We start from the raw sequence: 106,773 nt of genomic DNA, 5'->3' as shown, positions 1-106,773 counted from the left end.
CCGCGCTTACTGCGGCCCGAGCTTGTCAATCAGCGCCTTGAGCTCTTGCATCTCGTGGGGCTTGAGGTCCGTCAGCGGCGCCCGCACCGGCCCGCCGTCATGGCCCACGATGCGCGCACCCGCCTTGATGATCGACACGCCATAGCCCTCCACCCGGTTGCGGATGGCCAGGTACGGCATGAAGAAGGACTTGAGCAGCCGGTGCTGCGTGGCCGTGTCATCGCTGGCCACCGCCTTGTAGAACTCCATCGCCGTCTTGGGGATGAAGTTGAACACCGCCGACGAATACACCGGCGTGCCCAGCGCCTTGTAGGCAGCGGCATACACCTCCGCCGTGGGCAGACCGCCCAGGTACGAGAAGCGGTCCCCCATCTTCATGTAGATGGAAGACATGGTCTCGATGTTGCCCACACCGTCCTTGAACCCCACCAGGTTCGGACAACGCTCGGCCAGGATGGCCAGGGACTCGGCCGTGAGCTTGGTGCGGTCACGGTTGTAGACGATCACACCGAACTTCACGCTCTTGCAGACCTGCTCCACATGGGCGATCAGGCCTTCCTGGCCGGCTTCGGTCAGGTAATGCGGCAGCAGCAGGATGCCATGGGCGCCCAGACGCTCGGCCTCCTGGGCATGGGCAATGGCCGTGCGGGTGGGGCCACCGGCACCGGCAATGATCGGCACCTTGCCGCGGCAGGTATCCACGGCCGTCTTGATGACCTCGCTGTATTCGGGTCCCGAGAGCGAGAAATACTCACCCGTGCCACCGGCGGCAAACAGGGCGCTGGCGCCATAGGGGGCGAGCCACTCCAGGCGCTCGATGTAGGTCTTGGGGCGGAAGTTGCCCTGCTCGTCGAAGTCGGTGATGGGGAACGAGAGCAGGCCGGAGCCCATGATGGTTTTGAGTTCTTGCGGGGTCATGGTNGATGTAGGTCTTGGGGCGGAAGTTGCCCTGCTCGTCGAAGTCGGTGATGGGGAACGAGAGCAGGCCGGAGCCCATGATGGTTTTGAGTTCTTGCGGGGTCATGGTCATTGCAGCGGGAGAGGATGGTGAATGAAACGGGTGTCTGCGGCGCTCAGTCGAGCTTGATGTTGGCGGCCTTCACCACGCTGGCCCAGCGCGCGCGTTCCTTGGCGAAGAACTGGTCCTGTTCGGTGGAGGTCATGGTCACCACTTCGGCGCCCTGGCCGGCCAGGCGCGAGCGGATCTCGGGTGCGCGGATGGCAGTGATGAGCGCCTTGTTGAGCTTTTGCACGACCGCATCGGGTGTGCCGCGTGGCAGCAGCACGCCTTGCCAGGTGCCGGACTCGTAGCCGGCCACACCCTGCTCGGCAATCGTGGGCACGTCACCGATCAGCGGCATGCGGGTGGACTTGGAAACGCCCAGCACCTTGAGCTTGCCGTTTTGTACCTGGGGCAGGGTGGCCAGCATGCCGTTCATCAGCACCTGGGTCTGGCCGGCCACGGTGTCCTGAATCGCGGTGACGCCGCCCTTGTAGGGGATGTACTGCCAGCGTGCGCCGCTGGCGCGCTCCAGCGCCACGCCGGCAAGGTGGGGAGCGCTGCCGGTGGCCGTCACGGCGAAGTTCAGCTCGTTCTTCTTGGAGTAGGCGATCAGCTCCTTGAGGTTGTTGACCGGCACCGAGGGGTGCACCACCAGCAGGTGGGGGGAGTAGGCCAGCATGGTCACACCGCGCAGGTCTTTGGAGGGGTCGAACGACAGCTTGGTGTAGACCGAGGGGCTGATCGCCAGCGCGCCCACATCACACAGCAGCATGGTGTAGCCATCGGGCTCGGCCTTGGCCACAAAGTCGGCACCCAGGTTGCCATTGGCGCCGGGCTTGTTCTCGACGATCACGCTCTGCTTGAGCGATTCGGACAGCGCCTGGCTGATCGAGCGCGCAATGATGTCCGAGCTGCCGCCTGGTGGGTAGGGCACCACGATGCGCAGTGTCTTGGCAGGCCATTCAGCGGTCTGGGCCGTGGCAGAAGCTGCCGCCAGAGCGGCAGTGCAGGCCAGAAGAATTGCGCGACGTTGCAGGCTCATGGAATGTCTCCGTGTGTTTGTGTTGTTAGTCATCGTACAACTTGATAGAAAAATATGCAATCCATGACGGTGTCATTCAGTGCATGTTTATGGGGATTTCAGGGTTTGTACTGAGATTTCTGGTCCAAAAAAAATCTAGAGATTGTTGGCTGGCGGGTGTTTCGAGGTTGTACGTGACCTCGGGTAATCCCTTTCTCTGTCAGCGCTGAAGATGGGTCAGAATGCATTTCTTGTTGTATGACGACATATCACGATCACACGATGCTGCAGCAATGAATCGCCCTGCGAATGGCGTCTCCGGGCGCAGCAGAACCACCACAACCTCACTGGCGGGCGCGCTTCAGAGTCGCAGTCCAGCCGAAGGCACTACCAGGGGACCGAGCATGACCATCCCATTTCGTATCCATCACCGCGTCGCGCCCGTGATGCTGGCCGCTGCAACCGCGCTGGGCGTACAGGCTGTGCAGGCAGCCACCTGGGTGTACGTGGCCAATGCAGACAGCCAGGATGTGTCGGTGCTGGAGCTGGACCGCGCCGCCGGGACGCTCAAGCCCGTGGACACCACGGCACTGGGCGGCGCTGCCATGCCCATGGCCGTCAGCCCGGACAAGCGCGTGCTCTATGTGGCATTGCGCTCGCAGCCGTTTCGGGTGGTCAGCCTGGCCATTGACCCGGCTAGCGGCAGGCTGCGCAAGCTGGGCGAGGCGCCGTTGGCCGACAGCATGGCCAATATCGACACCGACGCCACCGGGCGCTGGCTGTTCGCAGCCTCCTACCCCGGACACAAGATCACGGTCAACAGCATTGGCAAGGATGGTGTCGTGGGAGCGGTGCAGCAGCTCTTCCCCACTGCGCCCAACGCGCACGCCATCCACGCGGACGCAGCCAACCGCTATGTCTTTGCTACCAGCCTGGGTGGCGACCACCTCTCGGCCTGGAAGTTTGATGCAGAGACCGGCAAGCTCACCGCCCACGAGCCTGCGCTGACCCCGGTGGCGCCCGAAAAGTCCGGCCCCCGCCACTTTGTCTGGAGCGGCGACCAGCGCCACCTGTATCTGCTGGACGAACTGGATGCGGCCGTGCATGTGATGGCCTACGACAAGGAGCGTGGCACGCTGCGCCCGCTGCAGCGCACCACGGCGTTGCCCGCAGGTTTTGCGGGCAAGCCCTGGGCCGCCGACATTCACCTATCGCCCGATGGCCGCACGCTGTATGCGTCGGAGCGCACGTCCAGCACGCTGAGCGCATTTCGCGTCGATGCCGCCACCGGGCAGCTGCAGCCCCTGGGGCATGTGCCCACCGAAAAGACGCCGCGCGGTTTTGCAGTGGACGCGTCTGGCCGCTTCCTGATCGCTGCGGGACAGGAGTCGCACCACGTCGCACTGCACCCCATTGACCCCGCGACAGGCCTTCCCGGTGCGCCCACCCGCGTTCCGGTGGGCAAGAACCCCAACTGGATCGAGATCGTCGATATGCCCTGAGCGGGTAAGGGCGTGCGTTCACAGGCTGCACCGACAACACGGCCTTCGCAGGCGCCCTCGCTCGTTGCCCCATTTTTTCATTGCCCCTAGGAGACAAACACATGCAACGCAGAACCCTGGTCCAATCCGCAGCGCTGGCAGCTGCAGGCGCGCTGATGGCGCTGCCCGCCATGGCCCAGACCACCTGGCCCACCGGCAAAGCCATCAGCTACGTGGTGCCCTTTGCCGCCGGTGGCACCACCGACACCCTGGCCCGTCTGATCGGCCAGCAACTCGGCACAGCCCTGGGCACGACGGTGGTGGTGGAAAACAAGGGCGGTGCGGCAGGCAGCATCGGCTCGGAGGCTGCCGCGCGCTCGGCCCCGGATGGCTTCACGCTGCTGGGTGGCACGGTCAGCTCGCATGCCATCAACATCAGCCTGTACCCCAAGCTGGGCTACGACCCCATCAAGTCGTTCAGCCCCGTCACGCTGATCGGCACCAACCCGGTGGTGCTGGTGGTGTCGGCCAACAGCCCTTATAAAACCCTGAAGGACGTGCTGACGGCCGCCAAGGGCAAGCAGGGCGGCCTGTCGTCTGCGTCCGCCGGCACGGGCAGCTCGCAGCATCTGGCGGTGGAACTGCTGGCCTACAAGTCGGGCGTGAAGTTCACGCACATCCCCTACAAAGGCAGCGGCCCCGCCATCCAGGACGTGATCAGCGGCCAAGTCGACATGATGTTCGATACCACCGTGGTCGCTGCCCCCCACATCCAGAGCGGCAAGCTGCGCGCCATTGCCGTCACGTCGCCCAAGCGCCTGGCCTCCATGCCCGACGTGCCCACGGTGGCGGAGTCCGGCGTGGCCGAACTCAAGGACTTCGAGGTGCAGTCCTGGCAGGCGATTTTTGTGCCGGCGGGCACGCCCACCCCGGTGGTGAGCCGCCTGCACGACGAGATCCGCAAGATCCTCGCCCAGCCCGACATGCAGACCCGCCTCAAAGGTTTTGGCATGGAGCCTGCCGACATGAGTGTGGCCCAGATCGCCACGTTCCAGAAGGCCGAAGTGGACAAATGGGCGCAGGTCATCAAGGCGGCCAATATCAAGGTGGACTGATCGCCCGGCTTATCCTGTTTTCTTCCTGTAGAGACTTGGCGGAACTGCCTTTGGGCCGTTCCGCCTTTTTTATTGCGGGTTGGGCGCTGGCGCGCTGGCGGGGGCGTCCGTCGATGGCGAGCGATGTGCGAGCACGAGATCGGGATGCTGTCCGGTGAGCAACAGAAACATCGCAAACACGGGTCCCTGCATGTTGCGCTCGTCGGTCATGCTCTCCAGCGCCTGCCAGGTGCGAGACTGCATACCGCCCCGGCTGCCGGTCTGCAGTGGGTAGCCCATGAGTTCGGCAGCTTGCGCCTGGCTGAGCCCGGCTGCAACGCGCGCGGCCTTGAGCTGCTCGCCGGTGGGCACAGGCATCGCAAGGGCCATGACAGAAAGGGGTGGCTGGGACATGGTTTGCTATAAAAAAAAGAGCTATTTGCACATAGAGTATGGGCGCTACAGCCAATTTTTACTCAAAAACGGCAGCAGATATCCGGGTGTGGTGCTGGCACATCACTGGACAAAACAGAGAGGTGCCGCGATGCAGGCTGGCGGAGGGCGCTTCTAGAATTTGCTCGCACTTGACGAGCGTCAACACAAACAACAAGCCGCATTCCGAGCGGCATCCGAGGAGGGAGCCATGAGTTACACCATTCAGATCTGGGAGAAGCCCGCTGATTGGCCCTGGCCCGCCACCAAGGCCGAGGCGGACGCGCAGTACGAGCGCGTGGAGGCCGGCCCCCAGGTGCCGATGAACCCCCAATTCACTGCCTGGGCCCGGGCCGCCGAACAGCGCTTTGCCGGGTTCTGGGACATTCACCTCGGTGGTCCTGACATCACCGACCCGACCTTTGGCGTCGGCATCAACACCCGCTTTCCGGATTGGGGTCCGCCGTTTGACGATGGCTGGGAGCAGGCGGCCCGCCTGGGCCTGAATCTGTATGACCCACAAAGTGGCGTGCACTACCTGGCCAATGGCGACGCCCCTGAGGAGCCCGACTTGCAGGTGCGCCATGCGGTACGTGCGCGCCAGGCGGGCGATGACGCCAAAGCCTGGGCCGAGTACCGGCGCTGGGCCGCGCGGGGCAACCCACATGCGCTGTATGCGCTGGGTCGGGCCCTGCGTTTTGGCACCATGGGCCAGCGCAGGCACTTTGACCTGGCGGCTGCACTGCAGCTCATGGGCGCGCACGATGCGGAGACCCGCAAGGACGCCCAAGCCTTCTACGAGCGCTTTCCGGACAAGGCGAAGGCCCGCGTTCAGGCTCTGATGGCACGGCTGATGGACGCCCCGGGCGAGACACTGCTGCGGATCGCGGACGAAGAGCGCAAGGCAGTCGATGACGCTGTGGCCCGCAGCGAGCAACTGGCCTTGTACTCGCGCAAGCGCATTGAAGCGGCAGACGCCCTGGAGCCCGCAGCGGACCAGGGCCACGAGGTGGCAGCCTTTCTGCAGGCGCTGGAGACCGTGATCGGCTGGGAGCAGCCCAACTACGAGAACGCGCGCTCCTGGTGCCAGCGCGCGGCAGACTGGGACCATGAACCCGCCAAACGCCTGTTGGCCGTGATGTTCGAGCGCGGCTGGGGCGGGCCGGCGGACGCGCAGCAGGCCGCCAAGTGGAACGCGGCCGCGCAAACGCAGCGGCAGCGGGCGCAGCAAAAGCAGCAGGCCCAGCAAGCGTCAGAATCGCCCGGCGGCCTCAGCCTGGCGCCCATGGCCGCGGATTCGTCCGCACCAGGTGCTGCAGCACCCCTGGTGTGGACTGGCAACCCTCTGCGCGACCTGCCGGGCTGGTACGCCCGCGAGGGCGATCCGCACGCCGCGTTCCACCTGGGCACCAGCGACGAGCATGGCCGCTATGGCGGCCCCGTGAACCTGGCCCAGGCCCGCGCCTGGTATGCCCAGGCGGCCGAGGCAGGCCACGCCGACGCCACCTACAACCTGGGCACCTTCATCGAAAGCGGCAAGGGCGGCCCCAAAGATGCCATGGTGGCCAAGGCGTTGTTCATGCTAGCCAATACGCGGGGCACCACCATGCAGGTAGCCGACCTGCGCATCAAGCCGCAAGAGCAGGGGCCCGTGCGGACGCTGGTGATGGCACTGCGCGAGCCGGGGCGGCTGCGTGCCGTGCTGCAAGAGCGGGGACTCGCACCGAACCTGCCGGCGCCGCTTGGGGCAGCCATCGGGGCGGTGGGTATCGCGGCAGCGGCCGGCCTGTCCGCAGGCGAGTGGGGGCGGGGTGATGTAGCCCAGCCCTCGCCAGCCGCAGCCAGGCCGCCCCAGCCTCAGACTCCGCGCTCGCAGGCTCCCAGCCCCTCGCGCAGCCGTACAGGTCCGACGCATCCCGGCGATGAGGGGGACGAAGACGATGCCTATGAAGGTGCCCGCTACGGGCGCTCCACCTCAGCGTTTGCCTGGCACCTGGGCCATGCCGCGATGGGCATCGGTGTGGCCAACGGGGCATTGCTCATGGCCTTTTTCAAGCCCGGGGCCAGCTTTCGCGTGGGCATGGTGGTGCTGGGCCTGATCGCGGCGCTGGGCGTCTGGCGCACAGCGCGCGACTTTGACTGGTCGCCCCTGGCGCGCGCGGTGGTCGCCGCGCTGGCCGCCATCCCTTTGCTGGGCATGGGCGTGTGCCTGGGCCTGCTCTTCAAGGCCTTGCGCGAACGCGGGTAGGGGTGGGCCGCCCACCGCATACCCCCGAGGCAGTCAGGCGGTCACAGGGTGCTCCAGCATCTGCGCAAAGTACGACTCGGGCTGGATGTTGGTGTAGTTGGGAATGTCTGCCGACAGCTCAGCCATCGTCGCCTTGGCGGCCGTTTGGGCCTGCTTCAGGTCGCTGAAGAACGCGTTGGTCAGCGCCACAATCTGCCCCGGGCGCGGCTCGCCAGGGTAGAGAACACGGTCGCTCTCCAGCCGCACCAGACCCAGCGGCTGCAATGCTGCGCGGGCGATGCGCATGTGCTCGGAGTGGTAGTAGTCGTGGTTGAAGGTGGCGCCTTCACGCCAGCGGTAAACGGCGGTGACTTTGATCATCGGTGCGATTCCATCCGGTGTTGAAACCCGCCACCGTAGGGACAACACACCCGCCGCACAGCCGCGTGCGCGACAGCGTGTCGCCCAGGCGGCTCGTGTCCGTCCTCGCCGACTCAGTCTTCTTCCGATTCGCCCAGGAACCCACCGCTCTGGTGGCCCCACAGCCGGGCATACACGCCGCCCTGGCCCAGCAGCTGGGCGTGTGTGCCTTCTTCCACAATGCGGCCCGCGTCCATCACGATGAGGCGGTCCATGGCGGCAATGGTGGACAGGCGGTGGGCAATGGCGATCACCGTCTTGCCCTGCATCAAGCCGTCCAGGCTTTGCTGGATGGCCGCTTCCACCTCGGAGTCGAGCGCGCTGGTGGCTTCGTCCAGCAGCAGGATGGGCGCGTCTTTCAGCATCACGCGTGCAATGGCCACACGCTGGCGCTGGCCACCCGAGAGCTTGACGCCGCGTTCGCCCACATGGGCGTCATAGCCGGTGCGGCCCTGCAGGTCGGTGAGTGTGGCGATGAAGTCTGCGGCCTCTGCACGCGCGGCCGCCTGGTGCAGGTCGGCCTCGCTGGCATCGGGGCGGCCGTACAGGATGTTGTCGCGCATGGACCGGTGCAGCAACGAGGTGTCCTGCGTGACCATGCCGATGTGGCGGCGCAGGCTGTCCTGGGTCACGTGGGCAATGTCCTGTCCGTCGATGAGGATGCGGCCGGACTGCACATCGTGAAAGCGCAGCAGCAGGTTGACCAGCGTGGACTTGCCCGCGCCCGAGCGGCCAATCAGGCCGATCTTCTCGCCGGGGCGGATGGTGAGGTTGAGGCGGTCGATGACCGGACGGGCATCGGGGCCGCTGCCGTAGGCAAAGCTCATGTCCTCAAAGCGCACCTCGCCCTGGGTCACGACCAGGGGCTTGGCATCGGGGGCATCAACCACGGCGCGCGGTCGGGTCAGCGTGTTGATGCCGTCCTGGATGGTGCCCACGCTTTCAAACAGGGTGGTCATCTCCCACATCACCCAGTGCGCGTGGCCTGATACGCGCAGCGTCATCGCGGTGACGGCGGCCACGGCACCCGCACCCACCTCGCCGGCCGACCATAGCCACAGGGCCGTGCCGCACGCGCCGAGAATCATGGCCACCACCAGCAGCTGGTTGACGATCTCGAACAGGCTCACCAGGCGCATCTGCGCATAGCCGGTCAGCTTGAACGCGTCCATGGCGGCACGCGCGAATTCGGATTCGCGCCGCGTGTGCGAGAACAGCTTGACGGTAGCAATGTTGGTGTATGCGTCGGTGATGCGCCCGGTCATCACCGAGCGCGCGTCGGCCTGCGCCTTGCCCACCTGGCCCAGGCGCGGCACAAAGTACCAGCAGGCCAGGCCATAGGCCACCATCCACGCGGCAAACGGCAGCAGCAGCCGCGCGTCAAACCCGGCCAGCAGCACAAGGATGGTCACCAGGTAGATGCCCATGCCAATCACCACGTCGGTGGTTGTGAAGATCATGTCGCGCACGGCCAGCGCGGTCTGCATGATCTTGGTGGTGATGCGGCCCGCAAACTCGTCGGCGTAGAACGCCATGCTCTGGCCCAGCATCAGCCGGTGAAAGTTCCAGCGCAGCCGCAGCGGAAAGTTGATGGCCAGCACCTGGTGCTTGATGCTGGTCTGCAAGGCGACCAGCACCACCGATACCAGCAGCAGCGCAGTGATGCCGATCAGCGCCGCTTTGCGTTCGGCCCATAGCGTGCCCGGAGACGCGGACGTGGAGATCCAGTCCACCACCACGCCCAACACGGCAAACAGCAGGGCTTCGTAAATGGCAATGGCTGCGGACAAACCTGCCATGGCGGCCACGTAGCCACGCAGGCCACGGGTGCCGTCCCACACAAAGGCCAAAAAGGCCTTGGGAGGCAAGTGCGGCTCTGCAGCGGGGTAGGGGGGAAGCCGGCTTTCGAAGAAACGGAACAACGTCAAAACTCCTGGGGCCACGCGATGCGTGCTGCCGCGCGGGGCAGCAGCCTGCGGGCCCATCCAATCAATAGACCCTAGACCAGCAGCGTGACCACGACGATCACCACACCCAGCGCCAGGTTCACGCCCACCCAGCTGCGGATGCTGCCCAGGGCCTTGGCGCCGCTGGGCCAGTCCGACGCTGCCACGGCACGCTGCAGGCGCCGGAACAACGCAAAGCGGATATGGCCGAAGATGACCATCATCACCAGGCCCAGCGTGGCCATGATGGTCCAGTCCAGTGGCATGGAGAACACACCGCCCGTCTGAACGGCCTGCTTGGCCGCGCGGCCGATCATCCACAGGCCGCTGCCCAGCACCAGCACCACGGCGGCAGTGACTGCCGCAAAAAAACGCTGCAGCACGTCATGCATCAGCCGCACGCGCTGCGGGGGCTCCAGCGACTGCGCGGCAGGCCGCAGAAAAAAATGGGCGAACACCATGCCCCCCACCCACACGATGATGGACAGGACATGGACAAGCTTCAAGGCGTTGTAGAGCATGGGTGCGTGGCGCTGGGCGCCGAGTGTGGTGAAGTGCCCCAGGGATGGGCCAGAGCATCCGGCCGGGGGGTTGCGAATGCCAGGCCGCATTGTGCGGTGATATGCCTGCGGCGGTGAACCTCGACCCAAGAACCCCTATGTGTCTGCGTGGCCATGTGGCTTGCGCAAGAGTGCCTTGGCCAGGCGCCACATTGGGGGCAGCAGGAGGGCCGTGACCATGGGCACCCACACGGCCAGATAGCACCAGCTGGCCGGCCCGCTGTGGCCCACGCTTTCGATGCCTGTCGTGCGCTCCACCCATGACCACACCGGATAGAGCATCAGCGTGACGGCAAGGGCCACCGGCAAGGCCGCCACAGCCAGACCCAACCGCACCGCGCACTGCAGTACAAGCGGCTTGGTCCCGTTGTATGCCCCCACCGAAGTCGCCTCAGAGCCAGGGACGGACGTGTGCAAGACGGGCTGGGACCACGGACATCAGGAATGCAGGGGCGCCAGCGCCACCCGCACCTGGTTGCCGCCGTTGCGCTTGGACAGGTACATGGCTTCGTCGGCGTGGCCCAGCAGGCGGTGCTCTTCCCCACCATGCTCGGGGTAGATGGCCACGCCAATGCTGGGCTGGATGTACAGACGCTGGCCTTCGAGGTCGAAGTCCTGACCAAAGGCCGCGAGTATCTTGTCGGCCACCGCACAGGCGTGCTCGCGGGCTTGGCCGCCTTCAAGCAGCACCACAAATTCATCACCGCCCAGCCGCGCCACCGTGTCGGATGCGCGCACGCATTCGAGCAGCCGCTGCGCCACCCGCTGCAGCAGCAGATCGCCCATGGCATGGCCCAGGGTGTCGTTCACTTCCTTGAACCGGTCGAGGTCAATGAACAGCAGCGACAGCAGCGTCTGGTCGCGCCGCGCGCGGGCCAGGGCGGTCTTGAGCCGGTCCAGAAACAGCTGGCGGTTGGGCAGGTGCGTGAGCTGGTCGTACTGCGCCATATGTTCAAGGCGCTCATACATCTGCTTGCGTTCAATGGCGGCCGCTACCTGGGTGGAGACGAACTGCAGCAGCTCCTTGTCCTTGTCGGTGTAGCGGCCTTGTTCGGTGTAGCTTTGCAGCACCAGTGCTCCCAGGGGGCCACGCTGCGTCTGCAAGGGCACACCCAGCCAATACAGCGGCGCCTGCGTGGCATGCGCTGCAGCGCGCCAGTGCGTGGCCTTTGCTACCGACGAGTCCGGCGTGAGCAGCAAGGTGGCACCGCCACGGATCACCTCCGCATAGCGCGGGTCCTCGGCCAGCGCCATGGGTTCGGGCGCGGGCAGGTGCTCGTTGACGTGGTACGGAAAACTCAGCTGGTCATCGTGCGGGTTGTACAGGGCCACCGCAAAATTGGTGGCGGGCAACAGGCCGCCCACGATCTGGTGAATGTGCTGGAACAGGGCCTGCAGGTTGTGTGTGGTGTGCGCGGCTTCGGAGATGGCGTAGATCACCGCCTGCATCGACTCGGTGGCCTTGCGCGCGGTGATGTCGTGGGCCACGGCCAGCCGTACCTGCTTGTCGGGCAGCCAGCGGGCCGTCCAGCGGATGTGGGCGATGGAGCCATCCTTGCGCACGTAGCGGTTTTCAAACTGCAGCTGCAGCTCGCCCTGCGTCACGTTGTGGGCCTGTCGTTGGGTGGCGGGCAGGTCGTCGGGGTGCACCATGTCCAGCATCCGCTTGCCGATCACCTCGTCGGGGGTGTACCCAAAGATGCGCTCGAACGCTGAACTGACAAACACAATCGAGCTGTCTACCCGCACGATGCAGACGGCGTCGAGCAACAGGTCCACCAGGTTCAACGAAGAAATGCTTTGCATGGTGCAGCGCGCACGGTGTGCTGGAAAGACCCATTGTGCCCGGCACCGGAGGCTTGTGCGGCCTTGAAGGCAAAAACGCGACGGGTTCTTGCCCCGGGGGTGACACTAAGGCCTGGCGTACTTCGCTTCCAGCGTATCCCAGTCGGCTTTGCGCACCAGCCGCTGGCGCTCTGCAAACGGCGCGACCAGTGCGGGGTCTTCGTCAATGCGCTGCGCGTCGCGCAGCACGGTCAAGGCCTTTTGCATGCCAGCCACCGCGCCCTGCAGCGCTGCGTTGGCGTACAGCACCAGGCCATAGCCCAAGCCGGCGAGTTCTTCGGCGCTGGTGATGGGGGTCTTGCCTCCGATCACCATGTTCATCAACTGTGGTGCCGCCAGCCGCTGGGGCAGGGCGCGGATCTCTTCCAGTGTGGTGACGGCCTCCACAAACAGGATGTCCGCGCCCGCCTCCTGAAAGCGCTGGGCGCGCTCCACGGCGGCCTCGAAGCCCTGGGTGGCGCAGGCGTCGGTGCGGGCCAGGATGAGGGTGTCCGCATCGCGGCGCGCATCCACTGCGGCTTTGATCTTGCCCAGCATCTCGTCGGTGCTGATCACGTCCTTGCCGTTGAAATGCCCGCAGCGCTTGGGGCTGACCTGGTCTTCTAGCTGGATGCAGTCGGCCCCCGCGCGCTCCAGCACACGCACCGCATGGTAGGTGTTGAGGGCGTTGCCAAAACCCGTGTCGGCATCGACGATGAGCGGCAGCTCCACCGCGTCGCGGATGCGTGCGGTGTGGTCGGCAATGTCGGTCAGGCCCATGAAGGCCTGGTCGGGCAGGCCGAACCACATGTTGGTCACGCCAGCGCCGGTGACGTAGAGGGCTTCAAAGCCCAGGTCGGCCACCACGCGGGCGGAGAGGGCGTTGAAAGCGCCGGGCACGACGACGCCCCGGCGAGCCTGGGCCAGGGCTTTGAGTTGTTGTCTGGTGTTCATGGTTGGGGTGGTGAGCTGGGTTGCTATATGTTTGATAGCTATTGGCGCATGATTCACTAGCGCATCAAGCCCTTTTTGCTTTAAAAAATGTCGCCCGGCACCCGCACCCAGCCTTCCATCAGGATGCGGGCGCTGCGGCTCATGAGGGCCTTGGTCACCTTCCACTGGCCGTTGACCTGCGCTGCTTCGGCCCCCACGCGCAGGGTGCCCGAGGGGTGGCCAAACCGCACGCTGCTGCGCATGCCCCCGCCCGCTGCCAGGTTGACCAGCGTGCCGGGGATGGCTGCGGCCGTGCCAATGGCCACCGCTGCCGTGCCCATCATGGCGTGGTGCAGTTGGCCCATGGAGAGAGCGCGCACCAGCAGGTCGATGTCCTTGGCGTCAATGGCTTTGCCGCTGGAGGCCGTGTAGCTCGCCGGCGGTGCGACAAACGCGATCTTGGGCGTGTGCTGGCGCGTGGCGGCCTCGCTCACGTGCTGGATCAGGCCCATGCGCAGGGCGCCGTATGCACGGATCGTCTCGAAGCGCGCCAGTGCCGCCGCATCGCCGTTGATGACCCGCTGCAGCTCGGTGCCGGTGTAACCCAGCTCTTGTGCATTGAGAAAGAGGGTGGGGATACCCGCGTTGATCAGCGTGGCGGCAAAGCTGCCGACCCCGGGCACCTCCAAGGTGTCCACCACGTTGCCCGTCGGGAATAACGCCCCCACGCTCCCCACTGCGTGTGGTTCGCTGCCCCCCGAGGGGGCCCTCGCCAGCTTGGGGCGGCCCGGCGCTGTCGAGATGGCTCCCCCATCATCGCCATCGTCCGCCGGGTCCATGAACTCCAGCGCCACCTCGGCGGCGGCAAAAGTCACGCCGTCCAATTCAAAGTCACCCGTTTCTTGCACCCGCCCCTGGGTGATAGGCACATGCGCGACGATGGTCCTGCCGATGTTGGCCTGCCAGATGCGAACCGGAAAGGTGCCGTTCTGTGGAATACGCGCCGCATCGATCAGCCCCATGTGGATGGCGCACGGCCCCACAGCGGCCGACAGGTTGCCGCAGTTGCCGCTCCAGTCCACAAAGGGCTGGTCGACGGATACCTGCCCAAACAGGTAGTCCACGTCGTGGCCCGGCCGCGTGCTGCGCGACAGGATCACCGCTTTGCTGGTACTCGACGACGCATTGCCCATGCCGTCGATCTGCTTGCCGTACGGATCTGGGCTGCCCAGCACGCGCAGCAGCAACGCGTCCCGCGCCGGGCCGGGTTGCTGGGCGGGGGCGGGCAGGTCGTCAAGGCGAAAGAACACGCCTTTGCTGGTGCCGCCCCGCAGGTAGGTGGCGGGGATGCGGATCTGTGGTGCGGGAAAAATGCTCATGGAGAATCATCAAATTGGATAGCGCGTGGCGCTTGCTAGACGGGCGCCAGAGCCTGTTTTGGTTCTGTATTCTTGGCCAAGAAGTCTTGCGCAAAGCGCTGCAGCACGCCGCCCGCCTGGTAGATCGAGACCTCTTCGGCGGTGTCGAGTCGGCATGTCATGGGCACCTTGGTTTCCTCGCCATTCTTGCGGTGGATGACCAGGGTGAGGTCGGTACGGGGTTGCATGTCTCCCTCCACGCCATACACCTCCGTCCCATCCAGCCCCAGCGTAGTGCGGTTGACCCCCGCCTCAAACTCCAGCGGCAACACCCCCATGCCAATCAGGTTGGTGCGGTGGATGCGCTCGAAGCCCTCGGCCACCACCACCTCCACACCCGCCAGCCGGACGCCCTTGGCGGCCCAGTCGCGGCTCGACCCCTGGCCGTAGTCGGCACCGGCAATGATGATGAGCGGCTGGCGGCGGTTCAGATAGGTTTCCATGGCCTCCCACATGCGCATGACCCGGCCTTCGGGCTCCACGCGGGCGAGCGATCCCTTTTTCACTTTGCCATCCACCACGGCCATCTCGTTGACGAGCTGCGGGTTGGCAAACGTGGCGCGCATGGCGGTGAGGTGGTCGCCCCGGTGCGTGGCGTAGGAGTTGAAGTCCTCCTCGGGCACGCCCATGTGGGCCAGGTATTCGCCCGCTGCGCTGTCCGGCAGGATGGCGTTCGATGGCGACAGGTGGTCGGTGGTGATGTTGTCGGGCAGGAGGGCCAGCGGACGCATGCCTTTCAACGTGCGCGGGTGGGCGGCGAGTGCACCGATGCCCTCGGTGTCCCAGTAGGGCGGGCGGCGGATGTAGGTGGACTGCGGGCGCCACTCGTACTGCGGCGACACGCGCTGGCCATCGTCGTGTCGGATGGCGAACATGGGTTCGTACACTGCGCGGTACTGCGCGGGCTTCACGGCAGTTTTCACCACGGCGTCGATTTCTGCGTCGCTGGGCCATAGGTCTTTGAGGCGAATCGCCTGGCCGTCCACCACCGCCAGCACGTCCTTTTCGATGTCAAAACGCACCGTGCCCGCCATCGCATAGGCCACCACCAGCGGGGGCGAGGCCAGAAACGCCTGCTTGGCATAGGGGTGGATGCGCCCGTCGAAATTGCGGTTGCCCGAGAGCACGGCGGTGGCGTACAGGTCGCGGTCAATGATCTCCTGCTGGATGGCAGGGTCCAGCGCCCCACTCATCCCGTTGCACGTGGTGCAGGCAAAGGCCACGATGCCAAAGCCGAGCTTTTCCAGGTCGGCCAGCAAGCCCGCTTCCTTCAAATACAGCTCCACCGCCTTGGAGCCGGGCGCCAGCGAGGTCTTGACCCAGGGCTTGCGCGTGAGGCCCAGCCGGTTGGCGTTGCGCGCCAGCAGCGCGGCGGCGATCACGTTGCGCGGGTTGGAGGTGTTGGTGCAGCTGGTGATGGCGGCAATGACCACAGCGCCATCGGGCATCGTGCCGTCCTGTGGTGCGGGCATGGCCCAGGGGCCCGCGATGCCTTGGGCCGCCAGGTCGGACGTGGCCACGCGCGCATGCGGGTTGGAGGGGCCGGCCAGGTTGCGCACCACGCTCGACAGGTCGAACACCAGGTTGCGCGCGTAGACCGCATCTTTGAGGGTGTCGGACCACAATCCCGCTGTCTTGGCATACGCCTCGACCCGCTTCACTTGTTCCGCCTCGCGGCCCGTCAGCGTCAGATACTCCAGCGTCTGTTCGTCGATGCTGAACAAGGCCGCCGTGGCACCATATTCGGGCGCCATGTTCGAGATGGTGGCGCGGTCGCCAATCGTGAGCTTGGCGGCGCCTTCGCCAAAGAACTCCAGATAGGCGCCCACCACCTTGGCCTTGCGCAAAAACTCGGTGAGCGCCAGCACCACATCGGTGGCGGTGATGCCGTCCTGGCGATGTCCGGTCAGCTCCACGCCCACGATTTCGGGCAGCCGCATCATCGATGCACGCCCCAGCATCACGTTCTCGGCCTCCAGGCCGCCCACGCCGATGGCGATCACGCCCAGCGCATCCACATGGGGGGTGTGGCTGTCGGTGCCCACGCAGGTGTCGGGGTAGGCCAAGCCCCGGTCGGCATGGACCACGGGCGACATTTTTTCTAGATTGATCTGGTGCATGATGCCGTTCCCCGCCGGGATCACATCCACATTGGCAAAGGCTTTTTTGGTCCACTCGATGAAGTGAAAACGGTCTTCGTTGCGGCGGTCTTCGATGGCGCGGTTCTTGGCAAAAGCGTCGGGGTCGAACCCGCCACATTCCACGGCCAGCGAGTGGTCCACGATCAGCTGCACCGGCACCACAGGGTTCACCTGGGCCGGGTCGCCACCCTCCATGGCAATCGCATCGCGCAGGCCCGCCAGGTCCACCAGCGCCGTCTGGCCCAGGATGTCGTGGCACACCACCCGCGCAGGGTACCAGGGGAAGTCGCGGTCGCGTTTGCGCTCGATAAGCTGGCGCAGGCAGTCGTTGATGGTGGCCGGATCGGCGCGGCGCACGATGTTTTCGGCGTGGACCCGGGCGGTGTAGGGCAGGGTGGCCCAGGCGCCCGGTTGCAGGGCTTCGACGGCCTCGCGGGCATCAAAGTAGTCGAGCTGCGTGCCGGGCAGCTTCTTGCGATACAGAGTGTTCATGAGCGTGGGGCAGGGGGCTTCGGCCGTTTGTTTTTACTTGCGGTCCTGGATTGGTACGAACGTCAGGTCTTCCGGCCCGGTGTAGTTCGCACTCGGCCGGATGATCTTGTTGTCCTGCCGCTGCTCGATGATGTGCGCCGCCCAGCCGCTGGTGCGGGCAATCACAAACAGCGGCGTGAACATGGCGGTGGGCACACCCATCATGTGGTAGCTCACGGCGCTGAACCAGTCGAGGTTGGGGAACATCTTTTTCACCTCCCACATCACGGTCTCCAGCCGCTCGGCAATGTCATACATCTTGGTGCTGCCAGCGGCTTGCGACAGACTGCGTGCCACGCCCTTGATGACCACATTGCGCGGGTCGCTCACTGTGTAGACCGGGTGGCCGAATCCGATCACCACTTCCTTGGCCTCCACGCGGCGGCGGATGTCGGCCTCGGCTTCGTCCGGGCTGTCGTAGCGTTTCTGGATCTCGAAAGCCACCTCGTTCGCGCCGCCATGCTTGGGGCCCCGCAGCGCGCCGATGGCGCCGGTGATGGCCGAATACATGTCGCTGCCTGTGCCGGCCACCACGCGGGCGGTGAAGGTGCTGGCGTTGAACTCATGCTCGGCATACAGGTTGAGCGAAGTGTGCATGGCACGCTCCCAGGCAGCGCTGGGTTTGGAGCCGTGCAGCAGGTGCAAGAAGTGCGCACCGATGGAGTCGTCATCCGTCTCCACCTCGATGCGGCGGCCCGAGCTGGCCCAGTGGTACCAGTAGAGCAGCATCGAACCGAGTGATGCCATCAACCGATCGGCAATGTCGCGCGCACCCGGCAGGTTGTGGTCGTCCTTTTCAGGCAGCGCACAGCCCAGGGCCGAGACGCCCGTGCGCATCACGTCCATGGGGTGGCTGGCGGCGGGCAACTGTTCCAGCGCCTGCTTCACACTCATCGGCAGGCCGCGCAGGGCTTTGAGCTTGGACTTGTAGGCGCGCAGTTCGGCGCGCGTGGGCAGCTTGCCGTGTACCAGCAGGTGGGCGATTTCTTCAAACTCGCAGACCTCGGCAATGTCGAGGATGTCGTAGCCCCGGTAGTGCAGATCGTTGCCCGTGCGGCCTACGGTGCACAGGGCGGTGTTGCCCGCCGTCACGCCCGAGAGCGCGACGGACTTCTTGGGCTTGAAGCCCGGGGTTTCAACGGTGGTAGTCATGCGGTCTCCTGGTTTACATATGTGTTGGTGATGGCAGCGGGGCGGCCTTTGCCATCCACCGCCACCATTTCAAAAATCCCCTTCAGCACTTCGTCCTGGGGCGAGCCCAGCGTGGCGGCCAGACCGGTCACGCACACGGTGAGCGAGCTGCGGCCGACGCGGGTGACCCAGGCGCGGAGCGTGAGCACATGGCCCACGGGCACGGGGGCCAGAAAACGCACGTCGGTCACGCCCGCCATCACCACATCGCGCTGTGCGGCGCCGCGCGCTGCCAGAAACGCCGCCTTGGCCATGAGCTGCAGGGCGTTGCCGCCGAACAGCGTGCCGTAGTGGTTGGCTTCTGCGGGGAAGACGATTTCCGTCAGTTCGACGGTGCCAGTGGGGGTTGTCATGCTTCGCAATTTACGCACAATGGCATTCCGCTGTAAGTCCTGAATTGGCGAATGATTGCGAACGAAAACCCGTCAATTTGCGAATATTGCGAATGGCGATCAGGGTGCGGCCAAAGAGCACCGAGAAAGATGGAATGAAAAAAACCTTCATGGGTGTGCGCCTGCGCCGCCTGCGCGAAGAGCGCGGCATGACCCAGATTGCGCTGGCCCGGGCGCTGGACCTATCGGCCAGTTACCTGAACCAGCTGGAGCAAAACCAGCGCCCGCTCACCGTGCCTGTACTCCTCAAGATCAACGCGGTGTTCGGCGTGGATGTGCAGCGCTTCTCAGACGACGATGAGGCGCGCCTCATCACGGGCCTGCGCGAGGTGTTGGCCGACTTGCCTGCCGGGGTCGGCGGGGAGGGTGCTGGCGATGCCGTGTCTCTGGCAGAGATCCGCGAGCTGGCCGCAGGCATGCCCGCTGTGGCGCGCACGCTGCTGGCGTTGCACCAGAGGCACCGTCAGGCGCTGGAGCGCCTGGCCGCCCTGGGCAATGACCGGGACGGCGAGGGCACCGTGGCCCAACATCCGCCCATGGCTTATGAAGAAGTGCGCGACTTCTTTTTTGCACGCCAGAACCACATTGCCGAGCTGGACGATGCTGCCGAACGCTGTGCCGCCGAATGGGGCCTGCTGCCCGGGAGAGCGGACGAAGCGCTGGCCCAACGCCTGCTCGTGGCCCACGGAGTGCGTGTGGTGGATGTGACCGACCTGCCCGGGCAGGCGCAACGGGTATTCCAGGCCAATGCCGGCGTGCTGCAGCTGGCGGCGGGCCTGGAGCGGGGGCAGCGGGCGTTTCAGATGGCGACGCAGCTGGCGTTTCTGGAGCAGGGCGCCGAGCTGCAACGTTTGGCCGCTGGCGCCGGGTTGTCCAGCGACCAGGCCCGGGCGCTGGCGCGCATCGGTCTGGCCAACTACTTTGCGGGGGCGCTGGTGTTGCCCTACACGGCCTTTTTGCAAGCGGCCGAAGCGGCGCACTACGACATCGACCGGCTGGGCCAGCAGTTTGGTGTCGGCTTCGAGACGGTGTGCCATCGCTTGTCCACGCTGCAGCGGCCCAGTGCGCGCGGCGTGCCGTTCTTCTTCATCCGGGTAGACCGCGCGGGCAACATCAGCAAGCGGCAGTCGGCCACACACTTTCACTTCAGCAAGATCGGTGGCACCTGCCCACTGTGGAATGTGTACGAGGCCTTCGCACAGCCAGGCCGCATCGTGCCGCAGGTGGCACGCATGCCCGATGGTCGCGCCTACCTGTGGGTGGCGCGTGTGGTATCGCGCAGCGGCGGCGGCTGGGGTGTGCCCGGCAAGGAGTTCTCCGTAGCCCTGGGGTGTGACATCCGCCACGCGTCGCAGCTGGTGTATTCACGCGGGCTGGACCTGGCCAACCCCGAGGCCGCCGTGCCGATTGGCATGGGTTGCAAGGTGTGCGAGCGAGACGCCTGTCCGCAACGCGCGTTTCCGCCCATCGGGCGGGCGTTGGATGTGAATGAAAACCACAGCCGTTTCGCGCCGTACCCCGTGGCGCCAGGGGCAGTTGTCGGGTAAACCCGTGGGCGTTCTGGTGGCGAAATATGCTCATCATTTCATAGCTTGTGAGGTAAGTCGCTGTGGCGCTAGAGGCACTTTTTTCTTAAATTTTTCGCCGTAACCAAATGTTGGCTCCACAGTGGCTGGATTGCCGCTATCCTGCGCAATTTGCATGGTGTCTGGTCGGCTCCCCGGCCAGCAAAGCAAAGGCACGTCTCTGACTTCTTCCACTTCTTCCCCGCTGGCTGCCCTGGCACCCCCAAGCCGCTATCGGCATTGGGTGGCGGGCATGGGTGTGGCCGTTCTGGGGTTGGTGGTGAGCCTGTGGCTGGCGCAGCACCAGGCCGCGTCGATGGCGCAGATCGAAGAAGCGCGCTTCACCCAGGAGACGCGGGCGTTCACCGAGGCGCTGAGCCAGCGCATTGCCGGTCACACCGAGGTGGTCAACGGCCTGCGGGGCCTGTTCACGGCCAACCCCCGCTTGTCGCGCCTGGACTTTGAACGGGCCGCCAGCGAGATGGAGGTGGGCCAGCGCTACCCCGGTGTTCGCAACCTGTCTTTCACGCGCTGGGTGCCTGGGCGTGAGCGCGAGGCCTATGAGGCCAGGGTGAGGGCGGACACCTCGTTGTCACCCGACGGCTTGCCCCAGTTCAAGATCCACCCGCCCGGCGAGCGTGCCGAGTACTTTGTGGCCGAGTATCTCTGGCCCATGTTCGGCAACGAGGGGGTGCTGGGCCTGGATATCAGTGCCCAGCCCGCCAACCTTGCCGCCATGCGCTACAGCCGCGACAGCGGACAGACCGTTGTGTCGGCTCCGTTCGATCTGCTGCAGGAGACAACACATCGCGCAGGCATCGTCATCCGCGTGCCGGTGTTCGACCCCACCGCCGGCACGGCCGAGCAGCGTTTTGTGGGCGCGGTGGCGTCCACCCTGCGGGTCTATGACCTGGTGCAGGGGCTGGGCAGCCAGGGGTTTCTGAACGGCATTGCTGTCGCCATGGCGGATCTCGGCCCGGTGCGCCCGGATTCGGGCGATGCCATGGTGCGCCCCCTGCTGGAGCAGACGGCCCCGGGCCTGCCCGGTGTGCGGCCCCTGGTGCGTGAGCTGGGAGTGCATGACCGGCGCTGGCAGCTTACTTTCTACCCGACCCGGTCGTTCCTGACGGCGTCGGAGACGCGCTTGCCGTGGCTGGCCGGGCTGGCGGCCGCGGTGGTGTCGTTGTTGCTGGCTTCCGTCGTGGCCCTGCTGGTGCGCCAGCGCACCCTGGCGCTGGTGCGCGCCCAGCTGTCCGACGATGCCCGGCGCGAGAGTGAGGAGCGGTTCCGTGCGCTCTTCAACCAGGCCACCGTGGGTGTCGCTCAGGTGGACTCGGCCACGGGCCAGTTTGTGCGCGTCAACCAGCGCTACGCCGACATCCTGGGGTACAGCCCGGAGGAAATGGTGGGCATGACCTTTCAGAGCCTCACCCACCCCGATGACCTGGCAGCGGACCTGGCGCAAGTGAGGCGGCTGCAGAGCGGCGATGTGCCCGAGTACCGGCTGGAAAAACGCTACATCCACAAGGACGGGCACGAGGTCTGGGGCGACCTGACCGTGTCGTCGATGTGGGCGTCAGGCTCCGCGCCCGGCCACCACATTGCCGTGGTGCAGGACATCACTGCGCGCAAGCGCATGGAAGAAAACCTGCGGGCCAATGAACAACGCCTGCGCAGCATTCTGGAGCGCCTGCCCATGGGGCTGTGCCTGGTGCAGGACGATGGGCTCATCAGCTTTCGCAACCAGCGGTATGTCCAGATCTGCGGCTACACGCAGGAGGAGGTGCCCGACACCGACACCTGGTGGCAGCGCGCCTACCCCGACGCTGCAGAGCGCGACGCGATCCGCCAGAGGCTGCTCGACACCAGGCACCTGGGCGTGATCCCGCTGGCCGAGTACACGATCCGCTGTGCGGACGGCAAGTACAAGCCGGTGGAGATTTCCGGCATTTTTGTCGAGGGGGGGCGCCTGATCACCATGCAGGACTTGAGCGAGCGCAAAGCCGCCGAGGAAGAGATCAACCAGCTGGCTTACTACGACCCGCTCACCCGCCTGCCCAACCGCCGTTTGCTGATGGACCGGCTGCAGCAGGCGCTGGCCACCAGCGCGCGCCACCAGCGCAGTGGTGCACTGCTGATGCTGGACCTGGACAACTTCAAAACGGTGAACGAAACCCGGGGCCACGACCGGGGCGATGCCTTGCTGTTGCAGGTGGCGCACCGTTTGCGCGGCTGTGTGCATGAAGACGACACCGTGGCCCGACAGGGCGGCGACGAATTTGTGGTGGTGCTGGAAGACCTGGGCGACAGCCCCGAGGAGGCCGCTGCACGCGCCGAGGACGTAGGTCAGCGTATCCTGGGTGTGCTGCGCGAGCCTTACCAGATCGACGGCGCTGCGCACCACAGCTCGCTGAGCATGGGCGTCACCATCTACAGTGGCACGCGCGAGACCGTGGACGAACTGCTCAAGCGTGCCGACCTGGCGCTGTACCAGGCCAAGAACGCGGGGCGGGACACCTTGCGCTTTTATGACCCCCAGATGCAGGCTGCGGTCAGCGCCCGCGCCACGCTGGAGCTGGACATGCGGGTGGGCCTGGCCCAGGGCCAGTTCGAGCTGTATTACCAACCCCAGATCGACCACGGCCGCATTACCGGGGCCGAGGCGCTGCTGCGCTGGCGGCACCCGCGCGATGGATTCATCTCGCCCGCGCATTTCATCCCGCTGGCCGAAGAAACCGGCCTGATCCTGCCGCTCGGCGAGTGGGTGCTGCAGGCAGCCTGTCGGCGGCTGGCCGCATGGGCCCAGCAGCCCGACCTTGCCTTGCTGAGCCTGGCCGTGAACGTGAGCCCACGTCAGTTCCACCAAAGCGGCTTTGTTGCCCAGGTGCTTGCGGCGCTAGCGGGTGCGGGGGCTGACGGCCACCAGCTCAAGCTAGAGATGACCGAAGGCCTGCTGCTGCAAGACGTGGAAGACACCATCGACAAGATGGGCCAGCTCAAGGGCTACGGCGTGGGCTTTTCGCTGGACGACTTTGGCACGGGCTATTCGTCGCTGAGCTACCTCAAGCGCCTGCCGCTGGACCAGCTCAAGATCGACCAGAGCTTTGTGCGCGACGTGCTGACCGACCCCAATGACGCGGCCATTGCGCGCACGGTGGTGGCGCTGGGCACCAGCCTGGGCCTGCGCGTGATTGCGGAGGGGGTGGAGACCGAGGCGCAGCGCGAGTTTCTGGAGCGCCACCACTGCCACGCCTGGCAGGGCTACCTGCTCAGCCCCCCCGTGGCAGTGGCGGAGTTTGAGGCGCTGGTGCGCCGAACCAATGGCGCCCTGGACGGGCGCCTTGGATGACGCGGGGCCTTCGGCGGGCGCAGGGTGGCGTGCGCTGCGCGGGGTGCAGGTGGCAACACGCCGCCGGAAACCCTTTGCAACCGCAGTCTGGCTGCGCCACCTATGATGCAGGCGCTCCACCGCTGCCGCCTTCATGTTCTTCAAAAAGCCTTCGCCGCCCGCACCCTCGCCATTGACGCAGGGCTTTGACGCGCAGCGCGAACGCTCGGTGATTGCCGAGATGCTGCTCAAGCGCTCGGCCAAGCTGATCCTGGGGCGCAGCGAGCTGGAGATCATTCGCGGGGTGTGCCAGGCCATTGTGGATGTCTCCAGCCACATCCGCCTGGCCTGGACCTGGTTCGGTCCGACCGACACGCACACCATCCGCCCGCAGGTGTTTGCAGGCCCGGCGGCGGCCTATGCCGAATCGCTGAACATCGAACGCAACCTGCTCACCCGCATTGGCCCTGCCTTCACCACGCTGGACGGCAAGTCTGCGGGCCCTTTCACGGTGTCGCAGTTTTCGCCGTTTGGGCCCTGGCGCGACGCAGCCCGCCACCACGACATCCACCACGTGCTGGCCTTGCCCATCGCCTCCACCTTCAACGGCTACAGCGGCATCTTTCTGCTGTACGCCGACCGTGATGGCTACTTTGACGAAGTCGGTGTCAGCCTGTTTGCAGGGCTGGCCGAGCTGTTCGGATCTCTCATGACCGTGGCCGCCGAGCGCCAGGAGCTGCAGCGCGCCGCCTACCACGATGCGCTCACCGGGCTGCTCAACCGCCATGCGGTGGACCTGATCGACCGGCGCGTGTACCGCGCCTCGCTGTTTGAGCCCGTTTCGTCCATCCTGTTGATGGACCTGGACCGGTTCAAGAGCATCAATGACCGTTTTGGCCACGACGCGGGCGACAAGGCCCTGCAGGCGGTGGCCCGGGTGCTGACCGACACCTTGCGGCGTGGCGACGAGATCATTCGCTGGGGCGGCGAGGAGTTTCTGGTCTGCCTGCCGCAGACCGCGCTGCCCGACGCGCTGAAGGTGGCCGAGAAACTGCGCCGCGCGGTGGAGAGCATCACCGATCCCGAGCAGCTCACCGTGTCGATTGGCGCGTGCGAAATCTCTGCACTGCAGCACCTGCCCCAGGCGGTGGCCCGCGCAGACGAAGCACTGTTCCAGGCCAAGTCGGGTGGGCGTAACCAGGTGTGTGTGCTGCATTGATGTTGCCCGCTTTTAGCTATCAAATTTGATAGCAAACAAGCCATATCACACTAGCGCATCAGGCCGTTTTTGCCGATTTTTCGCCTGCGCAGTGCCCCCAGGCGCCACCCTCGGCCCTGGAGGCCGGGGGGCGGGCAGGCGGCGCGGTATCATTCCGGCCTTGCCCACACCCGGCCCTGCCGGTGTGTTTTACGCCGGGACTGCGCACCGGCGCCCTGGTTGACCCCCGCGTCCCTCCTGCATTTATCCGCCTTCTGATCCGTGCGTCTTACCTCGATCAAGCTTTCTGGCTTCAAGTCGTTCGCTGAACCCACCAACTTCATGCTGCCCGGGCAACTGGTGGGCGTGGTGGGCCCCAACGGCTGCGGCAAGTCCAACATCATGGACGCGGTGCGCTGGGTGCTGGGCGAGAGCAAGGCCAGCGAGCTGCGCGGCGAGAGCATGCAGGACGTGATCTTCAGCGGCACCACCACCCGCAAGCAGGCCAGCCGCGCGAGTGTGGAGCTGGTCTTCGACAACTCCGATCACCGTGCGGGCGGGCAGTGGGGCCAGTACGGCGAGGTGGCCGTGCGCCGCGTGCTCACGCGCGACGGCACCAGCAGCTACTTTCTGAACAACCAGCCCGTGCGTCGGCGCGACGTGCAGGACGTGTTTCTGGGCACCGGCCTGGGGCCCCGTGCCTACGCCATCATCGGCCAGGGCACGATCAGCCGCATCATCGAAAGCCGCCCTGAGGAACTGCGCCTGTTCCTCGAAGAGGCTGCGGGCGTCTCCAAATACAAGGAGCGCCGCCGCGAGACCGAAAACCGCCTGTCGGACACGCGCGAGAACCTCACGCGGGTCGAAGACATCCTGCGCGAGCTGAATGCCAACCTCGAAAAGCTCGAAAAGCAGGCCGAGGTGGCCGCCAAATACAACACGTTGCACGCCGATGCGACGCTCAAGCAGCACCAGCTGTGGTTCCTGAAGCGGACCGAGGCCGAGGAGCAGCAGAACAAGGTGCGCCTCGATGGCCTGCAGGCCGTGAACGACCTTGAATCGCGCATGGCCGACCTGCGTGCGGTCGAGTCGGACCTCGAAACCATCCGCCAGGCCCACTACGCCGCGGGCGACCAGGTCAACCAGGCCCAGGGCAAGCTCTACGAAGCCACGGCCGAGGTCGGCAAGCTCGAAGCCGAGATCCGCTACGTGGTCGAGGGCCGCCAGCGCGTGGAACAGCGCCTGGTGCAACTGGCCGAGCAGATCGCGCAGTGGCAGACCCGCAAGGAAGAGGCCGACATCGAGCTGGAGAACCTGGCCGGTGCGGGTGTGGACGCCGAAGAACGCGCCGAGCTGCTGGCCGCCCAGGTCGAAGAACAAGCCATGCAGATGCCCGACCTGGAAGAGGCACTGCGCCAGGCGCAAAGCCGCACGGCCGAGCAACGGACTGCCGTGGTGCAGGTGCAGCAGCAGATTGGCGTGCTCGCTGCCGAGCAGCGCAGCTTTGACGAGCAAAGCCGCCAGCTGGACGCCCGCTTCGAGCGCCTGCGCACCGACCGCAATGCGCTGGCCGCGCCCGATGAGGCCCGCCTGACCAACTTGCGCGAGCAGCTCGAAGAGGCGCAAGAGATCGCTGAAACCACCGCAGCCCGCCTGCACGAGCTGCAGGAGTCCGTGCCCCAGCTGGACGACGACCGCCGCGCCCGCCAGCAGGCAGTTAACAGCGAGAGCGCACGCCAGGCCGAGCTGTCGGCCCGCATGGAGGCCCTCAAGGCGCTGCAGGAAAAGGTCAAGACCGACGGCAAGCTGCGCCCCTGGCTCGCCAAGCACGGCCTCGATGGCCTGCAGGGCCTGTGGAGCCGTATCCACATCGAACCCGGCTGGGAAAACGCGCTCGAAGCGGCGCTGCGCGAGCGCCTGGCCGCCTTGGAAGTAGGGCGCCTGGACATGGTGCGCGGCTTCCTGGGCTCGGGCGGCAACGACGCGCCGCCCGCGCGCTTGGCCTTCTACAGCGCCCCCGCTGCGGGCCACCCGGAAACATCGTCGCCCCATGCTCGCCTGTCCGACCTGCTGCGCCTGAACGATGCCGGCCTACGTGCCGTGATGGTGGACTGGCTGCAAGGCTGCTACACCGCCCCCACGCTGGACGATGCCCTGGCCCGCCGCAGCACGCTGCAACCCGGGGAGGTGGTGTTTGTTCCTACCGGCCATGCGGTCAGCGCCCACAGCGTGAGCTTTTATGCGCAGGACTCTGAGCAGTCCGGCATGCTGGCCCGCGCGCAGGAGATCGAGCACCTCGAAAAGGAATTGCGCGCGCAGGCCCTGATCGCCGAAGAATCACGCACCGCTTTGGTCCGTGCGGAAGCGGCCTATGCCGATGCCTCGCAGCGCCTCGTGGCCGCACGCCGCGAAGCCACCGAAACACAAAGCCGTGCCCACGAGCTGCAGGTCGAAACCCTGCGCCTGACCCAGCTGGCCGAGCAGACCCGCGCCCGCAGCGCACAGATCGATGGCGACCTGGCCGAGGTCGAAGCCCAGCTGGCCGACCTGCAGGAACGCCGCGTGGCCGCCGAGGCCCGCTTTGAAGAGCTGGACATGCAGCTGGCCGACAGCCAGGAGCGCGAGGCCCAGCTGGGCGACAAGGTCATTGAGGCCGAACGCAAGCTCACCGCGTGCCGCGAACAGCAGCGCACGCTGGAGCGCCAGGCGCAGGAGGCCACGTTCTCGCAGCGCAGCCTGGAGGCGCGCCGGGGCGAACTCAACCGCTCTATCGAAACCGCCACACAACAGGCCAAGGCCCTGGCCGACGAAGAGCAGCGTGCGCGCGATGAGCTTGCCCGCCTGTCGGATGCGGCTGCGCAAGGCGGCCTGCAGGCCGCGCTGGAAGTGAAGATGGAGCGCGAAAAGGCGCTCGCCGCCCAGCGCAGCGAATACGACGATCTGACGACCAAGCTGCGCGCCAGCGACGAGCGCCGCATGCAGCTGGAGCGCGCGCTCGACCCGCTGCGCCAGCGCATTACTGAGTTCCAGCTCAAGGAACAGGCCGCGCGCCTGGGCCTGGAGCAGTACACCACCTTGCTGCAAGACGCTCAGGCCGATCTGGAAGCCGTGGCCCAGTCAATCACCGAGGGCAATGTGCGCATGGGCGGCCTGCAGAGCGAAATCGACCGCTTGCACCGCGAGATCGCGGCATTGGGCGCCGTCAACCTGGCCGCGCTGGATGAATTGAAGCTCGCCAGCGAGCGCAAGGTGTTCCTCGATGCGCAGACCGCCGACCTGACCGAAGCCATGAACACACTGGAAGACGCGATCCGCAAGATCGACGGCGAAACGCGCCAGCTGCTCTCGGGCACGTTCGACACCGTGAACGCGCACTTTGGCCGCATGTTCCCCGAGCTGTTCGGGGGCGGCCAGGCCAAGCTCATCATCACCGGTGACGAAATCCTCGATTCCGGCGTGCAGGTGATGGCCCAGCCACCCGGCAAGAAGAACCAGACCATTCACCTGCTGTCGGGGGGCGAAAAGGCCCTCACGGCCATCGCGCTGGTGTTTGCCATCTTCCAGCTCAACCCCGCGCCGTTCTGCCTGCTGGACGAGGTGGACGCGCCGCTGGACGACGCCAATACCGAGCGTTATGCCAAGCTGGTGTCCAGCATGAGCAAGGGCACACAGTTCCTGTTCATCAGCCACAACAAGATCGCGATGGAAATGGCCGAGCAACTGATCGGCGTGACCATGCAGGAGCAGGGCGTGTCGCGCATCGTGGCTGTCGACATGGAGTCGGCCCTGACGATGGTGGACGCTTGAACCCATTGATTCAAACATGAGCACATTGCAACTGAGTCTCGCCATCATCGGTGGCCTGGTGCTGGCCCTGATCGTGGCCTACAACACCTGGACCTCGCGCCGCAACGCGCCCAAGCGCGCCTTGCCTACGGAGCATGACCCAGCGGCAGAGCCCGCGCAGCGCCTGGAGCCCGGTTTTGATGCCGGTGCAGCGGGGGCAATGCCGCCCAGCGAGTTCCATGGCCTGGACAGGGGGCCGGAGCCGTCTGAACACACCGTGGACGCGGGCGACGCCCTGCAACTGCCCGTGCCCCCGTTTTCGTCCGATCGCCGCCCCGGGCTGGACCCGCTCATCGATGTGATCGCTTCGCTGCAGCCCGAGCATGTGGTGTCGGGCGATGCGGCGCTGGCCGCGCTGCCGCCCACCCGCCGCGCAGGCAGCAAGCCCTTTGCCATCGAAGGCCTGAACGAAGCCACCCAGCAGTGGGAGACCCCGGCCCCTGGCCAGCGCTACCAGTCTTTCCAGGCCGGCGTGCAACTGGCCAACCGCATGGGCGCGCTCAACGAGATCGAGTTCTCCGAGTTCGTGGTCAAGGCCCAGGCCTTTGCCGACACCATCAACGCCGCCCCCGACTTCCCCGACATGCTGCAGGAAGTGGCCCGCGCGCGTGAGCTGGACCAGTTCGCCAGCGACCACGACGCCCAGCTCATGTTCATGCTGCGCGCCCGCCAGGCCGCCTGGAGCCCTGGCTACGTGCAGCAGAACGCTGCCCGCCTGGGCTTCGTGCCCGGCGCCATGCCCGGCCGCCTGGTGCTGCCCGCCAGCACCCAGGGCCTGCCGCCCTTGCTCACCCTGGGGTACGACACCCAGGCCGCGCTGGCCGAAGACCCGGACCAGTCCGCGATTCGCGACATCACCCTGAGCCTGGATGTCGCCCAGGTGCACCGCACCGAGCAGCCCTTTGCCCGCCTGCGCGACGTGGCCGCCGCCCTGTGCCAGGCCATGGATGGCGTGCTGTGCGACCAGAACGGCACGCCGCTGCCCGCCATGGCCATGGACCCGATCGCTGCGGACCTGGAGCTGCTGTATGACCAGCTCGATGGACGCGATCTGTCGGCGGGGTCGGTGCTGGCGCGGCGCCTTTTCAGCTGAGCGCCGGTGCGGCCATGACCGACAATCTGGATCTTTTTTCGGCTCCAGCGCTAGTGGATCAAGCGCAACCAGCTATCAAAATCAAAGCACTTCGCGACCAGCTCAACCACTGGGCCCACCAGTACTACGTGCTGGACGAGCCCACCGTGCCCGATGCCGAATACGACCGCGTGTTCCGCGAGCTGCAGGCCCTGGAAGCCGCGCACCCCGATCTGGTCACTCCGGATTCGCCCACGCAGCGCGTGATTGGCGCGGTGATGGAGGGCCTGGCCCCCGTGCGCCATACGGTGCCCATGCTCAGCATTTACACCGAAACCGACACCGAGGCCACGGGCGCCCAGGCGTTTGATGCCCGCGTGCGGCGCGAGCTGGGTCTGACGGATGCTGACCCTGCCATCGAATACGTGGCCGAGCCCAAGTTTGACGGCCTGGCCATGAGCCTGCGCTATGAAAACGGCCGCCTGGTGCAGGCCGCCACGCGCGGTGATGGCGAGGTGGGCGAGGACGTGACGCACAACATCCGCACCATCCGCCAGATTCCGCTGACCCTGCCCGACGGCGTGCCTTCTTTGCTCGAAGTGCGCGGCGAGGTCTACATGCGCCGCGCCGACTTCGACGCGCTGAACGAGCGCCAGCGGGAGCAGGGCGGCAAGACCTTTGTGAACCCACGCAATGCGGCTGCGGGTGCGGTGCGCCAGCTGGACTCCAACATCACCGCCCAGCGGCCCCTGAGCTTTTTTGCCTATGGCCTGGGCGCCATCACGCCGCCTGCCGAGGGTGGGCCCGTGTTCCGCACGCATTTCGAGATGCTGCAGACGTTGAAATCCTGGGGTTTTCCTGTGGCAGCGCAGGTACAAATTGCGGTGGGTGCTACTGAATTGGTAGCGTTTCACCAGCAGGTAGGTGCCAGCCGCGATGCGCTGCCGTACGACATTGACGGCGTCGTCTACAAGGTCAACTCGCTGCAGCTGCAGCGCGACCTGGGCTTCAAGACCCGCGAGCCGCGCTGGGCCGTGGCGCACAAGTACCCCGCGCAGGAGATGGCCACCAAGGTCGAAGGCATCGACGTGCAGGTGGGGCGCACCGGCAAGATCACACCCGTGGCGCGCCTGACACCAGTTTTTGTCGGCGGGGTTACCGTCACTAACGCCACGCTGCACAACCTATTCGAAATTCGCAAAAAAGGCGTGCGGGTGGGCGATCAGGTGATCGTGCGCCGAGCCGGCGATGTGATTCCCGAAGTCGTGGGAGTGATGCCCCCACTCACGGATGCGACGGAAGTCATTTCTGTTGATGGTGTGCCCGTCAAGCGGCATCACGGAAACCCTCCTCGCGAGATTTACGTCCCCAACTTCCGTATGCCCAAGGCCTGCCCCGTGTGTGGCAGCGCCGTGGTGCGCGAAAAAGGCGAGGCCAACCACCGCTGCACGGGCGGCCTGTTCTGTGCCGCGCAGCGCAAGGAAGCCATCCTGCACTTTGCCGCGCGCCGCGCCATGGACATCGAGGGCCTGGGCGACAAGCTGGTGGACCAGCTGGTGGATGCCAATGTGATCCGCACGCTGCCCGACCTGTACCGGCTGGGCCTGACCTCGCTGATTGCGCTGGAGCGCATGGCCGAAAAATCGGCCCAGAACGTGCTGGCTGCGCTCGAAAAATCCAAGCAGACCACCTTGCCACGTTTTCTGTTCGGCCTGGGACTGCGTCACGTGGGCGAGGCCACGGCCAAGGACCTCGCACGGCACTTTGGCACACTGGACGCCATCATGGACGCCAGCGTGGAGCAGTTGCTGGAGGTGAACGACGTGGGCCCCGTGGTGGCGCAGAGCCTGCACACTTTCTTCCAGCAACCGCACAACCGCGAGGTGGTCGAGCAACTGCGCGCCTGCGGCGTGACCTGGCCCGAGGGGCCGGTGGCCGAGCGCGCTCCGCAGATCCTGGCGGGCAAGACGGTGGTGCTGACCGGTACCTTGCCAACGCTGAGCCGAGACGCCGCCAAAGACCTGCTGGAGGCGGCTGGTGCCAAGGTGGCGGGCTCCGTCAGCAAAAAGACCAGCTACGTGGTGGCGGGCGAAGAAGCCGGCAGCAAGCTGGCCAAGGCCCAGGAACTGGGTGTGCCCGTGCTCGACGAAGCCGGCATGCTGGAACTGTTGTCAGGCCAGGGTGTCTGACGGAGCACGGTGCACCATGCCCGACTCTTTTTTCGCGTTCTCATTCCCCTTTCTCCTTCCTGACCAGCCCCTGGTGGGGCGGTCCTGAAGCGACCCCCAATCTCCCGGCGATTCATTGATGCACAACTGGCTGCTTTCTTTCCGGGCCCGCATGGCGGGCCTGTTGGCCTGGGTTCCCCGGCCCGTGCGGCGCCTGCTGCTGTGGACGGTGGTGGCGGTGCCCGCTGCGCTGCTGGTGTTCACGCTGGCGCTGGTGCCTTTTACTCCCGGCATCAGCGACATCCGCAAGGCCAAGAGCGAGCTGCCGGCGCAGCTCATGTCGGCCGACGGCAAGCTGCTGGCCGAATACCGCTGGGCCAACCGCGAATGGGTGGAGCTGAACCAGATTTCGCCCAACGTGGTAGACGCGCTGATAGCAACCGAGGACCACCGCTTCTACAAGCACTTCGGGCTGGACTGGCGGCGCACGGCGTCGTCGGTGGTGCTGACGCTGCGTGGGGACCCGCAGGGCGGCTCCACCATCACCCAGCAGCTGGCGCGCAATCTATTCCCAGAGGAAATCGGGCGCTCGCGCACGCTCACGCGCAAGCTCAAGGAGGCGATCACCGCGCTCAAGATCGAGGCGTCGTATTCCAAGGACGAAATCCTGGAGACCTACCTCAACACCGTGCCGTTTCTGTACAACGCCTACGGCATCGAGATGGCCGCGCGCACCTATTTCGACAAGTCGGCCGACAAGCTCAATGTGCTGGAAAGCGCCACCCTGATTGGCATGCTCAAGGGCACGGCCTACTACAATCCGGTGCTCAACCCCGAGCGCGCGCAGGCCCGCCGCAACACGGTGCTGTCGCAGATGGTCAAGCGGGGCAAGCTCGATGCCAAGCAGTTCGAGACCCTGCAAAAACGCCCGCTGCGCATCAACTTCGAACGCCAGACGGAGGTGATGGGCCCGGCGCCGCACTTTGCGATCCAGCTGCGCAAACAGCTCATCGACTGGGCCGACAGCAAGGGCTACAGCCTGTATTCGGACGGTCTGGTGATTCGCACCACCATCGATTCGCGCCTGCAGGCCTATGCCAACCAGGCGGTGGCACGGCAGGGCCGGCAATTGCAAGGCGTGGCAGACACCGCCTGGTCGCAGCGCAACGGCTGGGGCCCCAAGAACGAGCTGGTGCAGACCCTGGTGCGCGAGAGCGCCGAATACCGCGCGGCCGTGGACAAAGGCGACACCCCTGACGACGCCCTGAAGGCGCTGATGGATGACGCCTCCTTCATGGCCAAGCTGCGCGCCGAAAAGACGCGTGTGCAGGCGGGCTTTCTGGCGCAAGACCCGGTCACCGGCCATGTGTTGGCCTGGGTGGGCAGCCGCGACTTTGCGCAAGACCCGTTTGACCACGTGCAGGCAGCGCGCCGCCAGCCGGGCTCTACCTTCAAGCCGTTTGTGTACGGCGCCGCGTTTGCTAACGGCGCCACGCCCGAAGACACGTTGATGGATACCGCCGTCGAAATCCCGCTGGGCGGTGGCCGCGTCTGGCGCCCCACCGACGGTGGCCCGCCCAGCGACCAGCCCATGACGCTGGCCGATGGCCTCGCGCTGTCCAAGAACACCATCACCGCGCAGGTGATGCAGCAGGTGGGCCCGGCCCGCGTGGCCGAAGTGGCACGCGCACTGGGCGTGCGGCAGTCCAAGCTGGAGGAGGTTCCGTCCCTCGCACTGGGCACCAGCCCGGTCACGCTCAAGGAGATGATCTCGGCCTACAGCAGCATCGTGAACCTGGGCCGCTATGTGGAGCCTGTGCTCATCACCAGCATCGAAGACCGCCACGGCAAGGTGCTGGAGACCTTTGCCAAGCCCGTGCCGGAAGAGGTCTTCCAGCCCCGGGCTGCCCAGACCCTGCGCAACACCATGCGCGGTGCCGTGGACCGGGGCACGGCCACAGCCATCCGCACGCGGTATGGCATCCAGGCCGATGTGGCGGGCAAGACCGGCACCACGCAAGACAACACCGATGGCTGGTTCATCCTGATGCACACCCGCGTGGTGGCAGGCGCATGGGCCGGCTTCAACGACGGGCGCATCACGCTGCGCAGCGACTACTGGGGGCAGGGCGCGCGCAGTGCGTTGCCCATGGTGGGCGAGTTCATGCAGCAGGCCATCCGCAACAAGGTGATTGATGGCCAGGAGCGGTTCTTCGATGAATTCGATACCAGCACGCCGCCACCGGCAGACAGCTCGCTCGGTGCCATGCGCGAGTGGATACGCGGGCTGTTCGGCCGCGACACGGCGCAGCCAGCGCCAGCGGCCCCTGCGCCAGCCTGGCCCCTTGGCCCTGCGGTGCCCCGGCCGCCTGGAGGCCAAGGCCAGCCTCCCGTCACGACCGATCCGGGCTACCCGCCCGTGCCCGCCGAGGAACGTGTGGGCGGCTGAAGGCATCGGCCGGACAAGCGCGCGCGATTTCGCTCGGACCGGCCACTTTTTTGCTGGCGCCGGCCCAAGACCGCCGCTAGGATGCGCGGCGGTGAATTTGTTCCATGTGCCGTCCCCGGGGGGCTTTTCCGGGCTCCGCGTACCGGCCATGTCCACTCCATTCATCCGCTCATCGCGGCGCGCGTGCCACTGGGGGTGATCTCGGTTTCAATGCAAAATCGGAATCCTGCGTCAAAAAACTCCTTAGCGACAACAACTTAGCAGCGTTTTATAGTGTCTCCTGCATTGGGGAGGACGCTGATGTCGAGCTACCGGTACAGATTCGTCGGCTACGAGAAACTTCCATCGGGCCTGAACGCTGACGATGTGCAGTTGCACTGCCGCCTGCCTGACCGTTTGGTCAAGGAGATTCGGGATAGCAACTATGCAAAGCGCTACCACCTCGGGCTTGCTGTCCAGCTTTCTTTCCTTGCCCTAACTGGTAGGAATCCAGACAGCAAACTCAGAATGCCAACCGCAATGCTGCGCTTGTTGTGTGAGCAGCTTGGCATCCACGCCAATACCACCGCGATAGGGTCTCTCAAGGCGCTGTACCAGAACGCAGATCGCACTCTCGCCAACCATCGGGCCTGGGTTCGAGAGAAGCTTGGCCTAGCGGCCTACGACACAAGCGCCGAAGAGCGTTTGCGAGCAGCACTTTCTCAGCAAGCCATCGATGCCGCTTCGGTGGATGAGGTCTTCAACTCTGCCGAGCAATGGCTTTTCGACAACAAGATTGTCCTGCCCGGCAAGCGCCACCTTCAAGACCTCGCTCGGTCGGCCTTCCGGGTGGTCGAGGAATTGGCGCTCACCACCATTCGCGCCGCAGTGACCCCAGTGCGCCTCCGCGCAATCCTCAAGGTCATGCACGAGGAGAGCATGACGCCTGGGATTTCAGTCCTTGAGTGGCTCAAGCAATCAGCAGGCAAACACAGCTTAAAGGCCCTCAAGGAGCTCAACACGCGTATAGACGCCCTGAAGGCGCTCGGCGTCCATTTGTGGAAGCTAGAAGGACTTTCCATCGGACGCATCCACGCCTTCGCCCAAGCGGTGGTGAACCGACCGCCCTCGGAGACCGCGCGCCGAATCGAAGACACCCGCTCTGTAGAGATAGTGTGTTTCCTCAAGCATCTGCTGGGCGAACTCAGCGACGAAGCTATTTTTCGCAACAACCGGCATACCAGCGACATCGTTCGTTCGGGAACCAAACGCGTGCAAGCAAAACAGGCGCAACGGGCTCATGAGTACCGCTGCTCCATCGAATCGATGCGGGACATAGCGGCCAACACTGACATGAACGCCGAGGAGCGCCTTGCAGCCATCATGGCTCTTGCTGAGGATGTCTTGGGGCTCCCTCCTGTCAGCCATGCTGAGGTTGTGAGGGAAACCCTGACGGAACAAACGACGAGGGTTCGTACTGTACTCAACGGGATGACGTGCCTGGATCTGCAAGCGGATCCAGCGCATCCTGACTGCAAGCTCCTTGCCGCTCTACAGAAATTGAAAGCGGCTGGGGCCAAGGAGCTGCCAACGGAATTTGACACATCACTGGTCGATTCGAAATGGCGGCCCTTGCTGGAAGTACCTGACCGCGTAGCAGCTCTTCAGGCTTTTGAGGGGTGCGCGTTGCTGCGCATTCGTAAGGGGCTGCTCGGGGGGAGCCTCTACGTCAATCACAGTGCCACCTATCAAAGCAAAGAGAGTCTCTTAATCCCCCAGGAAGAATGGGATCGAAATAAGGAAGCTCTTTGCGAAGCCTACGGCCTGGAGCTAGACCCAAGAAGGGCTCTCGATCTTCAATACGAATTGCTGCGGGCGGGTCTTGCAGATGTTGAGGCCGGACTAGAGAAAGGGTTGCTCGAAATCGATGAAGGCGGTTCCGTCAGGATCCCGGCCATCAGGGCCATGGAGGAAGAGCCAGAGCTGCGCCGCACGAACCAGTTCTTGAGTGAAATCATTGGCACAACGCAGTTGCCAGACATCATCTTGGAGATCGACAGTCGCACCCAGATCAGCACGACGCTGCTGGGGCGTCAGCCTGAGACTGCCCAGGAGCTTGTTGCCCTGTATGCAGGCTTGCTAGCCCACGGCACCGAGATCGACGCAAAAGCTGCCGCTTCCATGATTCCAGGCGTTCCTGTGAGTCACGTTTCTGCCGCCATGCGCATGCTGGAAGCACCTGGTCGCCTGCGGGCGGCCAACGACAGTGTAGTCGCGTTTCAGCAGCGTTTCCCAATCGTGAATCTCTGGAGCGACGGGACAAAAGCCTCTTCGGACATGATGGCACTGGACGCTACCCGTCACCTGTCTATTGCCCGAACCGATCCTCGTAGAAAGACCGCTGCCGCAGGTATCTACACCCACATTCTTGGCAGCTACCCCGTCATCTTCGATCAACCTATTGTGTTGATGACGCGCCAGGATGCTCCCGCTGTGCACGGGATTGACGCATACAACTCCAACAGTGAGGACCGCATCAAAGTCGATCTTCTTGCCGTTGATACACACGGCTATACCTATTCCGGCATGAGTGTGGCCAAGCTGCTCAGATTCGATCTGTGCCCGCAATTGGCGGGCCTACCAGACCGCAAAATCTGGACGCCCCGCTCGATCAAGGTGCCCGACGCCCTGGAGAAAGTGGCCATTCCCACGATTACCGAAAAAGCCATCCGTGATGGTTGGGATCAGACAATGCGGCTCATTGCCTCGATCAAATCCGGACGCGTCAGTGTGGCCTGGGCACTGGCTCGCCACGGGAGCGCGGCTGCTGGAGATGACGTGCGCCGCTGCCTGGATCAGTATGGACGCCTGCTTCGCTCCGTATTTCTGTGTGACTACTTCACCAACGATACCTTCAGGCGGGAGATCCACACTCTTCTCAATCGTGGCGAATCGGTTCACTTGCTACAACGCGCCATCTACTATGGTCGCGTTGCTGCTGAGCGCGGCCGCCGCCGCGACGAACTCAGATCCATATCTGGTGCTCACGCACTACTGACCAATATGGTGATCGGCTGGAACACCCTGAAGCTGCAGGAAACCGTGGATCGGTTGAAGTCCGGTGGTCAACGCATCGAGGAAAACGTACTGCGGCGCATCGGCCCTGTGCACTTCGGACACATCAATTTTCGGGGCCTGATGAGCTTTAGCGTGGACCGGTATGCGAGCGTGCTCCTTCGAGAGCACGCAGCGCCAAAACGGGCCCGAGCCAGTTGAGCCCAAACGACGTTGCATTTCCAATTTCCATTTTTTCTATGCAAAATCGGAAAGCTGTTCTATACGAATCAATGACTTAGCTTTTCTGGCCATTTCGCTTTTTCATTTATTTCGTGCAAAACCGGAAAGTAGAGTTAGAGCCGGACGTTCGAAATGCACCGCCGAAACGATCTCTTTTCCTAAAGGCCACACCATCGATAACTAGGCGCTACAAGGTGCCGGTGGTCGCTTCGTCGCCTGTGATAGACCTTAGGTCACGGGCCGAGTGTGGCGGGCAGTTAGGTCGGCTGGAGTTGGCGCTCAACTTGCAATGCGCCACAGTCATGTGCTGACACTCGGCTTTGCCCACATTGAGCAAGAGATTACCCGCCACGGCGCATTCGAGCAGGTGATACCTGTCCATCACGTCCAGAGACTTCTTGCAACTTTGCGCAATGCTCTCGTAACATGGATCACAGACCAATCTTGAGCAAAAAACGGGAGGCGATAAGTGCGGATGTTTGGAGTTATTGAATGACAGGGGCGTTTGAAGCTGCGCCCTCATTAGTCCCGCCAAGCTACAGGGGTCGAGAGCAGGCTTGGATAAAGCACCAACTGCTGGAAAGCTACCTTGAGAAGCTCATGCTGATCGTGGGCATGGCGGCCAAGAGGCAGGGAACGATAGAGATTTGCTACGTTGACTGCTTCTCCGGCCCATGGGGCACGAGCGAACTGGAGAGCACATCCATCGCCGTATCTTTGAGGACTATGGCTAAGTGTCGGCAGAAGCTTGCTGAACTTGGCGTCACGGCGTCAATGCGAGCCCTCTACATCGAAAGGGATGACCAAGCTTTCGCAAACCTTGAACGATACCTAGATACCGCAACGCCCGATACGGTGAGCGCAAAGTGCTTTCATGGGGACTTTGTGGATCTCCGTGAGCAAATCCTCACTTGGAGCGGACGCGATTCGTTTACTTTTTTCTTCGTCGACCCGAAGGGCTGGAAGTCAATTGGAATTGACAAGCTCAGACCACTCCTCCAACGGCCGCGTTCCGAGTTTCTGATCAACTTCATTTACGATTTCATCAATCGCACTGCATCCATGGCTGAGTGGCAGTCCGACATCGCGGAGTTCCTGGGAGTGCCGATTGAGGCAGTGCAAGAGCTTGAGCATCACTCGCCGCAGGACCGCGAGGAGAAACTACTGGGGCACTATCGCAGCAGCCTCAAAGCAGCTCTTCCACCCCAGCGAAGTCCCTTCATCGGACGCACAGCCTACGTTCGAGTCCTTGATCCGAGCCGCGAACGGGCCAAGTATCACCTGGTCTATCTCAGTAGCCATCCGAAGGGCACCATCGAGTTCATGACTATTTCCCATGGAGTTGAGGCCATACAGCAACGCGTGCGCGCTGATCGCCGCAAAGATGCGCGCGAAGAAGCGAGCGGTATTCGGGACATGTTTGCCGACGAGATGCCGATGACGCCCGCAGGACTGGACAACGCGAACGACGTGGATCGATACTGGCTTACCACTCTCAGCCAAGTTCCAACGGTAGTGGGTGAGCCCGTCTTCGCCGATATTCTGGAGGCGACAAACTGGATGCCACAAGACTTGCAAGCCTCACTGTTGCGCCTGACCAAGGCCGGAAAACTCAAAAATCTGGATGCTCAGCATCCCCGAAACACGCGGCCCTTGCACCCAGAAAAGGCGGAGAGGCTTGTCCTGCTGTAGCGCATCTCGCGCTGACAATCGCATTCATTGTGGAAGATGGATCAGAGATCGCTGTTTTGGTGCCGACAGCTGATCTTCGGCCTCCAATGAACTGCCCTTCCTGCGTTGGCCGCCATTCTTGGTCGTCACGAGAATATCGCCGCAGCGGATGGCCTCATCCAGAGATGCCTTGAGCATTTTTTCCGTTGCGGGGGTGTTGCTGCCCACGTGGTGGGCCAGCTCGCGAAAGGTGACCGCTTGGTCGCCTTTGTCAAATACCCAAGGCACAAGCTTGCGCTCCAATCCCGAGGTGCACTTGTGTGCAGCAAGCTTGTCGAACTGAAACTCTTCGCCAAACGAGAGCGCGTCCTGACTTGTCACTTCACCGTCCTTGCTTGCAGAGTAGCCAAGCGTGAACATGTCTGGTTCAAGGTAGTGCGTGAATTGGTTGGACTTGCCCCAATGAATTTCCATCATGACATCGCGCGCCTTGTAGTTGTTCGACAGGTGCACGAGCCAATACGTCCAAGGACTGCTACCGAGCGGTGTCACATAGAAGATGGTGGAATGTCGCGCGCCACTGGTCCGTATGAGCGCATTGGCCAAGTTACGCTGAATGGCCGCTCGCCAGGCGGGCCCGCTCGTGCCCCGCAAGGATTCGAGCGCAGTCCAATCGATGTACTCCGCGAAACCCATTTGCGCCATCTTCTCGCGGCTCTTATGGTTGTCGCTGAGAAATGAAATCAGGCTATCGACAGCGAAAGTAAGGATGACCTCGGCACCTTCGATGGTGCTGAAGATTTCTTTGAGCAATGCGCCTGGGACTTGGTCCCAGGCGTACTGATCAAGGAGGAATATCGACCGGTGTTTTCTAGACCTTCTCTGAATGTCCTTCCGGATCCCAGCAAAGTTTTTCTGAAACGTCCCTGGCAAAGTGATGATGTCTTGTCCCTTGCGATGAACCCCATATCGGGCTGTCAAAAGCGCGTTCAGGTATTCAAAGTTTGAGCGCGTCTTCTCGACGAAGTAGTAGCGCACGTCCAGGGTACGCGGCTTCTCGCGACCCACGTTCAGAAGTGCACCTTGCTCGGTTAACGCGTCAATCACGATTTGTGGGGAGCCAGGCACGAATTCGCCCGCCTTCTCCCCGCTGTACTCTCCACCTCCCGCAAAGCCATCCACGATGGAAAGGACCAGCCGATCAATGACGTAGTTGCTCATGAGCACCTGAACATAGCGGCTCAGGTACTCCCGGACGATTTCATGCTTCACAACACTGTGGGGGTCCAGTGGTGGTGGTGAGGAACCAACTACCCAAACGTACTTATCGGAGTGTTTCACCATCTTTGTTGTTGCTGAGGGCCTGCTGCATGATATCGCCGCGGTACTGAGTGCAGAGCCTCCCTAACCAAGCTCGGCTGCTCAAGAATCAAGGTCTTGACACTTCACAACTGAGCGCTTTGTTCCAGCCTTATGGGAATGGTCACACGTTGAACAACAGTAGTCGGCATTTCGTCCCAAGTACGTCCGTTGAGTTCGCGTCCGTTGGCTGCCTTCGCACGTTTTTTGCCATCTGCACCCCAGCCACCCCACTGTTTGAAGAAGAATGCGACCTCCTGTTCTTGGCATTGAACACGCACAGCCTCCGCCCATTCAGTTTTCATCGGACGCGCCTTGGGCCCCGATTCACCACCGACGATGACCCAGTGAATATCTGTGAGGTCAAGCTCCCCCACATCGGAAAGAAGCGGTTCTACGGAAAGAAACCGAATACTCGCCGGCACCTTGCGCAGATGATCGATGCGAGGCACTCCATATTTCCGGTCCTCCACGGACACGCCTAGCCAAGCGTTGCTCGGAACAGAGCGATGCCGGAAAAAGCGTTCCATCCTGGCAGCCCGTTTCGTCAGAATTTGGTACGTGTGGTGTGGCGTCTGCGCAATCACCTCAAACACCTTCTCAATGTACTCATTGGGTACCCGCTCATGAAAGAGGTCGGACATTGAGTTCACAAAGTAGACCGTCGGCTTCTTACGCTTGATGGGATCATTGAGGCGGTCCGGCAAGAGCGTCAAAGCAAATCCGTTCTCATAGCCCGGCGTGCCCATTGCCTTGAGTCGTTTTGCCATGGCTTCCGCATAGCAGTGTTTACACCCAGGAGAAATCTTGGTGCAACCCACTGTTGGATTCCACGTTTGCTCTGTCCACTCAATTTTGCTGGTAGTTGTCATACCGTTACCCCCCACTTCGTTAGCTTAGCCTTGCCGGTTGGCGGTGGTCTAAAAGTTCGCACAATTCCCCTGACCACACCAATGATCCTCAGCGATTTTTGAGGTTCTAGAGGCTGCATGCTGGCGTTTCGAGGCACTAGGCGAGGCCGTCCCTCGAACATCTGGAATTCTTTCACCGTGACGTGGCCATCCGCCTCCGCAATCACGATTTCGCCTGGTGCAGCTTGATGCGCAATCTCAACCGCTGCGATGTCCCCGCTCAGGATCCCAGCGTCCACCATTGAATCGCCGCGCAACTTTACAAAGACGGTTTTTAGAGGCTTTGCCGTCAGCATTTGGTCTAGAGCCTGAGCTTGCATAAGGCCATTGGCCTCAAAGTCGGCACCAAATCCTGCGCGCACCTCGTCGTCACTGAGGTCCAACGTAAAGAATCTCTCGCTCGGTGCCACGCGTCCCCCAGGAGACTTCACCAAGTGCCCACTTGAGATGAGTCGGCCGATGAGCTTGAAGGCGGCGTTTTTGGCCTTGAACCCCAGATGGGAAGCGATCCGACTGTAAGACGGAAAGCATCCCTCACTCCTATACAGCGCTCGGAGACTGAGCAAATGCATCGTGTCGCGGTTGGTTCGGGCCATGCTCGATATTTTAGTGAACAAACGTACACTAATCAAATTCGACTCACCAACGCGCCTTCAGGTATCCAGCAGACTTCGATCTTTCCCCAGAAGCGCCTGCGAATCAGAACTTGCGACTACCATTGGGCAGACCGCGTCAAACGAGATCACCTATGCAGATTTTTGCTTCCGGCGAAGGCCGTAAATTGAATGCTCCGGATGAGTTCTTGCCTCAGGGATCTGTAGGCAAGGTGGTGGGTCTCATTGATCTGGGGAAGAACAATGGATCCAATCATTTCGGTTGGTCTGGGGTAAAAACGGTCATTGACTTCGAGGGCGACGCTTACGTTTTGGATTTCCCAGAGCACACCCGCTTGGTAACCGACGATGGGCTCGAACTCACGCAGACAGATGCAGGGGAAGTTGGAGGCTGGTGGCCCGATTCGGGCGATATTCAGCGCTATGGACTGCGCTGGATCGAATTGACGTACTGAGCCATCCTTCGACTTGCCAAGCGCAGCTCCAGTAGAGCCGAGCGAGGGGGCAGAAAGGTGGCTCCCACTTTTCCGACGAGAGGTATTTTCACTATCGGTGAACCCCAGCTTTGTTATCTGTGGGCCTGTCGTCTACCTTCCTGGCTGCCTTTTCAATGAAGGCTTTGAAGACGAGCTGCAAGTTGCGAACCGGTAGCCTGCGTTAGCCCTGCGCGGCCATCGACCAAAAACAATGACTTGCAAAACGGCCGGTATAGCCACGATCGATCATCCACGGCCACCCAGCTGCGATGCGGCATTTCGTTGGCCCAAAGCCAGGCATGGCACTCGGCCTCCCGCTCGTACCCCACCAGCGTATTCGGGACGTTCGTTAGATCGCGATATCTGGGGGTGACGCCTTCGACCATTGCGGCAATGTCCGGAGAGAACCTTCGCAATAGATCCTCATAGGATTGTTCCAGCCGCCAGGTGCTGGTGATCACGATCTGGCACTCGGGCACCTGTCGTAACGCATCTTCCAAGATCGATAGGCAACAGAAGTGCTTCGCCTCATGGCAATGCTCTGGGTGTAGGACCCCATCAAAATCTAGAAAGAGTATGGGCACAGTGCTACTTCAGAAACAGATTTCCAACAGGGCTGAATATTTTTCCGAGTTAGCGAACCAATGAGACTATTTGGTCGTGGTCTTTTTAGTCTCATTGGACGGAAATCGGGTGGATGTCTTCCCGAAAGCGTGTTCCACCCCAAGCCGACTTTGGTCGGGCGCTGCAGCAATTGCGCGCGGCACGCGGCTTGGTTCAGGAAGACATGTTGCTGGCAACGAGCCGCCGACACATCAGTCGCATCGAGCAGGGACATCAAGTGCCCAGTATTCGCACCATCGAGGTATTGGCCGAGCAGATGCAGATCCACCCTTTGACCTTGATTGCTACCGCGTACTGCCCAGACCTGGACACGACCTTGGTCAATGAACTAATCAAGACCGTCAAAGCAGACTTCAAGGGCATCATTTCAGACTAGGCGTGGTATTCCGAGTCGGTCTGTTCTTTGGCATGCTGAACCAGGATTTGAAGCCCTTGTATCAGACCGGTGCCAATGGGTGTGGCATCTTGACGTTGCAGCATCCGATTGACGATCTCCCGATCCACGGCAGTGCTGAGCAAGCACAGTGCTTCTTGCAGAGTTTCCAGACCCACTTCTAAGCTGTCGCCTGAACGCTTGGCTCCCGCCTTGGTCAGAAGCAACAGGGTGAGCGGTAAGGCAGCACGAGCGGGATCATGATCCCCGCTCCAACCCGAGCCAGACAGAAGGTCTCGGAGCTGGTCTGACACCAACAAAAGGTGGTTGTCATCCAGCGCATCCGGCAAGATGGATTCCCATCCCCGTGATGTGATCAGACCCATCATGTCCTGTGGACCAAACTTTCCGAGAGTCGCTTTTTCTAAACGCAGCATCATTCGCCATTCCAGTTAATATGAGACCAATTGGTCCCGTTCGAGACCGTGGCGTGCGAAGATAACTGAACAGAGATGGCGTTTTTTCGTTCCAAGTGCGCCCGTCTCCCAATGGAAATATACCGGTTGCCCAAATGTGCTTAAAGAGGCAACCAGTCTGTTGTCTCATTCGTTTGTCCCGTGAAAAACCGCCTGAATCTCACCCGCTTGGCCGAACTTGATCGGCAGTTTTGCGATTTTGCGAAGCTGCAGCGGAATGCCACGCCCAGGTGTGGCTGGGCAAAGACGGTGAGATTGGCCTTGGGCATGAGTTCCAAAGCGCTAGGTGAGCGTTTGGGCATGACGGCACAGGGAGTCCGCAAACTGGAGCAGGCCGAGGCCAACGGCACTATCACGCTGAATACGCTTACACGTTTGGCTCATGGCCTGGACTGTGAAGTGCACTACATGTTTGTTCCCCGAACCAGTTTGGTGGAGCAGGTGCTCAACCGTACTCAAGAGATCGCTGGAATTTCGTTGCCGTCCACGTTGAAGGGGGCGGAGGTGCTGACAGATGCAGAGACGCTGATGGCCCTTACCAGTGCGCTGGTAAAAGTGAGCAAGCGTGGCCTTTGGTGAGTCAGCGCTGGTTCTCCTACCGATACAACCCCGCGATGAATTTGAACTTCGTTGCTATCATTAGCGCAAAGCAAGCCCCCGGTGCGACCTCTGCGAAAGCATGCCCCCGGGGGCGACGTTTTTCTGAGATGTACTTTGATGAAATCGCTCTCCGAAGCTCGCGACAGCTCTTGAGAGATCCCCGCGCCATGGAATTGCAACGCACAGGTCAGGCTTGCCCGCAAGGCGAAGCGCGTCATCACAATCAAGGTGAAGCACGCTCTTCCTGTCATCACCGCAAGGGAATATGCGCGCTCGGGCGATGCAACCAAAGATCCGACGCTCATGCGACGCCGCTACGCCATTGTTAACGGGACTGATCGGTAACTCGTGGACACGAATTCTGCCCTCACCCCCCTAGAAGACCATATCGCTATTCTCACTATGCTTGTGCGGCGCATGGTTGATGAGTCTGGCGACCCAACTGGTTTCGACGCACAGGCCTGGCTTGATCACTGGCTCGTGGGGGTGGTCCCGGCATTGGGTGATCGGAGGCCTCTCGATGTGCTAAATGAGCCCGGTGGCCTGGAGGTTCTGAGAAGCTTGCTCTTGCAGGCCCAGTACGGCGCGTTTTCGTAGGTGTACGCAGGGTGTTGGTAAGTTCAGCGTCCGATCTGGACCTGCCTTCACCCCCGCTGGGCAAATCGCCACCAAACAGAATCCCGACATACGGTTATGTCCACTAACCAGAATTCCCCTTATCTCCCCGCGTCCACTCCACGCAGCGCGGACGTCGTTCTGTACCTGGACCTCGATGGAGTTGTCCACCATGAGAAGGTGCTTTGGCATCCTCGCAAAGGCATCTACATGAGTCCGTATGAGGCTGCAGGACACTCCTTGTTCGAATGGATCTTTGTCCTGGAGTCGGTGCTTGAACCCTACCCAGCCGTCGCCTTGGTGTTGAGTAGCACCTGGTGCATCCGTCCGGGATACAGCGCAACCCTCAAACGCCTTCCTGCTTCCTTACGTGCCCGGTTCATTGGAGGGACGTACCACAGGCGTGTGCATGGCGTGGATCCCTGGAACCTGTCCATGTTCCGCACCACCCCCCGGGGGGTGCAAGTTCAAGAAGACGCGCAGCGCAGAAAACCCCGGCAGTGGATAGCTCTTGATGACGATCTGGAGGGGTGGCCCGATTCTTGTCGGCAAAACCTGGTCGCATGCGATGGAACTACGGGCTTGTCCAGCCCCGAGGTACAACACGAACTGAGGGAAAAATTGCGCAGCTGTCATGTGGCCTTGTCGGCCAGAACCCCATAGCAGCTCGCGGTGTACGGTGGACTTAACAACGGTCCAACTATCGAATCTTCATTCGAGACCCCCCCGCAGCAAGTGTCTTGGATGCAAGGTTAGACGCATCCTGAATGTACATTTTGACGAGCCCTCAATGTACATTTGGACGGTAAACGCACCATTGCTTTCCCATGCATAGTCCGACCATCCCGTTTCGCCTAGTCTCCACTCAGCGCGAAGAGCAATTGGCTCAATTCAACGCCAGGAAAGAAATTGCTTGGTTTGGGTTTAGGGGGGCGTTCAAAGAGCCAGGCATGGCGATCATCAATTTCACCAAAATCGAATCTGGCCTTCAGGGAGGTGGAGGAACCTCCGCAATCAATGGCGGCGTTATCGCCGCAGGTTTTGATGCAGCCTTCGTGCTTGCCGGTTTGGGTCACTACGATTCCAAGGTCGTCATCACCCTGGAGTTGTCGGTCAAATTTTTGTCCCTTGCACTTGTCAACGAGTCGCTTGCATTCCAAGCGCATGTGGTTCGATCTGCTAAAAACTTCTCGTTCGCCGAGGGCTTTCTCTCTCAGGCAGGTACAGGGCCTGCCCAGCATTTGGCAATTGCCACCGCTATGGTGGCGCCTGCGCGCTAGGCACGCGGCGGGAAGGCGCAAGGCGCCAAAGGTGTCCTTCCCCTCGGCTGAGATGGAGATTTTCGACGGTCGTTCACCCAAGGCGCGAGCGTTCTAGCTCGTAGAGACACCACCAGCACTGGGTTCGTTTACTGCTTTCCGGTCTTCTATGTCGATTGAATTCCGTGAGACCTTGACCTTACCACCGTGGCAAGGTTCATAGTCAAAACGTGAATCAACCAAAGGAGGCTCACATGGTCCATTTCAATGTTCCTGATATGACGTGCGGCGGTTGTGCTCAGCGTATTCGTCGAGCAATAGCTCAGGCCCAACTGCCAGCAGGCGTCGAAGTAGAAATCGATGTGGCCACGCGGCAGGTCCGCGTTCCTGGGCAAGTCGAAGACGACACTGTGGAGCTTGTCCGCTCCGCAATTGAGCGTGCCGGATACAAAGCAGACGCGGCGGTGAGTCCTGCATCTCGCCGAACAACCGGTGGCTGCGGCTGTGCGTCTCGGCCCGTGGCCCCTGTTGACGTGGATCAAGACGGTGCAAGGCATACGTCGTCATGCTGCAGTTGAACTACCAAGGAGACCATCATGCGTCTGAACATCGTCGCTGGGCTGTTGACAACCCTATTCGTGGCAGGCTGTGCCGTCGCGCAATCGCCAAAACCTGAGGACGAACACGCAGGCCACCACCCCGGAGATGCACAGAGCGGCGGCGTCACAACCCAGTCTGCCCCGGCAGCCACTGCCGCGTCTGCACCGGACGCCTTTGATCGTCAGATGAAGGCGATGCAGGAAATGCACAAAAAAATGCAGGCGGCCAAGACTCCCGCCGAACGCTCAGCGCTGATGGAGGAGCACATGAAGCTCATGCAGTCAGGCATGGCCACGATGGGCGCGGGTAGTTCTGGTGGCATGGGGATGGGAATGATGCAGCAAGGGGCGCAGACCAAACCTGCCATGCCTGCAGCCTCTGGAAACTCGGGTATGGGAGGCATGATGGGCATGCACGCTCAAATGGAGCGCCGTATGGCCATGATGGAACAGATGATGCAAATGATGGTGGACCGCCAAGCAGCCATGCCATCCAAGTAGTCTCACCGCGAACGTTCTTTGCGGGGGCAAGCTATCACTATTCCAAACGCTGGTGAGCTGCGCGAGGCTTGGTGACTCAGTCACTAACCACAGTGCAGTTGCGCCCGAGCGCCTTTGCCCTATAAACAGCTTGATCAGAGCGTTTTAGCAGTCGGGCGAGGAAATCCGCTCCGGTTTGGTGTACTGCACACGCCAGCCCGACCCTGACCGTTACTGGCCCTGCCAATGAGCGCACCCGTCTGGCGCATTTGTGCACCCGCTCAGCAATTCTGGCAGCTGCTTCTGCGTCCGCATCAGGTAACCAAAGGACGAATTCTTCCCCACCGTATCGCACCACCAGGTCCGAACCACGTGCGTCTGCCTGTATCTGGCGAGCAAAGTTCACCAGCACCCGGTCGCCCTCGGGATGGCCATGCGCGTCGTTGATCCGTTTGAAGTAGTCCACGTCCACCATCAACAACGACACGTAACTCTGTCGAGAGGCCGTCCGTTGCCACTTCTGCACGATCAATTCCAGCGCACGGCGGTTTTTAAGACCTGTAAGCGGATCAGAGAGACTCAGTTCCGAAAGCTGGCGATTCTGCAATTCAACCTGTTCATTGCTGGCGGCCAAGCGCTGGGCAAGACCCTGGGCCTCTGCACGGGCCTTGATCAACTCGCCTTCGAAACGGCTGCGTTCGCGGGCCACAAAAAAGGCCCATACGATGTGGTCGCCCGTCTCCAGGCGCTTGCTGACCGCATTGACCATGACAGGAACAGTCTCGCCGCCAACACCGCGCAGGTGGAGGAATACTTCGCGCGCACTCTTGGCGTGATGCAGCGTGGGAAACAGGTGGGTCTGGCTGAAAATTCGAGAAGCTGGTGTTAACAGCTCATCCATGGAGTGGCCGAGCCAAAACGCCTCCGTGCCCCCGATCAGGACAAGGAACTCCCTGTTCATCCGAACGATGTGCCCCACTGGGTCCGTGATCATCATCGCGCAAGGGATGTCATCAACCGCCAGCATGTTCCGCCCTCTCGGTTTCGCTCACGCTAAGGAGAGATATCGCTGCATGGCGGCCGTCACCAGGTGCGGATGACTCATGTGGGCGCAGTGTCCGGTCACGTCCAGCACTTCCAGCGTGCTGTTCCTGAGCTTCTTGTGCATGTATTCCCCCACCGAATGGGGCGCCAACGCATCGTTGCCATGCTGCAGGATAAGACTCGGCCGGGTCACGCGCGACAACTCCTCTCTGGTATCCGCAAAGAAGGTTGCCTGCGCAAAGATACGAGCCATCGTAGGATCGGTTGAGCAGAAGCTCTCAGACAACTCTCCGCCCAGACTGTCTGCCTGCGGCGCACCCGCCACAATGGGTGCGAGGTAGCTGGACCAGCCCATGAAGTTCTGGTCCATGAGGTCCAATAGGCCCTCCAAATCCTGGCGCTCGAACCCTCCAAGGTAGTCCGGAGCGTGATTGATGTAGCAAGGCGACGGGCCGACCAGAATCAGGCGATCAAAAAGCATAGGTCGCTCGATGGAGGCCAGCAGGCCGATGCTGGCGCTGACCGAATGTCCAACAAAATGCACTCCGCGCTCGATGCCCAATGCGTCGCATACATCCAGCAGATCTTGCACGTAGCCTTTCAGACTTGCGTACTTCACGGGGTCAAAGGCGGCCAAGTCTGATTGGCCGCAGCCGACGTAGTCGAACAAGACCTGGCGGCACTTACCTTCAAAGGCCGGAGTGATGTGTCGCCACATATGCTGGCTACACCCAAAGCCGTGCGCATAGACGAGCACAGGGGCGTCCGGGCGAATTGGGTCGATCACATGAACGTTGTTGCGCTTACGAATTTCCACTGTTGTTCTTTCTGGGCGGTCTGCCCGCAGATTTTGCACGCCCGACGCTTGCACCGCGTGTGAAATGTATGCAAGCGTGCACGATTGCGAGCGCGAAACGACAGGTTTATTGGGAGCACTTGGTTGCGCAACGCAGCGTTCAGCCTCCGGATGCCTCTGCTTTCACTCTCCTTGGCTTACGCATCAGCACATAGGCCGCAGGAATCACGAACAAGGACAGCAGCGGCGCCGTCACCATACCGCCCAGCATGGGTGCCGCGATGCGGCTCATGACCTCCGAGCCTGTCCCGCTGCTCCACACGATGGGCACCAGGCCCGCCAGGATGACAGCCACGGTCATTGCCTTGGGTCGCACGCGCAGCACGGCACCTTCCCGAATCGCGCCCAGCAGCTCTTCCAGCGTGGGCTGCCTGCCGTCTGGACATCTCTCGGCGAGTGCCTGCTTGAGGTAGATGAGCATGACCACCCCGAACTCTGCCGCGACCCCCGCCAGGGCGATGAAGCCCACACCGGTGGCGATGGACAGGTTGTAGTTCATCAGGTAGAGGAACCAGATGCCCCCGGTCAACGCGAATGGCAACGTCGCCATGATCAGTCCCGCCTCACCCATGCGCGAGAAGGTCAAGTACAACAGCACAAAAATGATCAGCAAGGTGGCTGGTACCACCACCTTGAGGCGAGCATTGGCCCGCTCCAGGTACTCGAACTGGCCAGAGTACGTGATGCTGACTCCTGGCTGCAGCTTGATCTGTCGGCTCACGGCGTCGCGCAGCTCATTGGCCACGGAAGCCAGATCGCGCCCCCGCACATCGACATACACCCAGCCCGATGGGCGGGCGTTCTCGCTCTTGAGCATGGGTGGCCCATCGGTGATGGCGATGTTGGCCACCGTACCCAGCGTGATCTGCTGCCCCATGGGGGTGGAGATGGGCAATCGGGCCAAGCGTTCGGGCGAGTCTCTCCACTCACGCGGGTAGCGCAGGTTGATGGGGAAGCGCGCCAGGCCCTCGACCGTTTCCGAGACGTTTTCTCCACCGATGGCCCCGGAGACCACGGCCTGGATATCGGACACATTCAGCCCGTAGCGCCCCGCGGCCGTGCGATCGATGCGGACATCGACGTAGCGGCCCCCTGTCAGGCGCTCGGCCAGTGACGAGGACACTCCCGGAATGCCTTTGGCGACCTGCTCGACCTGTGCCGCGATCCCATCGATCACCTGCAGGTCGTTGCCCGTCACCTTGACACCGATGGGGCTCTTGATGCCGGTTGCCAGCATGTCGATTCGGTTGCGAATGGGTGGAATCCAGATGTTGGACAGGCCGGGGATCTTGACGGCCTTGTCCAACTCTTCGATCAGGCCCTCGGGCGTCATTCCTGGACGCCATTGGTCTCTGGGCTTGAGCTTCACCGTGGTCTCGAACATTTCCAGCGGCGCCGGATCGGTGGCGGTCTCTGCTCGGCCCGCCTTGCCGAAAACGCGTTCGACCTCGGGCACCGTCTTGATCATCCGGTTGCTCAGTTGCAGCAGTTCGGTGGCGCGCTGCGCCGACAGGCCCGGCAGGGCTGACGGCATGTACAGCAGATCGCCTTCATCGATCCTGGGCAGGAACTCGCCCCCCAAACGCGACAATGGCCAGATCGTGGTCGTCAGCGCCAGCACGGCGATGACCAGGGTGGATTTGGGACGGTGCAGAACCCATTCCAGACAGGGCCGGTACGCCGCAATCAGCACCCGCGTGATGGGGTTCTTCTGCTCATCCGGGATACGACCCCGGATCCAGTAGCCCATGAGGACCGGGATCAGCGTGACCGAGAGTGCCGCAGCTGCGGCCATCGCGTAGGTCTTCGTGAACGCCAGCGGTCCAAACAAGCGGCCTTCCTGTGCTTCCAGCGTAAAAACGGGCACAAAGGACAACGTGATGATGAGCAGCGAGAAGAAAAGCGCAGGCCCAACTTCCTCGGCAGCTTCGGTGATCACTTTCCAGCGCTCTTCACCGACCAACTGCTGGTCGGGATGCTTGTGCTGCCAGGACTCCAGCTTCTTGTGGGCGTTCTCGATCATCACCACCGCTGCATCCACCATGGCGCCCACAGCAATGGCAATGCCGCCCAGGGACATGATGTTGGCGTTGATGCCCTGGTAGCGCATCACCAGAAACGCAGCCATGATCCCCAGAGGCAGAGAAATGATGGCGACCAGCGCAGAACGCAGGTGCCAGAGGAACAAGACACAGACCACCGCCACCACAATGAACTCCTCTACGAGTTTGGTGGTGAGGTTGTGGATCGCCCGCTCAATGAGGGCGCTGCGGTCGTAGGTGGTGACGATCTCCACGCCCTGGGGCAGGCTGCTTTGCAGCTCGCTGAGCTTGGCCTTGACGGCTTCGATGGTTTCCTGGGCATTCTTGCCAGAGCGCAGGACCACCACGCCACCAGCGACTTCACCCTCACCATCAAGCTCGGCGATGCCGCGCCGCATCTCCGGCCCGATCTGGAGCGTCGCGACATCGCCCAGTCGAACGGGAATTCCGGCGCGCGACACCAGCGGGATGGCGCGAAAGTCATCCAGGGTCTTCAGGTAGCCGCTGGCGCGCACCATGTACTCGGCGCCGGACAGTTCCAGCACCGATCCCCCCGTTTCCTGGTTGGCATTCATGATGGCCTCGCGCACCTGCCCCTGAGTGAGGCCTTGGGACGCAAGCTTGATGGGGTCGAGCACGACCTGGTACTGCTTGACCATGCCACCGACCGATGCCACCTCGGCCACGTTGGGTAAGCTCTTGAGTTCGAACTTCAGGAACCAGTCCTGCAAGGCGCGAAGCTGGGCCAGGTCGTTTTTGCCGGTGCGATCTACCAGGGCGTACTGGAAGATCCAGCCCACCCCGGTGGCATCTGGGCCCAACGACGACTTGGCCGTAGCGGGTAGTCGTCCCTGCACCTGGTTCATGTACTCCAGCACCCGCGAGCGCGCCCAGTACAGGTCCGTGCCATCCTCGAACAGGATGTAGACGAATGAGTCGCCAAAGAACGAGAAACCTCGCACCGTCTTGGCGCCCGGGACGGACAGCATGGTGGTGGACAGCGGGTATGTGACCTGGTTCTCCACTATCTGCGGTGCTTGGCCGGGATAGGAAGTGCGAATGATGACCTGGACATCCGACAAATCGGGAAGAGCGTCCACGGGGGTGCTGCGCACACCCCACACGCCCCAGGCCGTAAGCATCACGGTCGCCAGCAGAACCAGGAGTCGGTTCGCCACCGACCAGCGGATCAGACGCGCGATCATGGCTTGATCCTTTCCACGGCAGTGATCACGAAGTCCTTGCCTTGCTGCTGGAAGGTGAACTTCACCTGCTGCTCGGGTTTCAGTGCTTTTGCCAGTTCTGGGTTTGCCAACTTGAATGGCATGGTCATGCCGGGCCACTTCAGTTCAGGCACGGCCTCGTGGGTAAGGGTCAGCTCGGTGGGCGTGACCTCATCGACCACCCCTCGCACCGTAAAGCTCTTGGACGCCGGAGCCGCAGAGGCCGAGGAACCCTGTTCAGCGATGGGTTGCGCGCTGCTGCCTGGAGGCTGTGCGGGCATGATGCCTCGCAGGCTGGCTTCCGAGTCGATCAGGAACTGTGCCGAGGCGACCACCTGTTGTCCTGCGGTGAGGCCGCCTTGAATGACGAGGCGGTCATCGATTTCCCCGCCGAGTTGCACCTGGACGGGGTGGTACTTGCCAGGACCGTCCACCACGTAGACCAACGCCCTCTTGCCGGTGCGGATCACCGCTTCGCTGGGCACCAGCAGCGCTGGTTGTGTGCGTCCGGCCAGGACGATTTGCCCGGACATGCCCGCGTTCAGGCGCTGGGTGGGGTTGGGTAGCTCCAGGCGCACGCGCACCGTGCGGGTGTCCCGGTTGGCCTCTGGGAGGATGCTCACGACACGCGCCTTGAGAGTTTCGCCCGGAAACGCGGCCAAGCGCACCTGTGCGTCTTGCCCTGGTTGCAAGGGGCCGCTTTGCGCTTCGGGAACGGCGGCCTCGATCCAGACGCTGGCCAGGCCGTTCACGCGCACCAGGGTGGCACCCGCAGAGACCGTCATACCCTGGCGCACCATCAATTCGGCCACCATCCCAGCCTGTGGGAAGGACACCGTGTAGCGACCCTGAGGTTCGCCCGTGCGCTCCACCTGGGCCACGAGCGAGGCAGGCATGCCCAGCAGCGACAGCCGCTGGCGCGAAGCTGCCGTCAGCGACTCGTCCTTGAGCGCCCGGACCGCGAGGAACTCGCGCTGCGCAGCCACCCACTCAGGCAGCAGTAGATCGGCCAATGGCGCCCCTGCGGCCACTACGTCGCCCGGGGCCCGGGCGTAGACACGCTCCACAAATCCAGCAGAACGCGCCTGGACGATGCTCACATCCCGGTCATTCAGCTGGACCGTGCCTAGCACATCCACATCGGCCCCAATGTCCCGTTGCTCCACCGTGGCGGTGCGCAGGCCGAGGGCTTGCACCGCCTGTGCCGAAACATTCAGACCCGTGCCTTGTTGTGCGTCCTCATCGGCGTACTTGGGAACCAGCGCCATGTCCATGTAGGGCGACTTGCCGGGCTTGTCGAACTTCTGCGTCGGTACCATGGGGTCGTACCAGTACAGCACCTTGCGGTCGGCCTTCGCAGTTTCTGCCGAGGCAGGAGCAGTGCCAGAGGCGTGGCTGCTCGCGGTGCGCCATTGGGAGACGCCCCAGCCGAGGGCGATGCCGGCAGCCACCAGTGCTACGGCCACAGCGGTCTTCTTGAAAATGGTATTGGTCATGTTGTTCTCCCTTCAGTCCGCGATCAGGCTGTTCAGGCGGGCAATCACGGTGTCCCGCTGTGCCTGCAGCTCAATGAGTCGCCAGTGCGTCTCCCGCACCTGGGCCCTTGCAGCCAGCACGGCGCTCAAATCGCCCTTGGCAGACTGGTAGTTGGCCAACGCTAGTTCGGCGCGCCCCTGGGCCAGGCCCATGCCAGCCGATTGCAGCCGCTCGATCTGGCTGTTCAGCGCCGCCAGCTCTGAGGCGCTGTCCTCCAGCTCCTGCAGGTGCCTGTGGGTCACGTCTTCCTGCTCGGCCTCCAGGCGCTGCAGCTCCAGCTGCTTGGCCTTGATCTGGGGTCCCTGGCGCCGCTCCTGTTGCCAGGGAAGATCAAACGTCAGCTGGAACGACACCATGTCGCCCCAGCGGCGGTCGCGGCGGCTGTAGGCGAGTTCCCAGGACCAATCACCCTTGGCCTCTGCCAGGGCTTCGTGCGTTTCCGCCAAGGCCATGGCTTGCATGGCTGGGTACTGTGCGAGTTCCGCGTGGCGGTGTACCTCTGACCGCAGTTGCTCCAAGGGGCGGCTCAGCGGCCCGGGAGTTCCCTGCAGCGCCTCGTCGGCGCGGGCGCCAACCCAACGCCGCAACATCGCCCTGGCCTTGGATCGGTCCCGCTGCAGATCGTCCCTGCGGTCCGACAGCGCGAGCGCCTCCTGCTTGGCCATCAGAAGATCGCCCGCCTGGGCCGTCCCCCCTGCGATGCGGGCAGGCAGGCTGTCCTGCAGGCGCTGGTTCTCACTCAGTAGACCGGCGAGCACCTGGTCGCGCTGTTCAACGGCCTGGGCCATGATCCAGGCTTGGCTCAGCTCCTGGCGGATCTGCAGACGCTGGACCCCCAGAGTGGCGCGTTCGCGCTCCACCTTGGCCTGGGCGCTGGCGATCTGCGCATCTCGTTTGGCACGGTTGGGAACCTCCTGCATCAGCGCCAGGCGCTGCATGGTCATGGACTCGCGTGTGAGGCTGAAGCGGTCCATGCCGCTGATGGGAAAGTTTTCAATACCAACCGAGAGCTTTGGATCAGGCAGTGTTCCTGCCGACTTTTGGGTACTGCTGGCTGCGTCAATTTGCAGTCGTTGGGCCGTGATACGAGGGCTGTGCTGCTCCGCCAGATCCAAGGCCTCTGCAAAGCCCAGGGCGTGGGCCTGGTTGCCAGCAAGGCCAATGCCGGCCAGCAGGAACCCGAGAGCGCCCAGGCGCAGATGGTTGAGGTTGCGCACCTGGATGCGCTGCGAGATGGGATGAATGCGCTGGTGCGCAGACAGGCGCTCGCAAGGAGCGCCGAAGGAGATGTCGGGCATGATGGTCCTCGAAATGAAGGGGCACGAAGTCAGACCTGCGCATACGCTGCAAGGCAGCGCGCAAGACGTGCACGATCAATTCCGAAAGACCTGATGCGTCAGATAGATGGGGGGAGATCCCGCTCGACTGTCCAGCTCTGCGTAGACAGCCCGAGGGTCAATAGGGCTCTCGGAGTCCAGGATTACAGGCAGCACATAGGCGACCCAGATGGCGTGCGCCGCGAGCGCCTGCAGATCGAGACCTTGGAGCGAGGGGGAAGACAAGCTGTCGCCGTCACAATGGGCTCGGCACAGCTGAGGATCTTGCTCATCCATCGTTCCCGCCATAGCGTGGCAATCGGGCATGGAGGGCATGCCGACTGAGTCCTCCATGGCCATGCCCGCTTTTTGCATCGACGCCGCATGGGCTGCGGAGTCCAGCTTGGGACAGGCATAGGCGGCCAACGCGAACTGCATCAGAAGCAACGCCGCGACCAGAACGCTGGTTATCCAGCGTCCTTGGCGCGATACCGTGCTTTTGGCGAAGATCATGGTGCGAATGGTATCCCCAGCGGTGGTCACGGACTTAACCTAGATCAAATCCGGGCCTGCAGAGCTAACTCAGCCTTTGCGCAGCCGCAGCGCGTTGGTGATCACCGACGCAGAACTTAGGCTCATCGCCAGGGCCGCAATCATTGGCGACAGCAGCCATCCGGTGAAGGGATACAGCAGCCCTGCGGCGATCGGGATGCCCAGCGCGTTGTAGAGGAAGGCAAACATCAGGTTCTGCTTCATGTTGCCCACCGTTGCCTCCGACAATTCCCGCGCTGTGGAAATCCCCCGCAGATCGCCCTTGACCAAGGTGACCTGTGCGCTGTTCATCGCCACATCGGTGCCGGTACCCATCGCGATCCCCACATCCGCCTTGGCAAGGGCGGGCGCGTCGTTGATTCCGTCCCCCGCCATGGCAACGACACGGCCTTCGGCCTGCAGCCGCGACACCAGAGCCAGCTTGTCCGCAGGTTTGACTTCTCCGTGGACCTCATCAATCCCCAGCTTTGCACCCACCGCCTTGGCGGTAGTCATACCGTCGCCTGTGGCCATCACAATGCGCAGTCCCGCCGCATGCAAGGTTGCCAGGGCTTCGGGCGTGCTGGGCTTGATGGCGTCCGAAACCGCCAAGAGACCTTGAAGCTGGCCATCGGCCGCCAGATACATCACGCTGGCGCCTGTGGCGCGCAAGGCCTCTGCCTGCGCAAGCAACGGATCCGCAGAAACGCCCACCTGCTCCATGAGGACCGTGTTTCCCAAGGCGAGCTGGCGCCCGGCGACCCGACCGCTTACGCCGATCCCAGACCCGGACTCAAAGTCTTCGGGCTTGTCCAGAGTCAGGCCCTTCGCGCGGGCCGCCTGGACAATTGCGTCGGCCAGCGGATGCTCGCTGCCTTGGTCCAGGCTGGCCGCCAGGCGCAGCACTTCATCGTCTGAGATGCCGGGCATGGCCACCACACGTTCGAAGGAGGGTTTGCCCTCTGTCAGCGTGCCGGTCTTGTCCACAATGAGCGTGTCCACCTTGCGCAGATTCTCGATGGCTGCAGCGTCCCTGAACAGCACGCCGCTGGTCGCCCCTCGGCCAGTCGCGACCATGATGGACATGGGAGTTGCCAAACCCAACGCACAAGGACACGCGATGATCAGCACGGCTACGGCATTGACCAGCCCATAAACCCAGCGGGGTTCCGGACCGAACAGGCCCCACGCAAACAGGGTGAGCAGCGCGATAACGACCACGGCCATCACAAAGTACCCTGCCACCTGGTCCGCCATACGCTGCATAGGAGCCCGAGAGCGCTGCGCTTGAGCAACCATCTGAACGATCTGCGACAGCATGGTGGCGGAGCCAACCCGCTCGGACCGGATCACCAGTGCCCCGTTGGTATTGAGCGTGGCACCTATGACCGAATCTCCAGGCCCTTTGACGATAGGCACTGGCTCGCCAGTGAGCATGGCTTCGTCCACCGCGCTGCTTCCCTCGACCACCACCCCATCCACCGGCACCTTCTCCCCGGGGCGTACGCGCAGTAGGTCACCCACATGGACGTGGGACAGCGGGACGTCGCTCTCCTGGCCGGTGGCGTCGATGCGCCGCGCGGTCTTGGGGGCCAGGCCCAGCAACGATTTGATGGCGGCCGAGGTCTGCGAGCGTGCCTTGAGCTCCAGCATCTGGCCGAGCAGCGTGAGCGAGATGATGACGGCCGCGGCTTCGAAGTACACCGCCACGCGGCCCATGGCCTGGAACGAGGCTGGAAATACCCCAGGCGCCACGGTGGCGACTACGCTGTAGACAAAAGCGGCACCGGTGCCCAGACCGATCAGCGTCCACATGTTGGGACTGCGGTTGGCGATGGACTGGGCGCCACGCACAAAGAAGGGCCAGCCAGCCCACAGCACGATGGGAACCGTCAGCACCAGCTCAATCCAGCTCTGGGTGGCCATTTCGAACCACTGCAGCCGGTGCCCCACCATGGCCAGAAAAGTGACCACGACGGTGAGGGGCAGCGTCCACCAGAAGCGATGCCGGAAATCCACGAGCTCGGCGTTTTCTCCCTCATCCAGCGTGGGGAGTATGGGTTCCAATGTCATGCCGCATTTGGGGCAGTTTCCAGGATGATCCTGCTGTACCTCCGGATGCATGGGGCATGTATAGATCGCTCCGGGCGGAGCACCTTCGGGCTCAGACCCAGAAGCGTCTTCAAATCCCGGAGCGTACTTCTGCGGCGCCTCTACAAAGCGCCCCTGGCACTTGGCACTGCAAAAGTAGTAATTGTGGCCTTCGTGGAGCGCGGTGTATTGGGACTGGGCCGTCACCGGCATACCGCAGACGGGGTCCTTCAACGCCGCCATGGACGGAGGTGCGTGACCTTCATGGCCTTCATGGCCTTCATGAGGCTGATGCCCGTGGTGAGCATGATCGTGCGGCGCGGCTGTAGTCATGGTTGTAATTCCTGTAGATGGGAGTCGTGTCCTGCGCGGGATTAATCGCGGCCTGATCCGCCGCCATGCGAACCGTGGCCCCCATGCCCATGGAAGAGGTGCAGTAACGGGCAGGCCAACAACAGCAGGTAGGGCCAATAGCCCGCGATGTGCGACCAGTGCTCTCTGAGCAGGAAGAAGCCGCCGATCAAGCCAAGCATGATCACTGCACCGATCAACTTTTTGCTGTTGCCGGTAGGATTTTTGGCGTCTGTATGCTCTGCGGTGTGGTCGTGATTCATGGTGTTCTCCAAGAGGGGCATCAAAATAGTGATTGGCCTCGTGGGAACGATAAGGCTTAACACGGTGGGAGTGTCAAGCATGAACATCCGCCGCCCTTGACTTCAATCAAGGGTCTGTACTGCAACAAGCTTGAGACGCGTTGCCCAAGAGCCCTGCCCTGGATTTCCGACGATGATCCAAACACCCAAGGCAGTGACTGTGAGAGACATAGGGCTATTTGGCTGAAGCGGCCGGTGTCTTGCCGCTGCGGGTCAGAAATGCATCCAGTTCAGCGATTTCCTTTTTCTGCGCTGCAACGATGTCCTTGGCCATCTTGAGCATCTTTGGGTCCTTGCCATCCCGCAGCAGGGCCTGAGCCATGTCAATCGCACCTTGGTGGTGAATCCGCATCATCTGGGCAAAATCCACATCTGGGTTGCCCGACATTGGCACGGATGCCATCTTGTCGTTGTTCTCTTTCATCATTGCCTTCATGTCCATCTTGCCGTGAGGCATCGATTGATCCATACCGGCGCCCTTCATGCCCGAGTGGGGAGCGGTCTGGGCATGCAGTGCCAGAGGCGACAACAAGCCACAAGCTATGACAGCGGCGGCGGACAGCGAGTGAGAAGCTGGGAATGTTTTCATAGATGCTCTCCAGGAGTTAAGCAACGGGATTAAGCCGCACGCGCCATGGCGTCGCACTCTTGGGCGCACTTGAGACAAGCCTGCGCACAGGCCTTGCAGTGGTCTGCCTCATGCCTGGCGCATTCATCGGCGCAGGCCTTGCAGATCTGAGCGCACAGCGCGCAAATCGCAGCTGCATGCTCGCTATTGCGCGCCATGGCGTCGGCCGCAAAGCTACACGCTGCTGCGCAGTCGACGTCCAGGGCAATGCAGCGTGCCATCATCTTCACGTCGTCTTCTTTCAAACAAGCTGCGAAGCACTGATGGCAGGCCGTGGCGCACGACTGGCAAGCCTCGATGCAAGACACATATTGGTTCGGGGTGTGGTTCATCAAAATCTCCTGATAAGTAGCTCGAAAGATGAGCGAGAACCTGCGCAGTTGCCTGCGAGGAGCGTCCATCTTTTGCCGCGTGGGGTAATCGGCGCTGTAGGCTGGCATCGCCAATTGACGCGGATTTCGAGCGATTTGCCGTCGTTATGCGCCATAGATTACGAGGAGATTTCAGGGCTGTAATTTACGCATCACATTCGCGCGAGGGTCGCCGCAACGGCCAGTTGCTATTCATATCTGTATGCCGGTCGTTTGCTCGTACAGTTGAGTTGCTGAGGCAACGACCGCGCAGCGCACTACGTTCATCGATGAAGAGCGTGATCAATGCAACATAAGCGTACGGCAAAATCATCTTGATGAAGATGTAGGGACATCGACAATCGTGCCAACAGCCACCGATTGCAAGTACGCCCGATCAAGCGTTCCCTGGCAGTTGGTGTCTTTGCGTGCAAGTTCTTCAAGCGCACACAGCACGAGATCGGCTACAGCGGGTTCCCGCTGCCCGCGCGCTTGCTCAAAAACGCGCAAAAGTGCGTAGCTGAGCTGTCGACGGGTATCAGCAATCTTGTAGGTCATAGCATCACCTCCATGCGTCGCTTTTGCCTAAACTGGCAGCTTGGGCCTTGTCCCTGTGTGAATGTCAAGAAGAGTGCAGGCCCTTAGGAAATCGCCTTCGAGCGAAGGTCCATCCTTCGCTCATGCGCTCTTCAGAGCATGCCAGCAACCCCCATGCGGCCTGTGGCTTTCAAAATCGTAATCGGAAGGTCACCGCTTCGTAGGGGTGCGGCTTCTAGACTTCTCTACGTGGCGCAGAAAAACGCCACCTGGATGGACCATATCGGGCATCCGGCGCCACAGGAGACCATCATGAAAGTTCGTACCGCCATCCTAGTCGCCAGCCTCGCTGCATCCGCTACAGCGTCCTTTGCCACTTCGGTGTACCACGCAAGCCCAAGCCAGGAAGAAGGCGTGAGTCTGGCCCCCGACCACCTGGGCAACGCGATCAGCCGCCAAGCTGTCGAAAACACCGTTCTGGCCGCTCAAAAGGACGGTTCGCTGTACTGGATCAGCCGTGGCTACCCCGCTACCTATCCGCTCGTCCCCGGTCCCAAGCTCACCAAGACCCGCCAGCAAGTTCTGGATGAGTTGCAGGCCGCCAAGCGCAACCCTGTGACCAGCGATGGCATGCGCGACCTGGGCGGCGAGGCAGGTTGGGTCAACGCCCGCCAACTCCCCTGAGCTGTCTCAACGATTACCTGCAATCGTGTGCCCCTTCAAGACCGGCCTGCGGTTGCACTCAAACCACCATCATTTATTCAACAAGGAAATCCCATCATGAAACTCAAGTCCACCCTCATCGTCCTTTCCCTCGTCGCCGCCCCCGCATTTGCTTCGGACCAAGCGGTCAGCAAGACGCGCGAACAAGTGCGGGCTGAATTGGCGCAGGCTCAGCGAAGCGGCGACATGCTCGCCTTTGGCGAATCGGGTCTTACGCTCAAACAGATCAATCCTGGCGCCTATCCCGTGGCTACTTCGACTCAGGTCGGCAAATCCCGGGAGCAAGTGCGGGACGAGTTGGAGCAGGCTATCCGCACAGGCGACATCATGGTGGCCGGCGAGTTCGGGGTCAAACGCAATGAACTGATGTCAGGCCGCTATCCCACCGTGGCGAGCAAATCGCTGAAGACACGCGACCAGGTCAAGAGCGAGCTGGCACGTGCCATCCGCGAGGGCGAAGTCGTCGCTGTGGGCGAAGACGGCCGCAAACTCAACGAAATCTATCCGGACCGATACCACGCAGCGCAGCATGCTGCCGTCGCCGTCACATCGGATGAGTCCACCAAGGCTCCCCGCTTCTAAATCGGTCCGGTCCACGTGAGGACGTCGATGCCTGGCAAGAGCGCCTGCATAGCGAACCATAGGCCCAAGGAAAATATGTCTGTAGGGGCATCGGAGGCATCGGCGCGATGCGAACCTCAGCTCGGCTCTTTGCGGCACAGACAGTAGATGAACTTCTGGACGGTGCCGAGTGGCGTATGGTGCTCTTCGCGCGCTTGCTGCAAGAGCGTGAATGGGGCCCCGAATTGCGCGTGCAAGCCGTCGGCGCTGTAGCGCATGACGGGCAAACCGCTGCACCTCTCTGGTCCGTCTTCTGCAAACGTCGCCACGATGACGTGACCGCCGGGCTTGACAGCGCGCAGAACCGCCTGAACGTAGGCCTCCCGCTCGTGCGACGAGGTAAGGAAATGAAAAACGGCCCTGTCATGCCAAACGTCGTAGGCATGCCGTGGAAGGTCCACGCGCGTAATGTCGCTCACAAGCCAGGTTACGGTGTCCGCACGCGCCCCCAGTCGAGACCGTGACGCCGACAAAGCAGCCTCGGACAAGTCAAGAACCGCGACCTTCATGTACCCCTCATCAAGCAAATCATCGACCAAAGTTGAAGCACCCCCTCCAATATCAATGATGCTCGCATCACGGGCGACTGAAGTCTGCCGAATGAGCTGGGTGGATTGCTGAGCGTGTTCCTGAAACCAACTCACCCCAGAGGTGGGCTTTGCCGTGTAGACCTGCTCCCAATGATCTTTGGACTGCATGTAAATCTCCAATGAAAGTACGCGCGTCTATGCTCTCGCAGGAATGTGCCGACTTCGCTGGGAAGCGTCCGCGCCGATCTGTGCTCCGACTACGTGGCTTTTGCCCAGAGCAAGTCACACCTGCATATTCATCACATCGGTGTAGGCTTGAACAATTCGGTTACGACTTTGCAGGGTAGCCTGAAACGCAATGTTCGACTTGACTCCGGCGAGCATCGTTTCTTCCAAGCTGACCGTGGGATTGCCGAGTGTGACCTCACGACTCAGCCGACCCGACTCACTTTGCAAATGGCTGGTGGTTGTCAGCGCCTGCTTCATCGCGTCCAGAAAACCGCCTTCCTGGATGCTCGGCGCTTTGTGCACAGAGTTTCCCAACAAGCCGACTGGCGATAGAGCATCTAATGGCTTAGTAGTGACGTTCATGTCGAGAGCTTCTTGGTTTTGGCGAAGAATTTGCGAAGTGCCGCCTCGGAGATCTCTACCAAGGTGATGGTTCATCGTAGCTAATGGCGCCTGACCTGTAACTTTTGCGACGCAAGCCTCTGCCCCTCAATCCCTGCGTTTGGGATAACAGGAACTTCATCTTGCCGACATCCCCGAGGATTGCCTCCCCCTGGGCCCAAGGAGCCAAACCCACAGGGACCGCGCCGCGCCGATGAACCGTGGCTCACAGCCGCTGCGAAATCTCTAGCAGCGGCTTGATGCTGGACCCAAAGCGGCTCATGGAAGCATGGTTCTGCTCCAGCTGGCTGTAAGGCAAGTACCGGATTCCAAGCTCCGACACCCTGGAGAAGGCAGGCCTTTGAAGTTGCTCAGCGACCTTGTCTCTGCGATTGTCTGGAGCCACCAGAAACAGCGCACAGTTGCCTGCAACCGGCGTGCCCAAGGCCAGATCGAGCATGCGTACGATGCCCGAATAGATGGACGTGGTGTGTTCGACTTCGAATGCAGCGGCGAATTGCGAGGTCTGGGGATCAACCCATACAACATCGATCAGTCGCACAGACTCCAGTCCTCGGTCCAGGCTGGCGGGCAACTGCGCCATGCATCCATCTCCCAGCAGCCCCCCGCCATGGGCGCGGCCCCGGTCGTTGGACGCTATCCAGACCTCAAAGCCGAGGGCCTTGCCCAGGTCGCGCAGCGAAGCCTGGACACCCGTGTGGGTCGCATCGCTCTCGGTCGCTTGGGACAGTTCCCGTTGCAATGCGGTAGATTCCTGCCGCACACGCTCAAGGTCTTCTTGCCAGAGAGCTGCCGCCGCTGCATCCATTGCTTGTAGCGGTGCTGCATATCGGCCACTGCCAATGTCAAACATGAGTCCTGCAATCGCGCCCAGATCGTTCGATAGTTTCAGCCGGTACTGCGCGTTCAAGCGCAGCAAGCCCTCCCGCATGGAGAGATAGTGGTCCCAGCGCCCGAGCTTTAAGCGCCCCCCGGTCACCGCGTTGAACCCATTGACGATGGCCGTGTTGAAGGGAGAGACCAGCGTTGGGTGGATGAAATACAGCAAGTTGGCGACTGCTGGGCCCAAGCCTTTGATGCCAATCGCATCAATGCGCTGTATGGCGGCCACTACGTCTTCTGCGCAGTCGCAGTGATCACAGGTGTGCAGGAGGTCCGCAAAAGCGCGCTGGTTGCTCGGGTTCTCGTAGATGTCCGGAATGCGCAGCTTGGGTTTCCAGAGGAACGCGTGGTCCGCACCCTTGAAGATCTGGCGCTGCTCCGCCACGGAGCCAACGATTGTCTCTAACGAGGATCCTCGGTAGGCGTTGCCAAACGTTCCCGCTCGGATGTCCTCCACCACTTGCGTAATGCCTCGGCGAATAGAGCGGAAGTTTTTGATCCGCTGATCCCACAGGAACCAGGTGTTGTAGGTGCTGCTGGGATCTGCCTTCCAGCAGTCAATGAGGGTGGCCAGGGGGTCATGCATCTGTTGTGAGGCGCTTGCCAATGTTCTGAGCACTGGGGAAATACATCGAAAAACAAGTCCTGCCATCGGCCGAACTCACAGAGATGCGGCCTCGGTGCGCATGAACAATCGCCTGGGTGATAGACAAGCCCAAGCCCGCACCGTCGGAGTCCAGTTGCTTGCGCGACTTGTCTGCCCGAAAGAAGCGGTCGAAAAGGCGGGGGATCATCTGCGCGTCGATGGAAGGTCCAGTGTTGACTACATCCACGGTGGTTCCGTGAACGTCCCCTTGAATGTCAACGACCACCTGTTCTCCAGGGGGGGTATAGCGAATGGCGTTGGACAGGAGATTGCTCAGCGCCCGGCGCAGCATCAACCGATCGCCAGTGATCTCTGCCGCCCCAATAAGCTGCAGACCGACCTGCTTTTCTTCGGCAAGGGCCTCGTAGAAGTCAAACAGGGCCTGTGCTTCGTCGTGGACAGCAATTTTTTCCGTACTGGGAAGAATGAGTCCGTGGTCGGCTTTCGCCAGGAACAACATATCCGCCACCATGCGGGCCAGACGCTGGTACTCCTCGGCGTTAGAGGCCAGTATGTCCTGATACTCCCCGCAGGAGCGAGGCTGGCTGAGCGTGACCTGTGTCTGCGTCATCAGGTTGTTGATCGGCGTACGCAACTCGTGGGCCAGATCCGAAGAAAACTCGGACAAGCGATCAAACTCCTCTTTCAAGCGCCGGAGCATCTCGTTGAGGGTTGTAGCCAAGTCTGCCATCTCCACCGGAAACTCCTGAGTTGGCATCCGATCGTCCAGCCGCTGCGCCGTGATCGCCATCGCGCGAGACCGCATTGTCCGAAGGGGCGCCAAGCCATTCTTTGCAGCCCACCAGCCCAGGATCCCAGCCACCAGCGTTGCCAATGCCACGTAACCCACGAGCACCCGAATCAGGCCTTGCATGAAATGCTTGTGGTGTGCGATGTCCAACGCGACCCAAATCTGGAGCGGTGCTTGAGAGGCGCCCGGCATCGATACGGATTCGGACATCCCTCGGTACTCGCGGTCATTGGTCTGCCAGGATGCGACCCCCAAGCGGGCTTTCTGGGTTTGGGCGATGAGGTCCTGTGGAAACTGGAAACCCGTGGTCGCGTAAAGCGGGTCCTTGTCACAGAAAACGCTGACAAAAAGGCCCTCGTGGCTGTGCAAAACGTCGTCCAGCCGAATTTTGAGGTCCTGCGGTGACGTGGATTTTCCTATCACCTCACGTGTGAGGTGAATTTTGTCGCGCAGAGCATCGCGGTCGAGTTCCACAAAATGCCGGTCAATGGAAATGGCAACAAGTGTCCCCAGGCCAACAAGCACGAGCCCGGAAGCCAGCGTAAAAAAGACTGTCAGTCGTGTCGTGAGCGAGTACCGAGCTATCACACATTCTCCTGGGGTGCCTCAAGCACATAACCCATGCCTCGCACCGTCTGAATCAGCTTGGCGTCATAGGCATCGTCAATTTTGGCCCGAAGCCTGCGCATTGCCACCTCGACCACGTTGGAATCGCTGTCGAAATTCATGTCCCACACCTGCGACGCGATCAGAGAGCGAGGCAAAACCTCCCCTTGGCGACGCATCAGCAGCTCCAGCAGCCCGAATTCCTTGGGTGTGAGGTCGATGCGTTTGCCGGACCTGCTGACTCGACGCCGCAGAAGGTCCAGTTCAAGATCTGCCACCTGCAGAATAGTCACCTCGGCGCCACTGCGGCCGCGCCTCAGTATGGTCCGTGCCCTTGCCAGCAATTCGGCAAAAGAAAACGGCTTGACCAGATAGTCGTCTGCGCCCAACTCTAGGCCTTTGACGCGATCCTGAACCTGGTCCTTTGCCGTGAGAAATAACACGGGCATCTCAAGGCCTCGACGACGCATATTGGTGAGGACCTGCCAGCCGTCCATCCGAGGAAGCATCACATCCAGGATCACGAGATCGTAATCCTCCTCTTGAACCAGACGCAGGCCATCGACACCGTTGTGAACCAGATCAGCGTTGAATCCCGCTTCACGCAAGCCTTGGCGCAGGTATTCCCCGGTTTTGATTTCGTCCTCAACGATCAGTATCTTCACGAGACCTCCTTGGCGCTACAAGAGGTCGTCAGTGTGCCCGGAGATTTATGCCTTTCTTGAACATGACAAATATGTAATCAATCCGTTATGTCTTTGGAAGCCAATAACTCACACAATGCGTTGCATCAAAACGCATGGTGAATCTATGAGAAATTCTTGGCTTTCACGACTTAACTCAATCCCTTGGCTGGCCGCAGCATTGCTGGCACCTTCGCTGGCACTTGCTCAGATGCCGGACGATGCCCCCCCAAAGGTGGACTACCAACTTTCGTACCGATCAGCTCTCGCGGGCTATGAGGTCTACAAGGAGCAATCAGTCCAGCCGTGGAAGGCCGCCAACGACAAGGTGGGTGAAATCGGAGGATGGCGGGCCTATGCCAAGGAAATGCGCCAGTCCGCACCCGCAGCGGGCCAGGACCAACCAGCCCAAGGCCATGACGCACACCACGGGGGCAAACAATGAGCCGACCAGTGCAAATGCCCCGCGCCAAGATCGTGATCGCCGTGGCCGCAGTTGCGGTATTGTCTGGCTGCGCCAGCGTGAATCTGGAGCAAAACCTCTCCAGCGCCAACGCGGCGGCAAACAGTTTCACCGACGGCAAACTCACGTTGGCCCGGGACCGGAATGAGCAAGAGGCCTTGCGCCAACGCGCCTCGGACTTGTTGGCCAAACCGCTCAGTCAACAGGATGCCGTTCAACTCGCTCTGGTCAATAGCCCGTCCCTGCAAGCCATCGTGGCTCAAAACTGGGCAGATTCTTCTACGGCAGCCCAGTCGGGTCGCATTGCCAACCCCATTCTGAGCCTGGAGCGCGTTCGCCTGGGCAGCGAGACGGAGATCGGCCGCATCCTGTCCTTCGGCCTGCTGGACCTGCTGACCTTGCCGACACGCAAAGGCATCGCCGAGCAGCGCATCAAGCAGACCCAGTTGCGCCTGAGCAGCGACGTAGTGGACCAAGTCACGCAGGTACGTCAGGCCTGGGTCCGGGCTGTCGCCGCGCAACAGACACTGGCATACACCCAACAGGTCGTCGCAAGTGCTCAAGCCAGCGCTGAGTTGGCCAAGCGCATGCAGGCAGTGGGCAATTTCAACAAGCTCGATCGTGTGCGCCAGCAAGCGTTCTACGCCGACACTGCGACCCAGCTGGCCAGTGCGCAGCACCAGGTCACGGCAGCCCGTGAGGAGCTGGTGCGGCTGCTAGGCCTGGACGATAGCCAAGCCCAACAGCTCAAGTTGCCTGAACGCCTTCCCACACTTCCCAAGGAGCCGCTGTCTCCATCGGACGCTGGCCGTCAGGCTTCGAAGGGTCGGCTGGATCTGCAGATCGCGAAGGCCGATTACGACGCAGCCGCACGCGCGCAAGGCTGGAACACGATCACGACCTTCACGGACATTGAACTGGGAGTACGGCGCGACTCTGTCTTCGATGCGGCCGAGAACACCCACTCAACGCGACGAGGCTTTGAGATCAGCCTGCAGTTGCCCATTTTTGATTGGGGAGGTATGCGGCGCGACGCCATGAGCGCGCAGACCCTGGCTGCGGCCAACCGCCTGGAAGCTACCGCCCGCGCGGCGGGATCCAACCTGCGCGAAAGCTACTCAGCCTATCGCACGGCATACGACATCGCGCGCCACCACCGCGACGAAGTGATCCCGCTGCGTAAGAGCATCTCTGAAGAAAACCAGCTTCGCTACAACGGGATGCTGATCAGCGTCTTTGAACTACTTGCCGACTCCCGCGACCAGGTGAACTCGGTAATGGCGGCTCTGAACGCTGAACAACAGTTCTGGCTAGCGGACGCGGCCCTCCAGGCCTCCCTCATTGGCAAGCCAACCAGCACTGGCGTCTCGGGCGGTGGCGCAGCCGCTGCCGAAGCTGGCGCAGGCCACTGATCCCCTCAAGGAAACCAAACATGAATTCAAGAAGAGATTTTTTCCGGTTTGCTGGCATTGCCGGTGGGGCCGTGGCGGCAGCGAGTGTGAGCCGGGTGGCGATGGCCGCTCTGCCTGAGCCAGTGTTCCAGACCAGCGCGGACACCATGGCACCTCTGGTACCTAACTCCGGGCGCCCCTACAACCCGGTAGTCACGCTCAACGGCTGGACGCTGCCCTGGCGCATGAACCAGGGGGTCAAGGAGTTCCACCTGGTGGCAGAACCGGTGGTGCGCGAAATGGCCCCTGGCTTCAAGGCCCACCTGTGGGGATACAACGGCCAGAGCCCGGGCCCCACCATCGAGGTGGTGGAAGGCGACCGCGTCCGCATTTTTGTGACCAACAAGCTGCCCGAGCACACCAGCATCCACTGGCACGGGCAACGTTTGCCCAATGGCATGGACGGGGTTGCGGGCTTGAACCAGCCAGCGATCCAGTCCGGAAAAACCTTCGTTTACGAGTTCGTTGCGCGCCGCCCCGGCACCTTCATGTACCACCCTCACGCCGATGAGATGACTCAGATGGCCATGGGCATGATGGGCTTTTGGATCACGCATCCCAAGACCAAACATCCGCTTATCGATGAGGTCAATCGTGACTTTTGTTTCCTTCTAAGCGCCTATGACATTGAACCCGGCGCCGCGACCCCCAAGGTTGCGGAAATGCTGAACTTCAATCTGTGGACATGGAACAGCCGCATCTTTCCTGGCATCGATTCCTTGAACGTCCGGCTCAACGACAAGGTGCGCATTCGCATCGGCAACCTCACCATGACCAACCACCCGATGCATTTGCATGGTCACGAGTTTTTGGTGACGGGCACGGATGGTGGTCCTACACCCAAAAGCACCCGACTCTATGAAGTGACCACCGACGTGGCCGTGGGCCAGATGCGCCAGATCGAGTTCCTGGCGGACGAAGAAGGCGACTGGGCATTCCACTGCCACAAGAGCCACCACACGATGAATGCAATGGGTCACGACATTCCCACCATGATTGGCGTGGACCACCGGGGCGTGGCCAAGAAGATCAACAACCTTATCCCCGACTACATGGTCATGGGCGAACGCGGCATGGCAGACATGACCGAGATGGAGATGCCCATTCCGGACAACACCATCCCAATGATGACGGGGGAAGGCCCCTTTGGGTCGGTTGAGATGGGTGGCATGTTCAGTGTCCTGAAGGTGCGCCGCGACCAGAAGTCTGGTGACTACAAAAACCCGGGTTGGTACAAGAACCCGGAGGGCACGGTGGCCTACGAGTACACCGGACCGATGGCTGAGCCTGCTCGCTTCAAGGCCGAGGGTGGTCAATCGATGCCTCTCGAAAAGAAGCCCAGCTCGGACACCGTCGTCAAGGTCAAAAAGCCGTCCTCGCACAGCGGCCACTGATCGTCTTTGTTCCTCAATCACAACCCAAGGTAAATCATGAAACGCACTTTTTCTCTGATCGCAGCCTCAACCCTAGTGGCTTTGTCTTTCAACAGCTTTGCGGGCGGTACCCACAGCGGCGGTCACGGCCACGGAAGCGAGGACTCAGCCATTGGTCAACCCGGCAAGGCCGCCAAGGTGACCCGCACGATCAACGTGGACATGGCTGACACCATGCGCTTCACACCCGCCGCGATTTCCGTCAAACAGGGAGAAACGGTCAAGTTCGTGATCAAGAACAGTGGCCAGGTCAAACACGAGTTCAGCCTGGGCACCGATGCCGAACTCAAGGAGCACTACGAGACGATGAAGAAGTTCCCGGAGATGGAGCATGACGAACCCAGCAAGGTGTCGTTGGCCCCGGGAAAGCAGGGCGAAATCATCTGGCAGTTCACAAAGGCGGGTGAAGTCAAGTTTGCCTGCCTTTATCCGGGCCACTACGACGCTGGCATGAAGGGCCAGGTCACTGTGGTCAAGAAGTAAGCAGATATTTCTCTCCGCAACTGAGCAAGGATTTCATATGAAAAACGCAAACACTCTTTTGATCGGCGCCATGTTGTCGCTGACCGCTCTCATGCCGCTGTCGGCCACAGCGCAGGCCGCTGGAGACGCAGGCAAGCCAGCCGCCATGGCTGCAGCCTCCATGACCGATGGAGAAGTGCGCAAGATCGACAAGGACGCGGGAAAGATCACCATCAAGCACGGTGATATCAAGCACCTGGAGATGCCAGGGATGACCATGGTGTTTACCGTCAAGGACAAGGCCCTGCTCGACAAAGCGCAGGTCGGTGACAAGATCCGCTTCATGGTGATCAACGAGAGCGGAAAGATGGTCGTCACCGCCATCGAGCCTGCCAAGTAATCCAAGGGCCGCCCTGTAGCGTCCTCACTACGTGGGGGCGCTCTTCAGTTCCGCACGTCGAACCACCAAGGAAAAATCATGAAAACTCTCCTTATTGCCCTCGCCCTGACTGCCGCATCGTCCGCGTTTGCGGCTGGCGACACCCAAGAGGCCACGCCCTATACCAACTCCAAGGCGCAAGCCCATGGAGAGGATCACAAGAAAGCCCGTCCTGCGACCGCTGTGAAGCGGACCAAGGATGGCAGTACAGCGCGAGGCGAAGGCTCTGGCCTTGCTGACACCAGCAAAGCCGAATCTCGCGGTCAAGAAAAGGCCAATGCGCGTGAAGCCATGCCGCACAAGGAAGCCACTCCGGGTTCCACGCCAAAGTAATGCAAACCGGTGGGCCACAAGCGTGGCCTGGCCAAGCGCGGCTAGCCGCAATCGTGGCAAAAACCGATGGAGACTTCACGCCATCGATGTCGAGTTCAGCGCGCTGCATCGCCGCCGGTCATGTTGACCGTAGCCCGTGCCTTCCCCTGCAACGTCGACGAATTGCGGATGGTCGATTTACTACCGGACGAACAGATGTGCGGCACGCTCATGGGCCATTAATTTAGGACCCTCTGCCGCTGTGACACCCGGTCCGAGGAACGCTCGCCGCATCTGTCACGGTTGGTGCCCTCCATCTGACACCTTTGAATGCAGTGCACAATTCAGTAGCTTGCGAACTGATCTTGTCTCATTACCTTCAATAAAATCAGAAGTGATCTCTCGACAGCGGCGCGGTCCCGCTCACCCAGGCAGGCGAGCAACTGCGCTGCGTGGGCATCGAGGGCGGCGTTGCAGTCATTGACTGACTGCAATCCCTCGTCGGTGAGCCTGACTAGACACGTCCGAGAATCGCCGGGATTGGGCTCCTTGACGACCAGGCCACGGGCAGCCAGTGCTTCCACAGAGCGCGAGACCCAGCTCTTTTCACGCCTGACGCGCCTGCCCAGTTCTGTCATCGCAAGCGTTCCGGAGCGCCCCAGTTCGGCGAGCAAATAGCATTGGTCGTTCGCTGTACTGTTGCAATCAGCCACCACACTTTGCGCCCGTGCGAGCAAGCGAGCAACCTCGCGCAGTAGATTTCCCGAATTGACAGTTGTCATATTGGTATGTGTTCGACGAATAGTGCAAAGCTCGGGTTTTTGTAGTATGACCAACTTCCCTACTGCACCCCTGCAGCTGGCAGACCATGGAGTTTGCAATATCACTAATGGGAGTGTGCATGTTCCGCTAGTTTTACGCTCGTCGACTTATGGCCTGGCTCAGTTTGTGTACCCCGAAGCAGGCGCAGGCCATTGCCCACGACCAGTAAGCTGGCCCCCATGTCCGCAAATACCGCCATCCACATGGTCGCGGTGCCAACGACCGCCATCACCAGGAAGACGCTCTTGATGCCCAGGGCCAGGGTGATGTTCTGCCAGAGAACGGCATGGGTGCGTTTGGATAGACGCACTGTTTCGGCGACGCGCTGAAGGTCATCGTTCATGATGACCACATCCGCCGCTTCCATGGCCGTGTCAGTTCCCGCTGCACCCATGGCAAAACCGATGTCGGCCTGCGCAAGCGCCGGCGCATCGTTGATGCCGTCGCCAGTCATGCCGGTAGCGCCATAGCGCTTTTGCATTTCCTTGACGGCATCGAGCTTGGCTTCGGGCAGCAGATCGCCACGGGCATCATCAATGCCGGCCTGCGCCGCGATGGCTTTTGCAGTGGCCGTGTTGTCGCCGGTCAGCATCACCGAAGTCACACCCAGTGCCTTGAGATCGACGATGGCCTGTTTCGATGTCTCACGGATGGTGTCCGCTACCGCGAACAGCGCCAGGACGCGCGAATCGTCCGCCAGGAGGGTGACCGTGCGGCCTTGCTTTTCGTGGATGACCAGCTCCGCCTCCAGCTCCGGACCACACAGTCCTTGCTCATGGATCAAACGGTGATTGCCCAGCATCAAGCGCATACCATTGACCATGCCTTCGACACCGCGCCCAGGCAAGGCCTTGAAGCTTTCTGCTTCTGGGTCCTTTACGTCCAAGCCCTGGACAATCGCCTTTGAAACCGGGTGATCGGAGCGAGCCGCCAGGCTGGCAGCCATTTGCTGGACTGCTACCTCGTTACCGGCACCCCACACCTGCCACTTCACCAGCTTGGGTTTGCCTTCGGTGATGGTGCCGGTCTTGTCCAGCGCCACCGCCTTCAGAAGCCGGGCATCTTCCAAGTAGGTTCCGCCCTTGATCAAGATCCCACGGCGCGCTCCTGCGGCCAATCCGCTGACCACCGTGACCGGCGTGGAAATGACCAGAGCGCATGGGCAGGCGATCACCAGCAGGACCAGGGCCTTGTAGAGCGCCTCCAGCCAGGTAAGGCCCATCAGGAAAGGAGTGAGGACCGCCACCGCCACGGCAATGGCGAAGACTGCGGGGGTGTAGATGGAGGCGAACCGATCCACAAAGCGCTGCGTCGGAGCGCGCGTGCCCTGCGCCTGCTCAACGGCCTGGATGATCCTGGCCAGGGTGGTGTTGCTCGACAGGGCTGTGACCTCGAACTCCAGCTCACCAGTCTCGTTGATCGTGCCGGCGAACACCTGGTCGCCAGGTGCCTTGTCCACGGGGATGCTCTCGCCAGTCACGGGGGCCTGGTTGATGGCGCCATTGCCCTTGGTCACCTTACCGTCCAGCGGCACGCGTTCGCCCGGCTTGATGCGCACGGTCGCTCCGATGGCCACCGAAGCCACCGGTGTAGCGGTCCATGCTCCGTTGGTGCCCAGTACCAAAGCCTCTTCGGGCGCCAGTTCCAGCAAGCCCTTGATAGCGTTTCGGGCCCGGTCCACTGCCTTGGCTTCGATGAGCTCCGCAATCGCGTACAAAGCCATCACCATCGCGGCTTCTGGCCACTGACCAATGAGGAATGCGCCGGTGACGGCCACCGACATCAGCGCATTGATGTTCAGCTTGCCGCGCAGCAGCGCCGCAATGCCTTTTTTGTAGGTGTCGATGCCGGCCAGCCAGATAGCCAGAGCGGCAATCGCCATGCCGGCCACTTTCCAGGCCATATGGTCGGGCGCGAAGAACGAAAGTACCTCAGCGCCTGTGGCGAACACCAGCGCGGCTACCAGCCGGGAGATGCCGCCTGCAAAACCATGTCCATGGTCGTCGCCTTCGGCTGGTTCGCCCGCCTGTCCGCCCTCGGAGCCATTGGCGCCTGGAACTGGCTGCGGATCGAAGCCCGCTTTGCGCATGGCGTCGAGTGCCAACGGGTAGGTGCCTTCGTTGGCATCGATCTTGAGCGTCCGCGCGCCGAGCTGAAAGCCCAGAGAGCGGATCCCATCCAGAGGCTCCAGCGCTCGGCGAATCTCCGCCTCCTCGGCGCTGCAGTCCATGGTCGCAATGCGAAACACCCGGCCTAGGCTACCCTGGGTGTTTGCCGCAGTGACCACGGGCTGTGGATCGAAACCCGCCTTGCGGATGGCATCGAGCGCAAGGGGCAAGGCGCGATCCTCCGCATCGATCTTCAGCGTGCGCGCGCCGAGCTGGAAACCCAACGAGCGGATTCCCTCAAGCGGTTCCAGAGCCCGCCGGATCTCCGACTCTTCGGCACTGCAGTCCATGGTGGCGATTCGGAACAGCTTGCCCTGGCCCGGGCTGCTTGTGGCTGCAGGGACCACTGCTGCGGTACTGGAACAGCCCGAGGAGCAGCAGGTGTCAACAGTGGTGGGAGGTGTGCTTGTTTCTGATTTCATAGCCCAATTGGAAACCTTCAAGTAGCTTTAAAGTCAAGCAGCAAAAAAGAATATGGCTGCTTTGTCCTGGGTAAATCGGATTTCTTAACGGTCCGTACTCAGTCGCAGGGGCACAGGATCGACCCCACCCCGTCGAAAAACAACATCAATTCGGGGGGATTTCGATTCCCACATTCGTTACCCCGTTTTCTGACGATGCAAAGGGCTTTCCCTGGTGCATGCGTGCAATAGCTCCTACTATGGCCAACCCAAGGCCATGGTTACTCTGCCCATGACTACGAGCCGGATCTGCACGGAAGAATCGGTCAAACAGCTGCGGGAGTCGCTCGGGATCGATAGTGCTGCCGTAGTTGGTGACACTGATCAACACACGGCCCTCATCGATAGTTCTGAGGTTGACTTGGACGATTGAGCCAGGGTTCGCGTATCGGGTGGCGTTGCCGAGCAAGTTCGACAGGGCCCGGCGCAACAACGGCACGTCGAAAGCGCCATGCGCATCGCCGACCACCTTAGCGGTGAGACCAGCCTCGGCCAGTGCCGCTTCGTGGTAATCCAGTACGTCAACAGCCACTGATGCAAGAGTCGCAACGGGGGCCCGACGTGCTCCCACACCCCGATCCGCCTGGGACAGGAACAGCATGTCATTGACGATGCCGGTCAGGCGGTGCAACTCCTCCAAGTTGGACGCCAGCACCTCGCGCATATCCGCCTGCTCAGGGCGCAGCAAAGCCAATTCATTGTTTGCAATGAGCGTGGCCAAAGGCGTGCACAACTCATGCGCCACGTCCGCATTGAAGCCCTCCATTTGTAAATACGCCTTCTCAATGCGCGCTAGAAGCGCGTTGAACTGGTCGATCAGAGGCACGAGCTCAAGGGGCTGCTCGGCGCTGTCGAGACGTTGATGCAGATTGTCAGCCGACACTGCGCGCGTCTGACCGGCCAGTCTTCGGACGGGTGCCAGGCCCAAGTTGACCAGGGAGAATCCGCCCAGCGATACAACGATGGCCCCACCGATGGCCGCGACCAGCAAGGTAAGAGCAAGTCGGTGCAACAACTGGTTGTCGGTTCGGATGTCCAGCGACAGCTGAACGCGCAAGTTCCTTGAGGGAGTCTGGTCCGCAGCCTGTGCTACTTCGAACTGCCGTTGGCGCCATACCGCCTTGGCACTCTGGTTGCGGGCGTGGGCGTAGATAACCATCCCGTCCGCCTGCGCGACTTCGAGCGACAGATCTCCGTGCCCAACAAGGAAGTCATCGAGTTTGTGCGCAAGGTCTTCCGAATCCCCATGCTCCTTGCCATCCTGCAGCAAGTGCCGAATGACGGTTTCTTTTTGTGCCAGCGTTTCCTCTTGCCGATCACGAAAATTGAACTCGGTCACCAGATACACCATCAGACAGACCACCCCGAGTCCGGCAAAGCTCTGCAGCGCAAGCCACCACGACAGCCGCTGGCGCAATGAGCGATGTTGGGCCAACGCCTTCATCCGTTGCGGTCCTCCATGACATATCCCATGCCGCGAATAGTATGGAGCAGCGTAGTGTCAAACGGCACATCGATCTTGGTACGGAGGCGCCGGATCGCGACCTCCACCACGCTGGTATCGCTGTCGAAGTTCATGTCCCACACCTGTTCAGCGATCTCAGTGCGAGAAAGCACTTCGCCTTTTCTTCTCAGAAACAGAGTCAGGAGCAGAAATTCCTTGGCAGTCAACTCCAAGCGCTGACCACGCCGGGACGCTTTGCGCCGTACAAGGTCTAATTCCAGGTCCGCCAAACGCAGTTGCGTGGGCTCTGCGGCATCCCTCGCACCATGGGTCCGCCGTAGCAGCACCTGGATGCGGGCGCTCAGTTCGGAAAACGCAAAGGGCTTGACCAGATAGTCGTCTGCACCCGTCTTGAGTCCCAATACCCGATCCTCGACGCTGATCCTTGCTGTCAACATCAAGACCGGAGTCTGCTTGGTCTTGCGAAAGGCCGTTAGAAGGCTGAAGCCGTCGATCCCTGGGAGCATCGCGTCCAAGACCAGCAGATCGTGCACGCCTTCCAGAGCCATGTGAAGGCCATCCACCCCGTTGTGTGCAACGTCCACCACGTAGCCGGCCTCTCCCAGGCCCTTGCGCAGATACTCGGCCAGCTTAACTTCGTCTTCGATGAGCAAAATTTTCATGCCGCCATTCTCGAAGAATCCGGCCTGTTCGTAGTTTACGAATTTGTTATCTGGCTGTTGGCGCCTTGTCGCACTCGGTTTTTTAAAGTATCCCCGTGTCGAAAGGCATAGTCCCGGCAGATCGCCGAGGGCTGATTTAAATCAAGGGACAACACCATGACCGTTCGCAAACCCCTCACGCTCACTTTGATTGCCTTCGCTATCGCGGCTCCAGGATTGGCGTCTGCCTCGTCGCTGTACCATCCCGCCGACGGCGAAGTGGGCATGACCACCCATCCCGACCACATGCAGAGCACAATGTCCCGTGGCGATGTGCTTCAGGCTGTTCAAGTAGCGCGCCGGGATGGCACGCTGGCGACCCTTTCACGCGGGGGGGCGTTGCCCGTCAAAGCAACGGGCGCAACGAAGACCCGTGAGCAAGTTCAACAGGAATTTCTCAACATGTCGGCAGCTGAAAAGAAGGCTCTTCAGGACCTGAACGGCGGCGCTCGCTGATTTCTAAACCCAGCGCTCCTCAGCGGCCATCCACGCCCAGCGCGCACTTCATGACGCATGCTAGACTTCAAAAATGCGCCGCTTGATCGCCGTTCTTATGCTTGCATTGCTCCCGTTCCAGTCCAGCTGGTCTGCGGTGGCTGCTTATTGCATGCATGAGAGCTCAACGGCGCAGTCGCAGCATTTGGGGCATCACGAACACAAGCATGAAGCCAAAGGCGGGAATGGTCAGGCCGAAAAGTCCAGCCAAGGTGCAGGTGCATTTGATGTTGACTGTTCAGTTTGCCATGGCGCGGGTATCGGGGCCTTGAGCTGGTCAGATGCAAAGCCAGCCTTTTCCCATGACAGCCGTGTGGAGTGTTCCCCAGGCCAGCGCCTGCTGGCTGTAACGCCCACGCCCCCTGACCGCCCTCAGTGGTCCGTCCTCGCCTGATCGGCGGGGGCATCTCACTTTTCTTTTTCAGTCTTGTCCGCCATCGCGGCGGAAGCAGTTGCGTGTGTTGCAGCTGAAGTGACTGACGAGTTGCCAGGCAGCTGCACGGTTGCCAGCCCGCCGATTCCCTCGTGTTTTGAAATCACTGGAGAATCGGATGTTCAAGGGTACTTACCTTCAAGAGATGCCGCACGCATGGCGCGGCGGTAGAAAGATCAAGCTCACGGCAGGCGCCGCAGCTATATGGCTGAGCGCCTCGGGCGGTGCCTTTTCCCTGGGCCTGCCACCAGGGCCAGCCGTTGGCGAACGAGCACCTCAGTCTGCTGCAGCGGCCGCAGCTGAGCCTTTGTCGCTGGCCAAGGCCATCGAACTGGCCCTGGAGGGAAATCCGGAGGTGGCTGCGGCAAAGCGCCAATGGGAGGCAACCGAAGGACAGGTTCTTCAAGGACGCTCGCGCCCCAATCCAGAGCTCGCGTACTCGCTGGAAGACACACGCTCCAAAACACGTACGCAAAGCTGGCAACTCAATCTTCCCGTAGAACTGGGTGGAAAGCGTGCGGCACGCACTAAGGCGGCCGAAAAAACGCGCGAGCAAGCACAAGCCCAACTCGCCGAGCTGCAAGCCACCGTGCGGGCCAATGTCGCTGCCGCTTACTTTGATGTTCTGACTGCGCAGGAACGATTGGTACTGGCCAGAGACAGCGCAGCGCTGGCCAAATCCTCAACGGATACCGTCTCAAAGCGTGTAGCCGCTGGCAAAGTATCCCCTGTGGAAGAGTCCAAGGCCCGAGTTGCAGAAGCCGGCGTTCGCGTCGAACTCGCCCAGGCCGCGAGCGAACAACGCAATGCTCTGTCCCGCCTGTTCGCGCTGTTGGGACGGATAGATGCGCCTTACACCGTGCTGGAGGGCAAGGCCGAGAACCTGCCCTCGGTCCCGAGCCTCGCCGATCTCCAGCCCCTGATTTCTTCTGCGCCAGGCGTGGTACTTGCGCGAATCGAGGTGGATCGGCGCAAGGCATTGACCGCCCTGGAGCAAAGCAAGCGCGTGCCCGATGTCACCGTCAGCGTCGGCATGCAGCGCAGCAACGAAACGCAGCGCAACGTCCTTCTTTTCGGGGTCTCTGTGCCTCTTCCCGTCTTCGACCGCAACCAAGGCAACCTCCTGGAGGCGCTGAAACTTGAAGACAAGGCCCGCGATGAGCTGCAAGCGGCCACCGTGCGCCTGCACAGCGAAGTGGCGCAGGCACGAGAGCGCCTTTCCACGATCACCGCAGAGGTTCAGTCACTGCAGCAGGACGTTCTGCCCGGTGCGAAGTCGGCCTATGACGCCGCCACCATTGGTTTCGAGAACGGCAAGTTCAATTTCCTGGAAGTGCTCGATGCCCAACGCACCTACTTCACCGCCAAATCCCAGTACCTCAAAGCCCTTGGCGAAGCACACCGTGCAGCGGCTGATATCGACCGCCTGCTCGGGGCCAGCATGGTTCCCGGCCTGATCGCAACGCAACACTGAGCATGACCATGAACATGAACTCCAGCAAATCCACCATCAGTAAAAAACACCTGATCGCCATTGCAGTAGTCCTAGCACTAGGGGTCGGCGCGGGAACCTTCATCTTGCAAGGTGGCGGCAAGCCCAAAGCTGCGACCGCCGAGGGCGATGGCCACGGGCACGGCGGCCATACCGAGGCCAAGGGACACGGCGACGGTGAACACCATGGCAAGGGTGGCGAAAAGGGCCACGACGATGACAAGGGGCATGCCGATGGTGAACACCATGAAAAGAGCGAAGCCAAGGGACCACATGGCGGTACCGTGTTCAAGGAAGGCGACTTCAGCTTGGAAGCATTGTTGTCTGAAGACGGTGGCGAGCCTCGACTGCGAATCTGGCTGTCCGACAAAGATAAACCGCTGCCCCTGAATGCTGCAACGGTCACGGCAACTGTGAGCCGCCCGACAGATGAAAAGCAGAAACTGACGTTTGCCGCTGAAAAAGACAGTCTTGTCAGCCGAGAGATCGTTGCTGAACCCCATTCGTTCGACATCGAGATCATTGCGCAGACTGCCACAGAGCCTTTCATGTTCGTGATGAGCAAGGAAGAAGGAAAGATCGAACTGACCGATGCCCAGATAAAGGCTGCATCCATCAGCCTGGACGCTGCGGTGAAAGCCAACATCAAGACGGCGTTGCTCCTTCCCGGAGAGATACGCTTGAACGAAGATCGCACGTCTCACGTTGTTCCCCGGCTTGCGGGAGTCGTGGAAAGCGTCAATGCCAGCTTGGGTCAAGTGGTCAAGAAAGGGCAAGTCTTGGCGGTGATCGCGAGCCCGACTGCTTCCGAGCAACGCAGCGAGCTGCAGACGGCCCAAAAGCGCTTAACGCTGGCAAAGACCACCTACGAGCGAGAAAAAAAGCTGTGGGAGCAGAAGGTGTCTGCCGAGCAGGACTACCTGCAGGCCAAGCAGGCCTTGAGCGAAGCAGAAGTTGCTGTCGCCAACGCCCATCAGAAGCTGAGCGCCATGGGGTTGTCCGCCTCGTCAGTGTCTGGACTCAATCGCATAGAGCTGCGTACGCCCTTTGACGGCATAGTCATCGAGAAGCACCTGAGTCTCGGCGAAGCCGTGAAGGAAGATGCTGCGGTTTTCACCATCTCGGACCTTTCTCAGGTATGGGCTGAGATCAACGTTCCGGCGAAGGATCTGCCATCGGTGCGCGTGGGCGAAAAGGTCACGATCAAGGCCACAGCCTTTGACGCCTCGGCCACAGGCACTGTCGCTTTTGTAGGAGCGCTCATTGGCGAGCAAACCCGCACGGCAAAAGCCCGCGTGGTTCTTGACAACCCCAAGGGCGCTTGGCGCCCCGGCCTGTTTGTCAATGTTGAGGTGGTGTCCGAAGAAACGGCAGCGCCTGTAACCATCTCGGCCGACGCCGTCCAAAACGTCGGGGAAAAGCCGGTGGTCTTCCTCAAGGTTGATGGAGGCTTTATCGCCCAGCCTGTGAAGCTGGGCCGAAGCGATGGCAGGCGGGTCGAAGTCCTCTCGGGTCTCAAAGCCGGTATGCCCTACGCCTCGACCGGCAGCTTCGTCGTGAAGTCTGAACTCGGCAAGGGATCTGCCGAACACACGCACTGATCGCGGAGCGCATACATGTTTGAAAAACTCATTCGATTCTCGATCGAACAGCGATGGTTGGTGCTTCTAGCGGCCCTGGGCATGGCGGCACTTGGTGTCTTCAGCTACCAAAAGCTGCCTATTGATGCGGTCCCTGACATCACGAACGTCCAGGTTCAGATCAACACCCAGGCCGCAGGCTACTCGCCTTTGGAGACTGAGCAACGGGTTACATACCCCATCGAGACGGTCATGGCTGGCCTGCCAAACCTGGAGCAGACCAGGTCGCTTTCGCGGTACGGTCTGTCGCAGGTGACCGTCATTTTTAAAGACGGAACCGACATCTATTTTGCTCGCCAGCTCGTCAACGAGCGCATCCAGGAGGCGCGCGACAAGCTGCCTGCCGGCATCACGCCAGCGCTGGGGCCCATCTCGACCGGCCTGGGCGAAATCTATCTCTGGACTGTCGAAACCAAGGACGGGGCGAAGAAGCCCGACGGCTCGCCCTATACCGCGACAGACCTGCGCGAGATTCAGGACTGGATCATCAAGCCACAGCTGCGAAATGTTCCTGGCGTGACCGAGATCAATTCCATTGGCGGCTTTGCCAAGGAATACCAGATCGCGCCCATCCCTGAACGCCTGGCTTCTCTCGGCGTGACACTGCAGGATGTGGTCACTGCGCTGGACCGCAACAACGGCAATGTGGGCGCGGGCTATATCGAAAAGCGTGGCGAGCAGTATCTGATTCGTGCACCTGGTCAGGTGAAGTCGCTGGAAGACATCGGTAACGTGATCCTCAGCAGCGCCAACGGTGTTCCTGTGCGCGTTCGCGACGTGGCAGAAGTTGGCATTGGCCGGGAACTGCGCACCGGTGCAGCAACCGATAACGGGCGCGAAGTGGTCCTCGGCACGGTGTTCATGCTGATCGGCGAGAACAGCCGGACTGTCTCGCAGGCGGTGGACAAGAAGATGTTGGAAGTCAACAAGAGCCTCCCAGAGGGGGTGCACGCGGTGACTGTCTACGACCGTACCGTGCTTGTTGACAAAGCCATCAGTACGGTGAAGAAGAACCTGCTGGAAGGCGCGGTTCTGGTGATCGTGATCCTGTTCCTCTTTCTGGGCAACATCCGTGCCGCCATCATCACGGCAATGGTCATCCCCTTGTCGATGCTTTTTACCTTCACGGGTATGGTTCAGTACAAGGTGAGCGCCAACCTGATGAGCCTGGGAGCGTTGGACTTCGGCATCATCATCGACGGAGCGGTGGTGATCGTTGAGAACTGCGTACGGAGACTTGCCCATGCACAAGCGCACCACGGTCGGCCACTGACGCGGGCTGAGCGCTTCCATGAGGTGTTTTTGGCATCCCAGGAGTCAAGGCGTCCATTGCTGTTCGGACAGCTCATCATCATGGTGGTGTACCTGCCCATCTTCGCGCTGACAGGCGTTGAAGGGAAGATGTTCCACCCCATGGCATTCACGGTGGTCGCGGCACTGCTGGGCGCCATGGTTCTGTCGGTGACATTCATCCCCGCAGCGGTGGCCCTGTTCATCGGCAATCGGGTCAGCGAGAAGGAAAACTTCCTGCTGGGCCATGCCAAGCGCTTGTATGGTCCACTGCTCGACCGTGTCATGGCCGCCAAGGCGGTCGTACTGACCGCAGCTGCAGTTGCGGTGATCTTGTGCGGGTTGATCGCCACGCGTATGGGCAGCGAGTTTGTACCCAATCTCAATGAAGGCGACTTTGCGATCCAGGCGCTGCGCATCCCAGGCACCAGCCTTTCCCAGTCAGTCCAAATGCAGCAGCAAATTGAAAGGACCTTGAAAGAGAAATTCCCCGAGATCGAGCGCATCTTCGCCAGAACCGGTACTGCGGAGATTGCCTCGGACCCCATGCCGCCGAACATTTCGGACGGGTACATCATGCTCAAGCCAATGGCCGAATGGCCCGAACCTCGAAAAACCCGCGACGAATTACTCGCGGCGATTCAGGAAGTCATCGGGAAAATCCCGGGCAACAACTATGAGTTCTCCCAGCCCATTCAGCTGCGCTTTAACGAGCTGATCTCCGGGGTGCGCAGTGACGTAGCCGTGAAGATCTTCGGTGACGACATGGATGTCCTGAACAAGTCCGCAGAAGAAGTCTCCGCAATGCTGCAGAAGATTCAGGGCTCCTCTGAGGTGAAGGTTGAGCAGACGACGGGGCTTCCGATGCTCACCGTGAATATCGACCGCCAGAAGGCTGCTCGCTATGGTCTGAACGTTGCCGACATTCAAGACACCGTGGCCACCGCTATCGGTGGACGCGAGGCCGGCACTATGTTCGAGGGCGACCGCAGATTCGACATCCTGGTTCGTCTGCCTGAATCCCTGCGCAACGATCTCGAAGGGATGAAGCGCCTTCCTATCCCGCTGCCGCGTTCTGCCAATGGGACAGAGGCCAAAACGAACTTCATCCCGCTGGGCGAGGTAGCAACATTCGAGCTTGCTCCTGGCCCCAACCAGGTGAGCCGAGAAAACGGCAAGCGCCGCATCGTCGTGAGCACCAACGTGCGCGGGCGCGATGTGGGCTCGTTCGTCGCAGAGGCTGAGCAAGGCCTGGCCCAGATCAAGATTCCTACTGGCTATTGGACGAGTTGGGGCGGAACCTTCGAGAACCTGCAGTCGGCCACGCAGCGCCTGCAGATCGTCGTGCCGGTGTCCCTGCTGCTGGTTTTCGTGCTGCTGTTCGCTATGTTCGGCAACGTCAAGGATGGTCTGCTGGTCTTCACTGGCATCCCATTCGCTTTGACGGGGGGCATCCTGGCGCTTTGGCTTCGGGACATTCCGATGTCTATCTCTGCGGCTGTCGGCTTCATCGCACTTTCTGGGGTGGCCGTGCTCAATGGTCTGGTGATGATTTCGTACATCCGCAGCTTGAGGGAAGGCGGCGTTGGTCTTGACGAAGCAATCCGTGACGGCGCGCTCACCCGGCTACGGCCGGTTCTGATGACTGCCCTGGTGGCCTCGCTGGGCTTCATTCCCATGGCCATTGCGACAGGCACTGGCGCTGAAGTCCAGCGTCCCCTGGCCACCGTGGTGATCGGCGGAATTCTCTCGTCCACGCTGCTCACGCTTCTCGTGCTGCCGATTCTTTACCGTCTGGCCCACCGGCCCGACGAGGAAGATGAGGACGTGTCTGCTGAGCCCTCGCATCCCCCGGACGTGTCCGCGTCCGCGTAGTTGAAACGGTCCCGCTCGCTGATCGCGGGACCTTCCCTTTTCTCCAACCCCAAAGGAAATGTCATGAAACTCTCCCAACTCATTCTCGCAGTGGCGGTGTCGGCCTGCGGCACGGCGTTCGCTGCTGACAACCATGGTCACGACATCAAACCGATGCACGGTGGTGCTGTCGCCGAAGCCAAGGAGGTCGAGTACGAACTCGTCGCCAGCGCCGACAAGCTGCAGCTCTATATGCGCGACCATGGAAAGCCAGTTGCCGTGGCGGGAATGACCGCCAAAGTCACGCTGCTGGCAGGCAGCGAGAAACAGGATGTCCAGCTCCAAGCCGGTGACGGCAAGCTGGAAGCCGCGGGCAGCTTCAAGGTTCCCGCAGGTACCAAAGCCGTCGTCGCCGTCTCGAAGGCCGGCAAGTCGGTTGCCTCCGTCCGCTTCACGCTGAAGTAGTACACGAAGGCCGGCTGGGGGGATTGCCTTCGCAACGCCTCCAGAAGTGATCCCACTTTCCGCAGTCCGTTCACGTCAAAGCAGCTGACTACATATCGGCGAGTTCGGACCGCCCATCGGCAACATGCCTGTGCTGGAGGCCAAAAAGGAGCGATCCATGTCAATGCAGGCGGCGCAGGTCGTGCTCTTTGCCAAGCTGTTCTGGATTTGGATCGGCTTGTTGACCTCCGTGTTTGTGTTTTGGAGGCTGCGGCGTATCTGGCTCAAACGCCACCCGCCAATGGCGGTGAGAGTCAAGTACAGCCGACGCTTGGCCAAGAGACTGAGGGATCGACAGGCAATGCGTTTCAAACACCGAAAAACACCGAAATCGCGGCACCGCCATATGCAATCCAAGGCGGCAGACCGTGGGTGACGGTACCGGAGTCGCTGATGAAGCTTCAGGCAATACGCAACAACCTCCACAGCAAAAGAACAGATCCATGACAAAAATACCTGCATATTCAGGCACCCGCCGCCTCTGCGTGATCCTGACCTCTGTGCTGGCAGCTAGCCTGCTGGCGGGTTGTGCTACCTCTACTGGGGCCGATACCTCCGCCGAAGCGCCATACTGCTACAAGACCAGTAAGGGCAGAGTAGTCGCGTGCACTCGGGTGCCCGCCCCCAGCCTGAATGCCGACGCTCAGGCGAAGCGCTTTACTCCCGATCCGAATGCGCTCACCGTCTACGTCGTACGGCGCAACTGGGGAGATGGCGGGCGCTTTGTGAAGATCAGCGCGGATAACGCAATGGCCGCCGAGACTCTCCCCAACACGATGGTGCGTTTCAAGTTGAAGCCAGGAACGCATACGTTCTCCTTGGATTTCGAAGGAGAGCGTCAAGTCGCAACCGTGGATGGCAAAGCTGGTGACCTACGATTTCTTCGGATCGATGGAACGGTTTGGGCATGGAAGAGCACGTTTGTATGGGCGACTGACGGCGAGGATGCTATTCGGGAAAGGGCTTACAAGGCTCGCCTGGTCGCCGACCTGACGGTCAAGTGACCTCGGGGGAGCAGACAAAAAAATCCCTGGGGTTCAGTGAACGTGTTGATGGTGCACGTCAGGAGCATGGGGATGGGCGTGGGTCATAGGTTCATGGGTGTGCTTGTGACTGTGGCTGCCCTTTGGCATCACAAAGTGCACATGTGAATGGTGCCCATCGTCGTGCCGGTGGGCATGCTCATGCTCAAGCACTTCGTGTGTGTGCTCGTGACCATGGCTTTCCGCCAAGTGCATTACCACTCCCGCCAGCATCAATACCCCGCCCAGCAGCATCAACCATCCCGCAGAGCGGTCCCCGAAGCCGAAGGCCATGGCAGCGCCAATGAAGGGCGCAAAAGCGAACACCGAGCCCGTCCGCGCCGCGCCAAACGCCCTCTGGGCAAGAAGGTAAAAGCGCAGGCTCAGGCCGTAGCCCGTGGCGCCAACGGTGAGAAGCCCGAGTGCGGCATACACCGACGGCAAGGGCTCACCCGTAAAAACAGCCAATGCTGCAGTCGCGGCGGCTCCCAAGGTAGCCTTGGCCATCACCACCTGGCTTGGGTCGCGCTCAGCCAGCCCACGGGACAAGGTGTTGTCCACCCCCCAGGCGACGGTGGCCAGCAGCACGGCAAGCAACCCCATCAGCTGAACTCCTCCCTGTAGGCCCTGGTCCAGAACGAGCGCCATTCCTCCTGCGAGCAGCAACAGCATGGCGGCCCACACGCGGCGGTCCATGGTTTCGCTGTACAGCCTCCATGCCAGCGTCGCGGTAAACAGCGCCTCCAACGTGAGCATGAGCGACGCACTGGCCCCGCTCGTGTGTTGCAGGCCCCAGGCCAGGGCCACCGGCCCCAGCGCCGCGCCAAAGCCAGCCATCGCCAGCAGGCGCGGAATGTCGGACCGTTGCACCCGCGCTTCGCGCGCAGAGGCCTGCAGCGACAGGGCCCCGATCAGGGCCGCCCCTGCGTACAACAGCGCCGCCGTCGTGAAGGCGCCCAATCCAGCGCCTAACTTTTGGACCAAAGGCGTGCTGATGCCGAACAGGGCTGCTGCCAGCAGTGCAAACAGGCCGCCGCGCAGGGCTGGAAGGTGCAAAGAGTCGATCATGGTGCGAGTGATTTCACCATGAAGTACATGGCCTACCATTGGGTAGCGATTCATGGAGGGGCGCAGCTATGGAAACCGAGGTGGGAGCGATAGCCGAGGGGCAGCAGATTCTCAGTGGCAATGACGTGATGGAGGCGCAGTTCAAGTTGCAAGAAGCGACCGAGAACGGCGAGCCCGCTCAGAAGCTGTATTTGAAGACGTTCCAACCCATCGACCGGGACATGCAGATATGGCAAGCAAGACCCGAATCGGAATGGCCCTTGCTGGCTACCATCCTGGCAAACAGGATCATCATGTATCCAATACATGCGAATCCACACACAAAGCGCTACCTGAAGCCAAAGCATGGACGCTTCACGACCGTTATTTACGAAGATGGCGCCCGTAGCGATTTGCCAAGCGACCCGCAGGACGCAGCAGCTCACGTCGCATTGAGACTGGCATCGAGCATTTTTGATCTGCCTGGTGACGGGCTTGGCCTTATCAAAGATCTCGACATGGTTTGGCGGGTCCTGTCGCTGGTACAGCAAGCAGACATTCTTGCCATTGGGAAAAAAACAGAAATGCGCCTGGATGGGCGCACGGTGTTTATCGACCAGAGTGAACTGGACAGCCTGCGCCGCGCCTTCAACCGGACCAAGACCCGTGGGCGAAGCCTGATCCAAAGGATCCAGCAGGGCCTCGTTTATGACGACGTGCTCACGAGAATCAATCCCGAGAAGTTCCAACGGATCGAGCGGGTTGCTCCACCTTTGGTGCGGGTACGACGCGAAAGCGCCGCGCAGACCTCCAGTCGCGAGCGCGCGGAGCGTCGAGCCAATGTTCAGACAGTACGAAAGCAGGTCGATGAGTTGGCGGCCGAGGCACCTGCCGAGCTATTGAAACTACACGCGGAAATCGAGCGAGCCACGCTTACAGCGATGATTGGCAAGTACCGAGATATGCTGGAGAAGAAGCTCAGTGAACTCCTCTGGCAACGTTTCTTTGAGCAGCATAAATTCGTCTTGAGTTTGGCTTTTGCTCGACCTGTCGAACTGTCTCACACGCAGTTTCATGCTCAAGGATCAGGCCTGACAGGGTCGGGCGCGCAGATTGGGGACTTCCTCTTCAAGGAGCAAGGTCAAGCGCTTGCCATTGTGGAAATCAAAACCCCGGATGCACCCTTGATGCTTGCCACGCCGTACAGGAAACCGCATGTTTTCGGCCCTCATTCAGAACTGAGTGGTGCTATCACCCAGGTGCTGCATCAACAAAGTGAGTTGCGCACGCGGTGGCAGACACATGTTTTCGATAACCCGTCCCTGCGCCGCTCCCGGGCGGACGTCGTCAAATGCGTTGTGCTTGCTGGACGACGTCCTATTGAAGAGCATGAACTGCGTTGTTTTGAGGTTTTCCGCAACGCCTGCAAGGACGTGGAGGTGATTACCTTTGACGAACTATTGGTCAAACTCGAATACCTGCAGCAGCACCTGCAAGCAGTTCCCGGTGAGGTACCTTTTTAAGGCATGTCGCGCAACTGACGGATAGGATCAACGTCTCGAGATCAAACCGCCCACCCCAGCTTGTGAGCTTTTGTGGTCTGGTCATGGCGCACATCGTCTTCCGTGTGCACATAGATGCTGGTGGTGGAAATATTTGCGTGCCCCAGGTTGTCGCGAACAGCCTTGAGATCCATGTTGTCGCTCTGATGGGTGCCCGCCGTATGTCTCATCCAGTGGGCGGAGGCCTTCTCCACATGAGAGGCGGCGGCCTCATGGTCGGGACCTAGCGCGCGCAGGCGGGCTGCGGTTTCACGGAAGATAGTCTTGACCAACTCGTGCACCGCACTGCGTCCCATAGGTTTAGACCCACCAATCAACGGCAGGAGCAGTGGGGCGGAATCGCCCTCACGAGGTAGAGGTCCCAGGTCATTCGACTTTCGGTAGCGCATCAGCTCTGAGACCAACTCGTCTGTCGCGGGGATCACTCTGGTTTTTTCTCCCTTGCCACGAATCTCCAGCCACCAGCGCTCCCGTCCATCGGCTCCCCGTCGCCAGTAGAAGTCGCCCATGGAGTTGTTGCAGACCTCCGAAATCCGCAGGCCACCGATGTAGAGAAGCGAGAAGAGCCATCGGTATCGGGCCGCTTGGAGGGCAAGCCGAGGCGTTCCCGTGGGAAGGGTCTCAATCGTTGCGCGCACTTGCGCCCAGTGCTCGTGGGGCAGAAATCGGCCGGTCTTGACTGGTCGCGCCACGGGTTTTCGGCGCCGCAGCGCAAGGGGATTGCCGGCCAAATACCCGGCTTGAACCAGCCAATTGAAAAGGCTATTGAGGATTGACAGTGCCTGGCGCTGACTCTGCCGGTCCAGCCGCTTGGCGAACGGACGCCAGTGGGGCGAGGACCTCGGCGCCTTCTGCGCGACCTGCATGACCCATCGATCAACCGGTTGGGGATTTCCCAAAAAGGACTCGTAGGCCAGGAAGTCCTCGTGGGCCAGATCGGACAGGGCCTTTCCGTGCTGGTGCACGCACCAAAGCAGCAGCCTTTCCGCCTCCTTGCGATAGCTGGACAGCGTGGCCGGTGAGTCCTTGTAGCGCGCCAGCCAAGCCAAAACCGCAGAGCGGTCGTCATTGGCTGCGACCTGGGGGAGGCCCTGGGCCCGATTTCGACCACGCTCTCCGGACAGGTGAAGGGGTAGCACCAAGCCCTCCAAAGGCTCAAGATGCGCCAAAACGGCCGGTGGGACGATCAAACTGCTCATGAGCTAAATTTTATGGACATTAGAGTAATTATGTCCAGAGACTGAAAATTAATTCAATGATTTATACGTTATACGTTGTATTATTTAAGAATGAGCGAAGAATCCGAAATCCAAGCCGAAGTTGAAGCCCTGCGGGAGCGTTTCAGCGACACGAAAGCGTTGTACCGCGAGGTTTGCGCGTTGCTGTTCTTCCGATACGGCATCACGCCCACAGCCAGCAAGCTCTATCAGCATGTGCGCAAGGGCTCCATGAGTGCCCCGGCCGAAGCGCTGGCCAAGTTCTGGGAGGATCTGCGCGGCAAGGCTCGGGTGGAGATCGATCACCCCGATCTACCGGAGGCGCTTAAAGAGGCTGCAGGCCAGGCGGTCAGCGTGCTGTGGACCCAGGCAACGGAGTTGGCGCGCGAGGAGCTAGCTGTCCTGCGCGTCGAGGCACACGCAGAGGCCCAGAGTGCACAGGCAGGCCTGCAGGAGGCTCTGCAGCGAAGCGCCGTCCTGGAGACCCAGATACAGACCGCACAGACCAAAGTCACCGAACTGGAGACCCGAGCTCAGGCCCTTGCTGCAGAGCTTGAGCAAGAACGGCGTGCGCACGCTGCGAGCACAGCGAGAGGTGAGGCTCTGTCCAGGCAGGTGGATGAGCTGAAGCAGGAGCAATCGAAGAGCAGGCAGCATTTCAGTGCTGAACTTGACAAGGGGCGTGCGGCCATCGATGAGGCGGCCTCCCGTGCGGCCGAGGCCGAGCGCCGCGCGCTTCGTGAAATTGATAGGGAGCGCACCGCTCGAACGCAGGTTGACAAGCAACTGGAGCAGCTACGGGGCAAGTTCGCAGAAGTGGAGCGTGATCACCATGCCAAGGTCCTGGAGGCCAACGCAGCCCAGACACGATTGGCCGCAGACCTGGAGAGCGCACGGGCTTCGCTGACCGAGAGCGCCCGCGTGAACCAACTGCAAGGCGTTGAGCTACAGCAGGCACTGCAGGCAGTGGCGCAGCACAAAGCGGAGGCTGACACCCTGCGCGCATTGGTGGCGCAGTTTCAACCGCCGCCCAGGCCAGCTCGCAAGAAAAAACCGATAGACGGCCATTGATTGCGTCCACGTCGGCCGACAGTCGGCGAAAAAGCCCCACACAGAATCTGCATACAACCTAGCGACGATCCAATGGCACGCGACGACTTTACGAAACCGACCAAGAATCAGGCTTACCAGCGGGTGGCTGGTCGTTGTTCCAATCCCGATTGCCGGGCAACCACCTCTGCGCCAGTGGGTGAAGCTGATTTCTCCAACGTGGGAGTCGGCGCGCATATTCATGCAGCATCGCCCGGGGGACCTCGATACCTCGCGACCATGACAGCACAAGACCGGCGCGGCTTCGGCAACATCATTTGGCTATGCCAAACCTGCTCGACGATCATTGACCGGGACCCCGCCTCGTACCCTGCGAAGACTCTCAAAACATGGAAATCTTCGGCTGAAACAAGGGCTCTGATGGAGCAAGGCAAACGGCTTCCCGATGAAAAGGATATCTATCGCATGACGGCCATGGCAATGGGCACCCGATCCCCCGGGTTTTATCCTGAAGCCATCGGTAATGTTCACAAAGCGCTTGCCGATCAGCTTGAGTCTGTTGATCCGAGGTTTAGCATTTCCACGGCTTACTCGGGTGGCAACACAACGATTACCCTCGGCGTGAAAGAAACGGTGTCGTTCTCCATCAAGATTGCAGCGGAATCGGCTAATCTCTGGCGAAGAGGTCTTCGAGCGGCCATTGACGAGGGGCGTGAAGCGACGCTTCCACTCGATGGGGTCGTTTTTGAAGGATCGAAAATCTTCGACGTGCTGCATAAAGATGCCGACCTAGCATCCATAACGATCATGCCAGCGACACGTCCAGCCGTGTTCAAGATACTTGCGCCCCTAGCTGAACCTGCAATTTTTGAAACCATTAATGGTCAGTTAACAGCTGGGCGTAAGCAAATCCGATTCTCAGGCGCTGGATGCGGCGGTCTTCTAGATGTGGAAATAATTTTTACACCGACCGGTGGTGACAGTGTCCACTCGGTATCCAACCTGACGACCAACATGCAAGCGTGGCAAGGAAAGGAGGCCGCCAGCCCTCCGTACCTAGACGCATTTATCAGCTTGCTCGAAACGATTCTGGATTCCTCAGCCTCCGTCTCATTTGCGTTGGAAGTCGAAGGGAATCAGGTTGCGGCCGGGAATTTCCATACTCCTAAGCATATAGAGGAGATGAGCGACACGCTTGCATTTGCCTTCTATGTCAGGCGAGCCAGAAACGTGCTGAGATATCTTCGTAAAAGTGCCCCTATCAATATCTTCGAAAGGATTTCTACCGATGATCATCGAGCCCTGGCGCGAGTCAGCGATATCGTTGAGGGCAAGCGCTCCTACCAGCGCTCACAAGTCACAGCACCGCCGGAGATGACGGTCGGCTGTACTGTTGAGGAGGAAAAGAACCTGATGGAAACTGTGCGCAGAGGAGGCTTTTCCGTACTTCAGCAGAAAGAACCCGCATCCGTGGTCACCATCTATGGGAAACAATACGAAATTCCTCCGATCACAAGCTACTACTCGCCGGTGAAACTGCATGTCCTGAGCAAGAAGAAAAAAAAGGAGATCATTGACTTTCGCCTGCGTATCGAAATGGCGGACAACTTCACAAGCCAAACGGTTTTCGATGTACAGCATTGTTAGGAGTTCGCTTCTGAAGCCCGGTTGCCGCTAGATCGTGATCAGCCAGCTACGAGGCCGCTCAGTGGGTTAGCCCTCTATGATGCGGTCCAATCACTTCAAGAGAGGTGTTCGGTGCCAAAGACGTTGAGTCAAATGAGGAAACGCCTGGAAGAGGCAATGAGCCAGGCCAACGACGCGGAGGAGATCATTCCTCTTTTGAAGAAGGTCATTGCTCAATACGAGTTGATGCCCGGCGATCTGTTTGATCAGCCCCATCAAGCGCCAAAGTTAGCACCTCAAGAAAACGCTAAGACGCGAAGTACAGAGCCACAGTTACAGGCGGTCTACCAAGACGGCAATGGCAACACCTGGGCGGGGCGCGGGCGGCGGCCAACGTGGCTGAACGAAGCGCTTGAACAAGGGCACACCCTAGAAGACTTCAAGGTTTCGAGCAAACGTCTGCGCCGAGCTAAGTGATTGATATCGCTGAACTTTTTGCGAGTGGTTTCAGGTTTTGCTCGGAAACCGAGATTACCCCCACTGGCCCTGCTGCCTTTGGCCAGGGGCCCATGGCCGCAGCGCTCCGTCCACCGTGTTGCCATGATCCATAGAAAATGACCCCACCACGCTTTCGTTTCTCGCTGTTGGCATATGCCCTTGCTTCTGGTTTTGCGCTGACTCCCTGCGTGGGCCAAGCTGCAGACATCCAGGTGACCCCCCCGCCCGGTGGCGGTTTGGTGGTGATGGATTCGGCAACCCACACCGTGCGCTTTCGCGTGGACGATGCGGGCGGGGTCCGGATGCCTGGACTGGCTGGCGCGCCCGCGCAAGCAAATCTGCTGTGCTTTGCAAGTTCCAGTGGCGCGGTGGGAGGCTGTACGGCAGGTGTTGCCACGGGACCGACCGGGCCGACCGGACCGATGGGCTCGGCGGGGCCTGCGGGGGCGACGGGGGCCGCGGGCCTTGCAGGCTCTGCCGGTCCTGCGGGTGCGACCGGCCCCACGGGTCCGATGGGCCCCAGCGGGCTGCAGGGGCCTACGGGAGTCCAGGGCCCCGCTGGAGCACCAGGGCCCGCTGGCTCCGTCGCTGCCTATGGTGATGGCTCTGCCGGGGCCTATACCGTGTCCAGCGCCTCGACCATCGATCTGTCCACGACAGCAGGGTTCAACACCCTCAGCGGTCGACACCACATGCAGTTTTCCTCGATCGACATCGCAGGCGTACTGGTGCTCCCCAGCGGGACCGTGCTGCGCGCCACCGGCGATGTGACCATTTCCGGCACCATCACCGTCCTTGCGGGAACGCAAGGCGCCAGCAATGTCACGCCACACCCCGGCATTGCGCTGTCGGCAGCCGGAACTCCCCAAGGCGGGATCGGTTTGCCAGCGCTTTCTGCCGCGCAGCTCACGAAGCCGCCCGCAGCGGCGGGCGGGGCGGGCAGCCGAGCGAGCCCGCACGACACGGGTAGCAACGGGGGGGGATCGCTTGTGATCCTTGCTGGGGGGGCAGTGACCGTCACGGGCACGGGGGCGATTCTTGCCAATGGCGGCAATGGGCAAAGCGCCATGTCTGCGGTGGTAGACACCGCCGGGTCTGGCGGCGGGGGTGGGGGTGTGATCGTCGTCTCGGCCCAGGGCGGTATCACGGTGGCTGGCGCATTGCGCGCCAATGGCGGTCAGGGCGGAAACGGTGTCAACGGCAACGGCGCGAATACAACGGGCGCGGGTGCCGGAGGCGGCGGTGGGGGGGGCATCATCCACCTGGTGGCTCCCACCACGCCCGTCGTCACCGGAACGTTGCAGGTTAATGGCGGTGCCATGGGCTTCGACGATTTCGCGGGGAGTTCGTCCTTTGCAGGAGGTGGGGGCGGTGCCAGCGGCGGCCACGGTGGCAGCGCGGGCGTGGTGAATGCGTCGGTGAACCAGTCAGCGCAGGCCGGCTTGAGCGGCCACACCATCCTCACCACTGTGCCGGTGCCCGGGAATCTGTTTCACTATTGACGGATGGTCGATGGCTGCATGGCCTCTGGCGCGCGCATCGACCTTGTCCCCATCTTCACGGTGGTCACTGCCAACGGGCTCCAATGGCCCGGTGCGCCCGAGACACGGCCATATGGCCGCGACGGTCCGGGCCTTCATCGACTTCCGGCGCTCGCTCCGAGTTTCATTCGATATCGATGCAGTGCAGCCCAAAGCGGCCAACCCTGCGGTCGGCAAAGTAGCACTCCAGCGTTTCTTTCACGGTGCGGAAGGCCAGCTCGTCCCAGGGCACCTCGTCTTCGGCAAACAGCCGCGCCTCGATGGTCTCGTAGCCCGGGTTGAACTGGTCGCTGAGCAGCGTGGCGCGGTAGAACAGGTGTACCTGGCCCACGCGGCGCACGTTCAGCAGGCTGAACAGGGGGCCGATCTCGATCTGCGCACCGGCTTCCTCATCGGTCTCGCGCGCCGCACCCTGCGCTGTGGTTTCGTCCAGCTCCATGAAGCCTGCGGGCAGCGTCCATTTGCCCCAGCGGGGTTCGATGTTGCGCTTGCACAGCAGGATGCGGCCATCGGGCAGCGCGGGCACCGTGCCCACCACATTGAGCGGGTTCTCGTAGTGCACCGTGTTGCAGGCGGGGCAGACCGCACGCTGTTTGGTGTCGCCGTCGTCCGGCAGGCGGTACACCACGGCGGTGCCACAGGCGCGGCAATGTTTGATGGGGCTGCGGTAGGTCATGCAGGGGTTTGAGGGTCAGAATGGCTGATGGCGCTAGTGAAACATGCGCTATCAGCTATAAAAATCGTAGCGTTTTTGGCGTTCGCTTGGCCGGGCAGCAGGGCTGCCCGGTGGTCTTCAGACTACGGTCAGGCGCAAGGGCGTGAGTCCTGCCACGCCGCCTTCGAGCGTATCGCCACGCACCACGGCGCCCACGCCTTCGGGGGTGCCGGTGTAGATCAGGTCGCCAGGCTGCAACTCCCACGCGGCCGACAGGTGCTCGATGGTCTCGGCAATGTTCCAGATCAACTGGGTCACGGTGCTGCGCTGGCGGTCCGCTCCGTTGACCTGCAGCCAGATGGGCGCGTTGGCCACATCACCTGCCTGGGCTGCCGGCGTGATGGGACCGATGGGTGCGCTGGCGTCAAAGCCCTTGCCAATGCACCAGGGGCGGCCCTGTTTCTTCATGTCGTTTTGCAGGTCGCGGCGGGTCATGTCCAGGCCCACGGCGTAGCCATATATGTGGCTGAAAGCGTCGGCAGCCTGGATGTTCTTGCCACCCTTGCCGATGGCCACCACCAGCTCGATCTCGTGGTGCAGGTTGGCGGTCAGGCTGGGGTAGGGCAGTTGCCCGGTTTCGCCCGCGTTGACGACCACGATGGCATCCGCAGGCTTGAGGAAGAAGAACGGTGGCTCGCGGCCGGTGAAACCCATCTCCTTGGCGTGTTCTTCGTAGTTGCGGCCCACGCAGTAGATGCGGTGCACCGGAAACCGTTCGCCGCTGCCCACCACGGGCACGCTGACCACGGGGGCTGGAGGAAACACGTAGCTCATGTCTGCCTTTCAATGGTTCTGGGAATGCTGTCAAAAACCCGGGCGCAGTACCGTGTGCGCCGCAGTGTGGCAGTGTGCCATGGGCGCAGACCCTCTGCTGGGGGGCGCTACACTCGCGCCCATGGCAAAGAGCTTCGATTTCCACAATACGCCGGGCCACCTGGTGCGCCGCGCCCACCAGCGGACCGTGGCACTTTTCATGGAAGAGACGGCCGGATTTGACGTGACGCCGGTGCAGTTCGCCATCCTGCACGAGCTGCTGGCCCAGCCGGGAGAAGACCAGGTCACCCTGGCGGCCCGCGTGGCGTTCGATGCAGCCACTTCCGGCTCGGTGATCGGGCGCCTGGAAAAGCGCGGCTGGATCCGCCGCGAGCCCGACACCCGCGACCGCCGCCGCAAGCTGCTGTGGATCACCCCCGAAGGCGAGGTGGCCGCCCTGCAGATGCGCGACGCCGCCCAGCGGGTGCAGGAACGCCTGACCGCACCGCTCACCGCCCAGGAAAGCGCTGACCTGATGGTGCTGCTCTCCAAAGTCGTATACAACCACCAGGACCCGGCAGGCACTTCGGGCGCCTGACCGGCACGTCCCGCGCTCTCAGGCCCCAGAGGCCTGCCATTTGCGGCGTGCTGGCACCACGCACGCTGCGCCGGTTCCGTATCCCCACAGACCCCATCACAGGCACCGTTCTTCCATGCAGCTGTACAACTACTTCCGCTCCTCTGCCTCGTTCCGCGTGCGCATCGCGCTGCAGATCAAGGGCCTGGACTATGACTACCTGCCCGTGCACCTCGTCAAGGGCGAACACAAGGACCCCGAGTACCTGCGCCGCATTGGCGACGCACTGGTGCCCACACTGGTGACCGACGGGGGGACGGCGCTGTCCCAGTCCATGGCCATCATCGAATACCTGGACGAAACCCACCCGACGCCCGCCCTGCTGCCCGCCACGCCGCTGGCCCGGGCCCGGGTGCGGGCGCTGGCGCAGATGGTGGCGTGCGAGATCCATCCGCTCAACAACCTGCGCGTGCTCAAGTACCTGGTGCGTGACCTGAAGGTGGATGAGGATGCCAAGAACGCCTGGTACCACCACTGGGTGCGCGGCGGTCTGGAGGCATTTGAGCGGCAGCTGGGGCTGCTGGCGCAAGAACGCGCAGCGCAGGGCATGGCGCCCTCGGTGCTGTGCTGGGGCGATACGCCCACGCTGGCCGACTGCTGCCTGGTGCCGCAGATTTTCAACGCCCAGCGCTTCAAGGTCAGTCTGGACGGCCTGCCACTCACCATGGGGGTGTTTGACGCCTGCATGGCACTGCCTGCATTCCAGCAGGCGCAGCCCTCGGCCTGCCCGGACAACGAAGCGTGACGCCTGTGTCATCGTCGGTCCCAAGCCGGCACGCAGACTGGCTGGTGCCCGACTGGCCGGCACCGCCCGGTGTGCATGCGCTGTGCACCACGCGCACGGGCGGCGTGAGCCGCGCACCGTACGACCAGTTCAACCTGGGCACCCATGTGGGCGACGATCCGCTGGCGGTGGCTGCCAATCGTCAGACCTTGCAGTCCGCCTTGCAATTCACCACCCCGGACGCCCGCGCGGTGTTCCTGAACCAGGTGCACGGCGATGGCGTTGTATTGCTTGATGCGAGCACCCCCGACGGCACAGAGGCCGACGCCTGCGTGGCCAGCGCACCCGGCGCCGTCTGCACCATCATGGTGGCCGACTGCCTGCCCGTGCTGCTGGCCCACCGCTCAGGCCAGGTGGTGGCTGCGGCCCACGCCGGCTGGCGCGGGCTGGCCGGGCACGCAGGGCAGGGCGTGCTGGAATCGGCTTTCAAGCATTTTTGCCATGAAGCGCTAGTGCATCATGCCTCGGTAGCTATCAATAACGGAGCGTCGGCGCCAGACTCTCCGGCCGCTTCAGAGCTTGCTGCCCACACGCTGGCCTGGTTGGGCCCCTGCATTGGCCCCACAGCTTTCGAGGTAGGGGCTGAGGTGCGTGCAGCGTTCTGCGACGCGCCGGGCGCATTGGGCGCTGCGGCTGCTCCATGTTTTGTGGCCCGTCCCGACGCACCGGGCAAGTACCTGTGCGATCTGGCAGGGCTGGCCCGGCTGCGGCTGCGTGCCATGGGCATCACGCACATTTACGGCAACGACAGCACCCCGCCGTGGTGCACTGTCACGCAGGCCTCAAGGTTCTTTTCGCACCGCCGCGACAGCGCCGCCCTCGGCGGCAGCGGGCGCTTTGCCGCCTGCATCTGGCGCGGCTGACGCTGCCGGCTCGGCTCCCGCATCGGCCACGCGGGCCGCAGCCTGCTCCGCGTCATACGCAGCCTGTTCGGCCGCCTCCCGTTCCTTGATCTTGCGCTTGCGCGAAGGCGTGCCCAGGATGTACACCAGGATGCCCATTGGCAGCAGGCCATACAGCGCAAACGTGATGATGGCGCCCAGCACGGTGCCCTGAGGACTGGTGGCCTCGGCCACCGCCATCATGAGAGTGACGTAGGTCCAGGCGATGACGATGAGGTACATTGGTTTGTGTGCACTGAAAGCGTTGAATTCGTTGCCATGCACCATGGCGGTGGGCAACAATGAACCCGCGAAACAAAAATCAGGCCCCAGCCGCTGCGAGCGACCAACCATCGAGGAATGAGCATGACTTCTGAATCACCCTGGGCCGAGAGCGCCCAGCAGTTCCAGCAGATTTTCGGGCAAAGCTGGTCGCAGGCGCTGCAATCGTTCCAGAAACTGGACCTGGGGGCGCAGGTACCCGCCGCCGCACCCCTGAAGCTGTCGCAAACCAAGCTGCAGGCATTGCAGCAGCAATACCTCAAAGAGGCGCAGGACCTCTGGGCGCAGGGCCTGCAGGGCACCCCCGAGGTCAAGGACAAGCGTTTTGCCGGTGAGGGCTGGGCCAGCAACCCTGTGGCAGCGTTTTCAGCCGCCGCCTACCTGCTCAATGCCCGCACCCTGATGGGGCTGGCCGAGGCGGTCGAGGCCGACGAAAAGACCAAGGCCCGCATCCGATTTGGCGTGGAGCAGTGGATGGCAGCCATGGCACCCAGCAACTTCCTCGCCTTCAATGCCGAAGCGCAGAAAAAAGCCATCGAGACCAAGGGCGAGAGCATCGCCAAGGGCATGCAAAACCTGCTGCACGACATCACGCAGGGCCATGTGTCGATGACCGACGAAAGCCTGTTCGAGGTAGGCCGCAATGTGGCCACCACCGAAGGCGCTGTGGTGTACGAAAACGAGCTGTTCCAGCTGCTCGAATACAAGCCCCTCACGGCCAAGGTGTACGAGCGCCCGTTCCTGCTGGTCCCGCCCTGCATCAACAAGTTCTATATCCTCGACCTGCAGCCCGAGAACTCGCTGATCCGCTATGCGGTGGAACAAGGCCACCGCACCTTCGTGGTGAGCTGGCGCAACCCTGATGACAGTCTGGCCCACAAGACCTGGGACGACTACGTGGAAGATGGCGCCATGGCCGCCATCGACGTAGTGCAGAACATCACCGGTGCCGAGCAGATCAACGCGCTGGGTTTTTGCGTGGGCGGCACCATCCTGTCCAATGCGCTGGCGGTGCTGGCAGCGCGCGGCGACGAGCCCGTGGCCAGTGCCACCTTCCTCACCACGCTGATCGACTTCACCGATACGGGCATTCTGGACGTGTTCATCGATGAAGCGTTCGTCAAGTTCCGCGAGATGCAGATGGGCCATGGCGGGCTGATGAAGGGGCAGGACCTGGCGTCCACCTTCAGCTTCTTGCGACCCAACGATCTGGTCTGGAACTACGTGGTGGGCAACTACCTCAAAGGCGAAACGCCGCCGCCGTTTGACCTGCTGTACTGGAACAGCGACAGCACCAGTCTTCCCGGCCCGTTCTACGCCTGGTACTTGCGCAATTTCTACCTCGAAAACAACCTGGTCAAGCCGGGCAAGCTCACCGTGTGCGGCGAAAAGCTGGACCTGGGCAGCCTCGACCTGCCTGTCTACATCTACGGCTCGCGCGAAGACCACATCGTGCCCGCCACGGCCGCTTATGCGTCCACCCAGGTGCTGCCGGGCAAGAAGCGTTTTGTGATGGGCGCCTCAGGCCACATCGCGGGCGTGATCAACCCACCCGCCAAGGGCAAGCGCAGCCACTGGACCCGCGCCGACGGCAAGTTCCCAGGCACGCTGGACCAATGGCTGGAAGGCGCTACCGAGCACCCCGGCAGCTGGTGGACCGACTGGTCAGGCTGGCTCAAGAGCCATGCGGGCAAACAGATTGCCGCGCCCAAGGCCTATGGCAAAGGCACCAAGTTCAAGGCCATCGAGCCCGCGCCCGGCCGCTATGTCAAGCAGAAAGCCTGATACGCAAAAGTCCTGACTTTTGGCGCTGCGAGAATCACTGAACCACCACTCACCACTACAAGGACATTCCATGGAAGACATCGTCATCGTTTCTGCCGCTCGCACTGCTGTGGGCAAGTTTGGTGGCTCGCTGGCCAAGACGCCTGCGACCGAACTCGGCGCTATCGTGATCCGTGAAGCCATCGCGCGCGCAGGTCTCTCGTCCGACCAGATCGGCGAAGTCATCATGGGCCAGGTGCTGGCAGCTGGCGTGGGCCAGAACCCCGCGCGTCAGGCCTCCATGAAGGCGGGCGTGGCCAAGGAAACCCCTGCACTCACCATCAACGCAGTGTGCGGCTCCGGTTTGAAGGCGGTCATGCTGGCTGCCCAGGCTGTGGCCTGGGGCGACAGCGAGATCGTCGTGGCCGGCGGCCAGGAGAGCATGAGCTTGGCGCCGCACGTGCTGCCCAACTCGCGCGACGGCCAGCGCATGGGCGACTGGAAGCTGATCGACACCATGATCGTGGACGGCTTGTGGGACGTGTACAACCAGTACCACATGGGCATCACGGCTGAAAACGTGGCCAAGCAATACGGCATCACCCGCGACATGCAGGACGCACTGGCCCTGGCCAGCCAGCAAAAGGCAGCTGCTGCACAAGATGCTGGCAAGTTCGCCGATGAAATCGTCGGCGTGAGCCTGGCGCAGAAGAAGGGTGACCCCATCCTGTTCAACACCGACGAGTACCTCAACCGCAAGACCAACGCTGAAGCCCTGGCCGGCCTGCGCCCCGCCTTTGACAAGGCGGGCAGCGTGACCGCCGGCAACGCATCGGGCCTGAACGATGGCGCCGCTGCTGTGGTGGTGATGAGCGCCAAGAAGGCTGCCGCCCTTGGCCTCAAGCCTCTGGCGCGCATCGCCGCTTTTGGCACCAGCGGCCTGGACCCTGCCACCATGGGCATGGGCCCCGTGCCGGCCTCGCGCAAGGCCTTGCAGCGCGCAGGCTGGAACGCCGCCGATGTGGACCTGTTCGAGCTGAACGAAGCCTTCGCCGCACAGGCCTGCGCTGTGAACAAGGAACTGGCCATTGACCCCGCCAAGGTCAACGTGAACGGTGGGGCCATCGCCATCGGCCACCCCATCGGCGCGTCGGGCTGCCGCATTCTGGTCACGCTCTTGCACGAAATGCAGCGCCGTGACGCGAAGAAGGGCCTGGCCGCGCTGTGTATCGGTGGTGGCATGGGCGTGTCGCTGGCTTTGGAGCGCTGAGCCTCAGCTTCATCTTGGGGCAACTGGCGTGGTGCCAACGACGCGTTGATCGAAGTCACTGCCAGTCTCAGTCAAAAGGCCGCATTTCCATGCGGCCTTTTTTTATTGATTTTGCTGAACGGACGGTACAGAGAGCGGATTGACAGCGTCTGCGAGTGCCGTGTCCGGATCGCAACCTTTCAACCCAGATAGCTTTGCGACAAGCGAAAGGCTTCGCTTTGCACTGGTGCTGGGAGAGCGCAAGTTTGTACTGATGCGTTACGATGTTTGTCCATGACAGTGACCATTTTTGCCCAACCCTTCGAACCTGTGGGCTGCCAATCCTGTCGTGACAAGACGCAGCTTCCGTTCGATTTCACGATGGCGTTCCAGCCCATCATGGACCTGGAGTTGGATCGCCCGTTCGCCTACGAAGCGTTGGTGCGCGGTGCAGATGGCGAGTCGGCCGGGACGGTGCTGTCGTGGGTGGATGACACCAACCGCTACCGGTTTGACCAGGCGTGCCGCGTCAAGGCCATTGAACTAGCGTCGCGCCTGGGGCTCGCCAGCCTGCCAGACTGCCGACTGAGCATCAACTTTCTGCCCAATGCGGTGTATCGGCCCGAGACCTGCATCCGCGCCACCATGGAGGCGGCTGAAGAGTTCGATTTTCCGCACAACCGGATCATGTTCGAGGTGACGGAGGGCGAGCAGGTCAGCAATGGTGCACACCTGAAGTCCATCTTCAATGAATACCGGCGCCAGGGCCTCATTACGGCCATCGACGACTTTGGTGCGGGCTACGCGGGGCTGAACATGCTGGTGCAATTTCAGCCCCATGTGCTCAAGATCGACATGGAGCTGATTCGCAACATCGATCAGGACCCCGTGCGACAGGCAATCGTGTGCGGCATTGCGCTGGTCTGCCAACGTTTGTCCATCGACATTGTGGCGGAGGGCATCGAAACCTCGGCTGAGTCCGCCTACCTGAGTTCGGTGGGCGTTCGCTACCAGCAAGGTTATCTGTTCGCCAAGCCGGGATGGGAATCCTTGCCGCTGGCGCCACGGCACGTCTAGCGCAACACAGCGCCTGCGTTTCAAGCCAGTCCTTGCGGGGGGGCCGCAGTCCACAGCAGCCGATCCGCTGCCTCCATTTGGTGCATCTGCAGGCGCTACGCCGGTGACGCGTCGCTAAGCGTGCCTCGCGTCAGCTGTGTGACGCATGTGGATATGTCAAAAAGGAAAGGGCTTCAGTGTTTTCCTTCACGGCAGTGCCCAATTTCTTCGGTAGAGTGGGTCCTGAGCCAATCACTAACAAGGAGAAATCACATGAGCCAGAAAGTCGCGTATGTCACCGGTGGCATGGGAGGCATCGGTACCGCCATTTGCCAGCGCCTGCACAAGGAAGGTTTCAAAGTCATCGCTGGTTGCGGCCCGACACGGGACCACGCCAAATGGCTGGCAGAGCAAAAGGCCCTGGGCTACACGTTTTATGCGTCGGTCGGTAACGTGGGTGATTGGGATTCCACTGTGGAAGCCTTTGGCAAGACCAAGGCAGAGCACGGCACCATTGACGTGCTGGTGAACAACGCTGGCATCACACGCGACCGCATGTTCCTCAAGATGTCGCGCGAAGACTGGGACGCCGTGATCGAAACCAACCTCAACAGCATGTTCAATGTCACCAAACAGGTGGTGTCTGACATGGTGGAAAAGGGCTGGGGCCGCATCATCAACATCAGCTCCGTCAACGGCGAAAAAGGTCAGGCGGGGCAAACCAACTATTCCGCCGCCAAGGCAGGCATGCATGGCTTCTCGATGGCCCTGGCGCAGGAACTGGCCACCAAGGGCGTCACCGTCAACACGGTAAGCCCAGGCTACATCGGCACTGACATGGTCAAGGCAATTCGCCCGGATGTCCTGGAAAAGATTGTCGCCACGGTGCCTGTCAAACGCCTGGGTGAGCCCAGCGAGATTGCATCGATCATCGCCTGGCTGGCCTCGGAAGAGGGCGGATACGCCACCGGTGCAGACTTTTCGGTCAATGGCGGCCTGCACATGGGCTAAAGGCTGTTCCGTCCTTTTGGACCAACAAAAAACCCCGCATCTGCGGGGTTTTTTGTTGGGACTTGCAAGAATTGCGGGGGTTAACTCCGACCTTGCTATGGTCCACCTGAGAAATATGGAGCCAATGTGGCCACATTTCTCATGCCTTGGTATGGTTTATGCTTGATGTGCACTGTGTGGCTACACAACAGAGGCAAGGTCGCAGCGCTTTAGAAGGGGGCTGGTGCGCGCTTGCGGTCGCGTTCGTCTTCGGGCCAAGAGGACAAGATTGCGGTGGTATTCATGGTGGAAAACTCCTGTGATGTACCAACAACGCGGGCGGTCCACAGTCCGTTGACAACCTTTCGCAAAAAAATGCAACCGCAATAGCCTGTAGATTTACACTAAAAATAGCTACACATTTGATAGCATAAAAGCGAGATGGATCAATGGAAAGTCCGGAAAATTCTGGAAGGAATTTACAGGACTTTACATCTCTAGCCCACCGATGCCGCTGAAATTTCTTCGAGTTCGGAAGAAATTTCCAGCCACCGCTCTTCCAGTTTTTCCGTTTCATCATTTCCGGCTTTCAATCGCCGGCCGCACTCGGCGATCTCTGCAGGAGGCAAGGCTTCCGTCAGTTTTTGCTCCAATTGGGTGCGTTCTGCGCTCAGGGCCGTCAAGCGTTTATCGATCTGTTCCAGCTCTTTTTTGAGTGGCCGGGTCTTTTCGGCCAGCTGCTGGCGCGTTTGAGCGTCAAGCTTGCGCTGCTCGCGCCCATCACGCGAAGGGGACGGAGCGGGAGCCGGTGCTGGCGCGGCAACGGAGGCCAGAGCGACCACGGGTGCTGGTGTTGCGGTTGGGGCTGCTGCAGGAGCTTGTGAGGCCTGCGCCTGCTCGGCAAGGCGTGCTTCTTCGCGCAGGCGCTTGGACTCTTCGAGCAGGTAACGTTGATAGTCGTCCAGGTCGCCATCGAACGGGCCGACCACACCCCGGCCCACCATCCAGAAGTCCTCGCAGACCGAGCGCAGCAGCGCGCGGTCGTGGCTGACCAGCATCACAGTGCCATCGAAGTCGTTGAGCGCCATCGCCAGGGCCTCGCGGGTGGCCAGGTCCAGGTGGTTGGTAGGCTCGTCCAGCAGCAGCAGGTTGGGGCGCTGCCATACGATCATGGCCAGCACCAGGCGCGCTTTTTCACCGCCGCTCATGGTGCCCACGGCCTGTTTGACCATGTCCCCGGTGAAGTTGAAGCTGCCCAGGTAGCTGCGCAGATCCTGCTCCCGGCTGGGTTGCTTGGCATCAGGCCCCAGCTCTTTGGCCAAGCGGATCATGTGCTCCAGCGGGTGTTCGCTGGGGCGCAGCACGTCGAGTTCCTGCTGGGCAAAGTAGCCAATGTTCAGGCCCTTGCCCTCGGTGATGCTGCCGCCCAGTGCTTTCATGGTGCGCGCAATGGTCTTGACCAGCGTGGACTTGCCCTGCCCGTTGGCGCCCAGGATGCCGATGCGCTGCCCCGCCAGCACCGAACGGTTGACGTCCGTAAGAATGGTGGTGGGCGTACCCTCGTCGTCCACATAGCCGAACGAGGCGTCGCTGATGGCCAGCATTGGGTTGGGCAAGTTGGCCGGTTCCTTGAACTCGAAAGTGAAGTCCGCCTCGGCGAGCACAGGCCCGATTTTCTCCATGCGTTCGAGTTGCTTGACCCGGCTTTGCGCCTGCTTGGCCTTGCTGGCCTTGGCCTTGAAGCGGTCGATGAATTTCTGCAAGTGGGCCATCTTCTCCTGCTGCTTGGCAAAGCTGGCCTGTTGCAGTTCGAGCTGCTGGGCGCGTAGCTCTTCGAACTTGCTGTAATTGCCACCGTAGCGGTTCAACTCGCCTTGCTGGATTTGCAGCGTGACGTTGGTGATGGCGTCCAGAAACTCGCGGTCGTGGCTGATCACGATCATGGTGCCCGCGTAGCGCTTGAGCCAGGCCTCGAGCCAGACCAGAGCGTCCAAATCCAAGTGATTGGTGGGCTCGTCCAGCAGCAGGAGGTCGCTGGGACACATCAGCGCGCGAGCCAATTGCAGTCGCATGCGCCAGCCACCGGAGAAGCTGTTGACGGGCTGGTCGAGTTCGCTCACGCGAAAACCCAGGCCCAGGATCAGCGCCTGGGCACGCGCCACGGCATCGTGCGCGCCGGCGTCATGCAGGTCCGAATAGGCATGGGCAATGGCCATCCCATCGTCGCTGGCCTCGGCTTCGGCCAACTGGCGTTGCACCTCGGCCAGACGCGTGTCGCCTTCGAGCACAAAATCGGTGGCCGACTGGTCGGTCTCGGGCATGTTCTGCGCGACCTCGGCCATCCGCCAGCTCGACGGGATGTGAAAATCCCCGCCATCTTCATGGAGCTTGCCACTGAGCAGCGCAAACAGGCTGGACTTGCCCGCGCCATTGCGGCCCACAAGCCCGACGCTTTCGCCGGGGTTGATGGTGGTGGACACGCTGTCGAGCACGACTTTCGTGCCTCGGCGCAGGGTAACGTTCTTGAGGGTGATCATCCGGGAATCAGAAAAAAGCGCACCCGCACGAGGCGGGTGGCATGCAAAACTCTGGGGGCCAGCGCAACTGCCAGCGGCACAGCCGCTGCAACTGCAAAAGGTGGCGTAAAGGGCTCTATTGTGCCGTGAGCCGGGTTTGGGCAGCCAGCGCCTGCCGGGTGACCAGCAAAACCTGGTCTTCTCCTGCACTGGTATCGAGCCAGAAAACCGGCAATTGCGGAAAGGCCGCCTCAAAATAAGCGCGCTCGTTGCCGATCTCCAGAATGATCACGGCGTCTTCGCTCATGCAAGCGGGCGCGGCGGCAAACAGCTGGCGCACAAAGTCCATGCCGTCCTTGCCACCGGCGAGGGCCAGTTCGGGCTCTGCGCGGTATTCGCTAGGTAGCACGGCCATGCTGTCGGCGTTGACGTAGGGCGGGTTGCACAGGATCAGGTCCCAGGGGCCGGGCAGGGCACTCAGTCCATCGGACAACTGCAAGGTGATACGGTCCTGCAGCCCATGTTTGTCCACATTGATGCGTGCCACGGCCAAGGCGTCGGGCGAAATATCTGCACCGGTCACTTCGACTTCGGGCCAGGCCATCGCCGCCAGCACAGCCAGGCTGCCATTGCCCGTGCAAAGGTCCAGCACCCGATGGGTACGGTCGCTCAGGAAATCGTCCACGCTGCCGTCCACCAGCAGCTCTGCAATGAAGCTGCGCGGCACGATGGCGCGCTCGTCCACATAGAACGGCACGCCCTGGAGCCAGGCCTCGCGCGTGAGGTAGGCGGCAGGCTTGCGACTGGCAATGCGTTCTTCAAAAAGTGTAGCAACCAACGCTTTTTCTGCGGGCGCTACCGGCTTGTTTTTGATGGACTCTGGTGCATCGGAGAGGTCGCTATCCAGCGGCAGGCCCAGGCGCCACAACACGAGCCATGCAGCTTCGTCGTGCGCATTGGTGGTGCCATGGCCGAACGAGACGCCGGCCGACTCCAGCTGCTGAGTGCCCCATTCGATCAGTGCGCCAACGGTGTCACCTGCAACTGCCGGTGGATTGTGGCTGGTTGCCTTGCTCATGCGGCCACCGCCTGGGCCGCCAGGGCCTGTGCATGCAGGTTCTCCAGCGTGCGGCGGTAGATGTTCTTGAGCGGCTCGATATCGGCCACCACCACATGCTCGTCGATCTTGTGGATCGTTGCATTGGACGGGCCCAGTTCGATCACCTGGGGGCAGATCTGGGCAATG

Annotated in this window: 92 protein-coding genes and 1 pseudogene (1 of these 93 running past the window's edge); 46 read left to right on the top strand and 47 right to left on the bottom strand. The window is 61.7% G+C overall.

Translation table 11 applies throughout. The features are described from left to right. Positions 1–6: 6 nt before the first annotated feature. The 3 genes and pseudogenes from kdgD to ASD75_RS09590 form a co-directional block, all read right to left on the bottom strand. A complete protein-coding gene (gene kdgD / locus ASD75_RS09595; protein ID WP_056745084.1) occupies positions 7–918 on the bottom strand; it encodes a 5-dehydro-4-deoxyglucarate dehydratase in 912 nt (303 codons plus the stop codon). Positions 919–922: 4 nt separating this feature from the next. Further along, positions 923–1,024, bottom strand: a pseudogene (locus ASD75_RS24085) (5-dehydro-4-deoxyglucarate dehydratase); the annotation flags it as partial. Between the two features lie 49 nt (positions 1,025–1,073). After that, positions 1,074–2,045 carry a tripartite tricarboxylate transporter substrate binding protein gene (locus tag ASD75_RS09590; RefSeq protein ID WP_056062533.1) on the bottom strand — a complete coding sequence of 324 codons (972 nt, stop codon included), beginning with the start codon at positions 2,043–2,045 and terminating at the stop codon, positions 1,074–1,076. 383 nt (positions 2,046–2,428) lie between these two features. Here ASD75_RS09590 and ASD75_RS09585 point away from each other — a divergent pair, with 383 nt between their 5' ends. Together ASD75_RS09585 and ASD75_RS09580 are read left to right on the top strand one after the other, a co-directional pair. Beyond that, on the top strand, positions 2,429–3,526 hold the full coding sequence (locus tag ASD75_RS09585) for a beta-propeller fold lactonase family protein (protein WP_056745082.1): 1,098 nt from the start codon (positions 2,429–2,431) through the stop codon (positions 3,524–3,526). 101 nt (positions 3,527–3,627) lie between these two features. Beyond that, positions 3,628–4,620 (top strand): tripartite tricarboxylate transporter substrate binding protein, encoded by a 993-nt coding sequence (locus ASD75_RS09580; RefSeq protein ID WP_056644750.1) that lies wholly within the window; start codon positions 3,628–3,630, stop codon positions 4,618–4,620. 69 nt (positions 4,621–4,689) lie between these two features. On the opposite strand, the gene ASD75_RS09575 is transcribed toward ASD75_RS09580, so the two are convergent. Continuing rightward, positions 4,690–5,013 (bottom strand): helix-turn-helix transcriptional regulator, encoded by a 324-nt coding sequence (locus ASD75_RS09575; RefSeq protein WP_056745080.1) that lies wholly within the window; start codon positions 5,011–5,013, stop codon positions 4,690–4,692. Positions 5,014–5,242: 229 nt separating this feature from the next. On the opposite strand from ASD75_RS09575, the gene ASD75_RS09570 reads away from it, so the two are divergent. Next, the gene (locus ASD75_RS09570) at positions 5,243–7,279 is read left to right on the top strand and encodes a tetratricopeptide repeat protein (protein ID WP_056745078.1); all 2,037 of its coding nucleotides are present in this window, start codon (positions 5,243–5,245) and stop codon (positions 7,277–7,279) included. Positions 7,280–7,312: 33 nt separating this feature from the next. On the opposite strand, the gene ASD75_RS09565 is transcribed toward ASD75_RS09570, so the two are convergent. The 10 genes from ASD75_RS09565 to ASD75_RS09520 form a co-directional block, all read right to left on the bottom strand. Further along, positions 7,313–7,639 carry an EthD family reductase gene (locus ASD75_RS09565; protein WP_056745076.1) on the bottom strand — a complete coding sequence of 109 codons (327 nt, stop codon included), beginning with the start codon at positions 7,637–7,639 and terminating at the stop codon, positions 7,313–7,315. Between the two features lie 113 nt (positions 7,640–7,752). After that, positions 7,753–9,600, bottom strand: a complete 1,848-nt coding sequence (locus tag ASD75_RS09560; protein WP_056745074.1) for an ABC transporter ATP-binding protein — start codon at positions 9,598–9,600, stop codon at positions 7,753–7,755. Positions 9,601–9,677: 77 nt separating this feature from the next. Beyond that, positions 9,678–10,145, bottom strand: a complete 468-nt coding sequence (locus tag ASD75_RS09555) for a CopD family protein (RefSeq protein ID WP_056745072.1) — start codon at positions 10,143–10,145, stop codon at positions 9,678–9,680. A gap of 135 nt (positions 10,146–10,280) precedes the next feature. Then, a complete protein-coding gene (locus ASD75_RS09550) occupies positions 10,281–10,601 on the bottom strand; it encodes a hypothetical protein (RefSeq protein ID WP_143227261.1) in 321 nt (106 codons plus the stop codon). 21 nt (positions 10,602–10,622) lie between these two features. Then, positions 10,623–11,990, bottom strand: coding sequence for a bifunctional diguanylate cyclase/phosphodiesterase (locus ASD75_RS09545; protein ID WP_056745068.1), 1,368 nt, complete (start codon positions 11,988–11,990; stop codon positions 10,623–10,625). A gap of 105 nt (positions 11,991–12,095) precedes the next feature. After that, a complete protein-coding gene (locus ASD75_RS09540) occupies positions 12,096–12,962 on the bottom strand; it encodes an oxaloacetate decarboxylase (protein ID WP_056745066.1) in 867 nt (288 codons plus the stop codon). 80 nt (positions 12,963–13,042) lie between these two features. Continuing rightward, on the bottom strand, positions 13,043–14,314 hold the full coding sequence (locus ASD75_RS09535) for a PrpF domain-containing protein (RefSeq protein WP_156400993.1): 1,272 nt from the start codon (positions 14,312–14,314) through the stop codon (positions 13,043–13,045). 41 nt (positions 14,315–14,355) lie between these two features. Further along, the gene (gene acnD / locus ASD75_RS09530) at positions 14,356–16,992 is read right to left on the bottom strand and encodes a Fe/S-dependent 2-methylisocitrate dehydratase AcnD (protein WP_056745062.1); all 2,637 of its coding nucleotides are present in this window, start codon (positions 16,990–16,992) and stop codon (positions 14,356–14,358) included. 33 nt (positions 16,993–17,025) lie between these two features. Continuing rightward, complete coding sequence (gene prpC, locus ASD75_RS09525) at positions 17,026–18,183, bottom strand: 2-methylcitrate synthase (RefSeq protein WP_056745060.1); 1,158 nt, start codon at positions 18,181–18,183, stop codon at positions 17,026–17,028. Continuing rightward, complete coding sequence (locus ASD75_RS09520) at positions 18,180–18,575, bottom strand: acyl-CoA thioesterase (protein ID WP_056745058.1); 396 nt, start codon at positions 18,573–18,575, stop codon at positions 18,180–18,182. Before ASD75_RS09520 ends, prpC begins: the two co-directional genes overlap by 4 nt. Positions 18,576–18,709: 134 nt before the next feature. Here ASD75_RS09520 and ASD75_RS09515 point away from each other — a divergent pair, with 134 nt between their 5' ends. The 9 genes from ASD75_RS09515 (at position 18,710) to tcmP (ending at position 39,208) form a co-directional block, all read left to right on the top strand. Next, on the top strand, positions 18,710–20,161 hold the full coding sequence (locus ASD75_RS09515) for a short-chain fatty acyl-CoA regulator family protein (protein WP_056745056.1): 1,452 nt from the start codon (positions 18,710–18,712) through the stop codon (positions 20,159–20,161). Between the two features lie 271 nt (positions 20,162–20,432). Continuing rightward, positions 20,433–23,528, top strand: coding sequence for an EAL domain-containing protein (locus ASD75_RS09510; RefSeq protein ID WP_056745054.1), 3,096 nt, complete (start codon positions 20,433–20,435; stop codon positions 23,526–23,528). A 133-nt stretch (positions 23,529–23,661) separates the two neighbouring features. Further along, positions 23,662–24,726 (top strand): diguanylate cyclase, encoded by a 1,065-nt coding sequence (locus ASD75_RS09505; protein ID WP_056745052.1) that lies wholly within the window; start codon positions 23,662–23,664, stop codon positions 24,724–24,726. A 261-nt stretch (positions 24,727–24,987) separates the two neighbouring features. Beyond that, positions 24,988–28,512, top strand: coding sequence for a chromosome segregation protein SMC (gene smc / locus ASD75_RS09500; RefSeq protein ID WP_056745050.1), 3,525 nt, complete (start codon positions 24,988–24,990; stop codon positions 28,510–28,512). Between the two features lie 16 nt (positions 28,513–28,528). Further along, a complete protein-coding gene (locus ASD75_RS09495) occupies positions 28,529–29,644 on the top strand; it encodes a hypothetical protein (protein WP_056745048.1) in 1,116 nt (371 codons plus the stop codon). 14 nt (positions 29,645–29,658) lie between these two features. After that, positions 29,659–31,812, top strand: a complete 2,154-nt coding sequence (gene ligA, locus ASD75_RS09490) for an NAD-dependent DNA ligase LigA (protein ID WP_056745046.1) — start codon at positions 29,659–29,661, stop codon at positions 31,810–31,812. A gap of 118 nt (positions 31,813–31,930) precedes the next feature. Further along, positions 31,931–34,240 carry a transglycosylase domain-containing protein gene (locus ASD75_RS09485; RefSeq protein WP_156400988.1) on the top strand — a complete coding sequence of 770 codons (2,310 nt, stop codon included), beginning with the start codon at positions 31,931–31,933 and terminating at the stop codon, positions 34,238–34,240. 300 nt (positions 34,241–34,540) lie between these two features. Further along, positions 34,541–37,495 carry a Tn3 family transposase gene (locus tag ASD75_RS09480; protein ID WP_056745043.1) on the top strand — a complete coding sequence of 985 codons (2,955 nt, stop codon included), beginning with the start codon at positions 34,541–34,543 and terminating at the stop codon, positions 37,493–37,495. 513 nt (positions 37,496–38,008) lie between these two features. Next, positions 38,009–39,208 (top strand): three-Cys-motif partner protein TcmP, encoded by a 1,200-nt coding sequence (tcmP, locus tag ASD75_RS09475; RefSeq protein ID WP_056745041.1) that lies wholly within the window; start codon positions 38,009–38,011, stop codon positions 39,206–39,208. Positions 39,209–39,232: 24 nt separating this feature from the next. Here tcmP and ASD75_RS09470 read toward each other — a convergent pair whose 3' ends face one another. The 3 genes from ASD75_RS09470 to ASD75_RS09460 all read right to left on the bottom strand — a co-directional run bounded on the left by ASD75_RS09470 (position 39,233) and on the right by ASD75_RS09460 (position 42,053). Then, entirely contained in the window at positions 39,233–40,459 is a 1,227-nt protein-coding gene (locus ASD75_RS09470; protein WP_056745039.1) for a three-Cys-motif partner protein TcmP, read from the bottom strand. A 173-nt stretch (positions 40,460–40,632) separates the two neighbouring features. After that, on the bottom strand, positions 40,633–41,418 hold the full coding sequence (locus ASD75_RS09465; protein ID WP_056745037.1) for a DUF5131 family protein: 786 nt from the start codon (positions 41,416–41,418) through the stop codon (positions 40,633–40,635). Further along, positions 41,415–42,053, bottom strand: a complete 639-nt coding sequence (locus ASD75_RS09460) for a LexA family transcriptional regulator (RefSeq protein WP_056745208.1) — start codon at positions 42,051–42,053, stop codon at positions 41,415–41,417. The genes ASD75_RS09465 and ASD75_RS09460 overlap by 4 nt, the downstream gene beginning before the upstream one ends. A gap of 152 nt (positions 42,054–42,205) precedes the next feature. On the opposite strand from ASD75_RS09460, the gene ASD75_RS09455 reads away from it, so the two are divergent. Beyond that, positions 42,206–42,526 carry a hypothetical protein gene (locus tag ASD75_RS09455; protein WP_056745035.1) on the top strand — a complete coding sequence of 107 codons (321 nt, stop codon included), beginning with the start codon at positions 42,206–42,208 and terminating at the stop codon, positions 42,524–42,526. 152 nt (positions 42,527–42,678) lie between these two features. Here ASD75_RS09455 and ASD75_RS23305 read toward each other — a convergent pair whose 3' ends face one another. After that, entirely contained in the window at positions 42,679–43,131 is a 453-nt protein-coding gene (locus ASD75_RS23305; RefSeq protein ID WP_082564962.1) for an HAD domain-containing protein, read from the bottom strand. 113 nt (positions 43,132–43,244) lie between these two features. Between ASD75_RS23305 and ASD75_RS09450 the strand changes: the two genes are divergently transcribed. Then, on the top strand, positions 43,245–43,547 hold the full coding sequence (locus tag ASD75_RS09450; protein ID WP_082564961.1) for a helix-turn-helix domain-containing protein: 303 nt from the start codon (positions 43,245–43,247) through the stop codon (positions 43,545–43,547). Here the strand turns inward: ASD75_RS09450 and ASD75_RS09445 are convergent. Next, positions 43,544–43,981 (bottom strand): hypothetical protein, encoded by a 438-nt coding sequence (locus ASD75_RS09445; protein ID WP_235511586.1) that lies wholly within the window; start codon positions 43,979–43,981, stop codon positions 43,544–43,546. The two genes, ASD75_RS09450 and ASD75_RS09445, sit on opposite strands and share 4 nt — an antisense overlap. Before the next feature lie 180 nt (positions 43,982–44,161). On the opposite strand from ASD75_RS09445, the gene ASD75_RS09440 reads away from it, so the two are divergent. The 5 genes from ASD75_RS09440 (at position 44,162) to ASD75_RS09425 (ending at position 47,594) form a co-directional block, all read left to right on the top strand. Further along, the gene (locus ASD75_RS09440; RefSeq protein ID WP_056745031.1) at positions 44,162–44,599 is read left to right on the top strand and encodes a helix-turn-helix domain-containing protein; all 438 of its coding nucleotides are present in this window, start codon (positions 44,162–44,164) and stop codon (positions 44,597–44,599) included. Positions 44,600–45,313: 714 nt separating this feature from the next. After that, the gene (locus tag ASD75_RS23845; protein WP_082564960.1) at positions 45,314–45,898 is read left to right on the top strand and encodes an HAD domain-containing protein; all 585 of its coding nucleotides are present in this window, start codon (positions 45,314–45,316) and stop codon (positions 45,896–45,898) included. 164 nt (positions 45,899–46,062) lie between these two features. Then, positions 46,063–46,515, top strand: a complete 453-nt coding sequence (locus ASD75_RS09430; RefSeq protein WP_156400987.1) for a PaaI family thioesterase — start codon at positions 46,063–46,065, stop codon at positions 46,513–46,515. Between the two features lie 233 nt (positions 46,516–46,748). Next, positions 46,749–47,072 (top strand): heavy-metal-associated domain-containing protein, encoded by a 324-nt coding sequence (locus ASD75_RS24290; RefSeq protein WP_082564959.1) that lies wholly within the window; start codon positions 46,749–46,751, stop codon positions 47,070–47,072. 18 nt (positions 47,073–47,090) lie between these two features. Beyond that, positions 47,091–47,594, top strand: coding sequence for a hypothetical protein (locus tag ASD75_RS09425; protein ID WP_015012969.1), 504 nt, complete (start codon positions 47,091–47,093; stop codon positions 47,592–47,594). A gap of 76 nt (positions 47,595–47,670) precedes the next feature. On the opposite strand, the gene ASD75_RS09420 is transcribed toward ASD75_RS09425, so the two are convergent. The 11 genes from ASD75_RS09420 to ASD75_RS23685 all read right to left on the bottom strand — a co-directional run bounded on the left by ASD75_RS09420 (position 47,671) and on the right by ASD75_RS23685 (position 60,401). Further along, positions 47,671–48,600 carry a sensor domain-containing diguanylate cyclase gene (locus ASD75_RS09420; protein WP_056745028.1) on the bottom strand — a complete coding sequence of 310 codons (930 nt, stop codon included), beginning with the start codon at positions 48,598–48,600 and terminating at the stop codon, positions 47,671–47,673. A 21-nt stretch (positions 48,601–48,621) separates the two neighbouring features. Continuing rightward, positions 48,622–49,434 carry an alpha/beta fold hydrolase gene (locus tag ASD75_RS09415; RefSeq protein ID WP_056745026.1) on the bottom strand — a complete coding sequence of 271 codons (813 nt, stop codon included), beginning with the start codon at positions 49,432–49,434 and terminating at the stop codon, positions 48,622–48,624. A 139-nt stretch (positions 49,435–49,573) separates the two neighbouring features. Next, the gene (locus ASD75_RS09410; RefSeq protein ID WP_056745023.1) at positions 49,574–52,720 is read right to left on the bottom strand and encodes an efflux RND transporter permease subunit; all 3,147 of its coding nucleotides are present in this window, start codon (positions 52,718–52,720) and stop codon (positions 49,574–49,576) included. Next, positions 52,717–54,234: an efflux RND transporter periplasmic adaptor subunit gene (locus ASD75_RS09405; RefSeq protein WP_056745021.1), complete on the bottom strand. Its 1,518-nt coding sequence runs from the start codon at positions 54,232–54,234 to the stop codon at positions 52,717–52,719. The genes ASD75_RS09410 and ASD75_RS09405 overlap by 4 nt, the downstream gene beginning before the upstream one ends. A 12-nt stretch (positions 54,235–54,246) precedes the next feature. Next, positions 54,247–55,572 (bottom strand): TolC family protein, encoded by a 1,326-nt coding sequence (locus ASD75_RS09400; protein WP_056745019.1) that lies wholly within the window; start codon positions 55,570–55,572, stop codon positions 54,247–54,249. A 75-nt stretch (positions 55,573–55,647) separates the two neighbouring features. Next, the gene (locus tag ASD75_RS09395) at positions 55,648–56,103 is read right to left on the bottom strand and encodes a hypothetical protein (protein ID WP_056423516.1); all 456 of its coding nucleotides are present in this window, start codon (positions 56,101–56,103) and stop codon (positions 55,648–55,650) included. Between the two features lie 69 nt (positions 56,104–56,172). Continuing rightward, on the bottom strand, positions 56,173–58,545 hold the full coding sequence (locus ASD75_RS09390) for a heavy metal translocating P-type ATPase (protein WP_369817473.1): 2,373 nt from the start codon (positions 58,543–58,545) through the stop codon (positions 56,173–56,175). Between the two features lie 41 nt (positions 58,546–58,586). After that, on the bottom strand, positions 58,587–58,826 hold the full coding sequence (locus tag ASD75_RS09385; RefSeq protein ID WP_082564982.1) for a DUF2933 domain-containing protein: 240 nt from the start codon (positions 58,824–58,826) through the stop codon (positions 58,587–58,589). Between the two features lie 214 nt (positions 58,827–59,040). Further along, on the bottom strand, positions 59,041–59,454 hold the full coding sequence (locus tag ASD75_RS09380) for a DUF305 domain-containing protein (protein ID WP_235511585.1): 414 nt from the start codon (positions 59,452–59,454) through the stop codon (positions 59,041–59,043). A gap of 29 nt (positions 59,455–59,483) precedes the next feature. Further along, a complete protein-coding gene (locus ASD75_RS09375; RefSeq protein ID WP_015012978.1) occupies positions 59,484–59,894 on the bottom strand; it encodes a four-helix bundle copper-binding protein in 411 nt (136 codons plus the stop codon). Between the two features lie 279 nt (positions 59,895–60,173). Then, positions 60,174–60,401, bottom strand: a complete 228-nt coding sequence (locus ASD75_RS23685; protein ID WP_156400986.1) for a hypothetical protein — start codon at positions 60,399–60,401, stop codon at positions 60,174–60,176. Between the two features lie 291 nt (positions 60,402–60,692). On the opposite strand from ASD75_RS23685, the gene ASD75_RS09370 reads away from it, so the two are divergent. Together ASD75_RS09370 and ASD75_RS09365 are read left to right on the top strand one after the other, a co-directional pair. Then, positions 60,693–61,064: a hypothetical protein gene (locus ASD75_RS09370; RefSeq protein ID WP_082486177.1), complete on the top strand. Its 372-nt coding sequence runs from the start codon at positions 60,693–60,695 to the stop codon at positions 61,062–61,064. A gap of 96 nt (positions 61,065–61,160) precedes the next feature. Then, positions 61,161–61,685 (top strand): DUF4148 domain-containing protein, encoded by a 525-nt coding sequence (locus tag ASD75_RS09365; RefSeq protein ID WP_008904063.1) that lies wholly within the window; start codon positions 61,161–61,163, stop codon positions 61,683–61,685. 116 nt (positions 61,686–61,801) lie between these two features. Here the strand turns inward: ASD75_RS09365 and ASD75_RS09360 are convergent, their stop codons facing one another. The 5 genes from ASD75_RS09360 to ASD75_RS09340 form a co-directional block, all read right to left on the bottom strand. Then, positions 61,802–62,422 carry a class I SAM-dependent methyltransferase gene (locus ASD75_RS09360; RefSeq protein WP_008904064.1) on the bottom strand — a complete coding sequence of 207 codons (621 nt, stop codon included), beginning with the start codon at positions 62,420–62,422 and terminating at the stop codon, positions 61,802–61,804. A 114-nt stretch (positions 62,423–62,536) separates the two neighbouring features. After that, positions 62,537–62,845: a flagellar hook-basal body complex protein FliE gene (fliE, locus tag ASD75_RS09355; protein ID WP_056745009.1), complete on the bottom strand. Its 309-nt coding sequence runs from the start codon at positions 62,843–62,845 to the stop codon at positions 62,537–62,539. Between the two features lie 244 nt (positions 62,846–63,089). Then, complete coding sequence (locus ASD75_RS09350) at positions 63,090–64,352, bottom strand: hypothetical protein (RefSeq protein ID WP_056745007.1); 1,263 nt, start codon at positions 64,350–64,352, stop codon at positions 63,090–63,092. Continuing rightward, positions 64,345–65,751 (bottom strand): heavy metal sensor histidine kinase, encoded by a 1,407-nt coding sequence (locus ASD75_RS09345; protein WP_056745005.1) that lies wholly within the window; start codon positions 65,749–65,751, stop codon positions 64,345–64,347. The genes ASD75_RS09350 and ASD75_RS09345 overlap by 8 nt, the downstream gene beginning before the upstream one ends. Next, positions 65,748–66,434: a heavy metal response regulator transcription factor gene (locus ASD75_RS09340; RefSeq protein WP_055401381.1), complete on the bottom strand. Its 687-nt coding sequence runs from the start codon at positions 66,432–66,434 to the stop codon at positions 65,748–65,750. Before ASD75_RS09340 ends, ASD75_RS09345 begins: the two co-directional genes overlap by 4 nt. 253 nt (positions 66,435–66,687) lie before the next feature. Here ASD75_RS09340 and ASD75_RS09335 point away from each other — a divergent pair, with 253 nt between their 5' ends. From ASD75_RS09335 to ASD75_RS09310, 6 genes are all read left to right on the top strand, one after another. Continuing rightward, complete coding sequence (locus ASD75_RS09335; protein ID WP_233559558.1) at positions 66,688–66,897, top strand: hypothetical protein; 210 nt, start codon at positions 66,688–66,690, stop codon at positions 66,895–66,897. Positions 66,898–66,911: 14 nt separating this feature from the next. After that, positions 66,912–68,327 (top strand): TolC family protein, encoded by a 1,416-nt coding sequence (locus ASD75_RS09330; protein ID WP_369817472.1) that lies wholly within the window; start codon positions 66,912–66,914, stop codon positions 68,325–68,327. Positions 68,328–68,347: 20 nt separating this feature from the next. Continuing rightward, positions 68,348–69,760, top strand: coding sequence for a multicopper oxidase family protein (locus ASD75_RS09325; RefSeq protein WP_056745001.1), 1,413 nt, complete (start codon positions 68,348–68,350; stop codon positions 69,758–69,760). A 36-nt stretch (positions 69,761–69,796) separates the two neighbouring features. Continuing rightward, the gene (locus tag ASD75_RS09320) at positions 69,797–70,282 is read left to right on the top strand and encodes a plastocyanin/azurin family copper-binding protein (RefSeq protein ID WP_056744999.1); all 486 of its coding nucleotides are present in this window, start codon (positions 69,797–69,799) and stop codon (positions 70,280–70,282) included. A gap of 37 nt (positions 70,283–70,319) precedes the next feature. Further along, entirely contained in the window at positions 70,320–70,661 is a 342-nt protein-coding gene (locus tag ASD75_RS09315; RefSeq protein WP_056744997.1) for a copper-binding protein, read from the top strand. 78 nt (positions 70,662–70,739) lie between these two features. Continuing rightward, positions 70,740–71,033 (top strand): hypothetical protein, encoded by a 294-nt coding sequence (locus tag ASD75_RS09310; RefSeq protein ID WP_056744995.1) that lies wholly within the window; start codon positions 70,740–70,742, stop codon positions 71,031–71,033. A 323-nt stretch (positions 71,034–71,356) separates the two neighbouring features. Here ASD75_RS09310 and ASD75_RS09305 read toward each other — a convergent pair whose 3' ends face one another. The 4 genes from ASD75_RS09305 to ASD75_RS09290 all read right to left on the bottom strand — a co-directional run bounded on the left by ASD75_RS09305 (position 71,357) and on the right by ASD75_RS09290 (position 76,590). Further along, a complete protein-coding gene (locus tag ASD75_RS09305) occupies positions 71,357–71,794 on the bottom strand; it encodes a MarR family winged helix-turn-helix transcriptional regulator (RefSeq protein ID WP_056744993.1) in 438 nt (145 codons plus the stop codon). Between the two features lie 104 nt (positions 71,795–71,898). After that, positions 71,899–74,349 (bottom strand): heavy metal translocating P-type ATPase, encoded by a 2,451-nt coding sequence (locus ASD75_RS09300; RefSeq protein WP_255356269.1) that lies wholly within the window; start codon positions 74,347–74,349, stop codon positions 71,899–71,901. A gap of 220 nt (positions 74,350–74,569) precedes the next feature. Beyond that, the gene (locus tag ASD75_RS09295) at positions 74,570–75,907 is read right to left on the bottom strand and encodes a heavy metal sensor histidine kinase (RefSeq protein WP_082564957.1); all 1,338 of its coding nucleotides are present in this window, start codon (positions 75,905–75,907) and stop codon (positions 74,570–74,572) included. Beyond that, positions 75,904–76,590, bottom strand: a complete 687-nt coding sequence (locus ASD75_RS09290; RefSeq protein ID WP_056744989.1) for a heavy metal response regulator transcription factor — start codon at positions 76,588–76,590, stop codon at positions 75,904–75,906. Before ASD75_RS09290 ends, ASD75_RS09295 begins: the two co-directional genes overlap by 4 nt. Before the next feature lie 156 nt (positions 76,591–76,746). Here ASD75_RS09290 and ASD75_RS09285 point away from each other — a divergent pair, with 156 nt between their 5' ends. The 7 genes from ASD75_RS09285 to ASD75_RS09255 all read left to right on the top strand — a co-directional run bounded on the left by ASD75_RS09285 (position 76,747) and on the right by ASD75_RS09255 (position 85,341). Then, complete coding sequence (locus ASD75_RS09285; RefSeq protein ID WP_056744987.1) at positions 76,747–77,085, top strand: hypothetical protein; 339 nt, start codon at positions 76,747–76,749, stop codon at positions 77,083–77,085. Between the two features lie 73 nt (positions 77,086–77,158). Continuing rightward, positions 77,159–77,518, top strand: coding sequence for a cation efflux protein, CzcI family (gene czcI, locus ASD75_RS24285; protein WP_082564956.1), 360 nt, complete (start codon positions 77,159–77,161; stop codon positions 77,516–77,518). Positions 77,519–77,675: 157 nt separating this feature from the next. Beyond that, complete coding sequence (locus tag ASD75_RS09280; protein WP_056744985.1) at positions 77,676–79,031, top strand: TolC family protein; 1,356 nt, start codon at positions 77,676–77,678, stop codon at positions 79,029–79,031. Positions 79,032–79,033: 2 nt separating this feature from the next. Next, positions 79,034–80,650: an efflux RND transporter periplasmic adaptor subunit gene (locus ASD75_RS09275; RefSeq protein WP_082564955.1), complete on the top strand. Its 1,617-nt coding sequence runs from the start codon at positions 79,034–79,036 to the stop codon at positions 80,648–80,650. A gap of 15 nt (positions 80,651–80,665) precedes the next feature. Next, entirely contained in the window at positions 80,666–83,854 is a 3,189-nt protein-coding gene (locus tag ASD75_RS09270) for a CusA/CzcA family heavy metal efflux RND transporter (protein WP_056744983.1), read from the top strand. A gap of 63 nt (positions 83,855–83,917) precedes the next feature. Further along, on the top strand, positions 83,918–84,298 hold the full coding sequence (locus ASD75_RS09265) for a hypothetical protein (protein ID WP_056744980.1): 381 nt from the start codon (positions 83,918–83,920) through the stop codon (positions 84,296–84,298). Positions 84,299–84,780: 482 nt separating this feature from the next. Further along, complete coding sequence (locus tag ASD75_RS09255; protein WP_056744978.1) at positions 84,781–85,341, top strand: hypothetical protein; 561 nt, start codon at positions 84,781–84,783, stop codon at positions 85,339–85,341. A gap of 33 nt (positions 85,342–85,374) precedes the next feature. Here ASD75_RS09255 and ASD75_RS09250 read toward each other — a convergent pair whose 3' ends face one another. Then, on the bottom strand, positions 85,375–86,427 hold the full coding sequence (locus ASD75_RS09250) for a DMT family transporter (RefSeq protein ID WP_156400985.1): 1,053 nt from the start codon (positions 86,425–86,427) through the stop codon (positions 85,375–85,377). A gap of 68 nt (positions 86,428–86,495) precedes the next feature. On the opposite strand from ASD75_RS09250, the gene ASD75_RS09245 reads away from it, so the two are divergent. Beyond that, positions 86,496–87,929, top strand: a complete 1,434-nt coding sequence (locus tag ASD75_RS09245) for a Shedu immune nuclease family protein (RefSeq protein WP_056744977.1) — start codon at positions 86,496–86,498, stop codon at positions 87,927–87,929. A gap of 41 nt (positions 87,930–87,970) precedes the next feature. On the opposite strand, the gene ASD75_RS09240 is transcribed toward ASD75_RS09245, so the two are convergent. Continuing rightward, positions 87,971–89,167: a tyrosine-type recombinase/integrase gene (locus tag ASD75_RS09240; protein ID WP_056744975.1), complete on the bottom strand. Its 1,197-nt coding sequence runs from the start codon at positions 89,165–89,167 to the stop codon at positions 87,971–87,973. Positions 89,168–89,257: 90 nt separating this feature from the next. Here ASD75_RS09240 and ASD75_RS09235 point away from each other — a divergent pair, with 90 nt between their 5' ends. From ASD75_RS09235 to ASD75_RS24075, 4 genes are all read left to right on the top strand, one after another. After that, the gene (locus ASD75_RS09235; protein ID WP_056744973.1) at positions 89,258–90,256 is read left to right on the top strand and encodes a DNA-binding protein; all 999 of its coding nucleotides are present in this window, start codon (positions 89,258–89,260) and stop codon (positions 90,254–90,256) included. Between the two features lie 72 nt (positions 90,257–90,328). Beyond that, complete coding sequence (locus ASD75_RS09230) at positions 90,329–91,882, top strand: hypothetical protein (RefSeq protein ID WP_156400984.1); 1,554 nt, start codon at positions 90,329–90,331, stop codon at positions 91,880–91,882. 132 nt (positions 91,883–92,014) lie between these two features. After that, positions 92,015–92,338, top strand: a complete 324-nt coding sequence (locus ASD75_RS09225) for an H-NS family nucleoid-associated regulatory protein (RefSeq protein WP_056744968.1) — start codon at positions 92,015–92,017, stop codon at positions 92,336–92,338. A gap of 713 nt (positions 92,339–93,051) precedes the next feature. Beyond that, complete coding sequence (locus ASD75_RS24075; RefSeq protein ID WP_056744965.1) at positions 93,052–93,861, top strand: hypothetical protein; 810 nt, start codon at positions 93,052–93,054, stop codon at positions 93,859–93,861. Positions 93,862–94,024: 163 nt separating this feature from the next. Here the strand turns inward: ASD75_RS24075 and ASD75_RS09215 are convergent, their stop codons facing one another. Beyond that, positions 94,025–94,576 carry an NUDIX hydrolase gene (locus tag ASD75_RS09215; protein ID WP_056744963.1) on the bottom strand — a complete coding sequence of 184 codons (552 nt, stop codon included), beginning with the start codon at positions 94,574–94,576 and terminating at the stop codon, positions 94,025–94,027. A 117-nt stretch (positions 94,577–94,693) separates the two neighbouring features. Beyond that, entirely contained in the window at positions 94,694–95,389 is a 696-nt protein-coding gene (locus tag ASD75_RS09210) for a fumarylacetoacetate hydrolase family protein (RefSeq protein ID WP_056744961.1), read from the bottom strand. 121 nt (positions 95,390–95,510) lie between these two features. Here ASD75_RS09210 and ASD75_RS09205 point away from each other — a divergent pair, with 121 nt between their 5' ends. From ASD75_RS09205 to ASD75_RS09195, 3 genes are all read left to right on the top strand, one after another. After that, positions 95,511–95,966 carry a MarR family winged helix-turn-helix transcriptional regulator gene (locus tag ASD75_RS09205; protein ID WP_043566498.1) on the top strand — a complete coding sequence of 152 codons (456 nt, stop codon included), beginning with the start codon at positions 95,511–95,513 and terminating at the stop codon, positions 95,964–95,966. A gap of 115 nt (positions 95,967–96,081) precedes the next feature. Continuing rightward, positions 96,082–96,750 (top strand): maleylacetoacetate isomerase, encoded by a 669-nt coding sequence (gene maiA, locus ASD75_RS09200; RefSeq protein ID WP_056744959.1) that lies wholly within the window; start codon positions 96,082–96,084, stop codon positions 96,748–96,750. Then, entirely contained in the window at positions 96,747–97,652 is a 906-nt protein-coding gene (locus ASD75_RS09195; protein WP_056744957.1) for a polyphenol oxidase family protein, read from the top strand. The genes maiA and ASD75_RS09195 overlap by 4 nt, the downstream gene beginning before the upstream one ends. Here ASD75_RS09195 and ASD75_RS09190 read toward each other — a convergent pair. Next, positions 97,572–97,913, bottom strand: coding sequence for a hypothetical protein (locus tag ASD75_RS09190; RefSeq protein WP_056745193.1), 342 nt, complete (start codon positions 97,911–97,913; stop codon positions 97,572–97,574). The genes ASD75_RS09195 and ASD75_RS09190 overlap by 81 nt on opposite strands. 123 nt (positions 97,914–98,036) lie before the next feature. Here ASD75_RS09190 and ASD75_RS09185 point away from each other — a divergent pair, with 123 nt between their 5' ends. The 4 genes from ASD75_RS09185 to phbB all read left to right on the top strand — a co-directional run bounded on the left by ASD75_RS09185 (position 98,037) and on the right by phbB (position 103,032). After that, the gene (locus tag ASD75_RS09185; protein ID WP_056744955.1) at positions 98,037–99,737 is read left to right on the top strand and encodes an alpha/beta hydrolase; all 1,701 of its coding nucleotides are present in this window, start codon (positions 98,037–98,039) and stop codon (positions 99,735–99,737) included. Between the two features lie 70 nt (positions 99,738–99,807). Beyond that, entirely contained in the window at positions 99,808–100,986 is a 1,179-nt protein-coding gene (locus ASD75_RS09180) for an acetyl-CoA C-acetyltransferase (protein WP_056744953.1), read from the top strand. Between the two features lie 273 nt (positions 100,987–101,259). Further along, positions 101,260–102,042 carry an EAL domain-containing protein gene (locus ASD75_RS09175; protein ID WP_056744951.1) on the top strand — a complete coding sequence of 261 codons (783 nt, stop codon included), beginning with the start codon at positions 101,260–101,262 and terminating at the stop codon, positions 102,040–102,042. A 252-nt stretch (positions 102,043–102,294) separates the two neighbouring features. Beyond that, positions 102,295–103,032: an acetoacetyl-CoA reductase gene (gene phbB, locus ASD75_RS09170; RefSeq protein WP_056062618.1), complete on the top strand. Its 738-nt coding sequence runs from the start codon at positions 102,295–102,297 to the stop codon at positions 103,030–103,032. 476 nt (positions 103,033–103,508) lie between these two features. Here phbB and ASD75_RS09165 read toward each other — a convergent pair whose 3' ends face one another. The 3 genes from ASD75_RS09165 to dapE form a co-directional block, all read right to left on the bottom strand. Next, the gene (locus tag ASD75_RS09165) at positions 103,509–105,548 is read right to left on the bottom strand and encodes an ABC-F family ATP-binding cassette domain-containing protein (RefSeq protein WP_056744949.1); all 2,040 of its coding nucleotides are present in this window, start codon (positions 105,546–105,548) and stop codon (positions 103,509–103,511) included. A 115-nt stretch (positions 105,549–105,663) separates the two neighbouring features. Next, a complete protein-coding gene (prmB, locus tag ASD75_RS09160) occupies positions 105,664–106,605 on the bottom strand; it encodes a 50S ribosomal protein L3 N(5)-glutamine methyltransferase (protein WP_056744947.1) in 942 nt (313 codons plus the stop codon). Continuing rightward, positions 106,602–106,773: the 3' portion of a succinyl-diaminopimelate desuccinylase gene (gene dapE / locus ASD75_RS09155; protein ID WP_056744945.1), read on the bottom strand. The gene runs 1,022 nt beyond the window's last position; 172 of the gene's 1,194 nt are visible here — the last part of the coding sequence; the start codon falls outside the window, past its right edge; it ends in the stop codon at positions 106,602–106,604. The genes prmB and dapE overlap by 4 nt, the downstream gene beginning before the upstream one ends.

The organism is Acidovorax sp. Root568 (assembly GCF_001427445.1).
Taxonomy (GTDB): Bacteria; Pseudomonadota; Gammaproteobacteria; order Burkholderiales; family Burkholderiaceae_C; genus Acidovorax; species Acidovorax delafieldii.
The sequence above is the reverse complement of the archived record's forward strand: the minus strand, read 5'-3'. Positions and strand labels throughout refer to the sequence as shown.

What these genes read in the sequence shown, in the direction of transcription:
- kdgD (WP_056745084.1), bottom strand. Translation starts at nt 918, where the DNA reads ATGACCCCGCAAGAACTCAAAACCATCATGGGCTCCGGCCTGCTCTCG.
- ASD75_RS09590 (WP_056062533.1), bottom strand. Translation starts at nt 2,045, where the DNA reads ATGAGCCTGCAACGTCGCGCAATTCTTCTGGCCTGCACTGCCGCTCTG.
- ASD75_RS09585 (WP_056745082.1), top strand. Translation starts at nt 2,429, where the DNA reads ATGACCATCCCATTTCGTATCCATCACCGCGTCGCGCCCGTGATGCTG.
- ASD75_RS09580 (WP_056644750.1), top strand. Translation starts at nt 3,628, where the DNA reads ATGCAACGCAGAACCCTGGTCCAATCCGCAGCGCTGGCAGCTGCAGGC.
- ASD75_RS09575 (WP_056745080.1), bottom strand. Translation starts at nt 5,013, where the DNA reads ATGTCCCAGCCACCCCTTTCTGTCATGGCCCTTGCGATGCCTGTGCCC.
- ASD75_RS09570 (WP_056745078.1), top strand. Translation starts at nt 5,243, where the DNA reads ATGAGTTACACCATTCAGATCTGGGAGAAGCCCGCTGATTGGCCCTGG.
- ASD75_RS09565 (WP_056745076.1), bottom strand. Translation starts at nt 7,639, where the DNA reads ATGATCAAAGTCACCGCCGTTTACCGCTGGCGTGAAGGCGCCACCTTC.
- ASD75_RS09555 (WP_056745072.1), bottom strand. Translation starts at nt 10,145, where the DNA reads ATGCTCTACAACGCCTTGAAGCTTGTCCATGTCCTGTCCATCATCGTG.
- ASD75_RS09545 (WP_056745068.1), bottom strand. Translation starts at nt 11,990, where the DNA reads ATGCAAAGCATTTCTTCGTTGAACCTGGTGGACCTGTTGCTCGACGCC.
- ASD75_RS09540 (WP_056745066.1), bottom strand. Translation starts at nt 12,962, where the DNA reads ATGAACACCAGACAACAACTCAAAGCCCTGGCCCAGGCTCGCCGGGGC.
- acnD (WP_056745062.1), bottom strand. Translation starts at nt 16,992, where the DNA reads ATGAACACTCTGTATCGCAAGAAGCTGCCCGGCACGCAGCTCGACTAC.
- prpC (WP_056745060.1), bottom strand. Translation starts at nt 18,183, where the DNA reads ATGACTACCACCGTTGAAACCCCGGGCTTCAAGCCCAAGAAGTCCGTC.
- ASD75_RS09520 (WP_056745058.1), bottom strand. Translation starts at nt 18,575, where the DNA reads ATGACAACCCCCACTGGCACCGTCGAACTGACGGAAATCGTCTTCCCC.
- ASD75_RS09515 (WP_056745056.1), top strand. Translation starts at nt 18,710, where the DNA reads ATGAAAAAAACCTTCATGGGTGTGCGCCTGCGCCGCCTGCGCGAAGAG.
- ASD75_RS09510 (WP_056745054.1), top strand. Translation starts at nt 20,433, where the DNA reads ATGGGTGTGGCCGTTCTGGGGTTGGTGGTGAGCCTGTGGCTGGCGCAG.
- ASD75_RS09505 (WP_056745052.1), top strand. Translation starts at nt 23,662, where the DNA reads ATGTTCTTCAAAAAGCCTTCGCCGCCCGCACCCTCGCCATTGACGCAG.
- ASD75_RS09495 (WP_056745048.1), top strand. Translation starts at nt 28,529, where the DNA reads ATGAGCACATTGCAACTGAGTCTCGCCATCATCGGTGGCCTGGTGCTG.
- ligA (WP_056745046.1), top strand. Translation starts at nt 29,659, where the DNA reads ATGACCGACAATCTGGATCTTTTTTCGGCTCCAGCGCTAGTGGATCAA.
- ASD75_RS09485 (WP_156400988.1), top strand. Translation starts at nt 31,931, where the DNA reads ATGCACAACTGGCTGCTTTCTTTCCGGGCCCGCATGGCGGGCCTGTTG.
- ASD75_RS09480 (WP_056745043.1), top strand. Translation starts at nt 34,541, where the DNA reads ATGTCGAGCTACCGGTACAGATTCGTCGGCTACGAGAAACTTCCATCG.
- tcmP (WP_056745041.1), top strand. Translation starts at nt 38,009, where the DNA reads ATGACAGGGGCGTTTGAAGCTGCGCCCTCATTAGTCCCGCCAAGCTAC.
- ASD75_RS09465 (WP_056745037.1), bottom strand. Translation starts at nt 41,418, where the DNA reads ATGACAACTACCAGCAAAATTGAGTGGACAGAGCAAACGTGGAATCCA.
- ASD75_RS09460 (WP_056745208.1), bottom strand. Translation starts at nt 42,053, where the DNA reads ATGGCCCGAACCAACCGCGACACGATGCATTTGCTCAGTCTCCGAGCG.
- ASD75_RS09455 (WP_056745035.1), top strand. Translation starts at nt 42,206, where the DNA reads ATGCAGATTTTTGCTTCCGGCGAAGGCCGTAAATTGAATGCTCCGGAT.
- ASD75_RS09450 (WP_082564961.1), top strand. Translation starts at nt 43,245, where the DNA reads ATGTCTTCCCGAAAGCGTGTTCCACCCCAAGCCGACTTTGGTCGGGCG.
- ASD75_RS09445 (WP_235511586.1), bottom strand. Translation starts at nt 43,981, where the DNA reads ATGCTGCGTTTAGAAAAAGCGACTCTCGGAAAGTTTGGTCCACAGGAC.
- ASD75_RS23845 (WP_082564960.1), top strand. Translation starts at nt 45,314, where the DNA reads ATGTCCACTAACCAGAATTCCCCTTATCTCCCCGCGTCCACTCCACGC.
- ASD75_RS09430 (WP_156400987.1), top strand. Translation starts at nt 46,063, where the DNA reads ATGCATAGTCCGACCATCCCGTTTCGCCTAGTCTCCACTCAGCGCGAA.
- ASD75_RS24290 (WP_082564959.1), top strand. Translation starts at nt 46,749, where the DNA reads ATGGTCCATTTCAATGTTCCTGATATGACGTGCGGCGGTTGTGCTCAG.
- ASD75_RS09425 (WP_015012969.1), top strand. Translation starts at nt 47,091, where the DNA reads ATGCGTCTGAACATCGTCGCTGGGCTGTTGACAACCCTATTCGTGGCA.
- ASD75_RS09420 (WP_056745028.1), bottom strand. Translation starts at nt 48,600, where the DNA reads ATGCTGGCGGTTGATGACATCCCTTGCGCGATGATGATCACGGACCCA.
- ASD75_RS09410 (WP_056745023.1), bottom strand. Translation starts at nt 52,720, where the DNA reads ATGATCGCGCGTCTGATCCGCTGGTCGGTGGCGAACCGACTCCTGGTT.
- ASD75_RS09405 (WP_056745021.1), bottom strand. Translation starts at nt 54,234, where the DNA reads ATGACCAATACCATTTTCAAGAAGACCGCTGTGGCCGTAGCACTGGTG.
- ASD75_RS09400 (WP_056745019.1), bottom strand. Translation starts at nt 55,572, where the DNA reads ATGCCCGACATCTCCTTCGGCGCTCCTTGCGAGCGCCTGTCTGCGCAC.
- ASD75_RS09395 (WP_056423516.1), bottom strand. Translation starts at nt 56,103, where the DNA reads ATGATCTTCGCCAAAAGCACGGTATCGCGCCAAGGACGCTGGATAACC.
- ASD75_RS09390 (WP_369817473.1), bottom strand. Translation starts at nt 58,545, where the DNA reads ATGACTACAGCCGCGCCGCACGATCATGCTCACCACGGGCATCAGCCT.
- ASD75_RS09385 (WP_082564982.1), bottom strand. Translation starts at nt 58,826, where the DNA reads ATGAATCACGACCACACCGCAGAGCATACAGACGCCAAAAATCCTACC.
- ASD75_RS09380 (WP_235511585.1), bottom strand. Translation starts at nt 59,454, where the DNA reads ATGAAAACATTCCCAGCTTCTCACTCGCTGTCCGCCGCCGCTGTCATA.
- ASD75_RS09375 (WP_015012978.1), bottom strand. Translation starts at nt 59,894, where the DNA reads ATGGACGCTCCTCGCAGGCAACTGCGCAGGTTCTCGCTCATCTTTCGA.
- ASD75_RS23685 (WP_156400986.1), bottom strand. Translation starts at nt 60,401, where the DNA reads ATGACCTACAAGATTGCTGATACCCGTCGACAGCTCAGCTACGCACTT.
- ASD75_RS09370 (WP_082486177.1), top strand. Translation starts at nt 60,693, where the DNA reads ATGAAAGTTCGTACCGCCATCCTAGTCGCCAGCCTCGCTGCATCCGCT.
- ASD75_RS09365 (WP_008904063.1), top strand. Translation starts at nt 61,161, where the DNA reads ATGAAACTCAAGTCCACCCTCATCGTCCTTTCCCTCGTCGCCGCCCCC.
- ASD75_RS09360 (WP_008904064.1), bottom strand. Translation starts at nt 62,422, where the DNA reads ATGCAGTCCAAAGATCATTGGGAGCAGGTCTACACGGCAAAGCCCACC.
- fliE (WP_056745009.1), bottom strand. Translation starts at nt 62,845, where the DNA reads ATGAACGTCACTACTAAGCCATTAGATGCTCTATCGCCAGTCGGCTTG.
- ASD75_RS09350 (WP_056745007.1), bottom strand. Translation starts at nt 64,352, where the DNA reads ATGCATGACCCCCTGGCCACCCTCATTGACTGCTGGAAGGCAGATCCC.
- ASD75_RS09330 (WP_369817472.1), top strand. Translation starts at nt 66,912, where the DNA reads ATGCCCCGCGCCAAGATCGTGATCGCCGTGGCCGCAGTTGCGGTATTG.
- ASD75_RS09325 (WP_056745001.1), top strand. Translation starts at nt 68,348, where the DNA reads ATGAATTCAAGAAGAGATTTTTTCCGGTTTGCTGGCATTGCCGGTGGG.
- ASD75_RS09320 (WP_056744999.1), top strand. Translation starts at nt 69,797, where the DNA reads ATGAAACGCACTTTTTCTCTGATCGCAGCCTCAACCCTAGTGGCTTTG.
- ASD75_RS09315 (WP_056744997.1), top strand. Translation starts at nt 70,320, where the DNA reads ATGAAAAACGCAAACACTCTTTTGATCGGCGCCATGTTGTCGCTGACC.
- ASD75_RS09310 (WP_056744995.1), top strand. Translation starts at nt 70,740, where the DNA reads ATGAAAACTCTCCTTATTGCCCTCGCCCTGACTGCCGCATCGTCCGCG.
- ASD75_RS09305 (WP_056744993.1), bottom strand. Translation starts at nt 71,794, where the DNA reads ATGACAACTGTCAATTCGGGAAATCTACTGCGCGAGGTTGCTCGCTTG.
- ASD75_RS09295 (WP_082564957.1), bottom strand. Translation starts at nt 75,907, where the DNA reads ATGAAGGCGTTGGCCCAACATCGCTCATTGCGCCAGCGGCTGTCGTGG.
- ASD75_RS09290 (WP_056744989.1), bottom strand. Translation starts at nt 76,590, where the DNA reads ATGAAAATTTTGCTCATCGAAGACGAAGTTAAGCTGGCCGAGTATCTG.
- ASD75_RS09285 (WP_056744987.1), top strand. Translation starts at nt 76,747, where the DNA reads ATGACCGTTCGCAAACCCCTCACGCTCACTTTGATTGCCTTCGCTATC.
- czcI (WP_082564956.1), top strand. Translation starts at nt 77,159, where the DNA reads ATGCGCCGCTTGATCGCCGTTCTTATGCTTGCATTGCTCCCGTTCCAG.
- ASD75_RS09280 (WP_056744985.1), top strand. Translation starts at nt 77,676, where the DNA reads ATGTTCAAGGGTACTTACCTTCAAGAGATGCCGCACGCATGGCGCGGC.
- ASD75_RS09275 (WP_082564955.1), top strand. Translation starts at nt 79,034, where the DNA reads ATGACCATGAACATGAACTCCAGCAAATCCACCATCAGTAAAAAACAC.
- ASD75_RS09270 (WP_056744983.1), top strand. Translation starts at nt 80,666, where the DNA reads ATGTTTGAAAAACTCATTCGATTCTCGATCGAACAGCGATGGTTGGTG.
- ASD75_RS09265 (WP_056744980.1), top strand. Translation starts at nt 83,918, where the DNA reads ATGAAACTCTCCCAACTCATTCTCGCAGTGGCGGTGTCGGCCTGCGGC.
- ASD75_RS09255 (WP_056744978.1), top strand. Translation starts at nt 84,781, where the DNA reads ATGACAAAAATACCTGCATATTCAGGCACCCGCCGCCTCTGCGTGATC.
- ASD75_RS09250 (WP_156400985.1), bottom strand. Translation starts at nt 86,427, where the DNA reads ATGATCGACTCTTTGCACCTTCCAGCCCTGCGCGGCGGCCTGTTTGCA.
- ASD75_RS09245 (WP_056744977.1), top strand. Translation starts at nt 86,496, where the DNA reads ATGGAAACCGAGGTGGGAGCGATAGCCGAGGGGCAGCAGATTCTCAGT.
- ASD75_RS09240 (WP_056744975.1), bottom strand. Translation starts at nt 89,167, where the DNA reads ATGAGCAGTTTGATCGTCCCACCGGCCGTTTTGGCGCATCTTGAGCCT.
- ASD75_RS09235 (WP_056744973.1), top strand. Translation starts at nt 89,258, where the DNA reads ATGAGCGAAGAATCCGAAATCCAAGCCGAAGTTGAAGCCCTGCGGGAG.
- ASD75_RS09230 (WP_156400984.1), top strand. Translation starts at nt 90,329, where the DNA reads ATGGCACGCGACGACTTTACGAAACCGACCAAGAATCAGGCTTACCAG.
- ASD75_RS09225 (WP_056744968.1), top strand. Translation starts at nt 92,015, where the DNA reads ATGAGGAAACGCCTGGAAGAGGCAATGAGCCAGGCCAACGACGCGGAG.
- ASD75_RS24075 (WP_056744965.1), top strand. Translation starts at nt 93,052, where the DNA reads ATGCAGTTTTCCTCGATCGACATCGCAGGCGTACTGGTGCTCCCCAGC.
- ASD75_RS09215 (WP_056744963.1), bottom strand. Translation starts at nt 94,576, where the DNA reads ATGACCTACCGCAGCCCCATCAAACATTGCCGCGCCTGTGGCACCGCC.
- ASD75_RS09210 (WP_056744961.1), bottom strand. Translation starts at nt 95,389, where the DNA reads ATGAGCTACGTGTTTCCTCCAGCCCCCGTGGTCAGCGTGCCCGTGGTG.
- ASD75_RS09205 (WP_043566498.1), top strand. Translation starts at nt 95,511, where the DNA reads ATGGCAAAGAGCTTCGATTTCCACAATACGCCGGGCCACCTGGTGCGC.
- maiA (WP_056744959.1), top strand. Translation starts at nt 96,082, where the DNA reads ATGCAGCTGTACAACTACTTCCGCTCCTCTGCCTCGTTCCGCGTGCGC.
- ASD75_RS09190 (WP_056745193.1), bottom strand. Translation starts at nt 97,913, where the DNA reads ATGTACCTCATCGTCATCGCCTGGACCTACGTCACTCTCATGATGGCG.
- ASD75_RS09185 (WP_056744955.1), top strand. Translation starts at nt 98,037, where the DNA reads ATGACTTCTGAATCACCCTGGGCCGAGAGCGCCCAGCAGTTCCAGCAG.
- ASD75_RS09180 (WP_056744953.1), top strand. Translation starts at nt 99,808, where the DNA reads ATGGAAGACATCGTCATCGTTTCTGCCGCTCGCACTGCTGTGGGCAAG.
- ASD75_RS09175 (WP_056744951.1), top strand. Translation starts at nt 101,260, where the DNA reads ATGACAGTGACCATTTTTGCCCAACCCTTCGAACCTGTGGGCTGCCAA.
- phbB (WP_056062618.1), top strand. Translation starts at nt 102,295, where the DNA reads ATGAGCCAGAAAGTCGCGTATGTCACCGGTGGCATGGGAGGCATCGGT.
- ASD75_RS09165 (WP_056744949.1), bottom strand. Translation starts at nt 105,548, where the DNA reads ATGATCACCCTCAAGAACGTTACCCTGCGCCGAGGCACGAAAGTCGTG.
- prmB (WP_056744947.1), bottom strand. Translation starts at nt 106,605, where the DNA reads ATGAGCAAGGCAACCAGCCACAATCCACCGGCAGTTGCAGGTGACACC.